The 112,888-nt window shown below is 70.9% G+C and carries 108 protein-coding genes, 4 tRNA genes and 1 riboswitch (1 of these 113 only partly in view); of the genes, 73 read left to right on the top strand and 39 right to left on the bottom strand.

Going from position 1 to position 112,888, the window contains the following annotated elements:
• A protein-coding gene (locus tag ABZ937_RS01835) for an ATP-binding protein (protein WP_361684558.1) crosses the window boundary here: on the bottom strand, window positions 1-245 show its 5' portion. It extends 223 nt beyond the left edge of the window; 245 of the gene's 468 nt are visible here — the first part of the coding sequence; its start codon is at window positions 243-245; its stop codon lies beyond the left edge, outside the window.
• Window positions 246-352: 107 nt separating this feature from the next.
• On the opposite strand from ABZ937_RS01835, the gene ABZ937_RS01830 reads away from it, so the two are divergent.
• The 3 genes from ABZ937_RS01830 to ABZ937_RS01820 are packed head-to-tail and all read left to right on the top strand — an operon-like array spanning window position 353 to window position 3,066.
• Entirely contained in the window at window positions 353-1,171 is an 819-nt protein-coding gene (locus ABZ937_RS01830) for a helix-turn-helix transcriptional regulator (protein ID WP_361684556.1), read from the top strand.
• On the top strand, window positions 1,168-1,404 hold the full coding sequence (locus tag ABZ937_RS01825; protein WP_361684554.1) for a DUF397 domain-containing protein: 237 nt from the start codon (window positions 1,168-1,170) through the stop codon (window positions 1,402-1,404). The genes ABZ937_RS01830 and ABZ937_RS01825 overlap by 4 nt, the downstream gene beginning before the upstream one ends.
• 45 nt (window positions 1,405-1,449) lie before the next feature.
• A complete protein-coding gene (locus ABZ937_RS01820; protein WP_361684552.1) occupies window positions 1,450-3,066 on the top strand; it encodes a serine/threonine-protein kinase in 1,617 nt (538 codons plus the stop codon).
• Here the strand turns inward: ABZ937_RS01820 and ABZ937_RS01815 are convergent.
• Entirely contained in the window at window positions 3,063-3,377 is a 315-nt protein-coding gene (locus ABZ937_RS01815; RefSeq protein ID WP_361684550.1) for an AzlD domain-containing protein, read from the bottom strand. The two genes, ABZ937_RS01820 and ABZ937_RS01815, sit on opposite strands and share 4 nt — an antisense overlap.
• Entirely contained in the window at window positions 3,374-4,075 is a 702-nt protein-coding gene (locus ABZ937_RS01810) for an AzlC family ABC transporter permease (protein ID WP_361684548.1), read from the bottom strand. Before ABZ937_RS01810 ends, ABZ937_RS01815 begins: the two co-directional genes overlap by 4 nt.
• Before the next feature lie 68 nt (window positions 4,076-4,143).
• On the opposite strand from ABZ937_RS01810, the gene ABZ937_RS01805 reads away from it, so the two are divergent.
• Complete coding sequence (locus tag ABZ937_RS01805; RefSeq protein ID WP_361684546.1) at window positions 4,144-4,710, top strand: XRE family transcriptional regulator; 567 nt, start codon at window positions 4,144-4,146, stop codon at window positions 4,708-4,710.
• A gap of 102 nt (window positions 4,711-4,812) precedes the next feature.
• Here ABZ937_RS01805 and ABZ937_RS01800 read toward each other — a convergent pair whose 3' ends face one another.
• Window positions 4,813-5,016, bottom strand: a complete 204-nt coding sequence (locus tag ABZ937_RS01800) for a cold-shock protein (protein ID WP_030813734.1) — start codon at window positions 5,014-5,016, stop codon at window positions 4,813-4,815.
• 286 nt (window positions 5,017-5,302) lie between these two features.
• Between ABZ937_RS01800 and ABZ937_RS01795 the strand changes: the two genes are divergently transcribed.
• The 5 genes from ABZ937_RS01795 (at window position 5,303) to ABZ937_RS01775 (ending at window position 9,527) form a co-directional block, all read left to right on the top strand.
• Window positions 5,303-6,148 (top strand): menaquinone biosynthesis protein, encoded by an 846-nt coding sequence (locus ABZ937_RS01795; protein WP_361684544.1) that lies wholly within the window; start codon window positions 5,303-5,305, stop codon window positions 6,146-6,148.
• Window positions 6,149-6,251: 103 nt separating this feature from the next.
• Window positions 6,252-6,677: a hypothetical protein gene (locus tag ABZ937_RS01790; RefSeq protein ID WP_361684542.1), complete on the top strand. Its 426-nt coding sequence runs from the start codon at window positions 6,252-6,254 to the stop codon at window positions 6,675-6,677.
• Between the two features lie 55 nt (window positions 6,678-6,732).
• The gene (locus ABZ937_RS01785) at window positions 6,733-7,638 is read left to right on the top strand and encodes an A24 family peptidase (protein WP_361684727.1); all 906 of its coding nucleotides are present in this window, start codon (window positions 6,733-6,735) and stop codon (window positions 7,636-7,638) included.
• A 72-nt stretch (window positions 7,639-7,710) separates the two neighbouring features.
• Entirely contained in the window at window positions 7,711-8,910 is a 1,200-nt protein-coding gene (mqnC, locus tag ABZ937_RS01780) for a cyclic dehypoxanthinyl futalosine synthase (protein WP_361684540.1), read from the top strand.
• 17 nt (window positions 8,911-8,927) lie between these two features.
• A complete protein-coding gene (locus ABZ937_RS01775) occupies window positions 8,928-9,527 on the top strand; it encodes a hypothetical protein (RefSeq protein WP_361684538.1) in 600 nt (199 codons plus the stop codon).
• A 10-nt stretch (window positions 9,528-9,537) separates the two neighbouring features.
• Here the strand turns inward: ABZ937_RS01775 and ABZ937_RS01770 are convergent, their stop codons facing one another.
• The gene (locus tag ABZ937_RS01770) at window positions 9,538-10,518 is read right to left on the bottom strand and encodes a chitinase (RefSeq protein ID WP_361684536.1); all 981 of its coding nucleotides are present in this window, start codon (window positions 10,516-10,518) and stop codon (window positions 9,538-9,540) included.
• Between the two features lie 97 nt (window positions 10,519-10,615).
• Between ABZ937_RS01770 and ABZ937_RS01765 the strand changes: the two genes are divergently transcribed.
• Entirely contained in the window at window positions 10,616-11,311 is a 696-nt protein-coding gene (locus ABZ937_RS01765) for a demethylmenaquinone methyltransferase (protein WP_361684534.1), read from the top strand.
• Here the strand turns inward: ABZ937_RS01765 and ABZ937_RS01760 are convergent.
• On the bottom strand, window positions 11,298-11,615 hold the full coding sequence (locus ABZ937_RS01760) for a PASTA domain-containing protein (RefSeq protein ID WP_361684532.1): 318 nt from the start codon (window positions 11,613-11,615) through the stop codon (window positions 11,298-11,300). The two genes, ABZ937_RS01765 and ABZ937_RS01760, sit on opposite strands and share 14 nt — an antisense overlap.
• A 109-nt stretch (window positions 11,616-11,724) precedes the next feature.
• Window positions 11,725-12,243, bottom strand: a complete 519-nt coding sequence (locus ABZ937_RS01755; protein ID WP_361684530.1) for a GNAT family N-acetyltransferase — start codon at window positions 12,241-12,243, stop codon at window positions 11,725-11,727.
• Between the two features lie 97 nt (window positions 12,244-12,340).
• On the opposite strand from ABZ937_RS01755, the gene ABZ937_RS01750 reads away from it, so the two are divergent.
• Entirely contained in the window at window positions 12,341-13,633 is a 1,293-nt protein-coding gene (locus tag ABZ937_RS01750) for a geranylgeranyl reductase family protein (RefSeq protein WP_361684528.1), read from the top strand.
• 99 nt (window positions 13,634-13,732) lie between these two features.
• Here ABZ937_RS01750 and def read toward each other — a convergent pair whose 3' ends face one another.
• Both def and ABZ937_RS01740 read right to left on the bottom strand, forming a co-directional pair.
• On the bottom strand, window positions 13,733-14,365 hold the full coding sequence (def, locus tag ABZ937_RS01745) for a peptide deformylase (protein WP_361684526.1): 633 nt from the start codon (window positions 14,363-14,365) through the stop codon (window positions 13,733-13,735).
• 232 nt (window positions 14,366-14,597) lie between these two features.
• Window positions 14,598-15,434 carry a C40 family peptidase gene (locus ABZ937_RS01740; protein WP_361684524.1) on the bottom strand — a complete coding sequence of 279 codons (837 nt, stop codon included), beginning with the start codon at window positions 15,432-15,434 and terminating at the stop codon, window positions 14,598-14,600.
• Window positions 15,435-16,178: 744 nt separating this feature from the next.
• On the opposite strand from ABZ937_RS01740, the gene ABZ937_RS01735 reads away from it, so the two are divergent.
• Genes ABZ937_RS01735 through nuoN form a run of 14 tightly spaced genes read left to right on the top strand, consistent with a single transcriptional unit; the run spans window position 16,179 to window position 32,270 of the window.
• A complete protein-coding gene (locus ABZ937_RS01735) occupies window positions 16,179-16,538 on the top strand; it encodes an NADH-quinone oxidoreductase subunit A (RefSeq protein WP_003992243.1) in 360 nt (119 codons plus the stop codon).
• 15 nt (window positions 16,539-16,553) lie between these two features.
• Window positions 16,554-17,108 carry an NADH-quinone oxidoreductase subunit B gene (locus ABZ937_RS01730; protein WP_055635348.1) on the top strand — a complete coding sequence of 185 codons (555 nt, stop codon included), beginning with the start codon at window positions 16,554-16,556 and terminating at the stop codon, window positions 17,106-17,108.
• On the top strand, window positions 17,105-17,869 hold the full coding sequence (locus tag ABZ937_RS01725; protein WP_361684522.1) for an NADH-quinone oxidoreductase subunit C: 765 nt from the start codon (window positions 17,105-17,107) through the stop codon (window positions 17,867-17,869). Before ABZ937_RS01730 ends, ABZ937_RS01725 begins: the two co-directional genes overlap by 4 nt.
• Complete coding sequence (locus ABZ937_RS01720; protein WP_361684521.1) at window positions 17,866-19,197, top strand: NADH-quinone oxidoreductase subunit D; 1,332 nt, start codon at window positions 17,866-17,868, stop codon at window positions 19,195-19,197. The genes ABZ937_RS01725 and ABZ937_RS01720 overlap by 4 nt, the downstream gene beginning before the upstream one ends.
• On the top strand, window positions 19,194-20,111 hold the full coding sequence (gene nuoE / locus ABZ937_RS01715) for an NADH-quinone oxidoreductase subunit NuoE (RefSeq protein ID WP_361684520.1): 918 nt from the start codon (window positions 19,194-19,196) through the stop codon (window positions 20,109-20,111). Before ABZ937_RS01720 ends, nuoE begins: the two co-directional genes overlap by 4 nt.
• Window positions 20,108-21,457 carry an NADH-quinone oxidoreductase subunit NuoF gene (gene nuoF, locus ABZ937_RS01710; protein ID WP_361684518.1) on the top strand — a complete coding sequence of 450 codons (1,350 nt, stop codon included), beginning with the start codon at window positions 20,108-20,110 and terminating at the stop codon, window positions 21,455-21,457. The genes nuoE and nuoF overlap by 4 nt, the downstream gene beginning before the upstream one ends.
• Window positions 21,454-23,958 carry an NADH-quinone oxidoreductase subunit G gene (locus tag ABZ937_RS01705; RefSeq protein WP_361684516.1) on the top strand — a complete coding sequence of 835 codons (2,505 nt, stop codon included), beginning with the start codon at window positions 21,454-21,456 and terminating at the stop codon, window positions 23,956-23,958. Before nuoF ends, ABZ937_RS01705 begins: the two co-directional genes overlap by 4 nt.
• On the top strand, window positions 23,955-25,319 hold the full coding sequence (gene nuoH, locus ABZ937_RS01700; RefSeq protein WP_361684514.1) for an NADH-quinone oxidoreductase subunit NuoH: 1,365 nt from the start codon (window positions 23,955-23,957) through the stop codon (window positions 25,317-25,319). Before ABZ937_RS01705 ends, nuoH begins: the two co-directional genes overlap by 4 nt.
• Window positions 25,312-25,953 (top strand): NADH-quinone oxidoreductase subunit NuoI, encoded by a 642-nt coding sequence (nuoI, locus tag ABZ937_RS01695; RefSeq protein WP_361684512.1) that lies wholly within the window; start codon window positions 25,312-25,314, stop codon window positions 25,951-25,953. Before nuoH ends, nuoI begins: the two co-directional genes overlap by 8 nt.
• A complete protein-coding gene (locus tag ABZ937_RS01690) occupies window positions 25,950-26,795 on the top strand; it encodes an NADH-quinone oxidoreductase subunit J (RefSeq protein ID WP_361684510.1) in 846 nt (281 codons plus the stop codon). The genes nuoI and ABZ937_RS01690 overlap by 4 nt, the downstream gene beginning before the upstream one ends.
• Window positions 26,792-27,091, top strand: a complete 300-nt coding sequence (gene nuoK, locus ABZ937_RS01685; protein ID WP_361684508.1) for an NADH-quinone oxidoreductase subunit NuoK — start codon at window positions 26,792-26,794, stop codon at window positions 27,089-27,091. Before ABZ937_RS01690 ends, nuoK (ABZ937_RS01685) begins: the two co-directional genes overlap by 4 nt.
• Window positions 27,092-27,106: 15 nt before the next feature.
• A complete protein-coding gene (gene nuoL / locus ABZ937_RS01680; RefSeq protein ID WP_361684506.1) occupies window positions 27,107-29,047 on the top strand; it encodes an NADH-quinone oxidoreductase subunit L in 1,941 nt (646 codons plus the stop codon).
• Window positions 29,048-29,052: 5 nt separating this feature from the next.
• Window positions 29,053-30,624, top strand: a complete 1,572-nt coding sequence (locus ABZ937_RS01675; protein ID WP_361684504.1) for an NADH-quinone oxidoreductase subunit M — start codon at window positions 29,053-29,055, stop codon at window positions 30,622-30,624.
• Window positions 30,621-32,270 (top strand): NADH-quinone oxidoreductase subunit NuoN, encoded by a 1,650-nt coding sequence (gene nuoN, locus ABZ937_RS01670; RefSeq protein WP_361684502.1) that lies wholly within the window; start codon window positions 30,621-30,623, stop codon window positions 32,268-32,270. The genes ABZ937_RS01675 and nuoN overlap by 4 nt, the downstream gene beginning before the upstream one ends.
• A gap of 69 nt (window positions 32,271-32,339) precedes the next feature.
• Here nuoN and ABZ937_RS01665 read toward each other — a convergent pair whose 3' ends face one another.
• Complete coding sequence (locus ABZ937_RS01665; RefSeq protein ID WP_361684500.1) at window positions 32,340-32,942, bottom strand: Uma2 family endonuclease; 603 nt, start codon at window positions 32,940-32,942, stop codon at window positions 32,340-32,342.
• Between the two features lie 211 nt (window positions 32,943-33,153).
• On the opposite strand from ABZ937_RS01665, the gene recQ reads away from it, so the two are divergent.
• On the top strand, window positions 33,154-35,145 hold the full coding sequence (recQ, locus tag ABZ937_RS01660; RefSeq protein ID WP_361684498.1) for a DNA helicase RecQ: 1,992 nt from the start codon (window positions 33,154-33,156) through the stop codon (window positions 35,143-35,145).
• A gap of 28 nt (window positions 35,146-35,173) precedes the next feature.
• On the opposite strand, the gene ABZ937_RS01655 is transcribed toward recQ, so the two are convergent.
• The 8 genes from ABZ937_RS01655 to fahA all read right to left on the bottom strand — a co-directional run bounded on the left by ABZ937_RS01655 (window position 35,174) and on the right by fahA (window position 44,574).
• Window positions 35,174-37,939 carry a fumarate reductase/succinate dehydrogenase flavoprotein subunit gene (locus tag ABZ937_RS01655; protein ID WP_361684496.1) on the bottom strand — a complete coding sequence of 922 codons (2,766 nt, stop codon included), beginning with the start codon at window positions 37,937-37,939 and terminating at the stop codon, window positions 35,174-35,176.
• 11 nt (window positions 37,940-37,950) lie between these two features.
• Complete coding sequence (locus ABZ937_RS01650; protein WP_361684494.1) at window positions 37,951-38,739, bottom strand: ABC transporter ATP-binding protein; 789 nt, start codon at window positions 38,737-38,739, stop codon at window positions 37,951-37,953.
• Complete coding sequence (locus ABZ937_RS01645; RefSeq protein ID WP_361684492.1) at window positions 38,723-39,637, bottom strand: ABC transporter permease; 915 nt, start codon at window positions 39,635-39,637, stop codon at window positions 38,723-38,725. Before ABZ937_RS01645 ends, ABZ937_RS01650 begins: the two co-directional genes overlap by 17 nt.
• Window positions 39,634-40,980 (bottom strand): ABC transporter substrate-binding protein, encoded by a 1,347-nt coding sequence (locus tag ABZ937_RS01640; RefSeq protein WP_361684490.1) that lies wholly within the window; start codon window positions 40,978-40,980, stop codon window positions 39,634-39,636. The genes ABZ937_RS01645 and ABZ937_RS01640 overlap by 4 nt, the downstream gene beginning before the upstream one ends.
• Window positions 40,981-40,994: 14 nt before the next feature.
• Window positions 40,995-41,222 (bottom strand): ferredoxin family protein, encoded by a 228-nt coding sequence (locus tag ABZ937_RS01635; protein WP_030347217.1) that lies wholly within the window; start codon window positions 41,220-41,222, stop codon window positions 40,995-40,997.
• Between the two features lie 33 nt (window positions 41,223-41,255).
• A complete protein-coding gene (locus ABZ937_RS01630; RefSeq protein ID WP_361684488.1) occupies window positions 41,256-42,044 on the bottom strand; it encodes a GntR family transcriptional regulator in 789 nt (262 codons plus the stop codon).
• A gap of 132 nt (window positions 42,045-42,176) precedes the next feature.
• On the bottom strand, window positions 42,177-43,115 hold the full coding sequence (locus tag ABZ937_RS01625) for a M56 family metallopeptidase (protein WP_361684486.1): 939 nt from the start codon (window positions 43,113-43,115) through the stop codon (window positions 42,177-42,179).
• A 241-nt stretch (window positions 43,116-43,356) separates the two neighbouring features.
• Complete coding sequence (fahA, locus tag ABZ937_RS01620; RefSeq protein WP_361684485.1) at window positions 43,357-44,574, bottom strand: fumarylacetoacetase; 1,218 nt, start codon at window positions 44,572-44,574, stop codon at window positions 43,357-43,359.
• A 247-nt stretch (window positions 44,575-44,821) separates the two neighbouring features.
• Here fahA and ABZ937_RS01615 point away from each other — a divergent pair, with 247 nt between their 5' ends.
• The 3 genes from ABZ937_RS01615 (at window position 44,822) to ABZ937_RS01605 (ending at window position 48,272) form a co-directional block, all read left to right on the top strand.
• Window positions 44,822-46,087: an ATP-grasp domain-containing protein gene (locus ABZ937_RS01615; protein ID WP_361684483.1), complete on the top strand. Its 1,266-nt coding sequence runs from the start codon at window positions 44,822-44,824 to the stop codon at window positions 46,085-46,087.
• 46 nt (window positions 46,088-46,133) lie between these two features.
• Entirely contained in the window at window positions 46,134-47,336 is a 1,203-nt protein-coding gene (locus ABZ937_RS01610; protein ID WP_361684481.1) for an FAD-dependent oxidoreductase, read from the top strand.
• Between the two features lie 123 nt (window positions 47,337-47,459).
• Complete coding sequence (locus ABZ937_RS01605; protein ID WP_361684479.1) at window positions 47,460-48,272, top strand: HAD family hydrolase; 813 nt, start codon at window positions 47,460-47,462, stop codon at window positions 48,270-48,272.
• 64 nt (window positions 48,273-48,336) lie between these two features.
• Here the strand turns inward: ABZ937_RS01605 and ABZ937_RS01600 are convergent, their stop codons facing one another.
• Window positions 48,337-48,819 carry a transglycosylase SLT domain-containing protein gene (locus ABZ937_RS01600; protein WP_361684477.1) on the bottom strand — a complete coding sequence of 161 codons (483 nt, stop codon included), beginning with the start codon at window positions 48,817-48,819 and terminating at the stop codon, window positions 48,337-48,339.
• Window positions 48,820-48,822: 3 nt separating this feature from the next.
• A riboswitch (cyclic di-AMP (ydaO/yuaA leader) is annotated at window positions 48,823-49,003 on the bottom strand.
• Between the two features lie 587 nt (window positions 49,004-49,590).
• Between ABZ937_RS01600 and ABZ937_RS01595 the strand changes: the two genes are divergently transcribed.
• From ABZ937_RS01595 to ABZ937_RS01580, 4 genes are all read left to right on the top strand, one after another.
• On the top strand, window positions 49,591-50,601 hold the full coding sequence (locus tag ABZ937_RS01595) for a polyprenyl synthetase family protein (RefSeq protein ID WP_361684475.1): 1,011 nt from the start codon (window positions 49,591-49,593) through the stop codon (window positions 50,599-50,601).
• 432 nt (window positions 50,602-51,033) lie between these two features.
• A complete protein-coding gene (locus ABZ937_RS01590; protein ID WP_361684473.1) occupies window positions 51,034-52,242 on the top strand; it encodes a sigma-E factor regulatory protein RseB domain-containing protein in 1,209 nt (402 codons plus the stop codon).
• A 71-nt stretch (window positions 52,243-52,313) separates the two neighbouring features.
• The gene (locus tag ABZ937_RS01585; RefSeq protein WP_361684470.1) at window positions 52,314-53,306 is read left to right on the top strand and encodes an ABC transporter ATP-binding protein; all 993 of its coding nucleotides are present in this window, start codon (window positions 52,314-52,316) and stop codon (window positions 53,304-53,306) included.
• Window positions 53,293-54,177 (top strand): ABC transporter permease, encoded by an 885-nt coding sequence (locus ABZ937_RS01580; RefSeq protein WP_361684468.1) that lies wholly within the window; start codon window positions 53,293-53,295, stop codon window positions 54,175-54,177. Before ABZ937_RS01585 ends, ABZ937_RS01580 begins: the two co-directional genes overlap by 14 nt.
• Here the strand turns inward: ABZ937_RS01580 and ABZ937_RS01575 are convergent.
• A complete protein-coding gene (locus ABZ937_RS01575) occupies window positions 54,174-54,785 on the bottom strand; it encodes an NAD(P)H-dependent oxidoreductase (RefSeq protein ID WP_361684466.1) in 612 nt (203 codons plus the stop codon). The two genes, ABZ937_RS01580 and ABZ937_RS01575, sit on opposite strands and share 4 nt — an antisense overlap.
• 196 nt (window positions 54,786-54,981) lie before the next feature.
• Here ABZ937_RS01575 and ABZ937_RS01570 point away from each other — a divergent pair, with 196 nt between their 5' ends.
• On the top strand, window positions 54,982-56,091 hold the full coding sequence (locus ABZ937_RS01570; protein ID WP_361684464.1) for a hypothetical protein: 1,110 nt from the start codon (window positions 54,982-54,984) through the stop codon (window positions 56,089-56,091).
• 59 nt (window positions 56,092-56,150) lie between these two features.
• Here ABZ937_RS01570 and ABZ937_RS01565 read toward each other — a convergent pair whose 3' ends face one another.
• The 3 genes from ABZ937_RS01565 to ABZ937_RS01555 form a co-directional block, all read right to left on the bottom strand.
• Window positions 56,151-56,618: a VOC family protein gene (locus tag ABZ937_RS01565; RefSeq protein ID WP_361684462.1), complete on the bottom strand. Its 468-nt coding sequence runs from the start codon at window positions 56,616-56,618 to the stop codon at window positions 56,151-56,153.
• A gap of 50 nt (window positions 56,619-56,668) precedes the next feature.
• Window positions 56,669-57,625, bottom strand: coding sequence for an EamA family transporter RarD (gene rarD / locus ABZ937_RS01560; protein WP_361684460.1), 957 nt, complete (start codon window positions 57,623-57,625; stop codon window positions 56,669-56,671).
• A 138-nt stretch (window positions 57,626-57,763) separates the two neighbouring features.
• On the bottom strand, window positions 57,764-58,618 hold the full coding sequence (locus ABZ937_RS01555; protein WP_361684458.1) for an SDR family oxidoreductase: 855 nt from the start codon (window positions 58,616-58,618) through the stop codon (window positions 57,764-57,766).
• Between the two features lie 93 nt (window positions 58,619-58,711).
• Here ABZ937_RS01555 and ABZ937_RS01550 point away from each other — a divergent pair, with 93 nt between their 5' ends.
• A complete protein-coding gene (locus ABZ937_RS01550) occupies window positions 58,712-59,143 on the top strand; it encodes a helix-turn-helix domain-containing protein (protein ID WP_361684456.1) in 432 nt (143 codons plus the stop codon).
• Between the two features lie 13 nt (window positions 59,144-59,156).
• Here ABZ937_RS01550 and ABZ937_RS01545 read toward each other — a convergent pair whose 3' ends face one another.
• The 5 genes from ABZ937_RS01545 to ABZ937_RS01525 all read right to left on the bottom strand — a co-directional run bounded on the left by ABZ937_RS01545 (window position 59,157) and on the right by ABZ937_RS01525 (window position 66,222).
• A complete protein-coding gene (locus ABZ937_RS01545) occupies window positions 59,157-60,218 on the bottom strand; it encodes a 2-oxoacid:ferredoxin oxidoreductase subunit beta (protein WP_361684454.1) in 1,062 nt (353 codons plus the stop codon).
• Complete coding sequence (locus ABZ937_RS01540; protein WP_361684452.1) at window positions 60,211-62,139, bottom strand: 2-oxoacid:acceptor oxidoreductase subunit alpha; 1,929 nt, start codon at window positions 62,137-62,139, stop codon at window positions 60,211-60,213. The genes ABZ937_RS01545 and ABZ937_RS01540 overlap by 8 nt, the downstream gene beginning before the upstream one ends.
• 418 nt (window positions 62,140-62,557) lie before the next feature.
• A complete protein-coding gene (locus ABZ937_RS01535) occupies window positions 62,558-63,229 on the bottom strand; it encodes a response regulator transcription factor (RefSeq protein ID WP_361684450.1) in 672 nt (223 codons plus the stop codon).
• A 222-nt stretch (window positions 63,230-63,451) separates the two neighbouring features.
• Window positions 63,452-64,771, bottom strand: coding sequence for a sensor domain-containing protein (locus tag ABZ937_RS01530; RefSeq protein WP_361684448.1), 1,320 nt, complete (start codon window positions 64,769-64,771; stop codon window positions 63,452-63,454).
• Window positions 64,772-65,013: 242 nt separating this feature from the next.
• Window positions 65,014-66,222 (bottom strand): sensor domain-containing protein, encoded by a 1,209-nt coding sequence (locus ABZ937_RS01525; protein WP_361684446.1) that lies wholly within the window; start codon window positions 66,220-66,222, stop codon window positions 65,014-65,016.
• Between the two features lie 228 nt (window positions 66,223-66,450).
• On the opposite strand from ABZ937_RS01525, the gene ABZ937_RS01520 reads away from it, so the two are divergent.
• The 12 genes from ABZ937_RS01520 (at window position 66,451) to ABZ937_RS01465 (ending at window position 77,814) form a co-directional block, all read left to right on the top strand.
• A complete protein-coding gene (locus ABZ937_RS01520; protein ID WP_361684444.1) occupies window positions 66,451-66,870 on the top strand; it encodes an NADH-quinone oxidoreductase subunit A in 420 nt (139 codons plus the stop codon).
• Window positions 66,861-67,478: an NADH-quinone oxidoreductase subunit B family protein gene (locus tag ABZ937_RS01515; protein ID WP_361684442.1), complete on the top strand. Its 618-nt coding sequence runs from the start codon at window positions 66,861-66,863 to the stop codon at window positions 67,476-67,478. Before ABZ937_RS01520 ends, ABZ937_RS01515 begins: the two co-directional genes overlap by 10 nt.
• Window positions 67,475-68,755 (top strand): NADH-quinone oxidoreductase subunit C, encoded by a 1,281-nt coding sequence (locus ABZ937_RS01510; protein WP_361684440.1) that lies wholly within the window; start codon window positions 67,475-67,477, stop codon window positions 68,753-68,755. Before ABZ937_RS01515 ends, ABZ937_RS01510 begins: the two co-directional genes overlap by 4 nt.
• Window positions 68,752-69,720, top strand: coding sequence for a complex I subunit 1 family protein (locus ABZ937_RS01505; RefSeq protein WP_361684438.1), 969 nt, complete (start codon window positions 68,752-68,754; stop codon window positions 69,718-69,720). Before ABZ937_RS01510 ends, ABZ937_RS01505 begins: the two co-directional genes overlap by 4 nt.
• Before the next feature lie 2 nt (window positions 69,721-69,722).
• Window positions 69,723-70,283 carry an NADH-quinone oxidoreductase subunit I gene (locus ABZ937_RS01500; protein WP_361684436.1) on the top strand — a complete coding sequence of 187 codons (561 nt, stop codon included), beginning with the start codon at window positions 69,723-69,725 and terminating at the stop codon, window positions 70,281-70,283.
• Window positions 70,280-70,915, top strand: coding sequence for an NADH-quinone oxidoreductase subunit J (locus tag ABZ937_RS01495; protein WP_361684434.1), 636 nt, complete (start codon window positions 70,280-70,282; stop codon window positions 70,913-70,915). Before ABZ937_RS01500 ends, ABZ937_RS01495 begins: the two co-directional genes overlap by 4 nt.
• Window positions 70,915-71,289 (top strand): NADH-quinone oxidoreductase subunit NuoK, encoded by a 375-nt coding sequence (gene nuoK / locus ABZ937_RS01490; RefSeq protein ID WP_361684432.1) that lies wholly within the window; start codon window positions 70,915-70,917, stop codon window positions 71,287-71,289. The genes ABZ937_RS01495 and nuoK (ABZ937_RS01490) overlap by 1 nt, the downstream gene beginning before the upstream one ends.
• The gene (locus ABZ937_RS01485) at window positions 71,286-73,280 is read left to right on the top strand and encodes an NADH-quinone oxidoreductase subunit L (RefSeq protein WP_361684430.1); all 1,995 of its coding nucleotides are present in this window, start codon (window positions 71,286-71,288) and stop codon (window positions 73,278-73,280) included. Before nuoK (ABZ937_RS01490) ends, ABZ937_RS01485 begins: the two co-directional genes overlap by 4 nt.
• Window positions 73,281-73,286: 6 nt before the next feature.
• A complete protein-coding gene (locus ABZ937_RS01480; RefSeq protein WP_361684428.1) occupies window positions 73,287-74,861 on the top strand; it encodes an NADH-quinone oxidoreductase subunit M in 1,575 nt (524 codons plus the stop codon).
• Entirely contained in the window at window positions 74,858-76,375 is a 1,518-nt protein-coding gene (locus tag ABZ937_RS01475) for an NADH-quinone oxidoreductase subunit N (RefSeq protein ID WP_361684426.1), read from the top strand. Before ABZ937_RS01480 ends, ABZ937_RS01475 begins: the two co-directional genes overlap by 4 nt.
• Window positions 76,376-76,564: 189 nt before the next feature.
• Window positions 76,565-77,425, top strand: a complete 861-nt coding sequence (htpX, locus tag ABZ937_RS01470) for a zinc metalloprotease HtpX (protein WP_361684424.1) — start codon at window positions 76,565-76,567, stop codon at window positions 77,423-77,425.
• A complete protein-coding gene (locus ABZ937_RS01465) occupies window positions 77,422-77,814 on the top strand; it encodes a YccF domain-containing protein (RefSeq protein WP_361684422.1) in 393 nt (130 codons plus the stop codon). Before htpX ends, ABZ937_RS01465 begins: the two co-directional genes overlap by 4 nt.
• Before the next feature lie 42 nt (window positions 77,815-77,856).
• Here ABZ937_RS01465 and ABZ937_RS01460 read toward each other — a convergent pair whose 3' ends face one another.
• Window positions 77,857-79,110 (bottom strand): APC family permease, encoded by a 1,254-nt coding sequence (locus ABZ937_RS01460; RefSeq protein ID WP_361684420.1) that lies wholly within the window; start codon window positions 79,108-79,110, stop codon window positions 77,857-77,859.
• Between the two features lie 155 nt (window positions 79,111-79,265).
• On the opposite strand from ABZ937_RS01460, the gene ABZ937_RS01455 reads away from it, so the two are divergent.
• Window positions 79,266-79,532: a GlsB/YeaQ/YmgE family stress response membrane protein gene (locus ABZ937_RS01455; protein ID WP_361684418.1), complete on the top strand. Its 267-nt coding sequence runs from the start codon at window positions 79,266-79,268 to the stop codon at window positions 79,530-79,532.
• A gap of 106 nt (window positions 79,533-79,638) precedes the next feature.
• Here ABZ937_RS01455 and ABZ937_RS01450 read toward each other — a convergent pair whose 3' ends face one another.
• Window positions 79,639-80,127 (bottom strand): YajQ family cyclic di-GMP-binding protein, encoded by a 489-nt coding sequence (locus tag ABZ937_RS01450; protein ID WP_361684416.1) that lies wholly within the window; start codon window positions 80,125-80,127, stop codon window positions 79,639-79,641.
• Between the two features lie 226 nt (window positions 80,128-80,353).
• On the opposite strand from ABZ937_RS01450, the gene ABZ937_RS01445 reads away from it, so the two are divergent.
• The 4 genes from ABZ937_RS01445 (at window position 80,354) to ABZ937_RS01430 (ending at window position 81,459) form a co-directional block, all read left to right on the top strand.
• A tRNA-Tyr gene (locus ABZ937_RS01445) sits at window positions 80,354-80,435 on the top strand.
• 116 nt (window positions 80,436-80,551) lie between these two features.
• Window positions 80,552-80,905, top strand: coding sequence for a DUF6233 domain-containing protein (locus tag ABZ937_RS01440; protein WP_361684414.1), 354 nt, complete (start codon window positions 80,552-80,554; stop codon window positions 80,903-80,905).
• 44 nt (window positions 80,906-80,949) lie between these two features.
• Entirely contained in the window at window positions 80,950-81,174 is a 225-nt protein-coding gene (locus tag ABZ937_RS01435) for a hypothetical protein (RefSeq protein ID WP_361684412.1), read from the top strand.
• Window positions 81,175-81,246: 72 nt separating this feature from the next.
• A complete protein-coding gene (locus ABZ937_RS01430) occupies window positions 81,247-81,459 on the top strand; it encodes a hypothetical protein (protein ID WP_361684410.1) in 213 nt (70 codons plus the stop codon).
• Window positions 81,460-81,544: 85 nt separating this feature from the next.
• Here ABZ937_RS01430 and ABZ937_RS01425 read toward each other — a convergent pair whose 3' ends face one another.
• Together ABZ937_RS01425 and ABZ937_RS01420 are read right to left on the bottom strand one after the other, a co-directional pair.
• A complete protein-coding gene (locus ABZ937_RS01425; protein ID WP_361684408.1) occupies window positions 81,545-82,201 on the bottom strand; it encodes an NAD(P)H-binding protein in 657 nt (218 codons plus the stop codon).
• Window positions 82,202-82,341: 140 nt separating this feature from the next.
• On the bottom strand, window positions 82,342-83,607 hold the full coding sequence (locus ABZ937_RS01420) for an amidohydrolase family protein (RefSeq protein WP_361684406.1): 1,266 nt from the start codon (window positions 83,605-83,607) through the stop codon (window positions 82,342-82,344).
• Window positions 83,608-83,953: 346 nt separating this feature from the next.
• On the opposite strand from ABZ937_RS01420, the gene ABZ937_RS01415 reads away from it, so the two are divergent.
• The 8 genes from ABZ937_RS01415 to ABZ937_RS01380 all read left to right on the top strand — a co-directional run bounded on the left by ABZ937_RS01415 (window position 83,954) and on the right by ABZ937_RS01380 (window position 88,915).
• Window positions 83,954-84,026, top strand: a tRNA-Thr gene (locus ABZ937_RS01415).
• A gap of 46 nt (window positions 84,027-84,072) precedes the next feature.
• Window positions 84,073-84,145: transfer RNA gene (locus ABZ937_RS01410), tRNA-Met, on the top strand.
• Window positions 84,146-84,235: 90 nt separating this feature from the next.
• Complete coding sequence (gene rpmG, locus ABZ937_RS01405) at window positions 84,236-84,400, top strand: 50S ribosomal protein L33 (protein ID WP_003948671.1); 165 nt, start codon at window positions 84,236-84,238, stop codon at window positions 84,398-84,400.
• Window positions 84,401-84,556: 156 nt separating this feature from the next.
• Window positions 84,557-85,009, top strand: coding sequence for a MaoC family dehydratase N-terminal domain-containing protein (locus ABZ937_RS01400; protein WP_361684404.1), 453 nt, complete (start codon window positions 84,557-84,559; stop codon window positions 85,007-85,009).
• 7 nt (window positions 85,010-85,016) lie between these two features.
• Window positions 85,017-85,445 carry a MaoC family dehydratase gene (locus ABZ937_RS01395; RefSeq protein WP_361684402.1) on the top strand — a complete coding sequence of 143 codons (429 nt, stop codon included), beginning with the start codon at window positions 85,017-85,019 and terminating at the stop codon, window positions 85,443-85,445.
• 119 nt (window positions 85,446-85,564) lie between these two features.
• The gene (locus ABZ937_RS01390; RefSeq protein WP_361684400.1) at window positions 85,565-86,134 is read left to right on the top strand and encodes a helix-turn-helix domain-containing protein; all 570 of its coding nucleotides are present in this window, start codon (window positions 85,565-85,567) and stop codon (window positions 86,132-86,134) included.
• Window positions 86,135-86,221: 87 nt separating this feature from the next.
• A complete protein-coding gene (locus tag ABZ937_RS01385) occupies window positions 86,222-87,679 on the top strand; it encodes a DHA2 family efflux MFS transporter permease subunit (RefSeq protein WP_361684398.1) in 1,458 nt (485 codons plus the stop codon).
• Window positions 87,680-87,859: 180 nt separating this feature from the next.
• A complete protein-coding gene (locus ABZ937_RS01380; protein ID WP_361684396.1) occupies window positions 87,860-88,915 on the top strand; it encodes a UDP-N-acetylmuramate dehydrogenase in 1,056 nt (351 codons plus the stop codon).
• 10 nt (window positions 88,916-88,925) lie between these two features.
• Here the strand turns inward: ABZ937_RS01380 and ABZ937_RS01375 are convergent, their stop codons facing one another.
• The gene (locus ABZ937_RS01375) at window positions 88,926-89,558 is read right to left on the bottom strand and encodes an NAD(P)H-binding protein (RefSeq protein WP_361684394.1); all 633 of its coding nucleotides are present in this window, start codon (window positions 89,556-89,558) and stop codon (window positions 88,926-88,928) included.
• Between the two features lie 104 nt (window positions 89,559-89,662).
• Here ABZ937_RS01375 and ABZ937_RS01370 point away from each other — a divergent pair, with 104 nt between their 5' ends.
• Together ABZ937_RS01370 and ABZ937_RS01365 are read left to right on the top strand one after the other, a co-directional pair.
• On the top strand, window positions 89,663-90,271 hold the full coding sequence (locus ABZ937_RS01370) for a helix-turn-helix domain-containing protein (protein WP_361684392.1): 609 nt from the start codon (window positions 89,663-89,665) through the stop codon (window positions 90,269-90,271).
• 33 nt (window positions 90,272-90,304) lie between these two features.
• Complete coding sequence (locus ABZ937_RS01365; protein ID WP_361684390.1) at window positions 90,305-91,012, top strand: hypothetical protein; 708 nt, start codon at window positions 90,305-90,307, stop codon at window positions 91,010-91,012.
• Here ABZ937_RS01365 and ABZ937_RS01360 read toward each other — a convergent pair.
• Both ABZ937_RS01360 and ABZ937_RS01355 read right to left on the bottom strand, forming a co-directional pair.
• The gene (locus ABZ937_RS01360; RefSeq protein ID WP_361684388.1) at window positions 90,957-91,997 is read right to left on the bottom strand and encodes an adenosine deaminase; all 1,041 of its coding nucleotides are present in this window, start codon (window positions 91,995-91,997) and stop codon (window positions 90,957-90,959) included. The two genes, ABZ937_RS01365 and ABZ937_RS01360, sit on opposite strands and share 56 nt — an antisense overlap.
• A 127-nt stretch (window positions 91,998-92,124) precedes the next feature.
• A complete protein-coding gene (locus ABZ937_RS01355; protein ID WP_361684386.1) occupies window positions 92,125-93,351 on the bottom strand; it encodes a pyridoxal phosphate-dependent aminotransferase in 1,227 nt (408 codons plus the stop codon).
• Window positions 93,352-93,612: 261 nt separating this feature from the next.
• Here ABZ937_RS01355 and ABZ937_RS01350 point away from each other — a divergent pair.
• The 11 genes from ABZ937_RS01350 (at window position 93,613) to ABZ937_RS01300 (ending at window position 107,483) form a co-directional block, all read left to right on the top strand.
• A tRNA-Trp gene (locus ABZ937_RS01350) sits at window positions 93,613-93,685 on the top strand.
• A 106-nt stretch (window positions 93,686-93,791) separates the two neighbouring features.
• The gene (secE, locus tag ABZ937_RS01345; RefSeq protein ID WP_361684384.1) at window positions 93,792-94,076 is read left to right on the top strand and encodes a preprotein translocase subunit SecE; all 285 of its coding nucleotides are present in this window, start codon (window positions 93,792-93,794) and stop codon (window positions 94,074-94,076) included.
• A gap of 80 nt (window positions 94,077-94,156) precedes the next feature.
• A complete protein-coding gene (nusG, locus tag ABZ937_RS01340; RefSeq protein WP_361684382.1) occupies window positions 94,157-95,014 on the top strand; it encodes a transcription termination/antitermination protein NusG in 858 nt (285 codons plus the stop codon).
• Between the two features lie 56 nt (window positions 95,015-95,070).
• Window positions 95,071-95,493, top strand: coding sequence for a hypothetical protein (locus tag ABZ937_RS01335; protein WP_361684380.1), 423 nt, complete (start codon window positions 95,071-95,073; stop codon window positions 95,491-95,493).
• Window positions 95,494-95,638: 145 nt separating this feature from the next.
• Window positions 95,639-96,073, top strand: coding sequence for a 50S ribosomal protein L11 (gene rplK, locus ABZ937_RS01330; RefSeq protein WP_031167035.1), 435 nt, complete (start codon window positions 95,639-95,641; stop codon window positions 96,071-96,073).
• Window positions 96,074-96,173: 100 nt separating this feature from the next.
• Complete coding sequence (gene rplA, locus ABZ937_RS01325) at window positions 96,174-96,899, top strand: 50S ribosomal protein L1 (RefSeq protein WP_361684378.1); 726 nt, start codon at window positions 96,174-96,176, stop codon at window positions 96,897-96,899.
• Between the two features lie 164 nt (window positions 96,900-97,063).
• Window positions 97,064-97,981 carry a hypothetical protein gene (locus ABZ937_RS01320; protein ID WP_361684376.1) on the top strand — a complete coding sequence of 306 codons (918 nt, stop codon included), beginning with the start codon at window positions 97,064-97,066 and terminating at the stop codon, window positions 97,979-97,981.
• A 440-nt stretch (window positions 97,982-98,421) separates the two neighbouring features.
• Window positions 98,422-98,952 (top strand): 50S ribosomal protein L10, encoded by a 531-nt coding sequence (gene rplJ / locus ABZ937_RS01315; protein ID WP_361684374.1) that lies wholly within the window; start codon window positions 98,422-98,424, stop codon window positions 98,950-98,952.
• 111 nt (window positions 98,953-99,063) lie between these two features.
• The gene (rplL, locus tag ABZ937_RS01310; RefSeq protein ID WP_361684372.1) at window positions 99,064-99,450 is read left to right on the top strand and encodes a 50S ribosomal protein L7/L12; all 387 of its coding nucleotides are present in this window, start codon (window positions 99,064-99,066) and stop codon (window positions 99,448-99,450) included.
• Between the two features lie 549 nt (window positions 99,451-99,999).
• Complete coding sequence (gene rpoB, locus ABZ937_RS01305; protein ID WP_361684370.1) at window positions 100,000-103,485, top strand: DNA-directed RNA polymerase subunit beta; 3,486 nt, start codon at window positions 100,000-100,002, stop codon at window positions 103,483-103,485.
• A gap of 98 nt (window positions 103,486-103,583) precedes the next feature.
• Entirely contained in the window at window positions 103,584-107,483 is a 3,900-nt protein-coding gene (locus ABZ937_RS01300) for a DNA-directed RNA polymerase subunit beta' (protein WP_361684368.1), read from the top strand.
• A 63-nt stretch (window positions 107,484-107,546) separates the two neighbouring features.
• Here the strand turns inward: ABZ937_RS01300 and ABZ937_RS01295 are convergent, their stop codons facing one another.
• The 4 genes from ABZ937_RS01295 to ABZ937_RS01280 form a co-directional block, all read right to left on the bottom strand.
• Window positions 107,547-108,722 carry a M48 family metalloprotease gene (locus tag ABZ937_RS01295; RefSeq protein ID WP_361684366.1) on the bottom strand — a complete coding sequence of 392 codons (1,176 nt, stop codon included), beginning with the start codon at window positions 108,720-108,722 and terminating at the stop codon, window positions 107,547-107,549.
• Between the two features lie 61 nt (window positions 108,723-108,783).
• On the bottom strand, window positions 108,784-109,245 hold the full coding sequence (locus ABZ937_RS01290; protein ID WP_361684725.1) for a Pycsar system effector family protein: 462 nt from the start codon (window positions 109,243-109,245) through the stop codon (window positions 108,784-108,786).
• Window positions 109,246-109,331: 86 nt separating this feature from the next.
• On the bottom strand, window positions 109,332-110,828 hold the full coding sequence (locus tag ABZ937_RS01285; RefSeq protein ID WP_361684364.1) for a hypothetical protein: 1,497 nt from the start codon (window positions 110,826-110,828) through the stop codon (window positions 109,332-109,334).
• A gap of 43 nt (window positions 110,829-110,871) precedes the next feature.
• Window positions 110,872-112,888, bottom strand: a 2,017-nt coding sequence (locus ABZ937_RS01280) for a hypothetical protein (RefSeq protein WP_361684362.1), incomplete at its 5' end; no start/stop codon positions are given.

Here is a 112,888-nt window from a genome sequence, read left to right as displayed (position 1 = left end):
TCCTTCTCCCGCAGCAGACTGAGCCGCAGCTCGAAGTCCCGCCCGGGGACGCGACCATGGGTGACGGCGTTGGCCGCGAGTTCGGCCACGATCAGCTGAGCGGTGTGGTTCAGGTCGCTGTCGTGCGGATAGCCGCAGGTGGCCAGGTGGGTGGCCGTCAGCCGGCGGGCCAGGCGGGCTCCGCGGGGCGTGGGACTCAACCGTTCGGCGAGTTCGGTTGTGGGGGTGGAGATTTCTACATTCACGTGACAGAGCGTGGTGAGTTCTCCCTACGCTGACCAGGGGAGACCTGGCGACAGTGAGTAGTTGTACGGGTGCGGTTCGTTTGGTGTACGGGTCGTCGGAGGGTGGCGTGGCGGAAGAGACGGTGTTCGTTCTGATCGGCAAGCAGTTGAAGTTGCTGCGGGAGCGGGCGGGGCTGAGCCAGCGGGAGTTCGCCGACCTGATGGGGTACGGCCCGGACTTGATCTCGGCCATTGAGCGAGGGGTACGGACGCCGAGGCCGGAGTTCTTGCAGAGGGCGGACGAGATCCTCAAGGCGGAGGGGCTGCTCATCGCGATCATTCCGCAGGTCGAGGAGGCGATGAGCAGGGCTCGGACGCGGCATCCGGAGTGGTATCGGAACTACGCCGAGATGGAAGCGGAGGCACTGGAGCTGCACCACTACTCCAACCACGCCGTGCAGGGCTTGTTGCAGACCGAGGCACACGCGCGGGTGGTGTTCGCCAAACGGCGGCCGTTCCTCAGCGAGGAGACCATCGAGAAGCGGGTGACTGACCGACTCTCGCGCCAGCAGGTCTTCGAGAGGTGGCCGCCGCCCATCGTGAGCTACATCCTCGAAGAGGTCGTGCTCGACCGGCCGATCGGCGGACCGCGTGTCCACGCCGACCAGCTGCGTCATCTGCTGGAGGTCAGCAGCATGAAGAACGTGGAGATCCAGGTGATGCCGACGCGCTTGCAGGAACACCCCAACCTGGACAGTGCGTTCAACCTGTTGGTACCCAAGGGGCAGACGCAGGTGGCGTACACGGAGGCCCAAAGCTTCCCCCGGCTCATCACGGACCGGGAGGACGTCCGGAAGATCGCCGACCGCTATGGGATCATGCGCGCAATGGCACTCAGTCCCATGGAGTCCCGCTCTCTGATCGCGAAGAAGCTGGAGGAGCTATGAGCAACGAGAACCTGGCCTGGTTCAAGTCCAGCTACAGCAGCGGTGAAGGCGGCGATTGCGTCGAAGCCGCCTACAACTGGCGCAAGTCCAGCCACAGCGACGGCGAGGGCGGCGATTGCGTAGAGATCGCCCCCCACCCCACCGCCATCCACATCCGTGACTCAAAGCGACCGGTCGCCCACTTCACCGTGACCCCCGAAGCCTGGTCCGCCTTCCTTTCCGGCGCCGTCTAGGCTGCTGCCCTTGGCCAAGGCATCACAACGGGGGGCACGGGGCCGATGGAGCACGCGACGGAAGTCTTCCAGCCACTGCAGGCGGACGACCCACCCGTGGTGGCGGGATACCGGCTCGCGGCCCGGCTGGGCGCCGGCGGCATGGGCCGGGTCTACCTGTCGCACACGCAGGGCGGACGCCCCGTCGCGATCAAGGTCGTACGGCCGGAGCTGGCGGACGACCCGGACTTCCGGCGGCGGTTCGGTAGGGAGATCCAGGCGGCCCGGCGGGTGCGCGGCGCGTACACCGCCGAGCTGATCGACGCGGACGCGGACGCCGTGCCGCCCTGGCTGGCCACGCTGTACGTACCCGGCCCGTCCCTGGCGGAAGCCGTCGCGCGGCGGGGGCCGCTGCCGGTGCCGGCGGTGCTGTGGCTGATGGCGGGGGTGGCGGAGGCGCTCCAGGCGATCCATGCCGAAGGGATCGTGCACCGGGACCTGAAGCCGTCGAACGTGCTGCTGGCCGCCGACGGGCCGAGGGTGATCGACTTCGGTATCGCGCTGGCCGCCGACGGCACCGCGTACACGGCGACCGGGGGCACGATCGGCACGCCTTCCTTCATGGCGCCGGAGCAGGCGTCCGGCGGTGAGGTCACGGCGGCGACCGATGTGTTCGCGCTCGGCCAGACCGCGGCGTTCGCGGCGCTGGGCAGGTCGCTCTACGGGGACGGCCCGGCGCTCAACGTGCTGTACCGGATCGTGCACTCGGAACCCGAGCTGTCCCTGCTCCCCGAGCCGTTGCGCCCGCTGCTGGCCCGGTGCCTGGCCGCCGATCCGGCCGAGCGGGCCACTCCGGCGGAGATCGTGGAGTGGTGCAGGCAGCGGCTGGGGGAGGACGCGGACGCGGGCGGCGGTCCGGCCGTGTGGCGGGAGATCACCGGCCCGGAGGTCGTAGTACCGGCGCCGGTGCCCGAGCCGACCCCGGCGTATCCGCAGCCGCTGTACGGGTGGCCGCAGCCGACAGTGGAGCAGCGGAAGACCCGCAGGCGGCGCACGGCGCTGATCACGGCCGCCGGTGTGGCGGGCGGCGCGCTGCTGGTGGCGGCCCTGGCGTGGACCGTGATGGACGCGAAGGGCAGGCTCGGCAGCCGGGACAAGGCCGACTCCCACACGTCCGCCACGGGCCCGTCCGCACGGTCGTCGGCTTCCGCGCCGGGGTCTTCCTCGTCGGACTCGTCGGCCCTGGGCGCCGGTGACCGCACGTCCGGGACGTCACCGTCCGCGTCCGCCTCGCCCAGGGACCCGCAGCCGGAGGACTTCGCTCCGGTGATGCTGGACGCGAAAACCTCGCTGAGCCTCAAGGCCAAGGAGCCCTGGCGGCAGGACCGCAAGGGTGACATCCGCTTCGACTGTCAGGAGCCCAGCTGCGAACTGAAGAGCGACAGCACCGTGTTCGTCCAGATGATGGGCGCCCACGGCACCACCCTCGACGAGTGCCGTCTCATCCTCAGGAGTGCTGACAAGCGCAGCTGGACGCTGGCCGCGTCGGCGGCCGGCACCGAGTTCTGCATGAAGGACAGTGCGGGAAACATCGGGCTGTTCGTGATCCAGGTCAAATCCACCGCGATGCCGGACATCGCCTTCCTTCAGGGCGATCTCACGGTCTGGCGCAACGCCGTCTAGCCCACCCCCGCCAGCCGCAGCAGCGCCGTCACCGTCGCCGCAGCCAGGACCACCACAGGGAACGGCACCCGGCGCCAGGCGAGGACGGCGCCGGTCAGGACCCCGGCGGGACGGGCCCAACCCGCGAAGCCGCCGGACTCGGTCAGCGCGCCCGTGGCCAGCAGTGCGGCCAGCAGCACCACCGCTCCGGCGGACGCCAGCTCCTGGACCCGGGGCGGGACGGTGACCCGGCCGTGCAGGACCGGGCCGACCAGCCGGAAGGCGTACGTGCCGACGGCCAGGGCGAGGATCACGACGACCGTGGTGTTCACGCGGCGGCTCCCTCGGCGGCCGGGCGGCGGTGGAGGAGCAGGCCGGCGAGGGCGAGCAGCACCGGCACCCCGGCCGGGACCGCGGGCGTGACCGCCAGGGCGAGGGCGGCGCCGAGCAGGGCACACCGCCGTACCGTCGCGTCCGCGCGGAGGGCGGGCAGGACCAGCGCGACCAGGACCGCCGGGAACGCGGCGTCCAGGCCGTAGCGGGCGGTGTCGCCGAGCGCGCTGCCCGCGAGGGCGCCGGCCAGGACGCCGACGTTCCACACGGCGAACAGGCCGAGCCCCGATATCCAGAAGGCGCGGCGCTGCCGTACCGGGTCGGACTGGGCGAGGGCGAAGGCCACCGTCTCGTCGGTGACCAGGTGCGCGCCGAGGAAGCGGGCCGCGCGGCCGGTGCCGAGGATCTCGGCCACGGCCAGACTGAAGGCCGCCGTCCGGGTGTTGAGCAGCAGCCCGGTGGCCACGGCGGCGACCGGGCCGCCCCCGGCGAGCAGCACGCCCACCGCGCTGAACTGGGCCGATCCCGCGTACACCACCAGGGACATCAGGACCGGCACCCACACCGGGAGCCCGCCGGCCACGGACACGGCGCCGAAGGAGACGCCGACGACACCGCTGGCCAGCCAGACGAGAGAGCTGTCGCGGACCAGGGAACGATCCTCTGCCGGACTGGTTGTTCGCTGTACCGAACGCATGTTTCCTACAATGGACAGCAAGCGTCCTGTTCGTCAAGGCGAACGATCGTACCGATGGAGCGAACGACATGACCGACGCCGTCCCCGCCCGGCTCCCCATGGAGTGGATCGCCGCGTCCCTGAAGCGGGAGCGCACCCGCGTCGGCCTCTCCCTGTCCGAGCTGGCCAAACGCGCCGGCATCGCTAAGTCCACGCTGTCCCAACTGGAGGCGGCGGGCGGGAATCCGAGCATGGAGACGATCTGGGCGCTCGCGGTGGCGCTGGGTGTGCCGTTCAGCGCGCTGGTCGAGCCGCCCGCGCCGGTGGTCCAGGTGATCCGGGCGGGGGAGGGGCCCACGGTCCACTCCGAGCAGTCCAGCTATCTGGCCTCACTGCTCTCCGCCTGCCCGCCCGGCGCACGCCGGGATCTCTATTTCGTATGGCTGGAGCCCGGGACCGTACGGGATTCAGAACCCCATATTCCGGGGACCGTGGAACACATCGTGGTGAGCGAGGGCACGGTGAAAGCCGGGCCGCGCGGAGAGACCGTCGAACTGGGGCCCGGGGACTACATGTCGTACCGGGGTGACGTAGCTCACTCGTATGAGGCGCTCGCGGCCGGGACCAAGTTCGTGCTGGTCATGCAGCACATCTGACGGCCCGTGAACGGAAAATGAACGGGAAAAGGCAGGAGCCCCGTCGCCGGATGGCGTGGGGCTCCTTGGGTACTGCACTCAGGTTCTGCGATCAGGCAGTGATCAGACGGGGGTGACGTTCTCCGCCTGCGGACCCTTCGGGCCCTGGGTCACGTCGAAGTTCACCTGCTGGTTCTCCTCAAGGGAGCGGAAGCCGGTGGCGTTGATCGCGGAGTAGTGAACGAAGACGTCGGGGCCGCCGCCCTCCTGGGCGATGAAGCCAAAGCCCTTTTCGGCGTTGAACCACTTAACGGTTCCGGTAGCCATAAGCCCTCCTTGGGCTCAAAAGGGTTGCCCTGCTCCAGAACCTGCACGTGCGAAACGGTGCTGCACAACTGCATTCGTCTGAAAACGACGAGAGCCCGCGGTCACATGCTCCGCAGGCTCTGTACTGCAAGGGAAACCAAACTGCAACTTGCGGCGAGCCTAGCACGCGGGCAGCCGAAAGCAATAGGGATCAAGATCACGTCACTCGGATGTTTGAACCCTCGCTAGCCCGTTTGGGGGCGGGGTCGGTCCGAGCACGGTACCGCACGGGGTCTAGTCTCGCGATGTGGACAATTCTCGCACCCGGCCGCGCGTCGGCCACATCCAGTTCCTGAACTGCCTGCCCCTCTACTGGGGGCTCGCGAGAACCGGCACGCTCCTCGACTTCGAGCTGACCAAGGACACCCCGGAGAAGCTCAGCGAGCAGCTCGTGCGCGGCGACCTCGACATCGGGCCCATCACCCTCGTCGAGTTCCTCCGCAACGCCGACGACCTGGTCGCCTTCCCGGACATCGCCGTCGGCTGCGACGGCCCCGTGATGTCCTGCGTGATCGTCTCCCAGGTCCCCCTCGACCGGCTCGACGGCGCCCGCGTCGCCCTCGGCTCGACCTCCCGCACCTCGGTCCGCCTCGCCCAGCTCCTGCTCGCCGAGCGGTACGGCGTCCAGCCCGAGTACTACACCTGCCCGCCCGACCTCGGCCTGATGATGCAGGAGGCGGACGCCGCCGTCCTCATCGGCGACGCGGCCCTGCGCGCCAACCTGCACTACGGGCCCAGGCTCGGCCTGGACGTGCACGACCTCGGCGCCCTGTGGAAGGAGTGGACCGGCCTGCCGTTCGTCTTCGCGGTGTGGGCGGCCCGCCGGGACTACCTGGAGCGCGAGCCGGCCATCACCCGCCAGGTCCACGAGGCCTTCCTCGACTCCCGCAACGTCTCCCTGGAAGAGGTCGGCAAGGTCGCCGAACAGGCCGCCCGCTGGGAGGCGTTCGACGAGGCCACCCTGGAGCAGTACTTCACCACCCTCGACTTCAGCTTCGGCGCCCCGCAGCTGGCGGCCGTCGCCGAGTTCGCCCGCCGCGTCGGCCCGACGACCGGCTTCCCGGCCGACGTGAAGGTGGACCTGCTCGCCTGACCTCCCCGCCGCCCTAAATCCCTTGATCCGACGTTCTGTTCGGATACGGTCGGGGAGCCGTCGGCCGGACAGGCCGAGCAGAACGAGCAGAGGGAGGGCTGCGATGCGCCGATACACAGGGGTGCTCGTGGGGGCCGCCGTCACCGCCGCGCTGACCCTGGCGGGCGCGCCGTCCGCAACGGCCGCCAGCCAGGTCAAGAGCTGCACCACCTCCGACGGCGGCGCCGTCGGCGGAATGACCTGGAACTGGAAGAGCAAGAAGCGCATCGACGTCGTCCTCGGCGTCACCGACAAGGCGTCGGACAGCGCCTACGTGCGCATCCGGCTCGACGTCACCACCGGCAAGGGCAAGCGCTACTCCTTCCCCTGGCACAACAACAAGGAAGGCAAGGGCAAGAGCAAGTCCTTCCCGGGCAGCGGCACCCACGACGACGGCATCGTCAGCGCCCGCGTCCAGGTGGAGGACGTACGCGGCTCCAGCCCGCTGGCCACCTGCTACAGCGGAAAGACGTACAACCCCTTCTACTAGCCCGGAACAGGGTAGGGATGCGGGGGCGCTGATGGGGGTGGGAAGCGTGGGCCAGGTGACCACGGGGGTGCTGGCGTTCGTCGCCGCGGTGTGGGGCGCGCTGGCGGGAACGCTGCTGCCCCGCGCCGCCTACCGCTTCGCCGTACCGACCGGCGAGCCCTGGCGCGACCGCTGCCCCCGCGGCCACCACCCGGTCCGGGGCTGGCTGGGCGGGACGGCGTGCCGGGAGTGCGCGGGCACGGACCCTCTGGACCGGGCGCCCACGACCGACGTTCAGGACCAGGCCGCTGCGTCCGACCGTCAGGACCGGGCGCCCGCGTCCGACCTTCAGGACCAGGCGGCTGTGTCCGAGCGCCAGGACCGGGCCCCTGCGTCCGACCGTCAGGACCGGGCGCCCGCGCCGTCGTACGCCTCCTCCCGCGCGCCCTCCGCGCCCCTCCTCGCCACCGCCACCGCCCTCGTCTGTGCCGCCCTCGCCGCCGCCACCGGCACCCGGCCCGAGCTGGCGGTCTGGCTGCTGCTCGCGCCCGTCGGCGTCCTGCTCGCCGCCGTGGACTTCCGGGTGCAGCGGCTGCCCGACCCGCTCACCCTCCCGCTCGCCGCCGCCGCCCTCGCCCTGCTCGGCGTCGCCGCCCTGCTCCCCGAACACGCCGGCCACTGGCGCACCGCCCTCTACGGCGCCCTCGCCCTCGGCGCCGGCTACTACCTGCTCTACCGCGTCAACCCGGGCGGCATGGGCTTCGGCGACGTGAAACTGGCCGTGGGGACGGGCGCCGTACTCGGCTGGTACGGCTGGCCCACCGTGCTGCTCGGCACCTTCGCCGGCTTCCTGCTCGGCGCGCTCTACGGCGGCGCCCTCGTCCTGGCCCGGCGGGCGGACCGCAGAACTGCCGTCCCCTTCGGCCCGTTCCTCCTGGCCGGCGCCCTCACCGGACTGCTCATCGGCGCGTACGCGGCCTGAGGTCTTTGGCCCGAAACGGCTGGCGTAGGCTGGTTCGGTCCGTCCACACCCCTTGACGAAAGGGACGCCCCGGTGACCGAGAAGGCCGACCTTCAGTCCGTCCTCGACCGTGCCGCTGCCGGTGGGCGGATCACCCCGGACGAGGCGCTCGCCCTGTACCGCGACGCGCCCCTGCACGCCCTGGGCGCCGCCGCCGACGCCGTACGCCGCCGCAAGTACGCGGGCACCGAGCACATCGCCACGTACATCATCGAGCGCAATATCAACTACACGAACGTATGTGTCACGGCGTGCAAGTTCTGCGCCTTCTACGCGGCCCCCAAGGACACGGAGAAGGGCTGGACCCGCGACCTCGACGACATCCTGCGCCGCTGCGCGGAGACCGTCGAGCTGGGCGGCACCCAGATCATGTTCCAGGGCGGCCACCACCCGGACTACGGCGTCGAGTACTACGAGAAGCACTTCAAGGCCATCAAGGACGCCTTCCCGCAGCTGGTGATCCACTCGCTGGGCGCTTCCGAGGTCGAGCACATGGCCCGCATCTCCGGTGTGTCGGTGGAAGAGGCCATCACCCGGATCCACGAGGCCGGCCTCGACTCCTTCGCGGGCGCCGGCGCGGAACTGCTCCCCGAGCGGCCCCGCAAGGCCATCGCCCCCCTCAAGGAGAGCGGCGAGCGCTGGCTGGAGATCATGGAGACGGCGCACAACCTGGGCGTGGAGTCCACCTCCACCATGCTGATGGGCACGGGCGAGACGAACGCCGAGCGCATCGAGCACCTCCGCATGATCCGGGACGTGCAGGACCGTACGGGCGGCTTCCGTGCCTTCATCCCGTACACCTACCAGCCCGAGAACAACCACCTGAAGGGCCGCACCCAGGCCACGATCTTCGAGTACCTCCGCATGATCGCCATCGGCCGCCTCTTCCTGGACAACGTCCGGCACATCCAGGGCTCCTGGCTGACCACGGGCAAGGAGATCGGCCAGCTCACCCTGCACTACGGCGCCGACGACCTCGGCTCGATCATGCTGGAGGAGAACGTCGTCTCCTCCGCGGGCGCCAAGCACCGCTCCAACCTGCGCGAGATGATCGACATGATCCGCACGGCGGGCCGCGTCCCGGCGCAGCGCTCGACCACGTACGAGCACCTCGTCGTCCACGACGACCCGGCGAACGACCCCGTCGACGACCGCGTGGCCTCCCACATCTCCTCCACCGCCATCGCGGGCGGCACGGCCCACCCCGAACTGAAGCTGCTCGCGTCCAACTAGAGCCGACCAGGACTTCCGTGCTGACCCTTCATGTCGCCGAGCAGTCGCCCGAGGCGGCGGTTCTGGTCGACGGGGCGTCCGTCGCCGCCGTCGGCCCCTACCAGGAACTGGCCGCCGCCCACCCGCGGGCGAGGGTGCGGCGCTGGCCCGGCATCCTGACACCGGGACTGCTGAACCCGTACGGCCCGGAGCTGCTGGAGGCCACCTACCATCCCGACCCGCGGGAGGCCGACGCCCTCGGTACCGAGCCCATCCACGGGGAGCGGGCGCGGCAGATCTTCCGCACCGACCCCGCCCGCCTCGGCGCGAGCGCCCGGCGCGGGGTGCAGCGGATGCTGGCGCACGGCACGGTGGCGGTGGCCGGGGAGCTGCGGTCGCGGGCCGTGGTCGACGCGGTGCGCAGGGCCGGGCTCGCGCTGGGCCAGCGGCCGGACCGCCTCCCGGGCCCGGCGGCACTGTCCCCGACCCCGCTCATCCTGCTGCCGAGGCTGGTGCCGGGCGGTCCCGCCCGGTTCGCCGTGTTCGACGTCGCGGACCGCGCCGAACTGGTCCGGCGCGGCGCCGGGACCTGCGTGGCGACCGTGATCGGCGGGCGGCTGGTGTACCGCGGTCGCTGAGGCCCTGGGCTCAGCCGGTGAACTTCCTCGCGAAGGCGCCCGAACTCTGGGGCACTCCGCTGCAGTCGGTCGCCGCTCCGCTTCGCGAGGACCGCCCGCCCGCGCACTGCCGGTCGCGGAACGCCGACCACATCGACACCCAGGCGATCCGCTTCTCCTCGGCGAACGTCCGCACCTGGGCAGCGTCGGAGAGGGTGAACGTCTCGTTGTCGACGTCGTTGACGCCGATCATCGAGGTGAGCGCCATGCCCTGCCAGGCCTCCGCGTCGGACAGCGCGAAGACCTTCTTCAGCTGGGTGTGGGCGGACTTCGCCGAGGCGAGGGCGTAGTCGCCCATGTCGCCGTCGTACGACTCGCCGTAGTTCATGGTCATGAGATTGACCGTGGCGACCCGCACGTCATACGTGTTGGCGGACTCCAGCAGCGCGATCCCGTCCGCGTCCAGCCCCGACGGCATCACCGGCAACGTGAACGACACCTCCAGATCCGGGCGTTCCTTCTGCAACCGGGCAAGGGCCCGCGAGCGCAGGGCGACGGACGCGGAGTCGCTCAACTCGTCGCCCTCGATGTCGAAATCGGCCTGAGCGGAGCCAGCCGCGTCCAGCGCCTGCGCATACGCGGCGGCGAGTTCCGGGACACTGTCGCAGGTGGCCCCGAGTTCCTTGCCGGAGGCCCCGCCGAAGGACACGCGAACGGTCGCGCCGTCCTTCTTCAAAGCGGATATCCGGGACTTCACGGCGGAGTCGGCGATCCCCTCGGTCCCGTCCCACTTCGGAACGCACCCACCGCCACCGGAGATCACGAAGGCGAGGTTGTACGTCTCCGGCGCCCCCGCGGCGTCCGTTCCGGCGGCCTCGGTGGCGCTGACGTACGGGGCGTAGCCGAGCGAGCGGGCGGCGGGGGCCGTGCTCTCGGCTGCCGCGGAGCAACCGCTCACGGCGAGCGCGCCCGCGCAGACGAACCCGGCAACGGGTCTCAGTGGACTCCTCATGCGGGGAAATCTCTCACGCGCCGCCGGGCGGGGTCGCCGTCGCGGCACGCGAGAAGCCCGGGCTCCTGCCGTGAGAGGGGGCTGCAAGAATGGTCGGGTGACCCGCGCTTCCCTGAACAAGCAGCCGCACGAAGTCGCCTCGATGTTCGACGACGTGGCGGAACGGTACGACCTGACGAACGACGTGCTGTCGCTCGGCCAGGACCGGCGCTGGCGCAGAGAGGTGGCGAAGGCGGTCGACGCGCGCCCCGCGCAGAAGGTCCTGGACCTCGCCGCCGGCACGGCCACCTCCTCGCTGCCCTTCGCGCAGACCGGCGCGTACGTCGTCCCCTGCGACTTCTCCCTCGGAATGCTCCAGGTCGGCAAGCGCAAGCACACCTGGCTGCCGTTCACCGCGGGCGACGCGACGAAGCTGCCCTTCAAGGACGACACCTTCGACGCGGTGACGATCTCCTTCGGGCTGCGCAACGTCCAGGACTTCGACGCGGCCCTGCGCGAGATGCACCGGGTCACCCGGCCCGGCGGACGCGTGGTGATCTGCGAGTTCTCCCACCCGACCTGGGCGCCGTTCCGCACCGTCTACACCGAGTACCTGATGCGGGCCCTGCCGCCGGTCGCGCGCGCGGTGTCCTCGAACCCGGACGCGTACGTCTACCTCGCCGAGTCCATCCGGGCCTGGCCCGACCAGCCCGCCCTCGCCGAACGGCTGCGCAAGGCGGGCTGGTCGAAGGTGGCGTGGCGCAACCTCACCGGCGGTGTGGTCGCCCTGCACCGGGGCTTCAAGGAGAGCTGAAGCCGGCCACCGCGTACGGGTCGCCGGGTTGGTCCAGCTCCCGCTGCAGTCCGCCGCGGGGCGGCCCCGGAATGCGTGGTTCACGCACGCCCCCGCCGCCCTCGCCCTCCCCGAAGTCGAACCACACGTACACCATCGACTCCCGCGGCACCTCGGCACCGGGCTGCGGGTACTGGCGCACGACGTAGTCGACGACGGCGAGGTGGAAGTCCGGGCGGTCCGGCGCGTTGAGGAACAGGCCCCGCGCCCGGGCCGTTTCGCGCGCGTCCATGGCCATCAGACCGACCAGATGCGGGACGCGCACTTCGGGTGTTTTGGGTGTTATACGCACAGATGTCACCCCCAGCGGTACTGGAAGGGTAACTCCCGCCCGGCCCACCCGGAAGGCGCCGGTGTCTTTCTGTAACAGACGACTACTGTACGTCACCGAGGTTGAGTCGGAAGCAGAGCGCCTGCTCGTCCAGCGTGGGGTGCGTATAGGTCTCCGCCTGCTCCATGCCGAGCCGGCGGGCCACCGCGATCGACCGCGCGTTGCCCGGCCGGACCATCGCCACCACATCCGGCACCCCGGCCGCCCGCAGCCGCCGCAGGGTCTCCCGCGCCGCCGCGGTGGCGTACCCCCGGCCCCAGTACGCCCGCCCGAGCCGCCAGCCGATCTCCGTCTCGCCGACCGGCCCCCAGTCGGGCGGCCACGGCTGCGCGCCGGTGAAACCGATGACCTCGCCGGCCTCGTCCAGCATCGTCCACAGGCAGAAGCCGTGCTCCGCGTCGTGCCGCCGCTGCCGCGCGGTGAGCTCCTCGTAGAACGACAACTCCGCCGGGCTGCCGCCGTGGAACTCCATGACCTCCGGGTCGGCGAAGACCCGGTGCCAGGCGACTGCGTCCTCGTGGGTGGGAACGCGCAGCCGTACCGCGGGGAGAGGTCGGTTCACTTGGCAGCCCTTCAGCCGGGTGATCAATTCTGCTGAATAGACTGCCCATGTCCAGTGCCGGTCGGCACGCAGATTTCGAACTTGGGGAGATCCCGCCGTGACCGTCGTGACCGAGCCCCTCTCCGAGAACACCGCCGATGTGATCGTCGTGGGCGCGGGGCCGGCCGGCTCCACGACCGCGTACCACCTCGCCAAGGCCGGTCTCGACGTCCTGCTCCTGGAGAAGACCGAGTTCCCGCGCGAGAAGGTCTGCGGCGACGGTCTCACCCCGCGCGCGGTCAAGCAGCTCGTCGCCATGGGGATCGACATCTCCGAGGAGGCCGGCTGGCTGCGCAACAAGGGGCTGCGCATCATCGGCGGCGGTGTCCGCCTCCAGCTGGACTGGCCGGATCTCGCCTCCTTCCCGAACTACGGACTCGTCCGCAAACGCGACGACTTCGACGAGCAGCTCGCCCGCAACGCCCAGAAGGCGGGGGCGCGGCTGTTCGAGCGCTGCAACGTCTCCGGCCCGGTCATCGACGACCGCACCGGCCGCATCACCGGCGTCACCGCCAAGCTCGGCGAGGAGAAGCGCGAGGTCACCTTCCACGCGCCGCTCGTCGTCGCCGCCGACGGCAACTCCACCCGCCTGTCCCTCGCCATGGGCCTGCACCGCCGCGAGGACCGCCCCATGGGCGTCGCGGTCCGGACGTACTTCGAGAGCCCCCGCCACGAGGACGACTACCTGGAGTCCTGGCTGGAACTGTGGGACCGCCGCGGCGCCCAGGACCGCCTGCTGCCCGGCTACGGCTGGATCTTCGGTATGGGCGACGGCACGTCGAACGTGGGCCTCGGCGTGCTGAACACCTCCGCCTCCTTCAAGGAGCTGGACTGGCGCGAGATCCTCAAGGCCTGGTGCGCCTCCATGCCGGAGGACTGGGGCTACACCCCCGAGAACATGACGGGCCCCATCCGCGGCGCCGCCCTCCCCATGGCCTTCAACCGCCAGCCCCACTACACGCGCGGGCTGCTGCTCGTCGGCGACGCCGGCGGCCTGGTGAACCCCTTCAACGGCGAGGGCATCGCCTACGCCATGGAGTCCGGCCAGATCGCCGCCGACGTCATCGTGCAGGCCCACGCGCGGGCCACGCCCGCCCAGCGCGAGATCGCCCTGCAGCGCTATCCGCGTGTCCTCAAGGACACCTACGGCGGCTACTACACGCTCGGCCGCGCCTTCGTGAAGCTCATCGGCAACCCGAAGGTCATGCAGATCGCCGCCCAGCGCGGCCTGACCCACCCGATGCTGATGAAGTTCACCCTGAAGCTCCTCGCGAACCTCACCGACCCCACGGGCGGCGACGCGATGGACCGCATCATCAACGGCCTGAGCAAGGTGGCCCCGAAGGCGTGATCCCGAAGGCGTGATCCCGAGGGCGCGACCGAGCGCCGAGACCCTGGGCGCTCCGGGCCGGGCGCTCGGGGCCAGGCGCTAGGGGCTAGGTGCTAGGGGCTAGGTGCTCGGGGTGCCGAAAGCGGCTTCCTTGGCGGCCCGGCGGGCGAGGACCTCGTCCCGCCGGTCCGCCATCTGCCGCAGCGCGTCCTTCCTGTCCCGCTTCGAGAGCCGGTCCAGATAGACGTGTCCGTCGGTGTGGTCGGTCTCGTGGGCCAGGCACCGCGCGAAGTACCCGGTGCCCTCGATCACGACGGCGTTGCCGTCCCTGTCCTGCCCGCGCACGACGGCCCGGTCCGGCCGCGGTACGGCCATCACGGCACCCGGCACCGACAGGCAGCCCTCGCCCTCGTCCAGCAGCCGTCGCCCGATCGCGGGCGTTTCGAGCACCGGGTTGACGATGTGTCCGACATGCCGGACTCCGTCGTCATCAGGGCAGTCGTACACGAAAAGCCGCAGATCGACCCCGACCTGATTCGCCGCCAGTCCCGCCCCGTCGGCGACATACATGGTGCGGAACATGTCGTCGATGAGCGCGGCGAGGTCGGGCCCGAACTCCGTGACGTCCCGGCACGGCTTGTGCAGCACTTCCTCGCCGGCCTCGGTGATCCGGCGCACCGCACCGCGCCCGGCCTCGGGGGCGTACCGCGGGAACCGGCCGACGGGACTGCCCTGCACGAACACGCGTGGCATCGCGCTGTCTCCTTCGCTCGTGAGCGGACCACCGTCCGGCGGCCCGAGCCGAGCATGCCAGGGAGACGCCAGGCGCGCCGGGGAGGGCGCCGGGCGGGCGAAGGGCGGGGCGAAGGGGAGGCGCGCCGTGAGCGCGCGCCAGGGGCGCGCTCAGCGCCCTCTGGGTACGACGCAAGGGCCGCTGCCCCCGAGCGGCTGCGGCCCTACGCGCGTGGAGAGGTGCGGGACCCGCTCAGAGCACCCGCACGGCGCCGGTGGGCGGGTCGTACGACAGCGGGCGCTCCACGACGCCGCTGGAGGGGTTCTGCGCGCCGACGAACATGCCGTCGCCGACGTACACCGCCACGTGGTACGCGCTGCCGGCGCTGCCCCAGTACAGGATGTCGCCCGGCTGCAGGTTGCTCAGCGAGACCTGGGTGCCGGCCGTCGACTGGTCCTGGGAGACGCGCGGCAGGCTGATGCCGACCTGCTTGAAGGCCGTCTGCACCAGACCGGAGCAGTCGTAGGCGGACGGACCGGTGGCACCGGAGACGTACGCCTTGCCGACCTGCGACTTGACGAAGCTGATGACCGCGGCGGCCGAGCCGGTCGCCGTGGACGTGTCGGTGGACGTCGAAGTGGAGGTGGAGGTGGAGGTGGAGTCGGTGCCCGCCTTGGTGGAGAGCGTGGTCCGCTCCGCGTTGCGCGAGGCGCGGGCGGCGGCCGCCTTGCGGGCCTCCTCCTCGGCCTTCTTCTTGGCCTCCGCCGCCTTCTTCTTGGCCTCGGCGAGGTCCGCCTTGGCCTGCTTCGCGGCCTTTGCGGCAGCCGCGTCACGCTCGGCCTGCAGCTGGTAGTGCGCGGCCGCCTGCTCGGTGGCGTCCGCGGACTGGGCCGCCTGAGCGGCCAGGTCGGCCGTCAGGGTGGGCAGTTCGAGGGTCTGCGTCACCGGCTCGGCCGCGTTCGCCGAGCCGGACGCCCCGGCGACTGCCAGGGTGCTGAGGACGCCACCGGCAACTCCGGCCCGCACGGCGAGGGTCGACGCGCTGCGGCGGGGCTTCCGGTGGCTGCGTATGTGAGCGGTGTGGGACATGGGAACAACCGGTACCAGGGGCTCCTTCATATCTTCAAGAAACGTGTGCTGCGCCACAGTTGTTCAATCGAGACCTGGAATCCCGGGCGTGTCGCTCTTTATTGACGCCGTAACGGACATTGTGGACGCACGTGATCAAGCCCTTGATCACGGTCTTTGATCATTACGTCCGAATTGCCCCCCGCCTACCACCGCTTGGGGTCGTTGGCCAAGCCCGGTTCTCGTGGGCCTCTTATGGGTGTGACGGAGGTCACGGAACGCTTACCGGAACCGCAGCGTCCGGCATGCGCGGCGCTCGTGAACACGTGCACGCGCCCTGGCGCGCGTCCACACCCCGCCCGAGCCCCCCCTGATGTGTGAACGAAGCCCACTATCAGACCCCCACGTCCAAGACCAATTTGCATGCAGCGGAAGTCTCTTGATATTGAGACGCCCCCTCCGGCCTGGGGTGACAAGCAAGAATGTCACTTCTGGTGATCAACTGAACGCTTCTAGTACGAAGATCACCCATCATCCGACTTCATGATCCTTCGTCAGGTGGTGGAGATCACAAAGCTTGTGGAATACCCCGTGTCGCAGATCACAGAGTGGCGGGCATAAGATGCGAGGCAGTTGGGCTTGTGACCTGCTTCACATGTTCTCGATCTTCGCCCGGGACGAGCGGGACTCGTGGGACCGGTGAGGCGGCTGTGAGCCCAGTGCAAACCGCCACCAGTCAGTGCCGACTGAGAGGAGCGAGGAGCGGTGAACGCGTATGCGCCCATCCTCGTACTGGGAGCCCTCGGGGCAGGCTTTGCGATCTTCTCCGTGGTCATGGCCACGCTGATCGGTCCGAAGCGGTACAACCGCGCGAAGCTCGAAGCCTACGAGTGCGGCATCGAGCCGACCCCCACGCCGGCCGGCGGCGGGCGCTTCCCCATCAAGTACTACCTGACGGCGATGCTCTTCATCGTCTTCGACATCGAGATCGTCTTCCTCTACCCCTGGGCCGTCACCTTCGACGCCCTGGGGATTTTCGGGCTCGTGGAGATGCTGCTCTTCGTGCTCACCGTCTTCGTCGCGTACGCGTACGTATGGCGGCGCGGCGGCCTGGAATGGGACTGAGGGGCCTTTAACGACATGGGACTCGAAGAAAAGCTGCCGAGCGGCTTCCTGCTGACCACCGTCGAGCAGGCCGCGGGCTGGGTGCGCAAGGCGTCCGTCTTCCCGGCCACCTTCGGCCTGGCCTGCTGTGCCATCGAGATGATGACCACCGGCGCCGGCCGCTACGACCTCGCCCGCTTCGGCATGGAGGTCTTCCGCGGCTCGCCGCGCCAGGCGGACCTGATGATCGTCGCCGGCCGGGTCAGCCAGAAGATGGCGCCCGTCCTGAGGCAGGTCTACGACCAGATGCCCAACCCGAAATGGGTGATCTCCATGGGCGTCTGCGCCTCCTCCGGCGGCATGTTCAACAACTACGCGATCGTCCAGGGCGTCGACCACATCGTCCCGGTCGACATCTATCTCCCCGGCTGCCCGCCCCGGCCCGAGATGCTGATGGACGCCATCCTCAAGCTCCACCACAAGATCCAGAACTCCAAGCTCGGCGTGAACGCCGAGGAGGCGGCCCGGGAGGCGGAGGAAGCGGCGCTCAAGGCCCTGCCCACGATCGAGATGAAGGGGCTGCTGCGGTGAGCGACGCGAACGGCACCCACGGCGTGAACGGGTCCGCGAACGGGGTGAACCCCGAGAAGGACCTCTCCGCCTCCAACCTCCCCGGCCGGCGCGGCCAGGGCGGCGAGGAGATCCGCGTCCAGCGCGGCATGTTCGGCGCCGCGGGCGGCGGCGACACCTCCGGCTACGGCGGCCTCGTCCGCTCGGTCCGCCTTCCGGGACCGGCCACCCGCCCCTACGGCGGCTGGTTCGACGCGGTCGCCGACGAGCTGGAAGGCGCCCTGGAGGAACAGGGACTCATCCCCGAGAACGCCATCGAGAAGACGGTCGTCGACCGCGACGAGCTGACCTTCCACATCGAACGCGAGCACCTGGTCCGCGTCGCCCGCACCCTGCGCGACGACCCGGCCCTGCGCTTCGAGCTGTGCACCGGCGTCAGCGGCGTCCACTACCCGAACGACAAGGGCCGCGAGCTGCACGCCGTCTACCACCTGCGCTCGATCACCCACAACCGGCTGATCCGCCTCGAAGTCAGCGCCCCCGACAGCGACCCCCACGTCCCGTCGCTGGTCTCCGTCTACCCGACCAACGACTGGCACGAGCGCGAGACCTACGACTTCTTCGGGATCGTCTTCGACGGCCATCCGGCCCTGACGCGGATCATGATGCCGGACGACTGGCAGGGCCACCCGCAGCGCAAGGACTACCCCCTCGGCGGCATCCCCGTCGAGTACAAGGGCGCCCAGATCCCGGCTCCGGACCAGCGGAGGTCGTACTCGTGAGCACGCAGTCAGCATCCGCCGCGTCCGCGCGCGAGACCACCGAGGGCACCGTATATACGGTCACCGGTGGCGACTGGGACGAGGTCGTCCAGTCCGCGGCCCGCGCCGACGACGAACGCATCGTCGTCAACATGGGTCCGCAGCACCCGTCCACCCACGGAGTGCTCCGCCTGATCCTGGAGATCGAGGGCGAGACGGTCACCGAGGCCCGCTGCGGCATCGGCTACCTCCACACCGGCATCGAGAAGAACCTCGAATACCGCACGTGGACACAGGGCACCACCTTCGTCACGCGCATGGACTACCTGACGTCCTTCTTCAACGAGACCGCCTACTGTCTCGCCGTCGAGAAGCTCCTCGGCATCGAGGACCAGATCACCGAGCGCGCCAAGATCATCCGAGTGCTCCTGATGGAGCTGAACCGGATGTCCTCCCACCTGGTGGCCATCGCCACCGGCGGCATGGAACTGGGCGCCACCACGATCATGATCTACGGATTCCGTGATCGTGAAATGATTCTCGACCTCTACGAGCTCATCACGGGCCTGCGCATGAACCACGCGTACATCCGGCCCGGCGGACTCGCCCAGGACCTGCCGCCCGGCGCGGTGGACCAGATCCGCGAGTTCGTGAAGAAGATGAAGAAGAACCTCCCGGAGTACGACAAGCTCGCCACCGGGAACCCCATCTTCAAGGCCCGCATGCAGAACATCGGCTACCTCGACCTGGCCGGCTGCATGGCCCTCGGCGCGACCGGCCCGATCCTGCGCTCCACCGGCCTCCCGCACGACCTGCGCAAGACGCAGCCGTACTGCGACTACGAGACGTACGACTTCGACGTCCCGACCGCAGACACCTGCGACGCCTACGGCCGCTTCCTCGTCCGCCTGGAGGAGATGCGCCAGTCGCTCAGGATCGTCGAGCAGTGCCTGGACCGGCTCCAGCCCGGCCCGGTCATGGTCGCCGACAAGAAGATCGCCTGGCCCGCCCAGCTCGCCCTGGGACCGGACGGACTCGGCAACTCCCTCGACCACATCAAGAAGATCATGGGCACCTCCATGGAGGCCCTGATCCACCACTTCAAGCTGGTCACCGAGGGCTTCCGCGTCCCGCCGGGACAGGCGTACGCGGCCGTCGAATCGCCCAAGGGCGAACTCGGGGTGCACGCCGTCTCCGACGGCGGCACCCGCCCCTACCGGGTCCACTTCCGCGACCCGTCCTTCACCAACCTGCAGGCCATGGCGGCGATGTGCGAGGGCGGCCAGGTCGCCGACGTCATCGTCGCCGTCGCGTCCATCGATCCCGTGATGGGAGGCGTCGACCGGTGACCACCTCTTCTTCGGAGCGGGGCGTCAGCCTGGGCATGCCCGAACTGCCCGCGCCCGCCTACCCGGACGACGTCCGTGCCCGGCTGGAGGCGGACGCGCGCGAGGTGATCGCGCGCTACCCGGACTCCCGGTCCGCCCTGCTGCCGCTGCTCCACCTCGTGCAGTCGGAGGAGGGCCATGTCACGCGCACCGGGATGCGGTTCTGCGCGGACATGCTGGACCTGACCACGGCCGAGGTCACCGCGGTCGCCACCTTCTACACCATGTACCGGCGCCGGCCCTCCGGCGACTACCAGGTCGGCGTGTGCACCAACACGCTGTGCGCGGTCATGGGCGGCGACGCGATCTTCGAGACCCTCCAGGAGCACCTGGGCCTCGGCAACGGCGAGACCACCGACGACGGCAAGGTCACCCTGGAGCACATCGAGTGCAACGCGGCCTGCGACTACGCGCCGGTCGTGATGGTCAACTGGGAGTTCTTCGACAACCAGACCCCGGCGAGCGCCAAGCGCCTGGTCGACGACCTCCGCGCGGGACGGCCCGTCGAGCCCACGCGCGGGGCGCGGCTGTGCACGTTCAAGGAGACCGCGCGGATCCTGGCCGGCTTCCCCGACGAGCGGCCCGGGGCCGTCGAGGAGAGCGGCAGTGCGGGACCCGCGTCGCTGGTGGGCCTTCGCCTGGCAAGGGGAGAGGCCGCACCCGCGCGCGTGGTCCATCCGCGCGGAGGTCCGCATGGGGAACCGCAGGGCAAGGTGCACGAGCCCTCGCCGGCCGAGCACCTCAGTTCCCATGACGCGCCGCTGGAGACATCGGCCTCCGACCCGTCCCACCCGTCACCCACCACCGCCCGTGACGGAGGGGCTTCGCCCCGCGGCTTCGATGCGGCAGGGCCTACCGCCGAGGAGGGGGAGTGATGACCGTGGTACCCGAGGTCAAGGACACCAGCCCCGAGAAGCTGCTCGCACCCGTGCTGTCGGCCTTCTGGGACGAGGACCGGTCCTGGACTCTGGACGTCTACCGGAGGCACGAGGGGTACGAGGGGCTCCGCAAGGCGCTCGCCATGTCACCGGACGACCTGATCGCGTACGTCAAGGACTCCGGGCTGCGGGGCCGCGGCGGCGCGGGATTCCCGACCGGAATGAAGTGGCAGTTCATTCCTCAGGGTGATGGAAAACCGCACTATCTAGTTGTCAACGCCGACGAATCGGAGCCGGGCACCTGCAAGGACATCCCGCTCCTCTTCGCGAACCCGCATAGCCTCATCGAGGGCATGGTGATCGCGTGCTATGCCATCAGGTCGTCGCATGCCTTCATCTATCTGCGTGGTGAAGTCGTCCCCGTTCTGCGGCGGTTGCACGAGGCCGTGCGCGAGGCCTACGCGGCGGGCTACCTCGGCGAGAACATCCTGGGCAGCGGACTCGACCTCCAGCTCACCGTGCACGCGGGCGCGGGCGCGTACATCTGCGGTGAGGAGACCGCACTGCTCGACTCGCTCGAAGGCCGCCGTGGTCAACCGCGGCTCCGTCCCCCCTTCCCTGCGGTGGAAGGCCTCTACGCCTGTCCGACTGTGGTGAATAACGTCGAGTCGATCGCGTCAGTTCCCGCCATCCTGAAAAACGGCAAAGACTGGTTCAGGTCGATGGGCAGCGAGAAGTCCCCGGGCTTCACGCTCTACTCGCTCAGCGGCCACGTCGCGAGCCCCGGCCAGTACGAGGCCCCGCTCGGCATCACCCTGCGCCAGCTCCTCGACATGAGCGGCGGCATGCGGCCGGGCCACCGCCTGAAGTTCTGGACGCCGGGCGGCTCCTCCACGCCGATGTTCACCGACGAGCACCTCGACGTCCCCCTCGACTACGAGGGCGTCGGCGCCGCCGGCTCCATGCTCGGCACCAAGGCGCTCCAGTGCTTCGACGAGACGACCTGCGTGGTGCGGGCCGTGACCCGCTGGACCGAGTTCTACGCCCACGAGTCCTGCGGCAAGTGCACACCCTGCCGCGAAGGGACGTACTGGCTGGTGCAGTTGCTGCGGGACATCGAGGCCGGCAAGGGCGTCATGTCCGACCTCGACAAGCTGAACGACATCGCCGACAACATCAACGGCAAGTCGTTCTGCGCCCTCGGCGACGGCGCCGCATCCCCGATCTTCTCCTCGCTGAAGTACTTCCGCGAGGAGTACGAGCAGCACATCACGGGCCGGGGCTGCCCCTTCGACCCGGCCAAGTCGACGGCCTGGGCGGACCGCCCGGAGGTGAACGCATGACCGTGACCACCAGTGCTCCCTCCGGAGGGGGAGAGGCGGCGGTCCCGCCGGAAGACCTCGTCACGCTGACGATCGACGGCGCCGAACTCAGCGTGCCCAAGGGCACCCTGGTCATCCGGGCCGCCGAGCAGCTCGGCATCGAGATCCCGCGGTTCTGCGACCACCCCCTCCTGGACCCGGCCGGCGCCTGCCGCCAGTGCATCGTCGAGGTCGAGGGCCAGCGCAAGCCGATGGCGTCCTGCACGATCACGTGCACGGACGGCATGGTCGTGAAGACCCAGCTCACCTCGCCGGTCGCCGAGAAGGCCCAGCACGGCGTGATGGAGCTGCTGCTCATCAACCACCCGCTGGACTGCCCGGTCTGCGACAAGGGCGGCGAGTGCCCGCTGCAGAACCAGGCGATGTCGCACGGCAACGCCGAGTCCCGCTTCGACGGCAAGAAGCGGACCTACGAGAAGCCCGTACCGATCTCCACCCAGGTGCTGCTCGACCGCGAGCGGTGCGTGCTGTGCGCCCGCTGCACCCGCTTCTCCAACCAGATCGCGGGCGACCCCATGATCGAGCTGATCGAGCGGGGCGCGCTCCAGCAGGTCGGCACCGGCGAGGGCGACCCGTTCGAGTCGTACTTCTCCGGCAACACGATTCAGATCTGCCCGGTCGGCGCGCTCACCTCGGCCGCCTACCGGTTCCGCTCCCGCCCCTTCGACCTCGTCTCCTCGCCGTCGGTCTGCGAGCACTGCTCGGGCGGCTGCGCCACCCGCACCGACCACCGGCGCGGCAAGGTCATGCGGCGGCTCGCCGCGAACGACCCCGAGGTCAACGAGGAGTGGATCTGCGACAAGGGACGCTTCGCGTTCCGCTACGCGCAGCAGAAGGACCGCCTCGACACCCCCCTGGTGCGCAACGCCGAGGGCGTCCTGGAACCCGCCTCCTGGCCCGAGGCGCTCCAGGCAGCCGCGGAGGGCCTGACCGCCGCCCGCTCCCGGGCCGGCGTCCTCATCGGCGGCCGGCTGACCGTCGAGGACGCCTACGCGTACAGCAAGTTCGCGCGCGTGGCGCTCGACACCAACGACATCGACTTCCGCGCGCGCGTGCACAGCGGCGAGGAGGCCGACTTCCTGGCGGCCCGGGTGGCCGGCCGCGGCCGTGACCTGGACGGTACGGGCGTCACGTACACCTCCTTGGAGAAGGCGCCCGCCGTCCTGCTGGCCGGCTTCGAGTCCGAGGAGGAGGCGCCCGGCGTCTTCCTGCGGCTGCGCAAGGCCTGGCGCAAGCGCAAGCAGCAGGTGTTCGCGCTGGCCACGCACGCCACCCGGGGACTGGAGAAGGCGGGCGGCACACTGCTGCCGGCCGCACCGGGCACCGAGACGGAGTGGCTGGACGCCCTCGCGAGCGGCGTCGGCCTGGAGGAACCCGGCACACGCGCCGCCGAGGCCCTGCGCACCGAGGGCGCCGTCATCGTCGTGGGCGAGCGGCTGGCCGGCGTCGCGGGCGGCCTCACCGCCGCCCTGCGCGCCGCCACCGCGACCGGCGCCGAGCTGGTGTGGATCCCGCGCCGGGCCGGTGAACGCGGCGCCCTCGAGGCGGGCGCACTGCCGTCGCTGCTGCCGGGCGGCCGTCCGGCGACCGACCCGCGCGCGCGGGAGGAGGTCGCCGCCGCCTGGGGGCTCGCCGAACTCCCGCTGCGCTACGGCCGCGACACCCACCAGATCGTCGAGGCCGCCGCGGGCGGTGAACTCTCCGCGCTCCTGGTCGCCGGAGTGGAGGTCGCCGACCTGCCCGACCCGGCACGCGCGCGTGAGGCGCTGGAGAGCGTCGGCTTCCTGGTGTCGCTGGAGCTGCGGCCCAGCGAGGTCACCGAGCACGCCGACGTGGTCCTGCCGGTCGCCGCGGTCGCCGAGAAGGCGGGCACCTTCCTCAACTGGGAAGGCCGCGTGCGCTTCTTCGAGGCCGCGCTCAAACCCGACCAGATGACCCGCCGGCTCGCGCCGACCGACGCGCGCGTGCTGCAGATGCTCGCCGACGCCATGGACGTCCACCTGGGCCTGCCGGATCTGCGCACCACGCGCGCGGAGATCGACCGGCTCGGCCCCTGGGACGGCCCCCGCGCCTCCGCACCCACGGAGTCCGCGGGCGTGCTGCCCCGCCCGGCCGTCGGCGAGGCCGTACTCGCCGGACACCGGCTCCTGCTCGACCAGGGGCTCCTCCAGGAGGGCGACGAGGCACTCGCCGGAACCCGGCACGCCGCACGCGCGCGCGTGTCCGCCGCGACGGCCGCCGAGGCGGGCGTCAAGGACGGCGACACCCTGGCCGTCACCGGGCCGGCCGGATCCGTCGAACTGCCGCTCCAGATCACCGACATGCCCGACCGGGTGGTCTGGCTCCCGCTGAACTCCGCGGGCGCCGGTGTCACCTCCGACACCGGGGCACGGCCCGGCTCCCTCGTCCGCATCGGCCCGGCGGCAGTCGCCGGCGAGGCCCCCAAGGAGGTGGAGGCATGAACGCGTACCTCGCCGCTGAAGACCTCTCGATGTTCGGCCGCGACCCCTGGTGGCTGGTCGTCGTCAAGGCGGTGTTCTGCTTCGCCTTCCTGATGGTGACCGTGCTGTTCTCCATCGTCTGGGAGCGCAAGGTCGTCGCCTGGATGCAGCTGCGCATCGGCCCCAACCGGCACGGCCCCTGGGGCATGCTCCAGTCGCTCGCCGACGGCGTGAAACTGATGCTCAAGGAAGACGTCATCGTCAAGCGCGCGGACAAGGTGGTCTACGTCCTCGCGCCGATCGTCGCGGCCATCCCGGCCTTCATGGCGATCGCGGTGATCCCCTTCGGGCCGGCCGGCAACGAGATCTCGATCTTCGGCCACCGCACCACGATGCAGCTCACCGACCTGCCGATCGCGATGCTCTACATCCTCGCGGTCGCCTCGGTCGGCATCTACGGCATCGTCCTCGCGGGCTGGAGTTCAGGATCCACCTACCCGCTCCTGGGCGGCCTGCGTTCCTGCGCGCAGATGATCTCCTACGAGATCGCCATGGGCGCCGCGTTCGCCTCCGTGTTCCTGTACTCGGGGTCGATGTCGACGTCCACGATCGTGGAGCAGCAGCACGACCGCTGGTACATCCTGCTGCTGCCGGTCTCCTTCATCCTCTACATCGTCACGATGGTCGGCGAGACCAACCGCGCCCCCTTCGACATGCCGGAGTCCGAGGGCGACCTGGTCGGCGGCTTCAACACCGAGTACTCGTCGATCAAGTTCGCGATGTTCATGCTCGCCGAGTACGTCAACATGGTGACCGTCTCCGCCGTCTCGGCCACCCTGTTCCTCGGCGGCTGGCGCGCCCCCTGGCCGATCAGCAGCTTCTGGGAGGGCGCGAACCACGGCTGGTGGCCGCTGCTCTGGTTCGTCGTCAAGGTCCAGCTGCTGCTGTTCTTCTTCATCTGGCTGCGCGGCACGCTCCCGCGGGTCCGCTACGACCAGCTGATGAAGCTCGGCTGGAAGGTCCTCATCCCGGTCTCCGTGACCTGGCTGATGCTGGTCGCGACCGTCCGCGCGCTGCGCAACGAGAACTACGACTTCGCCGACATCGCCCTCTACGTCGGCGGCGGAGTCCTCGCCCTGCTGCTGGTCTCCTTCGTCGCCGACATGTTCCGCGAGAAGGCGAAGACGGCCGAGCGGCCCGCCGACCGGCAGCCGGGCTTCGACCCGATGGCGGGCGGATTCCCCGTACCGCCGCTGCCCGGACAGGAGCTTCCGCCGGTGCCGAGGCGCCGGTCGCGCCGCGAGCGGGAGCTGATTGTCAGTGGTGGGTCGGACACTGTCAGTGACGGATCTTCGGATGGAAAGGAGGCGTCCGATGGCTGAGGAGCCCAAGGAGACCAAGCCCGGTTTCCAGAACCCCGTGGCCGGCTTCGGCGTGACCTTCAAGGCCATGTTCAAGAAGCGGCTGACCGAGCAGTACCCGGAGCAGAAGAAGACCACGGCTCCGCGGTTCCACGGACGGCACCAGCTCAACCGCCATCCGGACGGCCTGGAGAAGTGCGTCGGCTGCGAGCTGTGCGCCTGGGCCTGCCCCGCCGACGCCATCTACGTGGAGGGCGCCGACAACACCGACGAGGAGCGCTACTCCCCGGGCGAGCGATACGGCCGCGTCTACCAGATCAACTACGCCCGCTGCATCCTGTGCGGGCTGTGCATCGAAGCGTGCCCCACGCGCGCGCTCACGATGACGAACGAGTTCGAACTGGCCGACTCCAGCCGCGCCAACCTCATCTACACCAAGGAGCAGCTGCTCGCCGGCCTCGAGGACGGCATGGTCGACACACCACACGCGATCTTCCCGGGGACGGACGAACAGGACTACTACCGCGGCCTGGTGACACACGCCGCGCCCGGCACCGTCCAGCAGGTCGCCGTCTCCAAGGGAGAGGTCCCGCAGGAGTCCGCGTCCACCTTCGGCGAGGACGAGCCGGCCTCGGAGAAGGTGATCGGCCGATGAACGCACAGCACCTCGCCGCGTACACCACCTCCACCGGTGAGGCCTTCCAGTTCTGGGTCCTCGGCACGATCGCGGTGATCGGCGCCCTGTGCACCGTCTTCATGAAGAAGTCCGTGCACAGCGCGCTCTGCCTCGCCGGCACCATGATCGTCCTGGCGGTGTTCTACCTCGCCAACGGCGCCTACTTCCTCGGAATCGTGCAGATCGTCGTCTACACCGGCGCGATCATGATGCTGTTCCTGTTCGTGGTGATGCTCGTCGGCGTCACGGCCGCGGACTCCCTGAAGGAGACCATCAAGGGCCAGCGCTGGCTGGCCCTTCTGTGTGGCATCGGCTTCGGTGTCCTGCTGTTCGCAGGCATCGGCAACGCCTCCCTGAAGGAGTTCAACGGCACCGGCCAGGCGAACGCGAACGGCAATGTGGAGGGCCTCGCGGACCTCATCTTCACCAAGTACGTCTTCGCCTTCGAAATCACCGGCGTGCTGCTGATCACCGCCGCCGTCGGCGCCATGGTGCTCACCCACCGCGAGCGCACCGAGCGCGCCAGGACCCAGCGCGAGCTGGCCGAGCAGCGCGTCCGCGAGGGCAAGCACGTACCGCCGCTGCCCGCCCCCGGTGTCTACGCCCGGCACAACGCCGTGGACATCGCGGGCCTGCTGCCCGACGGCACCCCGTCCGAGCTGACCGTCAACAAGACGCTGCGCGAACGCGGCCAGATCCGTGACGTGTCCGCGGAGGCGCTCAATGACCTGCGGGCGCTGGAGCAGCGCGCGGAGGAGCGCCTGGAGCGCCGGGCGATCGAGCCGGAGACGTTCAAGCGGCCCGAGGAGGCGTCGAAGTGAACCCGGTCAACTACCTCTACCTCGCCGCCCTGCTGTTCACGATCGGCGCGACCGGCGTCCTCATCCGGCGCAACGCCATCGTGGTCTTCATGTGCATCGAGCTGATGCTGAACGCCTGCAACCTCGCGCTCGTCACCTTCTCCCGGATGCACGGCAACCTCGACGGCCAGATCATCGCCTTCTTCACGATGGTCGTCGCCGCCGCGGAGGTCGTGGTGGGCCTCGCGATCATCGTGTCGCTGTTCCGTACCCGCCACTCGGCCTCGGTCGACGACGCCAGCCTGATGAAGCTGTAAGGGGTCGGAAGAATCGTGGAGAACCTGATCGCGCCGCTCATCGCGGCGCCCCTGCTCGGAGCGGCCGTCCTCCTGGTCGGCGGCCGGCGCCTCGACCGCGTCGGCCACTGGATCGGCACGCTGCTCTCGTTCGTCTCCTTCGCCCTCGGTATCGCGCTCTTCGCCGACCTGCTGGGCAAGGGAGCCGAAGACCGGACCCTGACGCAGCACCTGTTCAGCTGGGTCCCGGTGGCCGGCTTCCAGGCGGACGTCACCTTCCGCCTGGACCAGCTGTCGATGACCTTCGTCCTGCTCATCACGGGCGTCGGCTCGCTGATCCATCTGTACTCGGTCGGGTACATGGAGCACGACGAGCGGCGCCGCCGCTTCTTCGGCTACCTCAACCTGTTCCTCGCGGCGATGCTGCTGCTCGTCCTCGCCGACAACTACCTGCTGCTGTACGTCGGCTGGGAGGGCGTCGGTCTCGCCTCGTACCTGCTGATCGGCTTCTGGCAGCACAAGCCCAGCGCCGCCACGGCCGCGAAGAAGGCCTTCCTGGTCAACCGCGTCGGCGACATGGGCCTGTCGATCGCGATCATGCTGATGTTCGCCACCTTCGGCAGCTTCGCCTTCGGCCCGGTCCTCGGTCACACCGGTGACACATCCGAGGGCAAGCTCACCGCGATCGGCCTGATGCTGCTGCTCGCCGCCTGCGGCAAGTCCGCACAGGTGCCGCTGCAGTCCTGGCTCGGGGACGCCATGGAGGGCCCGACCCCGGTCTCGGCCCTGATCCACGCGGCGACGATGGTGACCGCGGGCGTGTATCTCATCGTCCGCTCCGGGGCCATCTTCAACGCGGCGCCCGACGCCCAGTTGGCCGTCACGGTGGTCGGCGCGGTCACACTCCTCTTCGGTGCGATCGTCGGTTGTGCGAAGGACGACATCAAGAAGGCGCTGGCCGGCTCGACCATGTCGCAGATCGGCTACATGGTCCTCGCGGCCGGTCTCGGCCCCATCGGCTACGTCTTCGCGATCATGCACCTGGTGACGCACGGCTTCTTCAAGGCCGGGCTGTTCCTCGGCGCGGGTTCGGTCATGCACGGCATGAACGACGAGGTCGACATGCGTCGCTACGGCGGCCTGCGGAAGTACATGCCGGTCACGTTCATCACGTTCGGCCTCGGCTACCTCGCCATCATCGGCTTCCCCGGCCTGTCCGGCTTCTTCTCCAAGGACAAGATCATCGAGGCGGCGTTCGCCAAGGGCGGCACCGAGGGCTGGATCCTCGGCGGCGCGGCCCTGCTGGGCGCGGCCATCACCGCCTTCTACATGACGCGCGTGATGCTGATGACGTTCTTCGGAGAGGAGCGGTGGCAGGCGGCACCCGACCCGGACAAGGCGCCGAGCGTCGAGCCCGGAATCGAGGTGCACCCCGGTGAGATGCCGCACCCGCACGAGTCCCCGAGGGTCATGACGATCCCGATGATCGTGCTGGCCGTCGGCTCCGTCTTCGGCGGTGGCTTCTTCAGCATCGGCGACCGCTTCCTGCACTGGCTGGAGCCGGTCACCGGCCACAGCGAGGGCGACTCCCCGCTCAGCGCGGCCGCGGTCACCGGCGCGACCATGGTCTGCCTGGTCATCGGCGTCGCCCTCGCCTGGGCCCAGTACGGACGCAAGCCCGTCCCGGCCGTCGCCCCGCGCGGTTCGCTGCTCACCCGCGCGGCCCGCCGCGACCTGCTCCAGGACGACTTCAACCACGTGGTCCTGGTGCGCGGCGGCGAGCACCTGACGCGCTCCCTGGTGTACGTCGACCACACCCTGGTCGACGGCGTCGTCAACGGCACGGCGGCCGGCTTCGGCGGCTTGTCCGGACGGCTGCGCCGGCTCCAGAACGGCTTCGCCCGCTCCTACGCGGTCTCGATGTTCGGCGGTGCGGCACTCCTGGTCGCCGCGACCCTGCTGATGAGGGCGGTCTGATACCGATGTCCTTTCCTCTGCTGACAGCGACGGCGGCGCTCCCGGCCCTCGGGGCCGTCGCCACGGCCGCCGTACCGGCCGCGCAGCGCACCGCCGCGAAGTGGCTGGCACTGCTCGTCTCGCTCGCCACGCTCGCCCTGGCGATCACCGTCCTGGTCCGCTTCGACCCGGACGGCGCCCGCTACCAGCTCACCGAGTCCCATGCCTGGATCAAGGACTTCGGAGTCAGGTACGAGCTGGGGGTCGACGGCATCGCGGTGGCACTGGTCGCCCTGACCGCCGTACTGATCCCGTTCATCATCCTCGCGGGCTGGCACGACGCCGACCCGCTGGAGACCGGCAGCCGCCGCTGGCGGCCCACCCAGGGCTTCTTCGCGCTGATCCTGGCGGTCGAGGCGATGGTGCTCATCTCCTTCGAGGCCACCGACGTCTTCGTCTTCTACATCTTCTTCGAAGCCATGCTCATCCCGATGTACTTCCTCATCGGCGGCTTCGGGGACCGTGCCCACGAGCACGGCGAGGAGACGGCTGCCACGCAGCGGACGTACGCCGCGGTGAAGTTCCTGCTCTACAACCTGGCCGGTGGACTGATCATGCTGGCCGCGGTGATCGGCCTCTACGTGGTCGCCGGGAACTTCAGCCTCCAGGAGATCGCCGAGGCCCGTGCGAACGGCTCGCTGCACATGGCGACCAGCACCGAACGCTGGCTGTTCCTCGGCTTCTTCTTCGCCTTCGCGGTGAAGGCGCCGCTGTGGCCGCTGCACACCTGGCTGCCCAACGCCATGCAGGAGTCCACCGCCCCGGTCGCCGTCCTCATCACCGCGGTCGTCGACAAGGTGGGCACGTTCGCGATGCTCCGCTTCTGCCTCCAGCTGTTCCCGGAGGCCAGCAAGTGGGCGACGCCCGTGATCCTCGTCCTGGCGCTCATCAGCATCGTCTACGGCGCACTGCTCGCCGTCGGCCAGCGGGACATCAAACGCCTGGTGGCGTACGCGTCGATCTCGCACTTCGGCTTCATCATCATGGGCATCTTCGCGATGACCAGCCAGGGCCAGTCCGGCGCCACGCTCTACATGGTCAACCACGGCATCTCCACGGCCGCGCTGATGCTGGTCGCCGGATTCCTCATCTCCCGGCGCGGCTCGCGGCTCATCGCCGACTACGGAGGCGTGCAGAAGGTCGCCCCGGTGCTCGCCGGCACCTTCCTGATCGGTGGCCTCGCCACCCTCTCGCTCCCCGGACTGGCGCCGTTCGTGAGCGAGTTCCTGGTCCTGGTCGGCACGTTCACGCGCTACCCGGCGATCGGCATCATCGCCACCTTCGGCATCGTCCTCGCCGCGCTGTACACGCTCGTCCTGTACCAGCGGACGATGACGGGCCCGGTCAAGGCCGAGGTCTCCGCGATGCCCGACCTCCGCGCGCGCGAGCTGGTCGTCGTCGCCCCGCTGATCGTGCTGCTGATCTTCCTGGGCGTCTACCCGAAGCCCGTCACGGACATCGTCAACCCGGCGGTCAAACAGACCATGTCCGACGTACACAAGAAGGACCCCAAGCCCGAGGTGGAGGCGGCCAAGTGAGCGCACCAGCTGTCCACAGCCTGTGGACAACCGCGGCCGAACCGATCTCGAAGATCGACGCGCCGAGGATCGAATACGGACAATTGTCGCCGACGCTGATCGTCGTCGGTGCGGCGCTGGTCGGGGTGCTCATCGAGGCGTTCCTGCCGCGCCGGTCCCGCTACTACGCACAGGTGTTCGTGTCCGCCGTGGCTCTGTGCGCCGCGTTCGCCGCGGTCGTCGCGCTCGCGGCCGACGGGTTCGGCACCACGAAGGCACACATCGCGGCCATGGGCGCGATCGCCGTCGACGGACCGTCCCTCTTCCTGCAGGGCACGATCCTGCTGGCCGGCCTGGTCGGCCTGTTCACGTTCGCCGAACGGCGCCTGGACCCGGAGGCGCACGGCAACCGGGTCGACTCCTTCGCCGCGCAGGCCGCCTCCGTACCCGGCAGCGACAGCGAAAAGGCAGCGGTCAAGGCCGGCTTCACCACCACCGAGGTCTTCCCGCTCCTCCTCTTCGCCATCGCCGGCATGCTGGTCTTCCCCTCGGCCAACGACCTGCTGACCCTGTTCGTGGCCCTGGAGGTCTTCTCCCTCCCGCTCTACCTGCTGTGCGCGCTGGCCCGCCGCAAACGGCTCATGTCGCAGGAGGCCGCGGTCAAGTACTTCCTGCTGGGCGCGTTCGCCTCCGCGTTCACGCTGTTCGGCATCGCGCTGCTGTACGGCTACGCGGGCTCGGTGTCGTACGCCCGCATCGCCCAGGTCGTCGACGGCACGGCAACCAATGTCGACCCGGCACTCGCCGGCACCATGGGCAACGACGCGTTGCTCCTGATCGGCGCCGCCATGCTCGTGATGGGCCTGCTGTTCAAGGTGGGCGCGGTGCCGTTCCACATGTGGACGCCCGACGTCTACCAGGGCGCGCCCACCCCGGTGACCGGCTTCATGGCGGCGGCGACGAAGGTGGCCGCGTTCGGCGCGCTGCTGCGCCTGCTCTACGTCGTCCTGCCCGGGCTGCGCTGGGACTGGCGGCCGGTCATGTGGGCCGTGGCGATCATCACCATGCTGGGCGGTGCGATCGTCGCCATCACACAGACCGACATCAAGCGGCTGCTGGCGTACTCGTCCATCGCGCACGCCGGATTCATCCTCGCGGGTGTCATCGCCACGTCGAAGGACGGCGTCTCGTCGGTCCTCTTCTACCTCGCCGGCTACTCCTTCGTGACGATCGGCGCCTTCGCGGTGGTCACGCTGGTGCGCGACGCGGGCGGCGAGGCGACCCACCTGTCCAAGTGGGCGGGCCTTGGCCGACGCTCGCCGCTGGTGGCGGCCGTCTTCGCGGTGTTCCTGCTGGCCTTCGCCGGCATCCCGCTGACCTCCGGGTTCGCCGGGAAGTTCGCCGTGTTCAAGGCGGCGGCGGACGGCGGCGCGGCCCCGCTGGTCGTGGTCGGTGTGATCTCCTCGGCCATCGCCGCGTTCTTCTACATCCGCGTGATCGTGCTGATGTTCTTCAGCGAGCCGCGGCCGGAAGGCCCGACCGTCGCGGTGCCGTCACCGCTGACCATGGTCGCGATCGGCCTGGGCGTGGCGGTGACGCTGGTCCTCGGCGTGGCACCGCAGTACTTCCTGGACCTGGCGAGCCAGGCGGGAGTCTTCGTGCGCTGACGCTCCGCTCGCACATGCCGCTGCCCGGCACCCGCGCTCAGGGTGCCGGGCAGCGGCATGGTTTCGTGGTCACTGATTCCTGTCGCGGCGCGTCTTGATCTGGGTGAGGTCGAGATCCACCGGGAACGGCACGTCCAGCTTCATGCGCTCGCGGAAGATGCCGGTGCTGGTGTAGGTGCCGGTCGTCGGCTCCAGCTCGAAGACGTGCACAGCGGCCCGGCCCTTCTCGTTCTCGACCCGCCAGTAGTGGGGGATCTTGGCGCGGGCGTACTTCAGGGGCTTGGTCTCGCGGTCACGGGAGACGGAGTCCTCGGAGACGACCTCGATGGCTAGGACCACGGATTCCACCGGGAAGCGGGTCTGGTACGGGTCCTCCACCACATCCCCTCGCACGACGACCACGTCCGGCTCCGGCCGGTTCTGCCGGTCGATGTCGATCGTGAACTCGCGGATGGCCTCGAATTCCTCCGGCGCCAGCGACTGAAGCTGCCATTCGAAGAAGCTCACAGCGCGGGTGTGAAACAGGGTCTGTGGACTCACGAAGACCAGACTCCCGTCGATCAATTCCGTGTGCGGAGGAAGATTCGGAAGCCGGTCCAGGTCATCGGCGGTCCAGCCGCCCTCCGGCGGCATCGGCCAGCTGGACGCGGACGCCTTCGGTGCGACGCTCATCAGTGCTCCCATGGGACGGAGTCTCGCCGGTGCATTCAGGCTATCGGCCGGAAACGGGCAGGTCTCCCGCGAACGTGTGAACGATGTTCGTGTCCTTGACGCGGAGTGATCCAGCGGACCTGTGGATAACTCCGAGGCTGTCGGTCCGGACCCCTATGGTGGATGCAGCGGTCGAGAGACGACACACGGGGGACCGACGGGGGACAGGACGATGGGCGTGACGGGCGGGATCAGCGAGATGGCACAAGTGACCGAGGGGCCGGGCGCGGCCGACAGCGAGGCGCTGGCCACGCTGCACCGGGTCTTCGGATACGACGCGTTCCGGGGCGAGCAGCAGGCGATCATCGAGCATGTGGTGGCGGGCGGCGACGCCCTCGTCCTCATGCCGACCGGTGGCGGCAAGTCGCTCTGCTACCAGATCCCGGCCCTGGTCAGGCCCGGCACCGGCGTGGTCATCTCGCCGCTGATCGCCCTCATGCAGGACCAGGTGGACGCCCTGCGGGCCCTCGGCGTCCGCGCCGGCTTCATCAACTCCACCCAGGACTTCGACGAGCGGCGCATGGTCGAGGCCGAGTTCCTGGCCGGCGAGCTGGACCTGCTCTACCTGGCCCCGGAGCGGCTCCGCCTGGACACCACACTGGACCTGCTCACCCGCGGCAAGATCTCCGTCTTCGCGATCGACGAGGCGCACTGCGTGTCCCAGTGGGGCCACGACTTCCGCCCGGACTACCTCGCCCTGTCCCTGCTCGGTGAGCGCTGGCCGGACGTCCCGCGGATCGCCCTCACCGCCACGGCCACCCGCGCCACCCACCAGGAGATCACCCAGCGGCTCGGCCTGCCGACGGCCCGCCACTTCGTCGCCAGCTTCGACCGGCCCAACATCCAGTACCGCATCGTCCCCAAGGCCGACCCCAAGAAGCAGCTGCTCGCCTTCCTCCGCGAGGAGCACGCGGGCGACGCCGGCATCGTGTACTGCCTCTCGCGCAACTCGGTCGAGCGTACGGCGGAGTTCCTCACCGCCAACGGCATCCAGGCGGTGCCGTACCACGCGGGCCTGGAGGCGGCCACGCGCGCGACGCACCAGTCCCGGTTCCTGCGCGAGGAAGGCCTGGTCGTGGTCGCGACCATCGCCTTCGGCATGGGCATCGACAAGCCGGACGTACGCTTCGTCGCCCACCTGGACCTGCCCAAGTCGATCGAGGGCTACTACCAGGAGACCGGCCGCGCGGGCCGCGACGGCCTGCCGTCCACGGCCTGGATGGCGTACGGCCTGAACGACGTCATACAGCAGCGCAAGCTGATCCAGTCCGGCGAGGGCGACGAGGCGTTCCGCCGCCGGGCCGCCGCCCACCTCGACGCCATGCTCGCGCTGTGCGAGACCGCCCAGTGCCGCCGCGGCCAGCTGCTCGCCTACTTCGGCCAGGAACCCGACGCCGCGGGCTGCGGCAACTGCGACACCTGCCTCACCCCGCCGGAGACCTGGGACGGCACGGTCGCCGCGCAGAAGGTGCTGTCCACGGTGGTGCGGCTGCAGCGGGAGCGCGGGCAGAAGTTCGGCGCGATGCAGATCGTCGACATCCTGCTCGGCAAGCGCACCGCCAAGGTCATCCAGTTCGACCACGACCAGCTGTCCGTCTTCGGCATCGGCCAGGACCTCACCGAGGGCGAGTGGCGGGGCGCGATCCGGCAGATGCTGGCCCAGGGTCTGCTCGCGGTCGAGGGCGAGTACGGCACGCTGGTGCTCACCGAGGCGAGCGGCGCCGTGCTGCGGAGCGAGCGCGAGGTGCCGCTGCGCAAGGAACCGAAGAAGCCGGCCGCCGCCCGCTCGGGCACCTCTTCCGGCAAGGGCGACCGCAAGGCCAAGGCCGCCGCGGCCGAGCTGCCCGACGCGCTGCTCCCCGCCTTCGAGGCCCTGCGCGCCTGGCGGGCCGAGCAGGCCCGGGAACAGGGCGTCCCGGCGTACGTCATCTTCCACGACGCCACCCTGCGGGAGATCGTGACCCGGTGGCCCGGTTCGGTGCGGGAACTGGGCACGGTGGGCGGCGTCGGCGAGAAGAAGCTGGCGACGTACGGGGAAGGCGTGCTCCAGGTGCTGGCCTCGCTCGACGGGGCGGCTCCGGCCACCGCCGGCGACGCACCGGACGCACCCGACGCCGACTGGCCCGAGCCGGCGGACGAACCGGAGCCCGACGACTGGATATAGCGCGGTACGGCCCGGAGCGGTGCGGGGCTCACCGCCCCCGCGCCGCGTAGGCCCGGACGTCCGCGTCCGAGTCGGCCGTGGCCGTGGCGAGGGCCGCGCGGGCCTGGGCCGAGGCCCGGTGCCGGCCCAGGGCCAGGACCGCCGCCTTACGTACGTCGGCGTTCGGGTCGGCGAGGGCCTTGGCCAGGGCGGGGACCGCTGTGTCGGCGGGCGCGGCCGACAGCGCGGTCGCGGCGCCGGACCGCACCTGCCAGGCCGGATCGGACAAGGCGGTCACGGCACGGGCGGTGAGCGGCGGCGGGCAGCCGGTGTCGGCCAGCGCACCGAGTGCGGCACCCCGCACCAGCGGGTCGCCGTCGACGGTGAGCCGGTCCAGAGCCTCGGTGAGCAGGTCCCGGTCGACAGCGGCGAGGGACGTCGAACCGACGGTGGCCAGGGCCTTGGCCACGGTGACCCGGACCTCCCGGGAGGGATCGTCCGCCGCGCCGGCCAGCGGCCGGACGGCGTCCACCGAGACGAGCGCCCGTACGGCCTCCGTCCGGACGGCGATGTCGGGGTCGTCGAGCGCCGCCGCGAACACCTCGGCCGCGCCGAGCCGCAGGGCTCGCAGCACATCGACGGCGGCGGCACGGACCACCGGATCGGTTTGGGCGAGCGCGTCGGTGAGGGCGGCACCGAGGGCGGGTTCGGGCCGCAGCGTCTCGACGAGTTCCCGCAGTGAGGCCGCGGCGGTCGCGCGGACCCCGGCGTCGGGGTCGGCGAGTGCACCGGCGAGGGCCTGCCCCGTGCCGGGCGGCACGGTCTCGGTGAGCACCGAGACGGCCGTACGGCGGACCGCGGGATCCGAGTCGGTCAAGTAGGGCTCGACCACAGTGAGTCCGGGTTCCGCCTCGGCCAGCTCCAGCAGCTCCAGCAGCCGGCGCGAGGCGGAGCCCGGGCCGCCGGCCCGGCCGGCGGGATCGGCGGCACGCGCGGACGTGGGCCCCGCGGCCACCGGCGCCACCTCGCGCGGCCCGGCCGTGGCCACCCGCTCGGGACGGACCTCGCCCAGATACCGGGAGGGACCGCCGACAGGCGTGAACTCCTCGACCGGAACCAGATAGGGAGCCACGGGACGCGCCGTGAACTCCATCGCACCAGAGGGGGACTTGTGCAGATCGAGATGGTGGAACCAGGAGACGTCGTCGCGCCCGGGATGGTCGAGACGGTCGTGATAGAGCCCCCAGCGGGACTCGGTACGGGCCAGAGAGGCACGGGCGGCCATCTCCGCGCAGTCGCGTATGAAGGTGACCTCGGCACAGCGCATCAGCTCGTGCGGGGTGCGGGCACCCATCGTGGCGATGTCGGCGCGCATCCGCTCGAACGCCTCCAGCGCGAGGGAGAGCCGCGCGCCGGACTTCGGCGGTGCCACGTAGTCGTTCACGAAGCGGCGCAGCTTGTACTCGACCTGGGTCTGCGGCGGGCCGTCCGGGTTGCGCAGCGGGCGGTAGACCAGCTCGTGCGCCTCACGCACCTGGTCCGCGGGAAGCTCACCGGCGTACGCCGTGTACCGGGCGGCGTCCGCGCCCGCGAGGTCGCCGAAGACGAAGGCGCCGATCATGTAGTTGTGCGGGACGCAGGCGAGGTCGCCGGCGGCGTACAGGCGGGGGACGGTCGTGCGCGCGTGGTCGTCGACACGGACGCCGGAGGCGGAGTGCCCGCCGCACAGGCCGATCTCGGAGATGTGCATCTCGACGTCATGGGTGCGGTAGTCGTGCCCGCGGCCGGCGTGGAAGGTGCCACGGGTGGGCCGCTCGGTGGAGTGCAGGATCGACTCCAGGGCGGAGACCGACTCCTCGGGGAGATGGCTGAGCTTGAGGTAGACCGGCCCGCGGTCGCTGGCGACCTCGGCGGCGAACTCGGCCATCATCTGCCCGGACCAGTAGTCGGAGTCGACGAAGCGCTCGCCGTGCCGGTTGACCTGGTAACCGCCGAAGGGGTTGGCGACGTAGGCGCAGGCCGGCCCGTTGTAGTCCTTGATCAACGGGTTGATCTGGAAGCACTCGATACCGGTCAGCTCGGCGCCCGCGTGGTAGGCCATGGCGTACCCGTCTCCGGCGTTGGTGGGGTTCTCGTAGGTGCCGTAGAGGTAGCCGGACGCGGGCAGCCCGAGCCGGCCGCAGGCACCGGTCGCGAGGATCACCGCGCCCGCGCGGACGGTGACGAAGGCGCCGGTACGGGTGTTGAACCCGGCGGCGCCCACGGCCCGCCCCTCGGCGGTGAGGACCCGCACCGGCATCACCCGGTTCTCGATCCGGATCCGCTCCCGCATCTCGCGCCGCCGCAACTGCCGGTACAGGACCTTTTTGACGTCCTTGCCCTCTGGCATCGGCAGTACGTACGAGCCGGAGCGATGGACCTGGCGGACCGCGTACTCACCGTGCTCGTCCTTCTCGAACTTGACCCCGTACGACTCCAGCCGCTGCACCATCGCGAAGCCGCGGGTGGCGGTCTGGCGGACGGTGGACTGGTCGACGATGCCGTCGTTGGCGCGGGTGATCTCGGCGACGTAGTCGTCGGGTTCGGCGCGGCCGGGGACGACGGCGTTGTTGACGCCGTCCATGCCCATGGCGAGCGCACCGGAGTGCCGGACATGGGCCTTCTCCAGCAGCAGGACGTTCGCACCGCGCTCGGCGGCGGTCAGCGCGGCCATGGTGCCGGCGGTGCCGCCGCCGATGACGAGGACGTCGCAGGTCAGCTCCTCGGCGTCGGCGACGGCGGGAATCTTCAGGGGAGTGGGCGCGGGGGTGGTCACCGGGGTGCCTTTCAGGAGCCGAGCGAAGTGAGGACGGCGCGGCGCAGCGCCACGCGGGCCGGATCGTCGAAGGCCGTACGGTCACGGGGACGCGGCACCTCGCGTACGGCGGACACGCGCCCGGAGCCGAGCAAAGCCACCCGGTCGCCGAGGAAGAGGGCCTCGTCCACGTCGTGCGTGACGAAGACGACGGTCGCGCCCGTGCCGCGCAGCACCTCCACCAACAGGTCCTGCATGCCGGACCGGGTCTGCGCGTCGAGGGCGCCGAAGGGCTCGTCCATGAGGACCGCGCGCGGACTGTCGGCCAGGGCGCGGGCCAACTGGGCACGCTGGCGTTGCCCGCCGGACACCCGGTGCGGCAACTGCCCGGCCTGCTCGCTGAGCCCGACCCGCGCGAGCCACGACCCGGCCCGGGAACGTCGCTCCGCGCGCGGTACGCCCCTGATGGCGAGGGGGAGTTCGACGTTTCCGCGCAAGGTCCGCCAGGGCAGCAGCGCATCCTCCTGGAAGACGAGTGCGCGGTCGGCCGAGGGCCCGTCCAGCGGGCTGCCGTCCGCCTCGGCCGTGCCGCCCAGCAGCGGCAGCAGCCCGGCGAGCGTGCGCAGCAGCGTGGACTTGCCGCAGCCGGAGGGGCCGACGACGGTGAGGATCTCGCCGGGGGAGACCTCCAGGTCGACGCCGTCGAGGACCGGGGCGTCCGGGCGGCCGAGGGCGGCGGAGCGGAAGGCGAGCCGGGTGCCGCGGACGGCCTCCGGTGCCGGCGCGGCGGGGGTGGTGACGGTCTCAGACGAGGTGCTCATCGCGGGCCTCCTCGGTGTCGTTCTGGCCCTGCTTCTCGGGCTGGGCCTGCTGCTCGGGATCGCCGTCGGGGCGAGCGGGGGCGGCGAGCGGCCGGGGCGCGCGGGTACGGCCTCCGGGGACGTACGAGGTGCGGGGCAGCCAGCGGGTCAGCCGGCGGCCGAGGAGTTCCACGGCCGTCGAGGTGATCCAGCCGAGCACCCCGATCGTGACCATGCCGACGAAGACGCCCGGGTAGTCGAGCACCGTGTAGTCCTGCCAGGTGCGGTAGCCGACCCCGTACTGGCCGGAGATCATCTCGGCGGAGATCACGCAGATCCACGACACGCCGATGCCCACGGACAGCCCGCCGAAGATGCCGGGCAGCGCGCCCGGCAGCACCACGGAACGGAGGATCCGGAACCGGCCGCCGCCCATGGTGCGCACCGCCTCCTCCCAGACCGGGGTCAGCGCACGCACCGCGTGCCGGGTGGAGACGAGCACGGGGAAGAAGGCGGCGGTGCAGGTGATGAAGACGATGCCCTGCTCGTTCGAGGGAAACAGGAGGATCGCGACCGGGACGAGGGCGATCGCCGGAATCGGCCGGACGACTTCCAGCACCGGACCGAGCAGGTCCTCGGCCAGGAGGGAGCGGGCCACGAGTACGCCCGCGGCCACGCCGAGGACGGCCGCCAGCACGAAGCCGGTCAGGATCCGGGTGAGGCTGTCGGTGAGGTCGGTCCAGTAGTCGCCGCCGGCGAGCCGGCCGGCGAAGGCGCGGGTCACGTCGGTGACCGTCGGGAACTGCGAGAAACGCAGCCAGAGGTCGACGTCCAGGCTGGTCAGCAGCTGCCACAGACCGAGTGCGGCGGTCAGCGACGCCGTCCGCAATGCATACCGGGACAGGGGCCGCCGGATCATGAGGCCCGCTCCAGAGCCTCGCGGTACGACACCGTACGGGCGCCGCCGTGGGCGGAGGCATAGTCCCGCGCGGTGGCCGGGGCGACGAAGGGCAGCAGCTGCTCGCCGTCGGCCACCCAGACCGCCTTGTCGGCGAACCAGAGCGTGCCGGTGGTGGCGTCGGGTACGTAGGCGGCGCGGATGCGGTCCTGGTGCACGGCGAGATAGGCCAGCAGTCGCTTCGGGGACTTGAAGGAGAGGGCCTTCTCGCTGCCCTTGGGCCACACCTCGCTCGCGGCCGGCGGGGGCGATGCGGCGAGCCGTTTGGCGTACGACGACGCGCCGAGGGCCTTCTTCACGTACCGGTCGTCGACGAACGCGTCCACGTCGACGTCACCGGTCAGCTTGGCGGACTTCAGCACGGACACGTCCTGCTTCAGTGCGGAGACGAGCTGCGGCCGGAGCGCCGGGTCGAACGTGGCGATGCCGTGGGCGCCGTTGTACAGGTAGACGACCTCGGCGGGCAGTCCCGTGGCCTTGGCGACCTTCTCGGCGGCGGTGACGGGATGGCTGTTGAGGTAGTCCGTCGCCTGGTCCTGGGCCTTGAGGAATGCCTCCAGGACGGCCGGGTGCTGCCGGCTGAAGTCCTCGCGGGCGGTGACGCCGTGAAAGGTGGGCAGGTTCAGCTGGGCGCCGTCGTAAAGGACCTTCGCCTTGCCCTGGTAGGCGAGCAGGCCCGGCCAGGCGACGAACTGGGACAGCGCGTCCACGCTGCCGGCGGACAGCGCCGAAGCGCCCACCGCAGGCTGCTGGTTGAGCTTGGAGATCCCCTTGTCCGGATCGATGCCGGCGCGCTGCAGGGCGCGTACGAGCGTGCCGTCCGCGGCGGATCCCACACTCGTCGAGACCTTCCTGCCCTTCAGGTCGTGCAGGGAGGTGAGCTCGGAGCCCGGTGCGGTGACGACAGTGTTGAGGCCGCCGCGCAGGTTGTAGCCGGTGACCGAGACGAGGTGCGTCGGCCGGCCGAGCTGCTTGCCGCGGGCCGCGTTGAGCAGCAGAGGGAAGTCCCCCATCGAACCGATGTCGATCTTCCCGGCGGTCATCTGGGCGGTGATCGGGGCGCCGGTGGCGTAGTCCTGCCAGTCGACCTTGTAGGTGTGGCCGTCGTGCAGGGAGTTGAGCTGCTTCTCGAAGTACCCCAGAGAGCGCAGCAGCGTTCCCGCGGTGACGGTGTTGATGGTCTTGGACTGGTAGCCGACGGTCACGGTGACCGTGGAGCCGCTGCCCGCCTCGGCGCTGCCGCCGCAGGCGGACAGGGGCAGCAGGAGCGTGGCGGCGGACAGGGCGACTGTCGTGCGTTTCATGGTGGTGGTACCTCTCACCGCAGCAGGTAGGGCATGTTGACCGTGACGGCCCCGGTGGGGCAGCGGGCCGCGCACGGGCCGCAGTACCAGCACTCGTCGACGTGCATGTACGCCTTGCCGCTGCTCTCGTCGATGGCGAGGGAGTCCAGCGGGCACATGTCCACGCAGAGGGTGCAGCCGTCGATGCACTTCGACTCGTCGATGGTCACGGGCACGTCGGCCCGCTGGGGCGCCAAGGGCATGGCAGTCTCCAGGAAACGCGCAGGCGAGGGTGGTTACGACCGGTGCAGCAGGCCGCTCATGGTGATGCGGTCGCCGCGGAAGCGGATGAACTCCAGGTCGACGGGGCGGCCGTCGGCGAGGTGTGTGAGGCGCTCCAGCATGAGTACGGCGGCGCCGCGCGGGGCCTGGAGCACGGCCGCGGAGTGGGCGTCCGCGTTCACCGCCTCCAGGGTGATCTCGGCGTGGCCGAGACGCCGGCCGGTGATGGCTTCCAGCAGCCGGAAGACATCGGTGTTCTCCAGGTCGGCGCCGAGCAGGGCGGTGCCGAGGTCGAGCGGGATGTAGGTGAGGTCGAGGGAGAGCGGGAGCCCGTTCAGCCGGCGCAGGCGCTCGATGTACAGGACGTCGGCGCCGGCCGGGACGCGGAGGCGTTCGGCCACGGGGGCGGGTGCGGGGGCGGGGCCCATGGTGCGGACCTCGTTGGTGACGCGGCCGTGTTCGCGGAGGGTTTCCGCGAGGCCCATCAGACGGTCGAGCCCGTGCGGGTACTTCCGTGCGACGACGACGGTCCCGACTCCGGGCAGCCGGTCCACCAGGCCCTCGGCCCGGAGCAGGTCCAGGGCCTGGCGGACGGTGTTGCGGGAAGCGCGGTAGTCGGTGGCGAGGGTGGATTCGTGGGGGAGGGTGCCGTCCTGGAAGGCGCCGGTGAGAATCTGGCGGCGCAGCAGGTCGGCGAGCTGCCGGGCCCGGTCCGCACGCAGCCGACGCCGGGCGCGGTGGGCGGCGACGGTGGTCGCGGCGCCCTGCCCGGCATGGTCGCGGGGGCGGTCGGTGGCTGGCATGGCTGGAACCATACTCATGCGGTAGGGAATGGCGTGTTGCTGGAGTGTTGCGCCAGGTGAGGACGTCCAGCGTGGGGCGCTGAGCTGGGATTCTTCGTACCGCCGGGCAAGATCTGCCACCCGGCACAACCGTCAGGACAGTGCCGTCAGGCCCGGCGCGAAGGTGATCAGCAGGGGCAGCAACGGCACCAGCGCGGCCACCGTCGTGGTCAGCGCCCGGTGTCGGCGCAGCAGCCGTGGCGGCGGCTCCAGCAGCCGGTCCACGCGCTCGCCGAGCAGGCGGCGGCTGGAGTCGCAGGAGAGGACGCCACGATGCTGGTTCAGTTCGATCAGGGCGAGGGCCGTGGTGAGGTGCCCACAGCGCCGGGATGCCGTGTCGTCGGCGGCCAGCTCGACCAGGCGATGCGTCTGGTCGCAGAAGTGGGCGAAGAGCGGCACGCGCGGGAAGCCCGTGGCCAGTGCGGTGGACAGGTGCAGCAGCCAGTCGTGGTGGGCGCGGGCGTGCCCGCGCTCGTGGGTGAGGACGGCGTCCAGCTGCAGGTCGGTGAGGCGGTGCAGCGCCCCCGTGGTGACGACCAGTTGCGGCGGGTGCCCCGGCATCCACCAGGCGTCCGGGTACTCGTCCTCCAGCACCAGCATCGGCCCGCGCGCCGCCGGCAGCCCGGCCGGCAGTTCGGGGGCGCGCTCGCGCAGGTGCGCCCGGGCCAGGCCGCGGCTGCGGCGGGCCTCGACGAGTTCCCGGCCCAGCATCGCCGTCGTCCAGGCGGCCCCGCAGGCCAGCAGCATGGTGAGCGCGGCGGCCCACACCGGCGCGGTGGACAGGTCGTACGCGGCGGTGACGGCGGGCGGCGCGGGGGCGAACACGCGGTCGCGGACGGTGTGGAAGACGGCCGCCGCGCCCAGGACCAGCGCGGTCAGGCAGCACAGCAGGACGGTGGCGACCAGGCACTGCCACACCCACAGCGCGACCACGGGGTCCCGCTCGGGCCAGGCGGCCCGGGTCAGCGCGCGCGGCGCCGGCACGGCGGCCGTCAGGGCGACGACGCTCAGCAGGAGCAGGCAGACGGTCATGCCGGGGCTCCGGTTCCTGGTCGGAGAGGTGTGCGGGTGCGGGTGGTGCCGGGCACACGGCGCACGGACGCGCGTCGCGCGCGTGCGTCGTACGTGTCCCTTCAGTATGACGAAGACGGCGGTGTGCGTCAGGTGTCGGCGACGAACCGGCCGCAGACCGCGGCACGCGCGCGTGGCGCTGCGGAAGCCGCCCGCGCGCGCGTGCCGGTGCCCCGGCCGGCCCGGTCGCCACGGCCGCGGCTCAGCCCGCCACGATCCGCCCGCTGACCTCGCCCAGCCCCACCCGGCGTCCGTCCGCGCCGGGGGCCCATGCCGACAGGGTCACCACGTCCCCGTCCTCCAGGAACGTCCGCTTGCCGTCGGGGAGTTCGAGGGCGTCACGGCCGTTCCAGGTCAGCTCCAGCAGCGAGCCGCGCTGGTTCTCGGCCGGGCCGCTCACCGTGCCCGAGCCGTACAGGTCGCCCGTGCGCAGCGAGGCGCCGTTCACCGTCATGTGGGCGAGCTGCTGGGCGGCCGTCCAGTACATGGTGGAGAAGGGCGGCTCGGCGACCACATGGCCGTTGATCGCGACGGAGATGCGGAGGTCGTAGCCGCCGGGCTCCACACCGGGCGCGGCGTCGTCCAGGTAGGGCAGCAGCGGGTGCGTGCGCTCCGGGGGTGTCACGCGCGCGTGCTCCAGCGCCTCCAGCGGGGTGATCCACGCCGACACGGAGGTCGCGAAGGACTTGCCGAGGAACGGGCCGAGGGGGACGTACTCCCAGGCCTGGATGTCCCGCGCGGACCAGTCGTTCAGCAGGCACAGCCCGAAGACGTGCTCCCGGAAGCCGTCGAGCGGGACCGGGCTGCCCAGCGCCGACGGCACGCCGACGACGAAGCCGACCTCGGCCTCGATGTCCAGCCGGATCGACGGGCCGAAGACGGGCGTCGGGTCGGCCGGGCCCTTGCGCTGCCCGGACGGCCGTACGACGTCCGTGCCCGAGACGACGACCGTGCCGGAGCGGCCGTGGTATCCGATCGGTAGGTGCTTCCAGTTGGGGGTGAGGGAGTCCTCGGCGTCCGGCCGGAAGATCTGGCCGACGTTGCGGGCGTGGTTCTCCGAGGCGTAGAAGTCGACGTAGTCCGCGACCTCGAAGGGCAGGTGCAGGGTCACCTCGGACAGCGGGTGGAACAGGGGCTCGACGGTCTCGCGGTGCGCCGGGTCCGTGATCCAGGAGGTGACGGCGCGCCGTACGTCCGACCAGGTGGTGCGGCCGGCGGCCAGCAGCGCGTTGAGGGTGGGCCGGGCGAGCAGCGCGTGGTGGGGCGAGCCGAGCGCGGCGGCGGTGGCGCCCGCGTCGAGGACGTGGTTCCCGAGCCGGACTCCGATCCTCCGCTCCGTGCTGCCGGAGGGCGAGAACACGCCATAGGGGAGGTTGTGCGGACCGAAGGGGTCGCCCTCGGGGACGTCGAAGGGGGGCATGGGGTACTGCCTCACTCTCATCCGCGCCATGCATGGCGATGCGTTCCATGTGGTCGGGCCACACGTTACGGCCGACCTGCGTGTCTTGGGCAGTGCCTCACCACATGCTCGAAAGGTTGCTCGCACAATGCCTAAAGAGTTCTCAATGTCCGAATAAGTCTTGTCGGAGGTGGCAATTCCGGCTTAGCGTCCTTTGGGACACGGACGGGGTGGGTCCGTTCCATTGGGGGGACACGTGGGGGGACCCGTGGCCGGAAACACCGTCAGCGTGCCCGTGCGGGCCGACCGTGACGTGCCAGGACTGATCGTCAAGTTCGGCGACTACCCGCTGCACCACGGCGGTGTCGGCGCGATCCGCAGCCTGGGCCGCCTGGGCGTGCCCATGTACGCCATCACCGAGGACGCGTACACGCCGGCGGCCTCCTCGCGCTACCTGAAGAAGGCGTTCGTGTGGCCGACGACCGGCGCGGAGGACCCGGACCGCCTGGTCGAGGGCCTGCTGCGCATCGGCCGCCGGATCGGCCGCCCGGCCGTGCTCATCCCGACGGACGAGGAAGCCGCCGTCCTGATCGCCGAGCATCAGGGCGCCCTGACCGGGTCCTTTCTCTTCCCGCGCGTGGATCCCGCGCTGCCCCGCCGGCTCGCCAGCAAGCAGAGGCTGCACGAACTGTGCGTGGAGCACGGCATCGCGAGCCCCACGGCCGCGTTCCCGCAGTCGTACGACGACATCGTCGCCTTCGCCGACACGGCCCGTTTCCCGGTGGTCGCCAAGAACCGCGAGGCGTTCGTCCGGCGCCGGCAGCCCGCCGTGAACGGCACCACGAAGATCGGCACGCGCGCGGGGCTGCTCGCCCTGGCCCGCGGCTGGGGCGAGGAACCGGGCGTGATCCTCCAGGAGTACCTGCCGCGCGAGGAGGCCGAGGACTGGATCGTGCACGCCTGCTTCGACCAGGACTCCAGCCCGCTCGCGCTCTTCACCGGCGTCAAGGTCCGCTCCTGGCCTCCGCACGCCGGCATGACGGCGAACGCGTACGTCGTCGACAACCCGGAACTCGCCGACCTCGCCGCACGTTTCGTCAAGCAGATCGGCTTTTGCGGCATCATCGACCTCGACCTGCGCTTCGACCGGCGCGACGGACAGTACAAGCTCCTCGACTTCAACCCGCGCGTGGGCGCCCAGTTCCGGCTCTTCGAGAACGAGTCGGGCGTGGACGTCGTCCGTGCGATGCACCTGCACCTGACCGGCCGCCCTGTACCGGAGGGGGAACAGCGCGCCGGCCACCGCTACATCGTGGAGAACATCGACCTCGCAGCCCTCCTCGCCTACCGCCGCAGCGGCTACACGACACCGCACGCGCCGGCCAGGGCGAGCGGGACGGAGCTGGCCTGGCTCGCGGGCGACGACCCGCTGCCGTTCCTCACGATGCTCGCCCGCTTCGTGCGCCCGGGCGCGAAGCACCTCTATCAGCTGTGGCGGACCAGCCGCCGCGGCGGCAGCACATCCACGAAGTAGGCAAGGCCACGACAGCGTGGCGTAACGCGTCCTGGGGAGGGACTTCGTGATCCGACCGGTAGCAGTCATCGGGGCCGGGCCGTTCGGCCTGTCCACCGCCGCCCATCTGCGGGCGCGCGGCATCCCCGTGCGCGTCTTCGGCGATCCCATGGTGAGCTGGCGTGATCACATGCCCCAGGGCATGCTCCTCAAGTCGACACCCGCCGCCTCGAACCTCGACTGCCCCCAGCCCGGCCACACCCTCGCCGACTACTGCGACGCGGCAGGGATCCGCCGCCTGGTGACCGACGAGGACATCATCCCGGTGGAGACCTTCATCTCCTACGGGGAGTGGTTCCAGCAGAGGCTGGTCCCCGGCCTGGAGCGGGTGCGGGTCGTCTCCGTCGACCGCGACCCGAACGGCGGTTTCGAACTCAAGCTGGACTCCGGGGAGTTGTTCACCGCGCGCGCGGTCGTCGTCGCCACCGGTCTGTCCGGGCTCGCCCACCTGCCGGCCGAGCTGGCGCCGGCGGCGGCCGACGGTCCCGCCCCGACCGGCCCGGTCTCGCACAGCTCCCAGCACCACGACCTCGGCCGGTTCACCCGCAAGGAGCTGATCGTCATCGGCGCCGGCCAGTCCGCGCTGGAGACGGCGGCGCTCGCGGCGGAGGCGGGGGCACGCGTGCGCGTGGTCGCGCGCGGGCACGGCAGGGTCGCCTTCGGCGCCCCGCCCTGGAAGCAGCCGAGGCTTCGCCCCGAGTCCCCGTTCGGCCGAGCCTGGTCGCTGTGGGCGCTCACCTACTACCCGCACCCGTACCGCTTCCTGCCCGAGGCCGCCCGCCACTACCTGGTCCGCCGGGTCCTCGGCCCGCTCGGCGCCTGGTGGCTGCGCGAGCGCTTCGAGAGCGGTGTGGAGGTGCGGGACGTCGCGCGGGTGGTGGGCGCCGAGATCCAGGACGGCAGCCCCGTGCTCACCGTCCGCGCCCATGCCGGCCACACCGAGCGGCTCGTCGCCGACCACGTCATCGCCGCCACCGGCTACCGCGTCGACCTGGCGGCGATGGACTTCCTCGGCCATGAGCTGCGCACCCGGCTCGCGGTGAGCCGCGGCGCGCCCAGGCTCGGCCCCGGCTACGTCTCCTCCGTGCCCGGCCTGTACTTCACCGGCCTGCCGGCCGCGTCGTCGTACGGCCCGGTGATGCGGTTCGTCTGCGGTACGGAGTTCGCCTCCCCGCGCCTGGCGAACCACCTGGCCGCGGCGCACGGTTGAGCCCCAGGGGTCGCAGCGGTGACCCCATCAAGGCGTCCAGGGGCCCCACTTGGGGTCAATCAGCACGTAAGTGCGTGGAATGACAGGTGAGTCGGCGGGGCGCGGTGTCCGTATTCTCTGATCATGGCACCCACCCCCGCACACGCACTGATCGCCACCGACCTGGACGGGACGCTGCTGCGCGGCGACGACACCGTCTCCGACCGGTCGCTCGCCGCGCTCGCGCGGGTGGCGCGGGCCGGTGCCCGGCACCTGGTGGTCACGGGCCGCCCGGCCCCGCGGGTACGGCCCCTGCTGGCGCAGCTCGGCTGCACCGGGCTCGCGGTGTGCGGGCAGGGAGCGCAGGTCTACGACGCCGGGGCCGACCGCCTGCTGTGGTCGGTCCGGCTGGACCGGGAGCTGGCCGAGACCGCGCTCGGCAAGATCGAGGCGGAGGCGGGCCAGGTCTACGCGGCGGTCGACCAGGACGGCGTGGACGGCCTCACGCTCATCGAGCCCGGCTACCGGATGCCCCATCCGACGCTGCCCGCGGTGCGGGTCGGTCGGCGGGACGACCTGTGGTCCGAGCCCATCAGCAAGGTGCTGCTGCGGCATGCCGACCTGTCCGACGACGAGTTGGCGACCGTGGCGCGCGCCGCGGTGGGCTCGCTGGCGACGGTCACCATGTCGGGGCCCGGCACCGTGGAGCTGCAGCCGAGCGGGGTGACGAAGGCGACCGGCCTGGCGCTGGCCGCCGAGCGGCTGGGGATCGGCGCCGAACAGGCACTGGCCTTCGGAGACATGCCCAACGACATCCCGATGTTCGACTGGGCCGGACGCGGCGTCGCCATGGCCAACGCGCATCCCGAACTGAAGGCGGTCGCGGATGAGGTCACCTTGTCGAACGAGGACGACGGCATCGCCGTCGTCCTCGAAAGACTGTTCCCGGCCGGCTGACCGGGCCGACCGTGACGTCGACCGGCTGACCGGGACATCAGCAGCGCGTGCCCCGACCGGCCGATCAGTAGGCGCCGAACACGTTGTCGATGGACCCGTACCGCGCGGCCGCGTAGTTGCAGGCGGCGGTGATGTTCGCGACCGGGTCGTAGATGTCGAACGACGTGCCGGCCACGTGGTAGGCGTTGAACGTCGGGTCGATGACCTGGAGCAGGCCCTTGGACGGGATGCCCTTGGCGGCGTTGGAGTCCCAGAGGTTGATGGCGGCCGGGTTGCCCGAGGACTCGCGCATGACGTTGCGGTAGATGCCGTTGTAGGTGCCCGGGATGTGCTTCTCGGCCATGATCGCGAGCGACTCGCGGATCCAGCCGTCGAGGTTGTTCGGGTACCCGGCGAGGGTGGTGCCCGTGGTGGTGCCGGTGGCCGCGGAGGCACCGGTAGCGCCGATGAGCGGAAGGGTGAGGACGGCGGCGCCGGTGGCGGCGGCGACGAGGGTACGGACGAGGCGGCTGTTCCGGGTACGGCGGTGCTGAGCGGCAGCAGGCATGGGGAAGTTCCTCTCCGGCGCCTGCGAGGTGAGCTGTCGGGTTCGGGCGGGGAGGTGCCCGGCCGTGCCTGGGGGAGGCACGACTTCACCCCGAGCCGTTCCGGTGCGGCGTATGCCGTCCGACTCAGCGACTTACCTGGGTCCCCCGCTCCTGCCGTACGAATGAGTTCGTCGATGGGTATGCGGGCGGCGGCAGGATTCGGCGTCCGCCCGACGGCACGGAACGTATGCGGGAGCACATGTCGGGAACAAGTACCGGATTCATACAACATGCGGTTTGACCTTGATCGATGCCGTATGAGGTGCTTGATCCTTTGCGGTTGCCAATCTTCAACTCGCCGACGGGGCAAGGGGTCGTGGGGGGTCCGGCGGGTGGGGCGGGCCAGTAGGCCGCGTGACCCAACTCACGAAATGGCAAAACACTTTAAATCAGACATGGGGGATTAGGGGGATTCGGGCCTGAAGTCGGGGTCGTGGTGGAACCGGGGGTGTGGTGCGTGTCGTTGTCGTAGTGGCCGACGGGGGAGGGGTGATGGAGGAGGGGGTGTGGAGAGGTCGCGACACGGCATCCGGATTACCGTTAAGTCGACAAATGTCCGTTATTACCATGTGATCAAAACTATGCCGGTCATGATCCGATACCGCCCAGGCTGGACCGGTGGGCGCTATCGGTGATCGAAAGAGGACCGGATACGCTGACTTGAGTGATGGCAGCGACCTATCGACAAACCGTGTAAGCGCCAGCAGACACCAGCAGACAGGAGACCCCTCGTGACCGTCGTCGGGCCGTTCGGGCTGAGCGTGCGGGACCAGGCTCTGGAAGCCGATGTCCAGGCCGGATTGGCGGCTGTCGAGGAAGGCTTGCTCGATGCCACCAAGAGCGAGGTCCCGTTCATCACGGAGGCCGCGCAGCACCTCGTACGGGCCGGAGGGAAGCGTTTCCGGCCACTGCTCGTGATGCTCGCGGCCCAGTTCGGCGACCCCTACGCGCCGGGCGTCGTGCCGTCGGCCGTGGTCGTGGAGCTGACCCATCTGGCCACGCTGTACCACGACGACGTCATGGACGAGGCGGCCGTGCGGCGCGGCGTGGACAGCGCCAACACCCGCTGGGGCAACTCCGTCGCGGTTCTCACCGGCGACTTCCTCTTCGCCCGCGCCTCCCAGATCCTCGCCGACCTCGGCCCCGAGGCGGTCCGGGTGCAGGCCCTGGCGTTCGAGCGGCTCGTCACCGGTCAGATCCTGGAGACCGCGGGTCCCTCGGACGGGCGCGACCCGGTCGAGCACTACCTGGACGTGCTCGGCGGCAAGACGGGCTCCCTGGTGGCGGTCTCCTGCCGGTTCGGCGCGATGATGTCCGGCGCCGACGAGACGGTCGTCGACGTCCTCACCCAGTACGGCGAACGGCTCGGCGTCGCCTTCCAGCTCGCGGACGACGTCCTGGACATCGCCTCCGACTCCCACGAGTCCGGCAAGACCCCCGGCACCGACCTGCGCGAGGGCATCCCGACCCTGCCGGTGCTCCGGCTGCGCGAGCGGGCCGCCCGGCTGGGCCTGGCCGAGGACATCGCGCTGTGCGAGCTGCTGGACTCCGACCTCAGCGACGATGCCCGGCACGCCGAGGCGCTGGCCGGCCTGCGGGCCCACCCCGCGCTGGAGCAGGCCCGCCGGGACACCGTCCGGTACGCGGAGGAGGCCCGGTCCGCGCTGGCCCCGCTGCCCGAGTGCGATGCCAAGGCGGCGCTGCTGGAGCTGTGCGACGCCGTGGTGCACCGGGCGGGCTGACCCGGCCGGGAAACAGACCGGCCGACCCGCACGGAACCTGCTGGCGAGCCGTACGGAACCGGCTGGCAGACCCGTACGGAACCGGCTGGCCGACCCGTACGGAACCGGGCGGTCGACCCGTACGGAACCGGCCGGCCGATTCCGCCGGAGCCCGGCGGCCGACTGTCCCGGAGCCTGGCCGACCGCCGCGGACGGACACCCGTACGGGCGGTGTTCCCCCACACGACCCCTACGGGTAGGGGGAGATACGGCCGTCGGGTGTCATACCGCAGGCGTACACGCAGTTGCCTCCGAGGGCTGACGCTTCTTCACCGCCGATTTGGTGAGATGGAAACCACGGAAATCACCACTCCTCACCGATTCGGGTGAGAATGGCGGCTCAGGTGGACCAGCGTGACGACAGCCGCCGCCGACGACGGAGGTAAGGCACACATGGCACCGTACGAATCCGACGACACAGTGGGCGCCGCGCGGGACGAGAACCCGCGCTCCGGCCGGCGCAAGGCCGCCCGGTACGCCGTCCCGGTCGCGGTGGTGGGGGTGGCGGCGGCCACGATCGGGCTGGTCCCGGCGCTCGCCGACTCCGGTGACCCCGACCTGCCGAAGATCAGCGCACAGCAGCTCATCGAGAAGATAGCCAAGTCGGACGTGCAGCAGCTGTCCGGCACCGTGAAGATCAGCACCGACCTCGGCCTGCCGAACCTCGGCGGCCTGGAGAGCAGCCTGGTCTCCGGGGCCGGCCAGGGCTCCGGCGACGGCTCCTCCGCCGACCCGCAGGCCAAGCTCACCGAGCTGGTCTCCGGCACGCACACCCTGCGTGTCGCGGCCGACGGCCCGGACCGGCAGAAACTGTCGCTGCTGGAGAGCGGCGCCGAGTACAGCCTCATCCACGACGGCAAGGACGTCTGGGGCTACGACAGCAAGAGCAACGAGGTCTACCACTCCACCGCGGCCGACTCCGGCAAGGAGCACAGGGCGGAGCCGCCGGCCACCCCCAAGGACTTCGCCGACGAGATCCTGAAGTCGGTGGACGACACCACGTCCGTCACCGTCGACGGCACCGCACAGGTCGCCGGACGGGACGCCTACAAGCTGCTCATCCAGCCCAAGCAGGGCGACAGCACGGTCGGCGCGATCAGCATCGCCGTGGACGCGAAGACGGGCCTGCCGCTGAAGTTCACGCTGACCCCGAAGAGCGGCGGTGCCGCCGTGGTCGACGCGGGCTTCACCCGGGTCTCCTTCGCCCGTCCGGCCGCCTCCACCTTCGACTTCACCCCGCCCAAGGGCGCGAAGGTCACCGAGGAGAAGGACGCGGCCAAGGCGCCGGAGCACACCCCGAAGCACGGCGAGGACTTCACCGAGGGCCTGAAGGGCGCGGACGGGCTGAACGTCCTCGGCGAGGGCTGGACGTCCGTCGCCACCTTCGACACCGGCACCGAGGGCGGCCTGCCGACCGGCTCCCAGGGCGGTGACCTCGGCGGCTTCCTCGGCTCGCTCGGCGACCAGGTCTCCGGGAAGTTCGGCAAGGGCACGGTCTTCTCCACCCGCCTGGTCAACGCCCTGATCACCGACGACGGCAAGGTCTACGCCGGCGCGGTCACCAAGGACGCCCTGGTGAAGGCGGCCGACGCGGGGAAGTGATCCGATCCGGGAACTACGGGCCGTGACCGGCCGTTGACCCTTCGGGAGCACGACGAATCGAGGGGGAGCCGATGGACGAACCGTCCGCCACGCAGCGGGACCCCGTCACGGACCGGGATCCGGCAGACGCGAAGGCGAGCGTGATCGCCACGCGCGGTCTCACCAAGCGTTACCGCGGCGGACAGCTCGCCGTGGACGGTCTCGACCTGACCGTCCCGGCGGGCAGTGTCTTCGGCTTCCTCGGCCCCAACGGCTCCGGCAAGACCACCACCATCCGCATGCTGATGGGCCTGATCGAGCCGACCGCGGGCACGGCCCGGGTGCTCGGCCGGCCCATGCCGCGATCGGCCCGTACGGTCCTTCCGCAGGTCGGCGCGCTCATCGAGGGCCCCGCCCTGTACGGCTTCCTCTCCGGCCGCGACAACCTGCTGCGCTACGACGCCGCCGACCCGACCGCCGACCCGCGCACCCGGCACGCCCGCGTCGCCGCGGCACTGGAGCGGGTCGGCCTCGCGGCTGCCGCGGGCAAGAAGGCGAAGGCGTACTCCCTCGGTATGAAACAGCGCCTGGGGCTGGCCGCCGCGCTGCTCCAGCCGCGCAGACTGCTCGTCCTGGACGAGCCCACCAACGGCCTCGATCCGCAGGGCATGCGGGAGATCCGCACCCTGATCAGAGAGCTGGCCGCCGACGGTACGACCGTCTTCCTCTCCTCCCACCTCCTCGACGAGATCGAGCAGGTGTGCACCCATGCGGCGGTCATGGCGCAGGGCCGGCTCGTCACCCAGGGCGCGGTCGCCGAGCTGGCGGCGGGGGCGCGCGGCCGGCTGGTGGTGACCACGCCGGACGCGGCCGAGGCGGCCCGCGTGCTGAAGGAACTGGGCGTGGGGGACGTGGCCGCCGACGGCGACCGGGTCACCGGCGAACCGCCCGAGCGGGACCTCGCCGAGGTGACCGCGGCCCTGGTCACCGCGGGTGTCCGCGTCCGGGGCCTCACTCTCGAACGGGCCTCCCTGGAGGACGCGTTCGTGGCGCTGACCGGGGAGGGCTTCGATGTCGCGGGCTGATGTGCTCCAGGCGGACGCCGTGCGCCGGCCGAGCCCCCTGTGGTCGTTCGGTCTGCTGCGCAGCGAGCTCGCCACCACCGTCCGCCGCTGGCGCACCCTCGCCCTGCTCGGGGTGCTGGCCGCGGTGCCGGTGCTGGTCGGGACAGCGGTGAAGATCGAGACACGGGGCGGCGGGTCGGTGGGCGGAGGGAACGGCGAGGGCCCGGCGTTCATCACGCAGATCACCAACAACGGCCTGTTCCTGGTGTTCACCGCGCTGGCCGCGACACTGCCGTTCTTCCTGCCGATGGCGGTCGGCGTCGTCGCGGGCGACGCCATAGCGGGGGAGGCGGGTGCGGGCACCCTGCGCTATCTGCTGGTCGCCCCGGCCGGCCGCACCCGCCTGCTGCTCACCAAGTACGCGACGGTGATGGCGTTCTGCCTGCTGGCCACCCTGGTCGTCGCCGTCTCGGCGCTGCTCGTCGGCGCGCTGCTCTTCCCGCTCGGCGAGCTGACGACGATCTCCGGTACCCGGATCGGTTTCACCGACGGACTCGGCCGCGCCCTGCTGATCGCCCTGGTCGTCGCAGCCTCACTGGTCGGTGTGGCGGCCCTCGGCCTGTTCGTGTCGACGCTCACCAACAGCGGCATCGCGGCGATGGCGACCACCGTCGGCCTGCTCATCACCGTGCAGATCGTCGACCAGATACCCCAGCTGCACGCGGTGCAGCCCTACTTGTTCTCGCACTACTGGCTGTCCTTCGCCGACCTGATGCGCGACCCCGTCTACTGGGACGACCTGGTGAAGAACCTCGGCCTCCAGGGGCTGTACGCGGCCGTGTTCGGCTCGGCGGCCTGGGCGCGGTTCACGGCGAAGGACATCAGCGCCTAGCCCCGGGCGCCGGCCTGGGCGTCTGCGGTCTCGTACGGGAAGCGGGCGAGGGGCGCGTCCTGCGCGAAGAACGTCTTGGCGCGTGCCAGCGCGTCGGTGTCCTTCCGTACGTCACCGGGCGCGCTGCCGTTGCCCAGCAGAACGCCTCCGAAGCGCATGCCCAGGTAGGCGGCCGAGTTGTTGAGGGTGCCCACATAGGGATCGGCGACGGACGGCTCGTGGTCCGCCAGTGCGGCGATGCCCCAGAGGGTGCGGCCGGCCATCGTGGCCTTGAAGTCGACGCCCGGGGTGCGCAGCCAGGCGGACCAGTGGTCCAGGTAGGTCTTGGTGAGGCTGGACACCGAGTACCAGTAGAGCGGCGAGGCGATCACGATGTCCGTCGCCGCGAGCGTGGCATCCAGCAGCAGGCCGGTGTCGGTGTTCGACGGCGGCCGGACGTGGTCGCTGTCGTGCCGCAGGTCCACGAAGCCGGGCAGCGGGTGCTCGGCGAGGCGGATCCAGCGTTGTTCGATGTCACCGGGCAGTTGTGCGGCGGCCTCGTGAGCCAGCAGCTCGGTGTTGCCGTCGGCGCGGGCGCTGCCCAGGACGAAGAGGAAGCGGCGGCTCATGGGTCCCCCAGGTGGGTCGGGTCGTACCCCGGATAAAGGCGTGTGCATTTTATGCACACGCATTCAATCTGCGCCAGGGGGTTTGGCTGGTGCGAGGCTGTGACGTCGCGGTGACGTGGAAGCCGGGGGGAACCGACACACTGGTGGGCAGGATGCGTACGACCGGATCGCGACGCCGGGGGAGTGAGGGGCACCGATGGCCGGACTGAGCTTCGAGAAGAAGCGGCCGCAGCAGCCTGTGGGGCACCCGGCGGCGGTGCCCGTCCGGGTGTTCGGCACGGGCGGCGCGTCGGTGGGCGGGGCGGCGGTCGTGGCGGCGCCGGGCGAGGACATCCAGCAGGCCGTCCTCAACCACCTCCAGCGCCTGGCCATCAGCCTCGGCGCCCCCGTACGCGCCACGATCCACGACGAACTCACGGGCTGTGTGCTCCCCCTGGAGGTCTCGGCGGACGGCTCCAGCCGGATGACGGGGGAGGCGGTCCGGTCGACCGCCCCCGCGTCGCGTCCGGAACCTGTGACACCGGGGACGGTGCAGGCCCCGACGGGCCAGTTCGGACCGCCGCCGGTGATGGCCACGCCCGTGACGGCCACCTCTTCGACGGACGTGCCCGTGACGGCCACGCCCAAGACGGCCACGCCCGTGGCTCCCGAGCCCCTGCCGGCCACGCCCGTGGCGGACGCGCAGGCCACGGAGACGCGCGCCCCCGCCGCCCAGGCAGCCCCCTTCGCCGCCGTATCGGCGGAGCCGCCCACCACCTCCACCCCCACCCCGGCCCGCGGTTTCGACGCCGTCGCCGAGGAGGTGCTCGGGGACGGGCCGCTGACCGAGACCGCCGAGGGGGCGGAGCTGCTCACCGAGCCGATGAGCCGTATCAACGAGGCTGTGCGGGCGGGCCGGATCGACACCGCGACGGAACTGGCCGACCGGACGCTCGCCGAGGCGTCCACCGTGCTCGGCCCGCGCCACGCCGAGGTGCTGCACCTGCGCGAACTGTGCGCCTACATCGCCTACTTGGCGGGCGACCCGGTCCGCGCCTTCGACCTGTCCCTGGACCTCGCCCGGCAGCGCCGCCAGGCACAGGACGGGGAGGCCGCCTACGGCAATGTGCAGAGCGCGGCCACCGCCTGGCGCGCCGTACGCGACCCCGAGGAGGGCCTGCGGCTGGGCCGCGACCTGATCGACCTGTGGACGGACCTCACCGCCGAGCCGGGCCCGGCCGCGGACGACCTGCGCCCGCTGGAGTCGGCCCGCGCCCGCATGGTCCGGCTGACCGACCGCGCGGCCAAGGCGGCGGCGCGGGCCTGACGGTCCTGGCGGCCGTGACGGCGGCTGCCGCCGTCACGGCCCCGCGGAGCCCCGGCGGCCTACTGCACGCAGAACTCGTTGCCCTCCGGATCCGCCATCAGCACCCACTGACCCGCGGGCTCCTTCACCTCCCGCAGGACGCGCGCGCCCAGCGCCTGAAGGCGTGTCACCTCGTCCGCGCGCCGCTCCGGGCCGGCGTGGACATCGAGGTGGAGCCGGTTCTTGCCGGTCTTCGGCTCCGGTACCCGCTGGAACAGCAGGCGCCGGCCGAGCCCGGTGCCGGTCTCCGGGTCGTACGGGTCGTCAGGGTGCCGTACGGCGATCAGGTCACGGAAGGCGGCCCGCCCGTGGTACTCGACGGCGGCCTCCCCGGGCAGCGCGCCGGCGGACAGCAGCCGTTCGACGAGGGCGCTGTTGTCCTCGGCCGTGTAGTGCAGCGCGGCGGCCCAGAAGTCGGCCTGCGCGTGCGGGTCGGCCGCGTCGATGACGAGCTTCCAGTGCAGCGGAGCGGGCGCCTGTGTGGTCATGGCCCCCACTTATAACCGGACCTGTCGGCGGACGGGCCCCTTCCGTGTGGTCAGGCGTCCGCCGGAGCCGACACGGCGGTATCGGTGACGCGGGCCGCCGGCACGGCGAGCCGCTCGGGACGCCTCGCGGAGCGCAGCGCGTCGCCCGTGAGCAGGATCAGTGCCAGCCAGACCAGCGCGAACCCGGCCCACCGCTCGGGCGGCATGGACTCGTGGAAGTAGAGGATGCCGAGCAGGAACTGGAAGAGCGGGGCCAGGTACTGGAGCAGGCCCAGCGTGGACAGCGGCACGCGGATCGCCGCCGCGCCGAAGCAGACCAGGGGGAGGGCGGTGACGATGCCGGTGGAGGCGAGCAGGGCGGCGTGTCCGGTGCCTTCGCTCACGAAGGTGGCGTCGCCGTGCGCGGTCAGCCACAGCAGATAGCCGAGCGCCGGCAGGAACTGGATCGCGGTCTCGGCGGCCAGCGACTCGACACCGCCGAGGGCGACCTTCTTCTTCACCAGCCCGTAGGTGGCGAAGGAGAAGGCGAGACAGAGCGAGATCCACGGCGGGCGGCCGTAGCCGACGGTCAGCACGACGACGGCGGCGAAGCCGATCGCGACCGCCGCCCACTGCACGGGCCGCAGCCGCTCCTTCAGGATCAGCACGCCCATCGCGATGGTGACCAGCGGGTTGATGAAGTAGCCGAGCGAGGCCTCGACGACATGGCCGGCGTTCACCGCCCAGATGTAGACGCCCCAGTTCACGGTGATGACGCCGGCGGCCAGGGCGACGAGACCGAGCCGCCGGGGCTGGCGCAGCAGCTCCCCGGCCCAGGCCCAGCGGCGTACGAAGAGCAGCGCGACGGCGACGAACACCAGCGACCACACCATGCGGTGGGCCAGGATCTCCGCGGCGCCGGCGGGCTTGAGCAGCGGCCAGAACAGGGGGACCAGCCCCCACATCCCGTAGGCGGCGAAGCCGTTCAGCAGGCCTATTCGGTGCTCACCCTCGGACTTCCCGGCCACGGCCCCTCCTTCTCGCCCGCGCGTCCGGCGTGGACGTGCGAGGACGAAGGTAGCGCCGGGCAGCCTCGGCTGTCATGTTCGTTCCGTCATACGGTCATGACAGGCGGGGTGCCCGGCTCCCGGGGGCGTGATGCGACGTCAGCCCTTGAGCGCGGCGGCGACCGCCTCCGCCAGCGGCGTGGCCGGGCGGCCGGTCAGCCGGGACAGGTCGCCGGAGGAGACGACCAGCTCGCCCTTCTCGATCGACGCGTCCACGCCGGCGAAGATCTCCACCAGGTGCGCGGGCAGCCCGGCGCCGGCCAGGATCTCGGCGTACGCCTCCGCCGACACCGGGTTGTAGACGATCTCCTTGCCGGTCTGCCGGCTCAGCTCGGCCGCGTACTCGGCGAAGCCCCACGCCTCGTCGCCGCCCAGCTCGTACGTCGTGTTCTCGTGGCCCTCGCCGGTGAGCACCGCGACCGCGGCGGCGGCGTAGTCGGCGCGGGAGGCCGAGGAGATCCGGCCGTCACCGGCGGACTGGACGACCGCGCCGTGCTCCAGCACCGGCGCCAGGTTCTCCGTGTAGTTCTCGTGGTACCAGCCGTTGCGCAGCAGGCTGTACGGCAGGCCGGAGGCGAGCAGCACCTTCTCGGTGGCCCGGTGGTCGTCCGCCAGCGCGGCCGTCAGGGTGCCCGGGGCGCTGGTGTAGGCGAGCAGCGCCACACCGGCCGCCTTCGCCGCGTCGATGACGACCGTGTGCTGCCGCACCCGGCCCTTGTCGAACTCGTTCCCGGAGATCAGCAGGACCTTGTCACCGGCGGCGAACAGGCCGTCGAAGGTCTCGGGCGCGTTGTAGTCGGCGACGGCCGTCCTCACCCCGCGGGCGGCGAGGTCGGCGGCCTTCGCCTCGTCGCGCACGACGGCGGTGATCTGCTCCGCCGGGACCTTCTCCAGCAGCTGCTCCACCACGTGACGGCCGAGGTGTCCGGTGGCTCCGGTGACGACGATGCTCATGGTTCAGAACTCCTTGTGGGATGCCTTGATGACACTCACCGTAGGAGCTGCACTATCGATCCGAAAGTACCCACTTTGAAGTAAGGTACGGGTATGGCGGTAAGTAACACGCGTGCGCGCGGCGGAGCCGATGCCGAGGCCCTGTGCCCCTACCGGCTCGTCCTGGAGCACGTCACCAGTCGCTGGGGCGTGCTCGTCCTGATCGAGCTGATGGACGGCTCCCTGCGCTTCAGCGAGCTGCGGAGGGCGATCGGCAAGGTGGGCCGCATCAGCGAGAAGATGCTCACCCAGACCCTCCAGACCCTGGAGCGCGACGGTCTGGTCCACCGGGACGCCAAGCCGGTCATCCCGCCGCGCGTCGACTACTCGCTCACCGGCCTCGGCCGCGAGGCGGCGGAGCAGGTGCGGGCCCTGGCCCAGTGGACGCACGACCGCATGGGCCAGGTCGAGCAGGCCCGCCGGGCCTACGACGAGAGCCGCCGCGCCCACGACGAGGCCCGGGAAATCCAGTCCCGGGCCTCGTGATCAGCGGACGTCGTCAGCCGACGACCGTCCAGGTGTCCCCGCCCGCCAGCAGCGCGGACAGGTCGCCCTTGCCGTGCTGTTCGATCGCCGTGTCGAGCTGCTCGGCCATCTGGGTGTCGTAGACCGGCCGTTCGACGGAGCGGAACACCCCGATCGGGGTCTGGTGCAGGGTGTCCGGGTCGGCCAGCCGGGACAGCGCGAAGGCCGTCGTGGCGGACGCGGCGTGGGCGTCGTGCACCAGGATGTCCGCCTCGTTCTCCGGGGTCACCGTCACCACCTTCAGGTCACCGGTCTGCCGGTCCCGTACGACCCCTCTCGCGCGGTCGGCGCCGAAGCGGATCGGCTGCCCGTGCTCCAGCCGGATCAGCGCCTCCTCGGACTCCTGCTTGTCCTTCAGGGCGTCGAACGCGCCGTCGTTGAAGATGTTGCAGTTCTGGTAGATCTCGATCAGCGCCGTGCCCGGGTGGTCGGCGGCGGCGCGCAGCACCTCGGTCAGGTGCTTGCGGTCGGAGTCGATCGTGCGCGCCACGAAGGACGCCTCCGCGCCGATCGCCAGGGACACCGGGTTGAACGGCGCGTCCAGCGAGCCCATCGGCGTCGACTTGGTGATCTTGCCGACCTCGGAGGTCGGCGAGTACTGCCCCTTGGTCAGGCCATAGATCCGGTTGTTGAACAGCAGGATCTTCAGGTTGACGTTGCGGCGCAGGGCGTGGATCAGGTGGTTGCCGCCGATGGACAGGGCGTCGCCGTCACCGGTGACGACCCACACGCTCAGGTCGCGGCGGGAGGAGGCCAGTCCGGTCGCGATCGCCGGGGCGCGGCCGTGGATGGAGTGCATCCCGTAGGTGTTCATGTAGTACGGGAAGCGGGAGGAGCAGCCGATGCCGGAGACGAAGACGATGTTCTCGCGCGCGAGGCCCAGCTCCGGCATGAAGCCCTGGACGGCCGCGAGGATCGCGTAGTCACCGCAGCCCGGGCACCAGCGCACCTCCTGGTCCGACTTGAAGTCCTTCATCGACTGCTTGGCCTCGGCCTTGGGGACCAGTTGCAGCAGCCCGTTGGTGGCGTCAGTCATCGATGGCCTCCTTCAGCGCCGCGGCGAGCTGTTCCGCCTTGAACGGCATGCCGTTGACCTGGTTGTAGGAGTGGGCGTCGACCAGGTACTTCGCCCGGATGAGGGTGGCGAGCTGCCCGAGGTTCATCTCGGGGATGACCACCTTGTCGTAGCTCTTCAGGACCGTGCCGAGGTTGCGCGGGAAGGGGTTGAGGTGGCGCAGATGGGCCTGGGCGATGGACTCGCCGGCCGTGCGCAGCCGCCGTACCGCCGCCGTGATCGGACCGTAGGTGGAACCCCAGCCGAGGACCAGGGTCCTCGCGCCGTGCGGGTCGTCGACCTCCACGTCCGGTACGGCGATGCCGTCCACCTTGGCCTGCCGGGTGCGCACCATGAAGTCGTGGTTGGCCGGGTCGTACGAGATGTTGCCCGTGCCGTCCTGCTTCTCGATGCCGCCGATGCGGTGCTCCAGACCCGGGGTGCCCGGGAGGGCCCACGGCCGGGCCAGGGTCTGCGGGTCCCGCTTGTACGGCCAGAAGACCTCGGTGCCGTCGGCGAGCGTGTGGTTGGGGCCGGAGGCGAACTGCACCCGCAGGTCGGGCAGCTCGTCCAGGTCGGGGATGCGCCACGGCTCGGATCCGTTGGCCAGATAGCCGTCCGACAGCAGCATCACCGGCGTGCGGTACGTCAGCGCGATCCGGGCGGCCTCCAGCGCCGCTTCGAAGCAGTCGGCCGGGGTCTTCGGGGCGACGATCGGCACCGGCGCCTCGCCGTTGCGGCCGTACATCGCCTGCAGCAGGTCGGCCTGCTCGGTCTTGGTCGGCAGACCCGTCGACGGGCCGCCGCGCTGGATGTCCACCACCAGCAGCGGCAGCTCCAGCGACACCGCGAGGCCGATCGTCTCGCTCTTCAGGGCGACGCCGGGGCCGCTCGTCGTGGTCACCGCCAGCGAGCCGCCGAACGCCGCGCCCAGCGCCGCGCCGATGCCCGCGATCTCGTCCTCGGCCTGGAAGGTGCGGACGCCGAAGTTCTTGTGCCGGCTCAGCTCGTGCAGGATGTCCGAGGCCGGCGTGATCGGGTACGACCCCAGGAACAGCGGCAGATCCGCCTGCCGGGACGCGGTGATCAGGCCGTAGGCCAGGGCGAGGTTGCCGGAGATGTTCCGGTAGGTGCCGACGGGGAAGGCCTTGGCGGCCGGGGCGACCTCGTAGGAGACCGCGAAGTCCTCCGTCGTCTCGCCGAAGTTCCAGCCCGCCCGGAACGCGGCGATGTTGGCCGCCATGATCTCCGGCTTCTTCGCGAACTTCGACTTCAGGAACTTCTCGGTGCCCTCGGTCGGCCGGTGGTACATCCAGCTCAGCAGCCCCAGCGCGAACATGTTCTTGCTGCGCTCGGCCTCCTTGCGGGAGAGGTCGAACTCCTTCAGCGCCTCCACGGTGAGCGTGGTCAGCGGCACCGGGTGGAGGTTGTAGCCGTCGAGCGAGCCGTCCTCCAGCGGGGAGCCGTCGTACCCGACCTTCTGCAGGGCGCGCTTGGTGAACTCGTCGGTGTTGACGATGATCTCGGCTCCGCGCGGGAGGTCGCCGATGTTGGCCTTCAGGGCGGCCGGGTTCATCGCCACCAGGACGTTCGGCGCGTCTCCGGGGGTGAGGATGTCGTGGTCGGCGAAGTGGAGCTGGAAGGACGAGACACCCGGCAGGGTGCCTGCGGGGGCGCGGATCTCGGCGGGGAAGTTCGGGAGGGTGGAGAGGTCGTTGCCGAAGGAAGCGGTCTCCGAGGTGAACCGGTCACCGGTGAGCTGCATGCCGTCACCCGAGTCCCCCGCGAACCGGATGATCACCCGGTCCAGGCGCCGCACGTCCTTCGCGCCGCCCGGTTTGCGCTGCTCTCCCACGACGGTACCGTCGGTCTGCTCCGCTGGGCTGCTGACCTGGCTGGTCACTGAACTGGACCTCCTTCGAGGCGGCTGTCCGGGGCCTGGTCGTCCCACGGACCATCCCAGGATCAACCCTACGTCGGTTAGGGTCGCCTTCCCGAGGTCATCCAGGTATTGGACGACATTTCGAGACGGCCTGTCGCGCTGACTTCACATGATGTCCCGCATCGCCGGAGCGCCGGTCAAGGCGCTCCCCGCGCGTTTCCAGGTTCTCTCCTCCGGCTCCCATCGGGATCTCCACTCGCCCCCTACGGGTCTGTGCGGCTTCCCGGCCGGGTCTTCGCTCTCTCCCGTCCGGGTCTTTCCGGCCCAGGCCCGGATCTCTGTCGACTTACGCGGAACGTCGTGCACGCACCACGGAAGCGGGACGGGCTGACGCCGCGCTGACACGATGCTGAAACGGTGCTGACACCGGACCGCCCCGTCAGGAGTTGAGGTAGGTGAGAACGGCCAGAACCCGCCGGTGGTCGCCCTCGCTCGGAGCCAGCCCGAGCTTCAGGAAGATGTTGCTCACGTGCTTCTCCACCGCGCCGTCGCTGACCACCAGCTGCCGGGCGATCGCCGAGTTCGTCCGGCCCTCCGCCATCAGCCCGAGCACCTCGCGCTCCCGGGGCGTCAGCCCCGCCAGCACGTCCTGCTTGCGGCTGCGGCCGAGCAGCTGCGCGACCACCTCCGGGTCCAGCGCCGTACCGCCCTCGGCGACCCGCACCACCGCGTCGACGAACTCCCTTACGTCCGCGACCCGGTCCTTGAGCAGGTAGCCCACGCCCCGGCTGGATCCGGCCAGCAGTTCGGTGGCGTAGCGCTCCTCCACGTACTGCGACAGCACCAGCACCCCGAGCCCGGGGTGCAGCCGGCGCAGCAGTACGGCCGCCCGGACGCCCTCGTCGGTGTGCGTCGGCGGCATCCGTACGTCCGCCACGACCACGTCGGGCAGCTCGCCCCGGTCGTCCAGGTCGGCGATGGTCTTCACCAGCGCGTCCGCGTCGCCGACGCCGGCCACGACGTCGTGCCCGCGGTCGGTCAGCAGCCGGGTCAGGCCCTCCCTGAGCAGCACTGAATCCTCGGCGATGACCACCCGCACCCTGTCCTCCACGATCCTCCGGCCCCCCACAGCCCGATCCCCTGCGACCCGTCCGCGCCGTACGCCCGTCCGTGTCGTACGCCTGTCCGTGTCGTACGTCCGAGACGTCCTACGGTGGTCCAGCATTCCAGGAATCGGGCGGGACCGCCGCCGTACCGGGGGGAATACCGGGGAACACCAGGGGGATGCCGGAGGGGACCGGCGGGAGCCGGATGCGCTCTCAAGCGCGCCGGCTCAAGCGCGCCAGGGCAGTTCCGCGATCACCCGGGTGGGGCCGCCGGCCGGGGAGTCCACCACCAGGACGCCGTCCACCGCGTCCAGGCGCGCGGCGAGACCGGCCAGCCCCGAGCCCCGCGCGACGTCCGCGCCGCCCACGCCGTCGTCGACCACTTGCAGCATCAGCCGGTCCTCCGCGCGCCACACGTCGACCGACGCGGTCCGGGAGCGGCTGTGCTTGCTGATGTTCTGCAGCAGCTCGGAGACGGTGAAGTAGGCGATGCCCTCGATGGCCGCCGCCGGGCGGGCCGGCAGGTCGACCTCCACCGTCACCGGCACGGTGCAGCGGGAGGCGACGGACGACAGGGCCGCGTCCAGGCCGCGGTCGGTGAGCACGGCCGGGTGGATGCCCCGGGCGAGGTCGCGCAGCTCCTGGAGGGCCGTCTTCACCTCGCCGTGCGCCTCCTCCACCATCCGCGCCGCCGTCTGCGGGTCCTCCCGCAGCTTCTCCTTCGCCAGCCCCAGGTCCATCGCCAGGTTGACCAGCCGGGCCTGCGCCCCGTCGTGCAGGTCCCGCTCGATGCGCCGCAGGTCGGCGGCGGCCGTGTCGACCACGGCCCCCCGGTCCGACTCCAGCTCCACCACCCGCGCCGACAGCGGCGACGGCCCGAGCAGCCCGCGCACCAGCAGCCCGTCCACGGTGGTCAGGGCCCGGACGAGCCACGGCGTGGCCAGCGTGAACACCAGCCCGACCAGCGCGGTCACGGTGATCTCGAACGGGTTGTCGAGGTAGACGCTGTGGTGGGCGTCGCCGTACAGCTGAAGCCCGCCCTGGCCGGCGTAGGCCGGGAACGCCCAGAACCACAGCGGGTAGGTCAGCAGCGCCCAGCCGCAGGTCCAGAAGCTCACCGCCACCGAGAACGCGAACACCGCCCACGGGAACTGCACCAGCGCGTACAGCACGTGCCGCCAGGAGGCGCCGCTCTTGAGCAGCGCGCCCATCCAGGCCGCCGCGCCCGGCTTGCGCATCCGCAGCGGCTCCGGCTCGGCCACGTCGACGCGGAGCAGCCCGCGCGCCCGCGCCCGCTCCAGCATGCCGAAGCCCCGGCAGCCGGCGAGCGCCGCCGCCAGCACCGGGATGCCGAGGAAGGTCACCAGCAGGCCCGCCCCGAGGGCGACCATCGTCACCGTCCAGCTGAACAGCACCACGGAGACCGGCAGGCTCAGCAGCACATAGGCGAACTCGCGCCAGCTGCGCGCCTCGAACGGCGCCCGCAGGGCGGCGGGCATCCGGTGACCGGTGCCGGCCGCGTACCCGTGTCCGTACTCCATGGCCATCGACTGTCGTCCTGTTCTCCTCGTCCGAGCGGCGTTTCAGCCGTGACTCCAGAGTCGCCCGCGCGCCGTCCGCGGGCCATGGAGTCCGTCGGCGTCTTGAGCGGGGGGTTTTCCCCACCCCTGCGCCCCGCTCGTTTTCCGCGGTCCACGCGCGCGTGGCAGGTTTCCGCGTCCCACGCGCGTAGTCGATTTCTGCGCTCCACGCGCGCGTGTGCCGCCCGCGCGGTGGTCACTCCTGCCGATCACTCCTGCCGGTCCCGCCACGGCAGCTCCGCGGTGACCACCGTCGGGCCGCCGGCCGGGGAGTCGACCACGAACAGGCCGTCCACCGCGCCCAGCCGGTCGGCCAGGCCCCGTATGCCGCTGCCGCCGTCCAGCCGGGCGCCGCCCTGTCCGTCGTCCCGGACCTGGATGAGCAGCCGGTCCTCCGTGCGCCACACGTCGACCGACGCGGTCCGGGCGCGGCTGTGCTTGCTGATGTTCTGCAGCAGCTCGGAGACGGTGAAGTAGGCGATGCCCTCGATGGCCGCCGCCGGCCGGTACGGCAGGTCCACCGTCACTGTCACCGGCACCGTGCAGCGCGAGGCGACGGACGACAGGGCCGCGTCCAGGCCGCGGTCGGTGAGCACGGCCGGGTGGATGCCCCGGGCCAGGTCGCGCAGCTCCTGGAGGGCCAGCTTCACCTCGCCGTGCGCCTCCGCCACCATCGCCGCCGCCGAGTCGGGGTCCTCCAGCAGCTTCTCCTTGGCCAGGCCGAGGCCCATGGCCAGGTTCACCAGCCGGGCCTGCGCCCCGTCGTGCAGGTCCCGCTCGATGCGGCGAAGATCGGCCGCCGCCGTGTCGACCACGATCCCGCGATCGGACTCGAGTTCGGCGATACGGCGTTCCAGCTCGTCCGAGGGCGACAGCAGCCCCCGCACCATCGCCCGATCCAGGTTCGCCATGCCCCGAGCGAGGTACGGCAGCACCGGCCACAGCACGAACAGCGAGGTCAGCACGGTGCAGAAGGTGAGGATGCCCCAGGGAAGCCGGATCACGTCGTACAGCAGCGTCCGCCAGCCCACCGGGTCCTTCAGCGCCATCCACAGCCGCTGCATCGGGCCTCCGCTCTTCGCGAGCGGCAGCGGCGTCGGCTCCTCCACCCGCACCCCGAGCAGTTTCCGGGCCCGGGCCCGCTCCAGCTTCCCCAGCTGCCGCGCGCCCAGCAGGCAGAGCGCGAGCAGCGGGAGACCGATCGCGGTGAGGGTGAGGGTGCCGCCCGCCACCAGCACGGTGAACGCGTACGTGAACCCGAACACCGCCACCGGCAGATTCAGCAGGAGATACAGGATCTCCTTCCAGGTGTGCGCGTCATAGGCGGGCCGGGGCGGAGGCAGACGGTGCGGGCCGTCGTGTCCGTCACGTGCGTGGGTGCCGTCGGTCCGGTCGGCGGCGGGGCTGGGAGCGGTCATGCTGATCAGCCTGCCGTGCCCGGCACCCTTCACGCCATGCGGTACGCCGCCCTCCGCCGCCGGGGGAAAACCCCACCCCACAGGCTCCAGCTGTCTCACGGCGTGACGGGCTGCTTACGGCGTCTTTATCAGGGCCTAGACTCCCGTGCGTACAGATCCTCGAATCAGAGGCAGCACAGAGGTCACTGGTTCACTAAGGTCACGAGGTCAGGGAGCGAGGGACGGACGGTGCGGGAGACGTTGGGGGACTCGTCGGTCACCGCGGCGAACGCTGTCGCGGCCGGATACTTCGGGTCCTACTCGGTGGTCGGACTGCTCGCCCTCATCGGCGTGCTCTTCGTCGCGGTCGCCTTCGGCGCGGGCCGCCTGCTGCGCCCGGTCGTGCCGACGCCGGAGAAACTCCTGACCTACGAGTGCGGTGTCGACCCCGTCGGCGAGGGCTGGGCCCACACCCAGGTCCGCTACTACGTCTACGCCTTCCTGTACGTGATCTTCGCGGTCGACTCGATCTTCCTGTTCCCCTGGGCGACGGTCTTCGCCGCCCCCGGCTACGGCGCGACGACCCTCGTGGAGATGTTCATCTTCCTCGGCTTCCTCGCCGTGGGCCTGCTGTACGCATACAAGAAGGGCGTCCTGGCATGGACGTGAACCCCTCAGTGCCCGAGCCCGTCCTCCTGCCGGAGCCGAAGCGGCTCGGTGCCCTGGCCCGCCTGGCGCCCGAGCCGATGAAGGTGGTCCTGAACTGGGGCCGCCGCTACTCGCTCTGGGTGTTCAACTTCGGCCTCGCCTGCTGCGCGATCGAGTTCATCGCCGCGTCGATGGCCCGCCACGACTTCATCCGGCTCGGCGTCATCCCCTTCGCGCCGGGCCCCCGCCAGGCCGACCTGATGGTCGTCTCCGGCACGGTCACCGACAAGATGGCCCCGGCCGTCAAGCGCCTGTACGAGCAGATGCCCGAGCCGAAGTACGTCATCTCCTTCGGCGCCTGCTCCAACTGCGGCGGCCCGTACTGGGACTCCTACTCCGTCACCAAGGGCGTCGACCAGATCATCCCGGTGGACGTCTACGTCCCCGGCTGCCCGCCGCGCCCCGAAGCGCTGCTGCAGGGCATCCTCAAGCTCCAGGAGAAGATCGCCCGCGAGTCGCTGGGCGAGCGGTACGGCACCGGCACCGCCCGCCCGTCGACCGCCGCCCTGCAGAGCGGCCTGGTCAAGCCGCCGGCGCCGGCCCCCGCGCCCGAGGGGGACGCACGATGAGCACGGCCGGCTGGCTCCCCGCCCCCGCCGAGGAACTCTTCGGCGCGGACGCCACGGCCGAGGAGTCGTACGACCTCCTGACCGTGGACGTACCGCCGTCCGCCTGGCTCACCGCCCTGGAGACGGCCCGTACGACCCTGGCCTGCACCTACTTCGACTGGCTGAGCGCGGTCGACGAACCGGGCACGGGCTTCCGTGTGTCGGCGCACGTCGTCGCCCTGAACCCGGTCCGCCGCCTCCTCGTCCGTACGACGGTCCCGCACGACGCCCCGGCCCTGCCCTCGGCCGTCGGCGTCTACGCGGGCGCCGCCTGGCACGAGCGTGAGACCCACGAGATGTTCGGCGTCGCCTTCGAGGGCCATCCCGGGCTGGACCACCTGCTGCTCCCCGAGAACTTCGAGGGGCACCCGCTGCGCAAGGACTTCGTGCTCGCCGCCCGTGTCGCCAAGGCGTGGCCGGGCGCCAAGGAACCCGGCGAATCCGAGCACGGCGGCCCCAAGCGCCGCCAGATGCTGCCCCCGGGTGTGCCGGATCCCAACGAGTGGGGCCCGCTCAAGGGCCAGCTGCCCCCGGCTCCGGCCCGTCCGGCCAGGGCGGCGGGCCGCGCGGCGGGAGACCGCCCGGCGCGCGCCGCCGGGGACCGCCCGGTACGGCGCACCCGCTCGGCCGCGGAGGGCTCGGCCAGCCAGGCGGCACCGGCGGCACCGGGCGGCGAGGCTGCTGCCACGGGTGCGGCGGGCGCGCCGACCGCGCCGACAGGTGCCGGTGCGGGTGCCCCCGCCCGGCCGCGCCGGATGCGCAGCGCGAGCGAGGGCTCGGTGAGCCAGGCGGCGGCGCGGCCCGAGGACGCGGCGGCGCGCGAGCAGACCGGGGCCGAGGGCGACACCGGCCGGCAGGCCGCGGCGAAGCCGCCGGCGGAGGGGACGGCACCCCCGCCCGCCCGGCCGCGCCGCGCGCGCAGCGCCTCGGAAGGCTCGGCCACACAGCGCGCCCAGGCACCGGAGCCGGCCCCGTCCGAGCCGACGGAACCGCAGGAGCCGGCCGGCTCCGCCCGCAAGACCACGGCTCCGCGCAGCTCGGACGCCCCGTGGCACCACGCCCGCCCGGCCTTCGACGAGTCACAGCGGACCCCGGAACCGGAACGTGCCCCCGAACGGGAGCAGGCCCCCGCACCGGAGCAGGCCCCCGCGCCCGAGTCACGCCCCAAGGCCCCCGAAGCCCCGAGCACCCCCGACGACCCCGACGCCGACTCTGACCCCACAGGAGGCCCGCAGTGAACGACGCGCTGGACGTCGCTCTGCGACTCCTGGTCGTCTTCGTCGTCTTCCTCACCTTCCCGCTGATCGTGGGCCAGACCGAGCACAAGGTGATGGCCCACATGCAGGGCCGCCTCGGCCCGATGTACGCGGGCGGCTTCCACGGCTGGGCCCAGCTCATCGCCGACGGCGTGAAGTTCGCGCAGAAGGAGGACGTGGTCCCGGCGGGCGCCGACCGCCGCGTCTTCCAGCTCGCCCCCGCCGTGGCCCTGCTGCCGTATCTCCTCGTCCTGCTGGCCATCCCGATCGGCCCGAGCGAGGGCGCCGTCGGCCAGGTCCTGGACGCCGGCGTGTTCTTCGTGCTCGCGGTGATGGGCGTCGGCGTGCTCGGCTCGCTGATGGCCGGCTGGGCCAGCGCCAACAAGTTCTCCCTGCTGGGCGGCCTGCGCACGGCGGCCCAGCTGCTCGCCTACGAACTCCCGATGCTGCTGGCGGCGGCCTCGGTCGCGATGGCGGCGGGCACGGTCTCCCTGCCCGGCATCCTGCACTCCTTCCACTGGTGGTGGGTGCCCTGGCAGATCGTCGGCGCGGTCGTCTTCTTCGTGGCCGGACTCGCCGAGCTGCAGCGCCCGCCGTTCGACATGCCGGTCGCCGACTCGGAGATCATCTTCGGCGCGTACACCGAGTACACCGGCCTGCGCTTCGCCCTGTTCCTGCTCGCCGAGTACGCCGGCATCGTCGTCCTGTGCGGCCTGACCACCGTCCTCTTCCTGGGCGGCTGGCACGGCCCGTGGGGCGCCGACGGCCTCGGCTGGGTCTGGACCCTGCTGAAGACCGCGATCCTCGCCTTCCTGGTCATCTGGCTCCGCGTGACCTACCCGCGGCTGCGCGAGGACCAGCTCCAGAAGCTCTCCTGGACCCTCCTCGTCCCCCTCTCCCTCGCCCAGATCGCCCTCACCGGCATCGTCAAGGTGGTGATCCAGTAACCATGGCCCCCATTCCTGGTAGCGGCCTGGCCAAGGGCCTGGCCGTCACCCTGCGCACGATGACGAGGAAGTCCGTCACCGAGCAGTACCCGGACGCCCTGCCCGAGCTGCCGCCCCGCACCCGCGGCGTGATCGGCCTGTTCGAGGAGAACTGCACGGTCTGCATGCTCTGCGCCCGCGAGTGCCCGGACTGGTGCATCTACATCGACTCCCACAAGGAGACGGTCCCGCCCGCCGCCCCCGGCGGACGCGAGCGCAGCCGCAACGTCCTCGACCGGTTCGCGATCGACTTCTCCCTGTGCATGTACTGCGGTATCTGCATCGAGGTCTGCCCTTTCGACGCGCTGTTCTGGTCCCCGGAGTTCGAGTACGCCGAGACCGACATCCGCGACCTCACCCACGAGCGGGACAAGCTCCGCGAGTGGATGTGGACCGTGCCGGCCCCGCCCGCCCTGGACCCCGGCGCGGAGGAACCCAAGGAGATCGCCGCCGCCCGCAAGACCGCCGAGAAGCTGGCCGCCGCCCAGGCCGAGCCGCAGGAGCCGCAGGAGGGCGAGTCGTGACCCTCGCCGCACCCGTGAACCTCGCCGCGACGGGGAACCTCGTCGCGGCCGGGAACGGCTTCCTGTCCCCGACCGGCGTGGAGATCGCCTTCCTGCTCGTCGGCCTGGTCACCCTCGGCGCCGCGCTGGTCACCGTCACCACCCGCCAGCTGGTGCACGCCGCCCTCTGGCTGGTGGTCACCCTCGGCGGCCTCGCCGTCGAGTACCTGCTGCTCACGGCCGAGTTCATCGCCTGGGTGCAGGTCCTGATCTACGTCGGTTCCGTCGTCGTCCTCCTGCTGTTCGGTCTGATGCTCACCAAGGCCCCCATCGGCCGCTCCCCGGACGCCGACTCCGGCAACCGCTGGGCCGCTCTGGCCGTCGCGGTCGCCTCCGCCGTCGCCCTGGTGTGGGTGGTCGTGGACGCCTTCCGCACCACCTGGATCGACCTGGACGGCCCGGCCGCCGGCAGTACCCGGGTCACGGGTGCGAGCCTGTTCCGGCACTGGGTACTGCCGTTCGAGGCCTTGTCCGTGCTGCTCCTCGCGGCGCTGGTCGGCGCGATCGTGCTGTCCCGCAAGGCCGAGGCGGACGCGGCCTTCGGCGCCCCCGCCGGCGTCGACGTCCCCGGCGACAAGGAAGGCGCCCGCTGATGCACCTCGCCTACCCCGCCGTACTCTCCGCTCTCCTCTTCTGCACCGGCCTGTACGGCGTCCTCGCCCGCCGCAACGCGATCCTGGTCCTGATGTCGGTCGAGCTGATGCTCAACGCCGTCAACCTCAACCTGGTCGCCTTCGACGTCTGGCTCAGCCGGACTGCGAAGGACACCCTGCACTCCGGCCAGGCGCTGACCCTGTTCACCATCGCCATCGCCGCCGCCGAGATCGGCATCGGCCTGGCGATCGTGCTCGCCGTCTACCGCAACCGCGGCACCTCCGACATCGACAAGCTCCGCGACACCGCCGAGGGCGCCGAGCCCGAGGGCCCCGGCACCTCCGCGGCCGAGAAGGCTGAGGCCTCCGCGTGACCACGACCACCCTCGCCGTCCTCGTCCCCCTCCTGCCGTTCCTGGGCGCCGCGGCCGGTCTGCTGCTCGGCCGTACCGCCCCCGGATTCGTCCGCCCGCTCGCCGTGCTGCCGCCGCTGGCCTCGCTGGTGCTGGCCGCGCTGGTCGCCGTACGGCAGGGCGGCGACCAGGCCGTCGACGCCCACACCGAGCTGACGCCCACCGGATCCGTGCCGATCGAGCTGGCCCTGCACATCGACGGCTTCGCCGCGCTCGTCGCCGTCCTGGTCGCGTTCGTCGCGAGCTGCGTGCAGATCTACTCCACGGGCTACCTGCGGGACGACCCGCGCTACCCCTCGTACGCCGCTCTCGTCTCCCTGTTCACCTCCGCGATGCTCCTGGTCGTCTACTCCGGCGACCTGATCGTTCTGCTGGTCGGCTGGGAAGTCATGGGCATCTGCTCCTACTTCCTGGTCGGCCACTACTGGGAGACCCCCGAGGCCCGCGCCGCCTCCCTGAAGGCGTTCCTGGTCACCAAGCTCGGCGACGTGCCGTTCCTCATCGGCCTGTTCGCCCTCGCCACCGACGCCGGGTCGTTCCGCATCACCCGCGTCCTCGGCACCGTCGCGAGCGGCGGCCTCGACCACCCGACACTGATCGCGCTGCTGCTGCTCGCGGGCGTCGCGGGCAAGTCGGCGCAGTTCCCGCTGCACACCTGGCTCCCGGACGCGATGGCGGGCCCGACGCCCGTCTCGGCGCTGATCCACGCCGCGACGATGGTCGCCGCCGGTGTCTACTTCATCGCCCGTCTCCTTCCCGTCTTCGAGGCGTCCCAGGCCGCGATGGTGGTCCTCGCCGTCATGGCCGCCGTCACGATGGCCGGCTCCGGTCTCGCCGCGCTCGCCCAGGACGACATCAAACGCGTCCTCGCCTACTCGACGATCGGCCAGCTCGGCTACATGACCGGCGCCCTCGCCGTCGGCGACCGCGGTGCCGCCGTCTTCCACCTCCTGTCCCACGGCGCCTTCAAGGCGCTGCTGTTCCTCGCCGCCGGCGTGATCATCCACGCCGCCGGCACCAACTCACTCGCCGCCATGTCCCGCATGCACGGGCTGCGCGACCGCGTCCCGGACGCCTACTGGACGATGACCGTGGCGCTGCTCGCGCTCGCCGCGATCCCTCCCTTCAGCGGCTTCTTCTCCAAGGAGTCCGTCCTCGGCGCCGCCGAGCACGTGACCGCCGGCCACACCGAGCACGCCCCCGGCGCCGCCGGCTGGATCGTCCTCGTCGCCGGCCTGCTCACCGCCCTGCTCACCGCCGCGTACGCCACCCGGCTGTGGCTGCTGGCCTTCCGCGGCCGAGGTGCCGAGGCCCCCGACCACGGCCGGCAGCCGCTCACCATGACCGTGGTGCTCTGGGTCCTGGCGCTTCCCTCCCTCGCCTTCGGCGGGCTCGCCTACCGCTCGCTGCCCGGCTGGTTCGACGGCCGCGACCTGACCCCGACCCTCCTCACCTCGATCCTCGGCACGGGCCTCGCCGTGGTCGGCGGGCTGCTCACCCACGGCGCCTGGCAGCGCACCTCCGCACTTGCCGCCCGCATCCCGCTGGGCGCCGTCGCCGCCCACCCCGAGGGCGACGCCGGCCTGGTCGAGGCCGAGGCCATCGCCACCCACGAGCCTGCCTACGGCGACATCGCCTACGCCCCCGACCCGGCGGACCCCGGGCGGCTGCTGCTCGGCCCGCTGCACCGGCACGCGGCCGCCGGCTTCCACCTGGACGCCGTGTACTCGGCCCTGTTCGTCCGCCCGGTCCAGGCCGGAGCGAGCCTCGTCCGGTTCCTCGACCGCGAGGTCGTCGACACCTACGTACACGGCGCCGCCGCCCTGCCCCGGCTGCTCGGGGCCGCCGTACGGCGCGCCCAGACCGGCAATGTGCAGACCTATGTGAGCGCGCTGCTCGCCGGCACCGTCGTCTTGGCGGTCGCCGTCCTCCTCGTCGCCACGGGAGCGTGAGCAGGCGTGATCGATATCAACGAGTCCGTGATGCAGTTCCTTCTGGCATTCGTCGTCGTCGGCCCGCTCCTCGGTGCCGCCGCCGCTCTCCTCCCGGCCCCGCCCGGACTGAAGGGGAAGTCGCCCGAGCAAGCCGTGCTGCGGCACGGCGTGACCGTCACCGGCGCGATCCTCGTCGCCGCGATCGTCCTCGCGCTCGGCTTCGACCACGACCATCCGTCGAAGATGCAGGCCACCACCGACATCAGCTGGATCCCCGCACTCGACGTGCGGATCCACCTCGGCACCGACGGCATCTCCCTCCCCCTTCTGGTCCTGACCGCGCTGCTGACCTTCCTCTGCGCGCTCTACTCCTACTTCAAGCCGCCGTCGGGCCCGTCCCCGAAGGCGTTCGTCGCCCTGCTGCTCCTGCTGGAGTCCGGCACCCTCGCCACCTTCGCCGTCCTCGACCTGCTGCTGTTCTTCCTCGCGTTCGAGATGGTGCTCATCCCGATGTACTTCCTCATCGCCCGCTGGGGCGGCGAGGGCCGGACCCGGGCCGCGTGGAAGTTCATCCTGTTCACGCTGCTCGGCTCCGTGGTCATGCTGCTCGGCCTGCTCCTGATCGGAATCAAGGCGGGCACGTTCGACATGGTGGCACTCGCCACTGACAACGGCCGGTCGCTGACCACGTCCGTGCAGGTCATCGCCGTTCTCGCGATCGCGATCGGGCTCGCGGTGAAGACGCCGATGTGGCCGCTGCACAGCTGGCTGCCCGACGCCCACACCGCCGCGCCGACCGTCGGCTCGGTGCTGCTGGCCGGCGTCTTGCTGAAGATGGGCACGTACGGTTTCGTCCGGATCCTTCTGCCGATCGCGCCGGACGGCTTCCACACCTTCGCGCCGTACCTCGCCGCGTTCGCCGTCGTCGGGATCATCTACGGGTCCCTCGCCTGCCTGGCCCTCGCCAAGCGGGGCGCGAAGGGCGACCTCAAGCGGCTGATCGCCTACTCCTCCGTGGGCCACATGGGCTTCGTCCTGCTGGGCATCGCCACCATGACCCCGACCGGCGTGAACGGCGCCCTGTTCGCCAACATCGCCCACGGCCTCATCACCGGCCTGCTGTTCTTCCTGGTCGGCGCGCTCAAGGACCGCACGGGCACCACCGACCTGGACACCCTCGCCGAGGAGACCGGCGCCGCCCTCTACGGCAAGGCACCGCGCCTCGGCGGCCTGCTCGCGTTCGGTGCCGTCGCCTCGCTCGGGCTGCCCGGACTCGCCGGGTTCTGGGGCGAGATGCTGGCGCTGTTCGGTGCGTTCCGGCCCGCCGCCGACCTCAGCCGGCCGGCCTTCCTCACCTTCATGGCGATCGGCGCCTTCGGCACCCTGCTGACGGCCGCGTACATGCTGATCGTGGTCCGCCGCGTCTGCATGGGCGGCGCGGAGCGGGAGGTCCCGAAGCTCGCCGACGTCCACGGGTACGAGTTCGCCGCCTGGACCCCGCTCGTGGCCCTCACCGTCCTCGCCGGACTGTGGCCGAAGGCCCTGCTCGGCCTGACCGACCCGGCCGTGCAGCAGCTCCTCGCAGGAGGCACCCGATGAGCGCCCAGCCGCTTGCCGAGTCGCTGGTCCAGTCCGTCGACTGGCTCGCGATCGCCCCGCCCACCATCGCGGCCGTCGTGGCGCTCGCCGTCCTCGTCGCCGACCTGTTCGTGCCCGAGCCCCGCAAGGCCGTGCTCGGCCGGGTCTCGGTCGCCGCACTCGCCGCGGCGGCGCTGATGCTGCTGCCCCTCCTGGACGGCGACCGCAGCACCTTCTGCCTGACCGGCGGTACGCGCGCGTGCAGCTACACCGCCGACCACTTCACCCTCGTCATCCAGTTCCTGGTCCTCGGCGGCGCCCTCCTCGCGGCCCTCCTGTCCGTCACCCACCTGGACGACGAACGGCGCCGCGTCCCGCCGGGCGAGTTCTGGTTCCTGCTGCTGTCCTCCGCGGCCGGCGCCGCCCTGCTGCCCGCCTCCCGCGACCTGGCCACCCTGATCGTCGCCCTGGAGGTCGCCTCCCTGCCCGCCTTCGCCCTCGTCGGCATCCGGCACGGCGACAAGCGGTCCTCCGAGGCGGCCCTGAAGTTCTTCCTGTCCTCGGTCACCGCCACCGCGGTCAGCCTGATGGGCATCAGCTTCGTCTACGCCTCCACCGGCACCCTCCACCTCACCCAGGTCGCCCAGCGCCTGCCGCACGTCGACGGGCAGCTGCACACCCTCGCCCAGACCGGCGTCGTCCTCACCCTCGTCGGCTTCGCCTTCAAGACGGCCGCCGTCCCCTTCCACTTCTGGGTGCCCGACACCTACATCGGCGCGCCGCTGCCCGTCGCCGCCTACCTGTCCGTCGTCGGCAAGGCGGTCGGCTTCTCCGGCCTGATCCTCGTCACCGTCGTCGCGTTCCCGTCGTACGCCGACGTCTGGGGGCCCGCGCTCGCCGCCCTGGCCGCCCTCACCATGACCGTCGGCAACGTCGCCGCCCTGCGCCAGCAGGCCACGCGCGCGTACAGCGCCGTACGACTGCTCGCCTGGTCCTCCGTCGGCCAGGCCGGCTACCTGCTGGTGCCGATCGCCGCCGCCGGATACACCAAGGACGCCGAGAAGGCGATCGGCTCCACCGTCGCGTACGCCCTGATGTACGCCGCCGTGAACCTCGGCGCGTTCGCGGTGGCCGCCCTGGTGGGCCGCGGCCGGGCACTGAACCGGATCAGCGACTACCGGGGCCTGTACGCCGCCAACCCGGTCACCGCGCTCCTGATGGCCTTCTTCCTGCTCTGCCTGGCCGGGCTGCCGCCGGGTGTCATCGGCCTGTTCGCCAAGGTCACCGTGTTCTCGGCGGCCGTCGACGCGGGCCTCGGCTGGCTCGCCGTGGTGATGGCCGTCAACGTCGTCATCGCCCTCTTCTACTACCTGCAGTGGACGGCCCTGCTGTTCCGCGCCCCCGAGGGCGAGCCCGCCCGGCACCGCGTCCCGGCCCCCCTCACGGCAGCCATCGCCCTCACCGGAGTCCTCGGTGTCGCCCTCTCCGGAGCACCCCAGCTGGTCCTCCGCTTCGCGGACACCGGACTGTTCTAGGAGTCGGCACGCGCGCGTGGGGCACCCGAGCCGCCACGCGCGCGTGAGGCGAATGCGCACGTCACCCGTACGGCCGATCCGTCACCCCGGGCGCACCGGGGAACTCGGGACCTTTGCCTGGCGTTGTCACATACGGGAGGGTCCACTGGACCAAAGTGTTCCCCAGCTGCACGACTTGGAGGGCGCACCGTGCACCGCCGGCACAACGGGCTCAGGACCGCCGTACTCCTCGGGGGGCTGTCCGCACTCATCATCGTCATCGGCAGCTTCTTCGGCCGCACGGGACTGATCGTCGCGGTCCTGGTCGCCCTGGGGACGAACGCGTACGCGTACTGGAACAGCGACAAGCTGGCGCTCCGCGCGATGCGCGCCCGCCCGGTCAGCGAGTTCGAGGCCCCGGCGCTGTACCGGATGGTGCGCGAGCTGTCCACGCAGGCCCGCCAGCCCATGCCCCGGCTGTACATCTCGCCGACGGAGGCCCCCAACGCCTTCGCCACGGGCCGCAACCCCCGCAACGCGGCCGTGTGCTGCACCGAGGGCATCCTGCGTCTCCTGGACGAGCGCGAGCTGCGCGGCGTCATCGGCCACGAGCTGAGCCACGTCTACAACCGGGACATCCTCATCTCCTCGGTCGCGGGCGCACTGGCCTCGGTGATCATGTTCCTGGTGAACTTCGCCTGGCTGATTCCCCTCGGCCGCTCGGACGACGATGAAGGCCCCGGCCTGTTCGGCATGCTGCTGATCATGATCCTGGGCCCGCTCGCCGCCAGCCTGATCCAGCTGGCCATCAGCCGTTCCCGGGAGTACGAGGCGGACGCCTCCGGGGCCCAGCTCACCGGCGACCCGCTCGCCCTCGCCAGTGCCCTGCGCAAGCTGGAGACGGGCACGAAGCAGCTTCCGCTGCCCCCGGAGCCACGGATCGAGACGGCGAGCCACATGATGATCGCCAACCCCTTCCGTCCGGGTCAGGGACTCTCCAAGATGTTCTCCACGCACCCGCCGATGGCGGAGCGCATCGCCCGGCTCGAGAAGATGGCAGGTCGCCCGTGAAGACCATCCTGAACGTCATATGGCTCGTGCTGAGCGGTTTCTGGCTCTTCCTCGCCTACCTCGCCGCCGGCGTCCTGCTCTGCGTCACGATCATCGGCATCCCGTTCGGGATTGCCGCGTTCCGTATCGGCCTCTACGCCCTCTGGCCGTTCGGGTACACCACCGTCGAGCGGCGCGACGCGGGCGCTCCTTCCTGCGTCGGCAACGTCCTGTGGCTGGTCCTGGCCGGCTGGTGGCTGGCGCTCGCCCACATCGCCACCGGCATCGCCCTGTGCATCACGGTCATCGGCATCCCGTTCGGCATCGCCAACTTCAAGCTGATCCCGGTCTCCCTGCTGCCGCTGGGCCGCGAGATCGTCCCCACCGACCAGCCGTTCGCGTCCCGCTGAGCGAGCCGGCAGCGCACGCCCGTCAGGCCTGCTGACGGCACCTCACGCCCCGCGCCGCTCCGCCCACCACCGCCGTACGCCGTAGGCCGCCACGCCCACCGCGAGCACGCCCGCGCCCACGGCCACCGAGGCCGCGGGCAGCGCGAACGCCAGCGTGGCGCAGCCCAGCAGGCCCACCGCGGGCACCACGCGCGACAGCGGGGCCGCGCTCAGCGTCCAGGCCGAGGCGTTGGCGACGGCGTAGTAGGCCAGCACACCGAAGGACGAGAAGCCGATCGCGCCGCGCACGTCCACCGTCGCGGCCAGGACGGCCACCACGGCGCCCACGGCCAGCTCCGCCCGGTGCGGCACCTGGAACCGCGGATGCACGGCCGCCAGCGCGCCCGGCAGATGCCCGTCGCGGGCCATGGCGAGCGTCGTACGGGACACCCCGAGGACCAGCGCGAGCAGGGAGCCCAGCGCGGCCACCGCCGCCCCGGCCCGCACCACGGGCACGAGCCCCGGCACCCCGGCCGCCCGCACCGCGTCGGCCAGCGGTGCCGCCGCGTGCCCGAGCCCGCCCGGGCCGAGGACCGCGAGCACCGCGACGGCCACGCACGCGTACACCACCAGAGCGATCCCCAGGGCCAGCGGGATCGCCCGCGGAATCGTGCGCGCCGGATCGCGCACCTCCTCCCCGAGGGTGGCGATCCGCGCGTACCCGGCGAACGCGAAGAACAGCAGTCCCGCTGCCTGGAGCACCCCGCCCGCACCCGACGACAGCCCGACGTCCAGCCGTCCCGTGTCGGCGCGCCCCGAGGTGAGGCAGACGACGACCACGGCCGCGAGAACGGCCAGGACGACGGCCACGATCACGCGCGTCAGCCATGCGGACTTCTGGATCCCGCCGTAGTTCACGGCGGTCAGGGCCACCACGGCCGCGACCGCCACCGCGTGCGCCTGCCCCGGCCACACGTAGGCGCCCACAGTGAGCGCCATGGCCGCGCAGGAGGCCGTCTTGCCGACCACGAAGGCCCAGCCGGCGAGATAGCCCCAGAAGGCGCCCAGCCGCTCCCTGCCGTACACGTAGGTGCCGCCGGAGGCCGGGTAGCGGGCGGCGAGCCGGGCCGAGGACATGGCGTTGCAGTAGGCCACCACGGCCGCGACGCCCAGACCGGGCAGCAGCCCGGACCCGGCGGCGCGCGCGGCCGGCCCCAGAGCCGAGAAGACGCCGGCGCCGACCATCGAGCCGAGGCCGACGACCACGGCGTCCCGTACACCCAGGGTGCGGCGCAGACCGGCATCGGTACGTGTCATGCGCCGCACCCTACTGAGCGCGGCAACCGGCGGGTGGACCCGTGACGTCCTCTTCGTCGACAGGGCACGAACACGCGCGCGACGTACAGCGGATCCTCACCGGAAAATCAGGGGCCGGACAGTGCGGACACAGCGCGGAAGGGCAGGTTCACGGCATGAGCATCATCGGTTGGATCATCCTGGGACTGCTGGCCGGAGCCATCGCCAAGGTCCTGCTGCCGGGCCGCGACCCCGGCGGCTTCATCGGTACGACCCTCATCGGCGTCGCGGGCGCGTTCATAGGCGGCTGGATCTCGGCCCGCTGGCTGGACCACCCGATCACCAAGGACTTCTACGACGGCGCCACCTGGGCCGCGGCCATCGGCGGCTCCCTGGTGCTGCTGATCGTGTACCGCATCCTGTTCGGCAACTCACGCGACTGAGCGCGGCACGGCAGCACGGAAGGGCGGGCACCGCGGGGTGCCCGCCCTTCCTATGCCCACCGTCCGCTTACCGGTGGTGCCTACCGGTGGTGCGTACCGGTGGTTCTTACCGGTAGTTCACGAACTGCAGGGCGAAGTCGAAGTCCTTGCCCTTCAGGAGCGCGATGACGGCCTGCAGGTCGTCACGGCTCTTGGAGGTGACGCGCAGCTCGTCACCCTGGACCTGGGCCTTCACGCCCTTCGGACCCTCGTCACGGATGATCTTCGCCACCTTCTTCGCGTTCTCCTGGGAGATGCCCTCCTCGATCGAGGCGAAGATCTTGTACTCCTTGCCCGAGAGCTGCGGCTCTCCGGCGTCGAGCGCCTTCAGCGAGATGCCGCGCTTGACGAGCTTCGACTCGAAGACGTCGAGGACAGCCTTCACCCGGTCCTCGGAGTTCGCCTCCATGAGGATCTTCTCACCGGACCACGAGATCGAGGCCCCCACGCCCTTGAAGTCGTAGCGCTGCGAGATCTCCTTGGCGGCCTGGTTGAGGGCGTTGTCGACCTCCTGCCGCTCGACCTTCGAGACGATGTCGAAACTGGAGTCGGCCATGTCCTGTGGCTCCTTGTATCGGGTGCGTGATCGGGTGCGTGCCGGCGTGCGCGGCGGCGACCGCCGGACCCGGTGGAGCACCGGGCCGCATCCGCACCAGCCTAGCCACCCCGGGAGCCGAGGGGTGGAGATCAATCGGGTGGCGAAGCACCCCTCTCCATCGGGTATTGTTTACGTCGTTGCCGGAGAGCACCGCCGAAAGCGGGTTCGAAGGCGGCATCACCCCGGCGGTGTGCCCGAGCGGCCAAAGGGAGCAGACTGTAAATCTGCCGGCTCAGCCTTCCCAGGTTCGAATCCTGGCGCCGCCACACGGGAGCGAGGCCCCGTGACCTGCTTTGACAGCAGGTCACGGGGCTTTCGTCGTTGTGGTCCGGACGCGGGCCCGATGGTCGTGGATCCCGATGGCTTCACTAGAATCGAACGTGTGAACGAGGACCGTCCGCTGACGCGTCTCGACATGCTGCGCTTCGCCCGCCGCGTCGTCGAACACCAGGCTGCCCGGCAGCTTGCGCTGATCGACCGGTGGATCGCCGACGAGGAACGCCGGGAGGCCGAACGGCAGCGCCGCCTCACCGCCCGGCAGGCCGCCCCGGAGTGGGCCATCGAGCGGGGCCTGAACGGCCGGAGCGCGGTGTACGTCCACGCCGGCGGCTGCACGGGCGCCGGCGGGCGGGCGAGGGGCGTGGGCCGGGATCAGGCGGTACGGGCCCTCACCGAGGGAGGCGTCCCCGCGTGCCCGCTGTGCCGGCCGGACACCACGCTGGGGATTCTCGAATGACCGGCCCGGGTGCGGGCCCGGCCGGTCCGGATGATGCTGGAGCCATGGCCGGGAAACGTCCGATCATCGTGCACGTGCCGTCCCCGACCGGCGGCCGCCGGGTGCGGGTCGACGGCGAGATTCTCGGCCTCGCGCACAACGTGCGGGACCTGGTGGAGTTCCTCCGCCGGGCGGGGCTGGAGATCGAACCGGAAGACGTGGCCGACTCGCCGCTGATCGACTGGCGCGGAGTGGGCCCCGACCGGTGGGAGGCGGAGACCCGGGCCTGACCGCGGCGCCGTCGTGCCGCCCTGCCCGTCCGGGCGCAGGCGCGGGGCGCCTGTTCCGGGCACACTGGCGGCATGTCCTCCCGACGCAGAACCTGCCCCGTGTGCCGCCGCGAAATCGCCGTCGTCGCGGGCCGCTTCGCGCGCCACGACCCGCCCGGGGCGCGGGAGCACGGGGAACTCGTCTCCTGCGCCGGGTCCCGGCGGCAGGCACAACTCGGAGCCGCCCAGCCGTCCTTGGACGGCTACGTCGTGCCGGACTTTCCCGGTCAGCTGCCGTTGTTCTGAATGCTCACGTGTTCTGGCGGGTCGTCAGCAGCCCGTCCGAGCCGGTGTGCAGCGGGTCCGACCGGTCAACGGCCGAGGGGCGGTCTCAGTTCCCGGCAACCGACTTGACCGCGACCGACACCGGCGTCGAACCGCTGATCAGCTCCAGCGTCAGACCGGCCGTCGCCGGCGTGTCCACCAGCTCCGCCAGCACGGCCGCCACGTCGTCCCGTGGGATCGCTCCGCGTCCCGTGTGCGCCTCCATACGGACCAGGCCGGTGCCCGCGTCGTCCGTCAGCGAGCCCGGGCGCAGGATCGTCCAGTCCAGCGCCTCCTGCCGGGTGACGTACGCGTCGGCCTCGCCCTTGGCGCGCAGGTACACGTCGAAGACCTCGTCACCCCGGTGCGCGGGATCCGCGCCCATCGAGGACACCACCACGAAGCGCCGTACGCGCGCGCGTACGGCCGCGTCCGCGAACAGCACCGCCGCGCCCCTGTCCACCGTGTCCTTGCGGGCGGTGCCGCTGCCCGGGCCCGCGCCGGCCGCGAAGACCGCCGCGTCCGCGCCCTGGAGGTGCGCCGCGACCTCCTCCACCGAGGCGGACTCCAGGTCGAGCAGGACCGGTTCGGCTCCGGCCGCCCGCAGATCGTCGCCCTGTTCGGCCTTGCGGATGATGCCCGCCACCTCGTCTCCGCGCGCGGAGAGCAGACGCTCCAGCCGCAGCGCGATCTGACCATGACCACCAGCGATGACAATGCGCATGAATCCGACCGTACGCCCGAAGGGGCGCATCCGCCGCACGAGTTAACCGGCGCGGCCGGAGTGCGCCGGGCTCGCCCACGCCGGCGCGCGCCCAGCGTGCACCACCCGAATGCGCGCCCGGCGTGCACCTCCGACCACGCTCACGACAGCTCCCCGCGCCCCTGCCGCGGCAGCCCCAGCTCCGCTGCCGCCGCCGAATTGCAGTACTCGCGGACGGCGCTCGTGCGGGCCACCACCCGGCCCCGGTGCACCACGATCCGGCTGTAGGCCAGGGAGAGCGCGCCGGCGAGATGGTCGCCGCGTACGGCCAGCAGCTCCGCGGGGAAGCCCGCCTCCACCCGGACCTCCGGCAGCCCCAGCGCCGCGCGGGCCGAGGCGCACACGGCGTCGTACGCGTCCTCCGGGCGCAGGCCGTGGAGGGAGGCGAGGAGGTAGGCGGCCTCCAGGGGGTCGCCGCGGCCGACCGGGTTCGAGACATCGCGCAGGGCGCCGCTGCCGGCCGCCACCCGTACCCCGGCCGCGCGCAGCAGCCGCACCGGCGCCGCGCCCCGGCGGTCGGCGCCGCCGCAGCAGCCCTGGGGCAGGCACACCACCGTCACGCCGGCCGCGGCGAGCTGGTCGGCGATGCGGGAGGCGGCCTCGGTGGGCAGGCGCGCGAGACCGGCGCACGGTCCGATCGTCACGCCGGGGCGCAAGCCCCCCGCCATGGCCGCGAGCCGGGACAGCCGGGCCGGGTCGGCCGCGTCCGTGTGCAGGTCCACCGGGCAGCCCTGTTCGGAGGCCACCTCCAGGACCGTTTCCACGTAGCCGGTGGGATCCGGGTCCAGGTCCGGGCAGCCGCCCACCACGGAGGCGCCCATCTTCACCGCGTCCCGCAGCATCGCGAGCCCGTCGGCCCCGGCCGCCCCGGTCAGCAGCCGGGGCATCGCCACCGTCGTCAGCTCCGCCAGCCCCCGCAGCGACCGCCGGGCCTGCAGGACCGCGCCGAGCGCGCCGAGCCCCTGGACGTCGCCCACGCGCACGTGCGCGCGTACCGCCGTCGCCCCGTGCCCGAGCTGCAGCAGGGCCGCCTCCGTGGCCCGGCGCTGGACGTCCTCGGGGGCGTACGACACCGGGCCGGGGCGCTCGGCGGACAGGGCGGTGTCACCGTGGGCGTGCGGTTCGGCCGGGGCCGGCAGGAGCAGGTAGCCGCTCAGGTCCACGCGGGTGGCGCCGGTCCGGGCCGGGCCCGGCGCGAGACTGCCTGCCGTGCCCACCGCCTCGATGCGACCCCCGCCCAGCCGTACGTCCACGGTCCTGCCGTCGGTGAGCCGCGCCCCGCAGAGCAGGAGGGCGGCAGGGTCGGACGGTCCCGAGGACCCCGACGAGTTCGACGGCGGTTGCGGCTGCGGCTGGCTGTCGGGCATCGCGCTCCAGGGTCGGGGCCGGCGGCTCGGGCGGGCCGGCCTGAGGGATTCGAGGCCGTGCATCGCCCCAAGATCACGCAGAGTGAGTCGAGCCTAGGGTGGCGAGCCGCGCAGGGCGCGCAGGAGCGCAATAGTCGTACCGGCGTGGTCCGCCTCAGGCGGTACACGTGTCGCCCGCGCGCGTGGCCGACGTCCGGCCTGTCCACGCCCCACGCGCGCGTCGGGCCCCTTACGCACCCCCGAGGGGCTCAGGGGGTTGCCGAGAGGGCTGGGAAGAGGGTCGCGGTGGGCGGCCGGATACGGATTTGGGTGAACGGCGGCGGACCGTGTAATGTCTTCATCGCTCGCCCCAATAGCTCAGTCGGCAGAGCGTCTCCATGGTAAGGAGAAGGTCAACGGTTCGATTCCGTTTTGGGGCTCTGGTGTGAGAGGTTCCCGTCGCAAGGCGGGGGCTGATCTCATCAAAGCGGTGTAGCTCAGTCGGTAGAGCAAGCGGCTCATAATCGCTGTGTCACCGGTTCAAGTCCGGTCACCGCTACTGACAGTAGCCGATTGTGGGGTCGGTCCTTCGATCGGCTACTCTTTCTTGCGTTGAATTAGACCATCCGTTCGTCTTAGGAGCACTCACGTGGCTGCCACCGACGTCCGCCCGAAGATCACGCTGGCCTGCGTGGAGTGCAAGGAGCGGAACTACATCACCAAGAAGAACCGGCGTAACAACCCGGATCGTCTTGAGATGAAGAAGCACTGCCCGCGTTGCAACGCGCACACCGCGCACCGCGAAACGCGATAATCAGGCTCGTCCGCGAGGCCGTCCCCTTCCGAGGGGGCGGCCTCACGGCGTTTCACCGGCTCGGCGCTCACTTCGCCCCACCGGCCCCGCGCACATTCCACGGCGGGTTCCGGCTAATTTGGGGGCATCACAGCAGAGATCAGGAGGTGCCGGGCCATGGCGCTCGACCAGTCCTTCGTGGGGCGGACCTACCCGCCCACCGCCCCCTATGAGGTGGGCCGGGAGAAGATCCGCGAGTTCGCCGAGGCGGTGGGCGAGACCAACCCGGTGTACGTGGACCCCGAGGCCGCCAAGGCGTTCGGCCACCCCGATGTGATCGCTCCGCCGACCTTCGTGTTCTCCATCACGTTCCGTGCCGCCGGACAGGTCGTCGAGGACCCCCAGCTGGGGCTGGACTACAGCCGCGTCGTGCACGGCGACCAGAAGTTCGCCTACGCCCGCCCGGTGCGCGCCGGCGACCGGCTCACGGTCACCTCCACGATCGAGGCGATCAAGTCCCTCGCGGGCAACGACATCCTGGACATCCGCGGTGAGGTGCACGACGAGGCCGGCGAGCACGTCGTGACCGCCTGGACCAAGCTCGTGGCCCGCGCGGCCGAGGAGGCGTGAGCACGAGATGACGGCGAAGATCGCGTACGACGACGTCGAGGTCGGCACCGAGCTGCCGGCCCAGAGCTTCCCCGTGACCCGAGACACACTCGTGCGGTACGCGGGTGCCTCCGGGGACTTCAATCCGATCCACTGGAACGAGAAGTTCGCCAAGGAGGTGGGCCTGCCGGACGTCATCGCGCACGGCATGTTCACCATGGCCGAGGCGATCCGCGTGGTCACCGACTGGACCGGGGACCCGGGCGCGGTCGTGGAGTACGGAGTCCGCTTCACCAAGCCCGTCGTCGTCCCGAACGACGGCCAGGGCGCCCTGATCGAGGTCAGCGGCAAGGTCGCGGCCAAGCTGGACGACAACACCGTGCGGGTCGACCTCACGGCGATGAGCGCCGGCCAGAAGGTGCTGGGCATGTCCCGGGCGGTCGTACGACTGGCCTGACGGCCGGGCCGGCAGGCTCACGAACGTAAGGGGCGCCCTCCATGGAGCGGCGCCCCTTACGCGTATCCCCGCGCGGAGGCGCTGTTGCCAAGTTAGTGATTGAGTACTAACTTAGTCGCATGGTCAGGATGAGCGCAGAGGAGCGGCGCGAGAGTGTCATCCGCGCGGCGATGTCCGAGTTCGCGCGCGGCGGATACCACGGCACCTCCACCGAGGCGATCGCCAAGCGGGTCGGGGTGTCGCAGCCGTATCTCTTCCGGCTCTTCCCGGGCAAGAAGGCGATCTTCCTGGCGGCGGCGGAACGCTGCGTGGAGGAAACCATCCGGACCTTCGAGGAAGCCTCCGAAGGGCTGCGGGGCGAAGAGGCCCTGCACGCCATGGCGAACGCGTACACCAAGGTCATCGCGGAGCGGCCCGAGCGGCTGATGATGCAGATGCAGATGTACGTCGCGGTGGCGGCCGCCGAGGAGGAGGGCGACCGCGAGTTCGGCGAGACCGTCCGGGCCGGGTGGATGCGGCTGTGGGACACGGTGCATCTGCCGCTCGGTGCGGACGTCGACGAGACGACCACGTTCCTGGCGTACGGAATGCTGATCAACTGCCTGGTGGCCATGGGTTTCCCGCCTCGGCATCGGGTGTGGGAGGGGCTCTATCCGTCGGCTCGGGTGACGGGGCGCCTGGAAAAGTAGGGCGGGCGGGGAGGGCCGGCGACGCCTTTCCCTGCCCACGAAAGTTAGTCAGCAATAACTAACCAGAGATCATTCTCCGGGGGAGCGATGGCACAGCAGTCAGCAATACCCAGCACCACCTCGCGCGCGGGGGCCGTGTGGGCCCTCGTCATCACCAGCGTCGCCGGCTTCATGGCGGCCCTGGACAACCTCGTCGTCACGACCGCCCTGCCCTCCATCCGCGAGGACCTCGGCGGCGCGCTGGACGACCTGGAGTGGACCGTGAGCGCCTACACGCTCACCTTCGCCGTCCTGCTGATGACCGGCGCCGCGCTCGGCGACCGCTTCGGGCGCCGTCGGCTCTTCATCGCCGGACTCGCCGTGTTCACCGGCGCCTCCGCCGCCGCGGCCATGGCACCCGGCATCGGCTCCCTGATCGCCGCCCGCGCGGTCCAGGGTGTCGGCGCGGCCGTGATGATGCCGCTCACACTGACCCTCCTGACCGCGGCCGTGCCCGCGGCCAGGCGAGGGACGGTGTACGGCATCTGGGGCGCCGTCAACGGGCTCGCCGTCGCCTCCGGGCCGCTGATCGGCGGCAGCCTCACCGAACACGTCTCCTGGCACTGGATCTTCTGGCTGAACGTCCCGCTCGGCCTGGTCGCGCTGCCGCTCGCCCGGCTGCGCCTGGCCGAGTCCTACGGCGCCGGCGCCCGGCTCGACGTCCCCGGCACGCTGCTCGCCAGCGGCGGGCTCTTCGGAATCGTGTACGGCCTGGTCCGCGGGCCCGCCGACGGCTGGACCGACCCCGTGGTGCTGACCGCGCTGAGCGCGGGCGGCGCGCTGCTGGCGGGCTTCGTGCTCTACAGCTCCCGCGCAGCCGGCCCCATGCTGCCGATGCGGCTGTTCCGCTCCCGCGCCTTCGCCGGGATCAACGCGGCCAGCCTGCTGATGTTCGTCGGGATGTTCGGCTCGATCTTCCTGCTCAGCCAGTACATGCAGGGCGTCCTCGGCTATTCGCCCACCGAGGCGGGGCTCAGGATGCTGCCCTGGACCGGCATGCCGATGCTCGTCGCGCCCGTCGCCGGGATCCTCTCCGACCGGGTCGGCGGCCGGCCGGTCGTCGCCGCGGGACTGTTCCTGCAGGCCGCCGGGCTCGGCTACATGGCCTGGGTGGCCACCACGGACGCCTCCTACGCCGTCCAGCTGCCCGCCCTGATCATCAGCGGCGTCGGCATGGCCCTGTTCTTCGCACCGGCCGCCGCCCTGGTCATGTCCAGCGTCAGCCCGCAGGAACAGGGCATCGCCTCCGGTGCGAACAACGCGCTGCGCGAGGTGGGCGGTGCACTCGGCATCGCGGTCATGTCGTCGATCTTCTCCGCGCGGGGCGGCTACGAGTCCGCGCAGAACTTCGTGGACGGTCTGCGGCCGGCCCTCGTCACCGGCTCGGCGGTGGTCGCCCTCGCCGCGGTCGCCGCCCTGGTGATCCCGGCCCGCCGGAGCGCCGGCACGACCGCCACGGCGGCGGGACAGGCGCCCGCACCGGTCCTCGAAGCCACGTCCCGCTGACCGGCGCCACCGCGGGCGTGGACCGTGGCTCACAACGGTCCACGCGCGCGTGCGTGTGTTCTGCGGGTGCACGCGCGTGCGCGGCGACCTGCCACGGCCCCGGAGGCGAGCGACGGAAGCGGGAGGGGGCCCGCACGCGCGCGTACGGCGCTGTCGGACCCGTCTCGTAGTCTTGGGCCCGTGCAGGTACTCCACGACGCCCCCCTTGCCCCGCTGACCACCTTCCGGCTGGGCGGTCCCGCGACGCGGCTGGTGACCGCCGCGACCGACGCCGAGGTGATCGCCGCTGTCCGTGAGGCCGACGACAGCGGTACCCCGCTGCTGATCATCGGCGGCGGGTCGAACCTCGTCATCGGCGACAAGGGCTTCGACGGCACCGCCCTGCGCATCGCCACGCGCGGTGTCGAACTGCGCGGCACGACCCTGGAGCTGGCGGCCGGCGAGGTGTGGACCGACGCCGTCGCGCGCACCGTGGAGGCCGGGCTCGCCGGGATCGAGTGCCTGGCCGGCATCCCCGGCTCCGCGGGCGCCACGCCGATCCAGAACGTGGGCGCCTACGGCCAGGAGGTCTCCTCGACGATCACGGAGGTGATCGCGTACGACCGGCGGGCCGGCGAGACCGTCACGCTGACCAACGAGGAGTGCGCCTTCTCGTACCGCCACAGCCGCTTCAAGGCCGATCCCGAGCGCTATGTCGTGCTCCGGGTCCGCTTCGAGCTGGAGGACGCGGGCGGGCTGTCCGCGCCGGTCAAGTACGCCGAGGCGGCCCGCGCGCTCGGCGTGGAGCCCGGCGACCGGGTGCCGCTCGCCGACGCCCGCGAGACCGTGCTGAAGCTGCGCGCCGGGAAGGGCATGGTGCTGGACGCCGAGGACCACGACACCTGGTCGGCCGGTTCCTTCTTCACCAACCCGATCCTCACCGACGAGCAGTTCGCCGCGTTCCACGCGCGCGTGCGCGAGCGGCTGGGCGACGGCGTCGAGCCGCCCGCCTACCCGGCGGGGGAGGGCCGTACGAAGACCTCCGCGGCCTGGCTGATCGACAAGGCGGGCTTCACCAAGGGCTACGGCACCGGCCCCGCCCGCATCTCCACCAAGCACACCCTCGCCCTCACCAACCGGGGCCGTGCCACCACGGAGGACCTGCTGGCCCTGGCCCGCGAGGTGGTCGCCGGCGTCCGCGAGGCCTTCGGCGTCACGCTGGTCAACGAGCCGGTGACCGTGGGCGTGAGCCTGTAGCCGGGCCGGCTCAGTAGGCCACCCCCACCCCCTGCTTCACCGTCTCCCCGGCGTCGACCATCGACAGCATCGCGTGCGCGACGTCCGCGCGCGCGATGAAGCGGCCCTTGGGCGGGAAGCCGCCGATCACCGTGCGGTAGCGCCCGGTGAGCGGCTTGTTCTGCAGACGCGGCGGCCGTACGGACGTCCAGTCGGTGCCGCTGCGGGCCAGCTCGGCCTCCATCTCGCGCAGATCGGCGTAGACGTCCTTCAGGATCGCCGACACGAGGCCCCGCATCCCGCGGTCCAGGGCGCCGTCGTCCGCCGGAGCCGGGCCGACCGGGGCGGCGCTGACCACCAGCAGCCGGCGTACGCCCTCCGCCTCCATGGCGCCGAGGACCGTACGCGTCAGCCGGGTCGCCACCCCGGCGTCCTTGCGGCTGCGGGCGCCCAGGCCGGACAGGACCGCGTCGCGGCCCCGGACGGCGGCGCGCAGCTCCTCCGGGTCGGTCAGACCGCTGCGGGCGACCTCCAGACGGTCCCCGGTGACGCCGAGCCGGGCGGGGTCCCGTACGACCGCCGTGACCTCGTGACCGGCGTCCAGGGCCTGACGGACCAGCTCCCGGCCGATCCCTCCCGTGGCGCCGAAAACCGTCAGCTTCATGGTGACTCCTCTGTTCTCCCGAGAGGTGGGTGAATACTTACTCACCCTGCTGCACCCTAGAGTGGGTAAGCACTCACCCACCCGTCAAGCAGCAAGGGAGCCCCATGGAGACGAAGCCGGCGCGTGTCCGCATCCTCGACGCCGCCCACGAGCTGATGCTCACCGTCGGACTCGCCCGCGCCACCACCAAGGAGATCGCCCGCGCGGCCGGCTGCTCCGAAGCGGCCCTCTACAAGTACTTCGACAGCAAGGAAGAGCTGTTCGTACGGGTTCTCGCCGAGCGCCTGCCCCGGCTCGCCCCGCTGCTCGACAGCCTCGCCGCCGAACCCGGACGGGGCACCCTGGAGGAGAACCTCACCGAGATCGCCCGCCAGGCCGCTCTGTTCTACGAGCAGAGCTTCCCGATCGCCGCCTCCCTGTACGCCGAGACCCAGCTCAAGCGGCGCCACTACGACGCCCTGCGCACCATCGGCTCCGGCCCGCACGTGCCCCTCCAGGGCCTGGACGCCTATCTCCGCGCCGAACAGGCCGCCGGCCGGGTCCGCGGCGGCGCCGACACCTACGCCGCGGCCTCGCTCCTCCTGGGTGCCTGCGCCCAGCGCGCCTTCGCCTACGACGCCACCGAGAGCGGCGAACGGCCGCCCGTCGACGACTTCGCCGCCCGGCTGGCGCGGACCCTGCTGGGCGGAATCTCCGTTGCGGACAGCCCATGAGCCCCGCCAGCCTGCTGCCATGAGGCACCACCCGTGCGGCTGAGACTGCGGGAGTTCCGGCCGCGCACCGGGCCGTACACCCACCGGATCGTCCAGCCCCGGCACCCCCTGCGCCACACCTCGCTGCGCGCCCCCGACCCCATCGGCCTGCTGCTCGGCGACCACGACGGGCTCAGCCGGCTCGCCGGCCTGTTCTCCTTCGCGGCCTGCTCCCGGCACACGATCGTCCACGTGCCGCTGCGCGACAGCGTCCCGCCCGACGAGGGCGTCGGCGAGCCGGTCGACCTCGTCCTCGCCCATGACAGCCTCGGCCTGCGCCCCAGCCGGTGGCCCGAGCTGCGCCGCGGGCTACGGCAGGGCACCCCGCTGACCGTCCGCACCGACGAGGCGCGCACCGCGCGGGACGCCGCCGCCTGGCGCGCACGCCAGGAGCGCATCGGCTTCCGGGAAGAGCTGAGGCACGCCACGCACGCGCGTGCCCTCTTCCTCTTCGGCAACCGGGACATGTTCGCCGACACGGCGATCCGGCTCGCTCGCGCGGCGGGCCACGGACCGCACCAGGAGGGGGTCGGCGAGGGACACATGGCGTACCTGGGATCGGTGTTCCACCTGGCCGATCCGCCCGGCGGCGGACACCCGGTCGAGCTGATGATCCGCTTCAAGCCCTGTCCGCCCTACGCCCACTTCAGGCCGCCGGGCGCGCCAGCCAGTCGTCCACGCCGGCCAGCAGCCGCGCCCTGACCTCCTCCGGGGCCGCCGAACCCCGGACCGACTGCCGGGCCAGCTCCGCGAGTTCGGCGTCCGTGAAGCCGTGGGCGTGGCGGGCGATCTCGTACTGGGCGGCCAGCCGGGAGCCGAACAGCAGCGGGTCGTCGGCGCCCAGGGCCATCGGGACGCCCGCCTCGAAGAGCGTGCGCAGGGGCACGTCCTCGGGCTTCTCGTAGACGCCGAGCGCCACGTTCGAGGCCGGGCAGACCTCGCAGGTCACGCCCCGGTCGGCCAGCCGCTTCAGCAGCCGCGGGTCCTCGGCCGCCCGCACCCCGTGCCCCACCCGTGTGGCGTGCAGGTCGTCCAGGCAGTCCCGGACCGACGCCGGGCCGGTCAGCTCGCCGCCGTGCGGGGCCGACAGCAGGCCGCCCTCACGCGCGATGTGGAAGGCCCGGTCGAAGTCCCGCGCCATGCCGCGCCGCTCGTCGTTCGAGAGCCCGAAGCCGACCACGCCCCGGTCCGCGTAGCGCACCGCCAGCCGGGCCAGGGTGCGCGCGTCCAGCGGGTGCTTCATCCGGTTCGCGGCGACCAGGACGCGCATACCGAGCCCGGTCTCCCGGGACGCCGTGTCCACCGCGTCCAGGATGATCTCCAGGGCCGGGATCAGCCCGCCCAGCCGGGGCGCGTACGACGTGGGGTCCACCTGGATCTCCAGCCAGCCCGAGCCGTCCTTCAGGTCCTCCTCCGCGGCCTCCCGGACCAGCCGCTGGATGTCCTCCGGCTCGCGCAGGCAGGAGCGCGCCGCGTCGTACAGCCGCTGGAAGCGGAACCAGCCCCGCTCGTCCGTGGCGCGCAGCCTGGGCGGTTCGCCGCTGGTCAGCGCGTCGGTCAGTGCCTCGGGCAGACGTACGCCGTACTTGTCGGCCAGTTCCAGGACGGTCCCCGGCCGCATCGAGCCGGTGAAGTGCAGGTGCAGGTGGGCCTTCGGCAGCTCAGAGAGATCACGTACACGCTCCATTCCCAGATCCTGCCGTACGCCACCGCCGTCCCGGTAGCCGTTTCCCCGTACGTGGGCTTGCTCGCACACAGAAGCGGGCCGTTCCCCCGGAGGGAAACGGCCCGCACGCGCGCGTGGCGGCCGGGAACTAGGCCCGCGCCTCCGCCAGCAGCTTCTGGATCCGGCTCACGCCCTCGACGAGGTCCTCGTCACCGAGCGCGTACGACAGCCGCAGGTAGCCGGGGGTGCCGAAGGCCTCGCCCGGGACGACCGCGACCTCGGCCTCCTCCAGGATCAGCGCGGCCAGCTCGACCGTGTCCTGCGGGCGCTTGCCGCGGATCTCCCTGCCGAGCAGCGCCTTCACCGAGGGGTAGGCGTAGAACGCGCCCTCGGGCTCCGGGCAGACCACGCCGTCGATCTCGTTGAGCATCGACACGATCTTCTTGCGGCGCCGGTCGAAGGCCTCGCGCATCTTCGCGACGGCCTCAAGGTCACCGGAGACGGCGGCCAGGGCGGCCACCTGGGCGACGTTCGAGACGTTCGAGGTGGCGTGCGACTGCAGGTTCGTCGCGGCCTTGACGACGTCCTTCGGGCCGATGACCCAGCCCACACGCCAGCCGGTCATGGCGTACGTCTTCGCCACACCGTTGACCACGACGCACTTGTCGCGCAGCTCGGGCAGGAGCGCGGGCAGGGACACGGCGGCGGCGTCGCCGTAGACCAGGTGCTCGTAGATCTCGTCGGTGAGCACCCACAGGCCGTGCTCGACGGCCCAGCGGCCGATCGCCTCGGTCTCGGCCTCGGAGTACACCGCGCCGGTCGGGTTGGACGGCGAGACGAAGAGCACGACCTTCGTCTTCTCCGTGCGCGCCGCCTCCAGCTGCTCCACGGAGACGCGGTAGCCGGTCGTCTCGTCGGCGACGACCTCCACCGGGACACCGCCCGCGAGGCGGATCGACTCCGGGTACGTCGTCCAGTACGGCGCCGGGACGATGACCTCGTCGCCCGGGTCGAGGATCGCGGCGAACGCCTCGTAGATGGCCTGCTTGCCGCCGTTGGTGACGAGGATCTGCGAGACGTCGGGCTCCCAGCCGGAGTCGCGCAGCGTCTTCGCGGCGATCGCGGCCTTCAGCTCGGGCAGGCCGCCGGCCGGCGTGTAGCGGTGGTACTTCGGGTTCTTGCAGGCCTCGACGGCCGCCTCGACGATGTAGTCCGGGGTCGGGAAGTCGGGCTCACCTGCGCCGAAGCCGATCACCGGACGCCCGGCGGCCTTCAGGGCCTTGGCCTTGGCGTCCACGGCGAGGGTGGCGGACTCGGAGATCGCGCCGACTCGGGCGGAGACCCGGCGCTCGGTGGGTGGGATTGCAGCGCTCATGCGGCCCATCGTTCCAGACCGGAAATCCCCCCGGCACGCGGGTTTCACAGACTGAACAGCAAGGGGTCGAGGCGTGAACACGGGTCCGAATCCGGTCTCCGGCCAGGACGATCTTTGGTCGCGCGCCTCTGGACGGGCAGTTTCTGTTCGACGCCGGGCCGCGGACCACGTACACTCTCACCTCGTTGGCCTTCAGCAGCCGCGGCCGAGCCGGTGCACACCGCGCACCCGGTCGGATGCGGTACGTTGGGGGACACACAAAGGGTCGTAGCTCAATTGGTAGAGCACCGGTCTCCAAAACCGGCGGTTGGGGGTTCAAGTCCCTCCGGCCCTGCTACACACACCGCCAGGATGTGTGCGCATGTACGTACAGCAATGCACCGCCGTGCGGCTCAGAAACCGGGCGCGGCACGGCCACGACCCGGGATCAGGTGAGGACTATGACGGACGCCGTGGGCTCCATCGACACGCCTGATGCCGACGAGGTGCCCGAGTCCAAGAAGAAGGCTCGCAAGGGCGGCAAGCGCGCCAAGAAGGGCCCGCTCAAGCGCCTCGCCACCTTCTACCGCCAGGTCATCGCGGAACTCCGCAAGGTCGTCTGGCCGTCGCGTAACCAGCTGACTTCGTACACCACCGTGGTGATCTTCTTCGTCGCCATCATGATCGCCCTGGTGACCGTGATTGACTATGGGCTCAACCACGCGGCCAAGTACGTCTTCGGCTGAGCCAAGAGCGAAGGGCGCCGTGGCACCGGCGCCCGTTTTCGCATGTTCCACCCCTATGTATCCAGGAAGAAGCAGCCATCGTGTCTGACCCGAACCTGAACGACGCCATCGAGCCGGACGAGACGGTGGATGACGAGCTGGACATCGTCGAGGGCGCGGACGAGCAGGACGAGTTCGAGGCTGCCGAGGCCGAGGCGGGTGAGCCGGCCGAGGAGGCCGCCCTGCACACCGAGGACGAGGGCGAAGAGGCCGACGAGGCCGACGAGGCCGACGAGGAAGCCGCTGTCGCGGAAGCCGTCGAGGAGGAGCCGGCCGCCCCGGTCGACCCGATCGCCGCCCTGCGCGAGGAACTGCGCACCCTGCCCGGCGAGTGGTACGTCATCCACACGTACGCCGGCTACGAGAACCGCGTGAAGACCAACCTGGAGCAGCGCGCCGTCTCGCTGAACGTCGAGGACTACATCTTCCAGGCCGAGGTGCCGCAGGAAGAGGTCGTCCAGATCAAGAACGGCGACCGCAAGACGATCAAGCAGAACAAGCTGCCGGGTTACGTTCTGGTCCGCATGGACCTGACCAACGAGTCCTGGGGCGTCGTCCGCAACACGCCGGGCGTCACCGGCTTCGTCGGCAACGCCTACGACCCGTACCCGCTGACCCTGGACGAGATCGTCAAGATGCTCGCCCCGGAGGCCGAGGAGAAGGCCGCCCGCGAGGCCGCCGAGGCCGAGGGCAAGCCCGCCCCGCAGCGCAAGGTCGAGGTCCAGGTCCTGGACTTCGAGGTCGGCGACTCGGTCACCGTCACCGACGGCCCGTTCGCCACGCTCCAGGCCACCATCAACGAGATCAACCCCGACTCGAAGAAGGTCAAGGGCCTGGTCGAGATCTTCGGCCGCGAGACCCCGGTCGAGCTGTCCTTCGACCAGATCCAGAAGAACTGAACACACGTCCCGAGGGCGCCCCGCCGGTGAGCACCGGGCCGGGGCGCCCTCGTCGTGTGCGGCCCGCCGTCCTCGGCGCGGTGGCCGCCCTGGTGCTGCTGGTGGCGACGTACGTCCTCGTCCTCCCGGCCGCCTGGCTGCGCACCGAGGTCCGGGGCGCGGAGCCGGCCACGGCCACGTTCCACGACGGGGCGTGCTTCCTCGGCGGCTGCGCCGTCACCTTCTCGCTGGAGGGCGAGGACGTGACGACCGGCCTCCCGCTCGGCACGCGCGCGCGTGGCCACGCCGAAGGCGACACCGTGGACGTGCGGTACGCGCCCGGCGAGCCGGAGCGGATCGCGCTCGCCGACGACACCGGGCGCGGGAGCGTGGCCGTACTGCTCGCGGTGCCGGGCGGTGCGACGCTGCTCGCGCTGCTCGCCGGGGCCGCGCACGTGCTGCGCGGTCGACGGACCGAGAACCCCGCGCACCCCGCCTGACCTGGGCGATTTCTTGTCCCGAGGGGACAGCGGCTATCGTGGTGCGGTATGCCATCTGCGGGATCATGCGACGCATGGATCCGGATCACATGGATCCGGATGGCGCGGATGGCAATCAACCTCTCAGTAAGGACCCGGAGAGAGCATGCCTCCCAAGAAGAAGAAGGTCACGGGGCTCATCAAGCTCCAGATCAACGCCGGTGCGGCGAACCCCGCTCCGCCGGTCGGCCCCGCGCTCGGTCAGCACGGCGTCAACATCATGGAGTTCTGCAAGGCCTACAACGCCGCGACCGAGTCGCAGCGTGGCTGGGTCATCCCGGTGGAGATCACGGTCTACGAGGACCGCTCCTTCACCTTCGTCACCAAGACGCCGCCGGCCGCGAAGATGATCCTCAAGGCCGCGGGTGTCGAGAAGGGCTCCGGCGAGCCGCACAAGACCAAGGTCGCCAAGATCACCGAGGCGCAGGTCCGCGAGATCGCCCAGACCAAGATGCCCGACCTCAACGCGAACGACCTGGACGCCGCGTCGAAGATCATCGCCGGCACCGCCCGCTCCATGGGCATCACGGTCGAGGGCTGAACCCACCCCCAGCAGTCCATGCGGCCGTAGCCGGTCGCACGTGGCAGGGCCTGCTCGGCCCGGATACCACGACTCCTTTCAGAACACACAGGAGCAAGTTGTGAGCAAGCGCAGCAAGGCTCTCCGCGCTGCGGACGCCAAGGTCGACCGGGAGAAGCTGTACGCCCCGCTCGAGGCCGTCCGTCTCGCCAAGGAGACCTCCACGACCAAGTTCGACTCCACCGTCGAGGTCGCCTTCCGTCTGGGTGTCGACCCGCGCAAGGCCGACCAGATGGTCCGTGGCACCGTGAACCTTCCGCACGGCACCGGTAAGACCGCCCGGGTCCTGGTCTTCGCGACCGGCGACCGTGCCGAGGCCGCGCGTGCCGCGGGCGCCGACATCGTCGGCGCCGACGAGCTGATCGACGAGGTGGCGAAGGGCCGTCTGGACTTCGACGCCGTCGTCGCCACCCCGGACCTCATGGGCAAGGTCGGCCGCCTCGGCCGCGTCCTCGGCCCGCGTGGTCTGATGCCGAACCCGAAGACCGGCACCGTCACCCCCGACGTCGCCAAGGCCGTCACCGACATCAAGGGCGGCAAGATCGAGTTCCGCGTCGACAAGCACTCGAACCTGCACTTCATCATCGGCAAGGCGTCCTTCGACGACGCCAAGCTGGTGGAGAACTACGGCGCCGCGCTGGAGGAGATCCTCCGTCTGAAGCCGTCCGCCGCCAAGGGTCGCTACATCAAGAAGGCCGCCATCACCACCACGATGGGCCCCGGCATCCCGGTCGACCCGAACCGCACCCGTAACCTCCTCGTCGAGGAGGACCCGGCCGCCGTCTGAGCCCTCCGCTCAGCCCGGTAGCCGCGTCAGGTACGCGTAAAGAAAAGGGCGGGCCCGGAACCCAGGAGGTTCCGGGCCCGTCCTTTCGTTGTACGACCTTTCGCACGACTGTTAGGGGCCTGGGATACGGTGCAGGCACAGGACACGCATAGGGGTGGGAGCAGATGAAGAGCACGACCGCGCGCCGGGCGACCCTTTCCATAGCGGTGGTGGCCGCGCTGACCGGAGTGGCCGCCTGCGGTTCCTCCGACTCCGACAAGGGCGGTGACAAGGCGGCCGGCAAGAGCGAGATCCACGTCAGCCCCATAGCCGCCCTGCGTTCCGCCGAGAAGTCCACCGCCAACGCCGACTCGGCCAAGGTGCGTTCCACCACGTCCGTCGGCGACACCATGTCGATGACCGCGAACGGCGCCCTCACCTGGGGCAACGGCCTCAAGGGCAACCTCACCATCACCTACACCGGCGGCCAGCTGGCCGAGATGATGAAGAAGGCCGGCACCTCCTCCATGGAGGCCCGCTACCTGCCGGACGCCTACTACGCCCACATGAGCGACGCCTACGCCCAGCAGGCGGGCGGCGGCAAGCACTGGATCAAGTACTCGTACGACGACCTCGCCAAGCTCGGCGGCGCCTCCGGTTCGTACATGAAGGACCAGATCCAGAACGCCACGCCGAACCAGTCCGTGAAGATGCTGCTGGCCTCCGGCGACGTCAAGAAGGTCGGCGAGGAGAAGGTCTCCGGCGTCGCGACCACCCACTACTCGGGCACGGTGAACGTCGCGGAGCTGGCCGACAAGACCAGCAACCTCAGCGCAGAGCAGATGTCGGCCCTGAAGAAGCAGCTCAGCCAGGCCGGCGTCACCACCGACACCGTCGACATCTGGATCAACGACCAGAACCTGCTGGTCAAGAAGTCCGAGAAGGCCGCCATGGCCAACGGCACCATGACCAACACGACCTTCTACACCGACTACGGCGTGAAGGTCACCGCCGAGGCGCCCCCGGCCGGCGACACCAAGGACTTCGCGGACCTGCTGAAGTCCGCCGGTACCGCCACGGGCGGCACCGGCACCGTCTCCTGACCCGGAGGCACCCCGCGAACCCCTGAGGCGCGCCCCCGGGCGTGCTGTGCGCCGGCCTGAGCGCCCTCGGGGGAGTTCCGGGTGAAGTTTCTGCGCGTACGTCGGCCGCCGGCCGCGAGAGGCCCCAGGGCCCCGCGGCGGCGGCCGTCGCCCGTGAACGGCCCGATTTGCTCGGCGGCGCCCCGGTCCCGTACTCTCTTGCCGAAGCCAAAGACCGCTGGTCGTTGCCGTGCACTCGAACGAGGGCGCGGTGGCCGAAGGATCCGCTGAAAAGTGGACGACCCGCGCAGGTGACTGTGGAAGAACTCCCGGAGTGCGCGCGCCGAGCGCGTGTACGGCCGGTCGAGTCCGCCCCGTGCGCCTGCGCCGGGGCGTTTCGTTTCCCCAGTCCTCCTTCGGGTCCGCGCGGTCCGAATCACCCGGAAGGAGGCCGAGGCTCTATGGCGAGGCCCGACAAGGCTGCCGCGGTTGCCGAGCTGACGGACAAGTTCCGCAGCTCCAACGCCGCCGTGCTGACCGAGTACCGCGGTCTCACCGTGGCGCAGCTCAAGACGCTGCGCCGGTCGCTCGGTGAGAACGCCCAGTACGCCGTGGTGAAGAACACGCTGACCAAGATTGCGGCCAAGGAGGCCGGGATCACGCTGGAGGACCAGCTCTTCGCTGGCCCGACGGCCGTCGCCTTCGTCACCGGTGACCCGGTGGAGTCGGCGAAGGGTCTGCGCGACTTCGCCAAGGACAACCCCAATCTCGTCATCAAGGGCGGTGTCCTGGAGGGCAAGGCCCTCTCCGCCGACGAGATCAAGAAGCTTGCGGACCTCGAGTCCCGCGAGGTTCTGCTCGCCAAGCTGGCGGGCGCCATGAAGGGCAAGCAGTCCCAGGCTGCCTCGCTCTTCCAGGCGCTCCCGTCGAAGCTCGTCCGCACCGTGGACGCGCTGCGCGCCAAGCAGGCCGAGCAGGGCGGTGCCGAGTAATTCGGCTCGCATCATGACCGCCGCCTCCAGGCAGCGGTCGTAGCGGGCCGAACGTACGCCCGCCAGTCATGTACATCCGGCACCAGCCGAATTAGTGGAAGGAAAGCCAACATGGCTCTCACCCAGGACGAACTGCTCGCCGAGTTCGAGGGCATGACCCTGATCCAGCTCGCCGAGTTCGTGAAGGCGTTCGAGGAGAAGTTCGACGTCACCGCCGCCGCTGCCGCGCCGGTCGTCGTCGCCGGTGGTGCCGCTGGTGGCGCCGCCGCCGAGGCCGTCGAGGAGAAGGACGAGTTCGACGTCATCCTCACCGGCGCCGGCGACAAGAAGATCCAGGTCATCAAGGTCGTGCGTGAGCTGACCTCCCTGGGTCTGAAGGAGGCCAAGGACCTCGTCGACGGCACCCCGAAGCCGGTCCTCGAGAAGGTCAACAAGGAGGCCGCTGACAAGGCCGCCGAGGCCCTCAAGGGCGCCGGTGCCTCCGTCGAGGTCAAGTAAGACCTTCGCGACCGCAGAAGCGGCCCTCTAGGGCTGTAACGCGAACGCACCGAAGGGCGATCATCCATCCGGGTGGTCGCCCTTCGGCGTTCCCCGGGGTGCGGCCCGGGCTGCCTTGCACCTGTGTTCGTGAGGGGTAAGGTGATCTTCGTCGTGTCTCCGGTCGGTCCATGCCGGGCTGGGGGGCCTTGACGAACCGCACGCAGCGCGCAATTCTCAGGACGCGTCGTCACAAGGATCCGAATCCGAGGCATGGATCGACGGCGAAGAGGGCAGTATGAACGTGCGTTGAGGGCAGACATGCCGAGGGCGTTGACAAGGGCGTTGAGCACAACGAGGGTCTTCGAAAACCCGCACTGGACATCAGTGTGCCAAGTGGCTACACTGACCCTTTGCGCTGCCTGTTAGCTGTCCCCTGCCCGTCACCAGGGGTCTGCCCTCACCTGAGCACAGTTGACCGAACCCCCCTGACCTGGGGTTTCCGTCGCTGTGTACGGGAGAGGGACCGGTACGCGCGTAGTGAGTCCGAGCCCTCGGAAGGACCCCCTCTTGGCCGCCTCGCGCAACGCCTCGACCGCGAATACGAACAACGGCGCCAGCACCGCCCCGCTGCGCATCTCCTTTGCAAAGATCAAGGAGCCTCTCGAGGTTCCGAACCTGCTCGCGCTGCAGACCGAGAGCTTCGACTGGCTGCTCGGAAACACCGCTTGGCAGAGTCGGGTCGAGGAGGCTCTTGAGAACGGTCAGGACGTCCCCACCAAGTCCGGTCTGGAGGAGATCTTCGAGGAGATCTCCCCGATCGAGGACTTCTCCGGGTCGATGTCGCTGACGTTCCGGGACCACCGCTTCGAGCCGCCGAAGAACTCCATCGACGAGTGCAAGGAGCGCGACTTCACGTACGCGGCTCCGCTCTTCGTCACCGCCGAGTTCACCAACAACGAGACCGGTGAGATCAAGTCCCAGACCGTCTTCATGGGCGACTTCCCGCTCATGACGAACAAGGGCACTTTCGTCATCAACGGCACCGAGCGTGTCGTGGTGTCGCAGCTGGTCCGTTCCCCCGGTGTCTACTTCGACTCCAGCATCGACAAGACGTCCGACAAGGACATCTTCTCCGCCAAGATCATCCCGTCCCGGGGTGCCTGGCTGGAGATGGAGATCGACAAGCGCGACATGGTCGGTGTCCGTATCGACCGCAAGCGCAAGCAGTCGGTCACCGTGCTGCTGAAGGCGCTCGGCTGGACGACCGAGCAGATCCTTGAGGAGTTCGGCGACTACGAGTCGATGCGCGCCACCCTGGAGAAGGACCACACCCAGGGCCAGGACGACGCGCTGCTCGACATCTACCGCAAGCTGCGTCCGGGCGAGCCCCCCACGCGTGAGGCCGCGCAGACGCTCCTTGAGAACCTCTACTTCAACCCGAAGCGCTACGACCTCGCCAAGGTCGGCCGCTACAAGGTCAACAAGAAGCTGGGTGCGGACGCCCCGCTCGACGCGGGCATCCTGACCGTCGAGGACATCATCTCGACGATCAAGTACCTGGTGCAGCTGCACGCCGGCGAGACCGAGACCACCGGTGACAACGGCGACACGATCGTTGTCGAGACGGACGACATCGACCACTTCGGCAACCGTCGTCTGCGCAGCGTCGGCGAGCTGATCCAGAACCAGGTCCGTACGGGTCTCGCCCGTATGGAGCGGGTCGTGCGCGAGCGCATGACCACTCAGGACGTCGAGGCGATCACGCCGCAGACCCTGATCAACATCCGGCCGGTCGTCGCCTCCATCAAGGAGTTCTTCGGCACCAGCCAGCTGTCCCAGTTCATGGACCAGAACAACCCGCTGTCCGGTCTCACGCACAAGCGTCGTCTCTCGGCGCTCGGCCCCGGTGGTCTGTCCCGTGAGCGGGCCGGCTTCGAGGTCCGAGACGTGCACCCCTCGCACTACGGCCGCATGTGCCCGATCGAGACCCCTGAAGGCCCGAACATCGGTCTGATCGGCTCGCTCGCCTCCTACGGCCGGGTCAACGCGTTCGGTTTCGTCGAGACCCCGTACCGCAAGGTCATCGACGGCCAGGTCACCGACGAGGTCGACTACCTGACCGCCGACGAGGAGGACCGCTTCGTCATCGCGCAGGCCAACGCGCCGCTGACCAGCGACCTCCGCTTCGAGGAGAACCGCGTGCTCGTCCGCCGTCGTGGCGGCGAGGTCGACTACGTCGGCCCCGAGGACGTGGACTACATGGACGTCTCGCCGCGCCAGATGGTGTCGGTCGCGACCGCCATGATCCCCTTCCTCGAGCACGACGACGCCAACCGTGCCCTCATGGGCGCGAACATGATGCGCCAGGCCGTTCCGCTGATTAAGTCGGAGGCCCCGCTCGTCGGTACGGGCATGGAGTACCGCTCCGCCGTCGACGCCGGCGACGTCGTCAAGGCCGAGAAGGCCGGTGTGGTCCAGGAGGTCTCCGCGGACTACATCACCACCGCCAACGACGACGGCACGTACATCACGTACCGCCTGGCCAAGTTCGCCCGCTCCAACCAGGGCACCTCGGTCAACCAGAAGGTCATCGTCAACGAGGGCGACCGCGTCATCGAGGGCCAGGTCCTCGCCGACGGCCCGGCCACCCAGAACGGCGAGATGGCCCTCGGCAAGAACCTGCTCGTGGCGTTCATGCCGTGGGAGGGTCACAACTACGAGGACGCGATCATCCTGTCGCAGCGCCTCGTGCAGGACGACGTCCTCTCCTCGATCCACATCGAGGAGCACGAGGTCGACGCCCGTGACACCAAGCTCGGCCCCGAGGAGATCACCCGGGACATCCCGAACGTCTCCGAGGAGGTCCTCGCCGACCTCGACGAGCGCGGCATCATCCGCATCGGCGCCGAGGTCATCGCCGGCGACATCCTCGTCGGCAAGGTCACCCCGAAGGGCGAGACCGAGCTGACCCCCGAGGAGCGCCTGCTGCGCGCGATCTTCGGTGAGAAGGCCCGTGAGGTCCGTGACACCTCGCTGAAGGTGCCGCACGGCGAGACCGGCAAGGTCATCGGCGTGCGCGTCTTCGACCGCGAGGAGGGCGACGAGCTGCCGCCGGGCGTGAACCAGCTGGTCCGCGTCTACGTCGCGCAGAAGCGCAAGATCACCGACGGTGACAAGCTCGCCGGCCGCCACGGCAACAAGGGTGTCATCTCCAAGATCCTGCCGATCGAGGACATGCCGTTCCTGGAGGACGGCACCCCGGTCGACATCATCCTCAACCCGCTGGGTGTGCCGTCCCGAATGAACCCGGGACAGGTTCTGGAGATCCACCTCGGCTGGCTCGCCAGCCGCGGCTGGGACGTCTCCGGTCTCGCCGACGAGTGGGCCCAGCGCCTGCAGGTCATCGGCGCCGACCAGGTCGCCCCGCGCACCAACGTCGCGACCCCGGTCTTCGACGGTGCCCGCGAGGACGAGCTGGCGGGTCTGCTGCAGCACACCATCCCGAACCGCGACGGTGACCGTCTGGTCCTCCCGTCCGGCAAGGCGCGGCTGTTCGACGGCCGTAGCGGTGAGCCGTTCCCGGACCCGATCTCGGTCGGCTACATGTACATCCTGAAGCTGCACCACCTGGTCGACGACAAGCTGCACGCCCGCTCGACCGGTCCGTACTCGATGATCACCCAGCAGCCGCTGGGTGGTAAGGCCCAGTTCGGTGGCCAGCGGTTCGGTGAGATGGAGGTGTGGGCCCTTGAGGCCTACGGCGCCGCGTACGCCCTCCAGGAGCTGCTGACCATCAAGTCCGACGACGTCACCGGCCGCGTGAAGGTCTACGAGGCCATCGTCAAGGGCGAGAACATCCCCGAGCCCGGCATCCCCGAGTCCTTCAAGGTGCTCATCAAGGAGATGCAGTCGCTCTGTCTGAACGTGGAGGTGCTGTCCAGCGACGGTATGTCCATCGAGATGCGCGACACCGACGAGGACGTCTTCCGCGCTGCGGAGGAGCTCGGCATCGACCTGTCCCGGCGCGAGCCGAGCAGCGTCGAAGAGGTCTGACGGGAGTCCGGCGGGGCCCTGACCCACAAGGGCCCCGCCGACCCCCAGGCCCCCGTTTCAGACCACAGACTTACAACCCTGAGAGGGATTGACGCATAGTGCTCGACGTCAACTTCTTCGACGAGCTCCGGATCGGTCTGGCCACCGCTGACGACATCCGCCAGTGGAGCCACGGCGAGGTCAAGAAGCCGGAGACCATCAACTACCGCACGCTCAAGCCCGAAAAGGACGGACTCTTCTGCGAGAAGATCTTCGGTCCTACCCGGGACTGGGAGTGCTACTGCGGCAAGTACAAGCGCGTCCGCTTCAAGGGCATCATCTGCGAGCGCTGCGGCGTCGAGGTCACGCGCGCCAAGGTGCGCCGTGAGCGGATGGGCCACATCGAGCTGGCCGCGCCCGTCACGCACATCTGGTACTTCAAGGGCGTCCCGTCGCGCCTGGGCTACCTGCTCGACCTGGCCCCGAAGGACCTGGAGAAGGTCATCTACTTCGCGGCGTACATGATCACGTACGTCGACGAGGAGCGCCGCACCCGCGACCTGCCCTCCCTGGAGGCGCACGTCTCGGTCGAGCGCCAGCAGATCGAGAACCGCCGCGACGCCGACCTGGAGGCCCGCGCCAAGAAGCTCGAGGCCGACCTGGCCGAGCTGGAGGCCGAGGGTGCCAAGGCCGACGTGCGCCGCAAGGTGCGCGAGGGTGCCGAGCGCGAGATGAAGCAGCTGCGCGACCGTGCGCAGCGCGAGATCGACCGTCTCGACGAGGTGTGGAACCGGTTCAAGAACCTCAAGGTCCAGGACCTGGAGGGCGACGAGCTGCTCTACCGCGAGCTGCGTGACCGCTTCGGCACGTACTTCGACGGCTCGATGGGTGCCGCGGCGCTGCAGAAGCGCCTGGAGTCCTTCGACCTCGAGGAGGAGGCCGAGAAGCTCCGCGAGATCATCCGCACCGGCAAGGGCCAGAAGAAGACCCGTGCCCTCAAGCGGCTGAAGGTCGTCTCCGCGTTCCTGCAGACGTCCAACAGCCCCAAGGGCATGGTCCTGGACTGCGTCCCGGTCATCCCGCCGGACCTGCGTCCGATGGTGCAGCTGGACGGTGGCCGCTTCGCGACCTCCGACCTGAACGACCTGTACCGCCGTGTGATCAACCGCAACAACCGCCTGAAGCGCCTTCTCGACCTCGGTGCGCCCGAGATCATCGTGAACAACGAGAAGCGCATGCTCCAGGAGGCCGTCGACGCGCTCTTCGACAACGGCCGTCGTGGTCGCCCGGTCACGGGCCCCGGCAACCGTCCGCTGAAGTCCCTCAGCGACATGCTGAAGGGCAAGCAGGGTCGATTCCGTCAGAACCTGCTCGGCAAGCGAGTCGACTACTCGGCGCGTTCCGTCATCGTCGTCGGCCCGCAGCTCAAGCTGCACCAGTGCGGTCTGCCCAAGGCCATGGCGCTGGAGCTCTTCAAGCCGTTCGTGATGAAGCGCCTGGTCGACCTGAACCACGCGCAGAACATCAAGAGCGCCAAGCGCATGGTGGAGCGCGGCCGTACGGTCGTGTACGACGTCCTCGAAGAGGTCATCGCCGAGCACCCGGTTCTGCTGAACCGTGCTCCCACCCTGCACCGCCTCGGCATCCAGGCCTTCGAGCCGCAGCTGGTCGAGGGCAAGGCCATCCAGATCCACCCGCTCGTCTGCACCGCGTTCAACGCGGACTTCGACGGTGACCAGATGGCCGTGCACCTGCCGCTGTCCGCGGAGGCGCAGGCCGAGGCCCGCATCCTGATGCTGTCCTCGAACAACATCCTCAAGCCGGCCGACGGCCGTCCGGTGACGATGCCGACCCAGGACATGGTCCTCGGTCTGTTCTTCCTCACCACCGACGGCGAGCTGCGTGACACCAAGGGCGAGGGCCGGTCCTTCGGCTCCACGGCCGAGGCGATCATGGCGTTCGACGCCGGCGAGCTGGCGCTCCAGTCGCCCGTGGACATCCGCTTCCCGGTGGGCACCATCCCGCCGCGCGGCTGGACCCCGCCGGCGCGCGAGGAGGGCGAGCCCGAGTGGCAGCAGGGTGACACCTTCCGCCTGCGGACGACCCTGGGCCGTGCGCTCTTCAACGAGCTGCTGCCCGAGGACTACCCGTTCGTCGACTACTCGGTGGGCAAGAAGCAGCTCTCCGAGATCGTCAACGACCTCGCCGAGCGCTACCCCAAGGTCATCGTGGCGGCGACGCTCGACAACCTGAAGGCGGCCGGCTTCTACTGGGCGACCCGTTCCGGTGTCACCGTGGCCATCTCCGACGTCGTCGTTCCCGAGGCGAAGAAGGAGATCGTCCGCGGCTACGAGGCGCAGGACGAGAAGGTCCAGAAGCAGTACGAGCGCGGTCTGATCACCAAGGAAGAGCGCACTCAGGAGCTCATCGCGATCTGGACCAAGGCGACCAACGAGGTCGCCGAGGCGATGAACGAGAACTTCCCCAAGACGAACCCCATCTTCATGATGGTTGACTCGGGTGCCCGAGGAAACATGATGCAGATGCGGCAGATCGCCGGTATGCGTGGTCTGGTGTCGAACGCGAAGAACGAGACCATCCCGCGTCCGATCAAGGCGTCCTTCCGTGAGGGCCTGTCCGTGCTGGAGTACTTCATCTCCACGCACGGTGCCCGTAAGGGTCTGGCGGACACCGCCCTGCGTACCGCCGACTCGGGTTACCTGACCCGTCGTCTGGTGGACGTCTCGCAGGACGTCATCATCCGCGAGGAGGACTGCGGCACCGAGCGCGGCCTCAAGCTCCACATCGCGGAGGTCGGCGCGGACGGCGTGCTGCGCAAGGCGGACAACGTCGAGACGTCCGTGTACGCGCGCTGCCTCGCCGAGGACATCGTGGTCGACGGACGCGTGCTGGCCCCGGCCGGCACCGACCTCGGCGACGTGCTCATCGACGAGCTGGTCAAGCACGGCGTCGCGGAGGTCAAGACCCGCTCGGTCCTGACCTGTGAGTCCGCCGTCGGCACCTGCGCGATGTGCTACGGCCGCTCGCTGGCCACCGGCAAGCTGGTCGACATCGGTGAGGCGGTCGGCATCATCGCCGCCCAGTCCATCGGTGAGCCCGGTACCCAGCTGACGATGCGTACCTTCCACACCGGTGGTGTGGCCGGTGACGACATCACCCAGGGTCTGCCCCGTGTCGTCGAGCTCTTCGAGGCTCGTACGCCCAAGGGTGTCGCCCCGATTTCGGAGGCCTCCGGCCGCGTCCGTATCGAGGAGACCGAGAAGACCAAGAAGATCGTCGTCACCCCGGACGACGGCAGCGACGAGACGGCGTACCCGATCTCGAAGCGCGCCAAGGTCCTGGTCCGCGAGGGCGACCACGTCGAGGTGGGCCAGCAGCTCACCGTGGGTGCCACCAACCCGCACGACGTGCTGCGCATCCTGGGTCAGCGTGCCGTCCAGGTCCACCTGGTCGGCGAGGTCCAGAAGGTGTACAACTCGCAGGGTGTGTCGATCCACGACAAGCACATCGAGATCATCATCCGGCAGATGCTCCGCCGCGTGACGATCATCGAGTCCGGCGACGCCGAGCTGCTGCCCGGTGAGCTGGTCGAGCGCTCGAAGTTCGAGACCGAGAACCGTCGTGTGGTCCAGGAGGGCGGTCACCCGGCCTCCGGTCGTCCGCAGCTCATGGGTATCACCAAGGCCTCGCTGGCCACGGAGTCCTGGCTGTCGGCGGCGTCCTTCCAGGAGACGACGCGAGTCCTCACCGACGCGGCGATCAACGCCAAGTCGGACTCGCTCATCGGCCTCAAGGAGAACGTCATCATCGGTAAGCTCATCCCGGCCGGTACGGGTCTGTCCCGCTACCGCAACATCCGGGTCGAGCCGACCGAGGAGGCCAAGGCCGCGATGTACTCGGCCGTCGGCTACGACGACATCGACTACTCGCCGTTCGGCACGGGCTCCGGCCAGGCCGTTCCGCTGGAGGACTACGACTACGGTCCGTACAACCAGTAAGCGAGCAGCTTGAACTGAAGGGCGGTCACCCCCCGGGGTGACCGCCCTTCGGCGTGTCCGGGCTCAGTGGGGCGGCTGTGGAGGGAGATACGGCTGGAGGTACGGCTGGAGGTACGGCTGTAGGTGGTGCAGGCGGGTGTGGTGGTCCGGATGGGAGGAGAGCAGCTTGCTCAGGGCACTCTCCTGGACGGGCACACCGCCGTTGCGGGCGGCCAGTGCGGCCTGCTCGTACTGCTGCTGCTGGTGCAGCTTGCCGAGGACTGCGGCCAGCATGGGGGCGAAGCCCAGCGCCGCCGCGTGTTCGTCGGCGCGCAGCTCCGAACGGCGGCCGACCGCGGCGAGCGCGTACGGCACACCCAGGATGAGCAGGGGGAGGCCGTAGAGCGAGCTGATGGTCGCCAGCGCGATGCCGCCGATGAGGAGGACGACGAAGGCGATGCCCAGGCAGCCGAAGCCACGCGACACCTTGTACGCGATCCCGGAGACGGTCTTCAGGAGCCGCCAGGCGATCCGGCCGGGCAGTGCGTACCAGTAGCCGAGCAGCCCGGACCAGGCGTGACCGCCGACATGGTGGCCCAGCTCGTGGGCCAGGACGGCGGCCAGCTCGCCGTTGGGCAGCTGGTTCATGGCGAAGCGGGTGACGCCGACGATGTGGCCGGCCGCCGCGACCGCGTTCAGGCTGTCGCTGTCCTCGACCCAGAGTTCGTAGGTGCGGCCCTCGATGCCCGCGCGGGCCGCGACCTCACGCCAGACCGGTTCGAGTGTGGCTCGTTCCTGTGGTGTGGGGCGGCGCAGCCTGAGCATATGGCGCGCAAGGGCGCTTTCCGCGGGCCGGTAGAAGGCGAGTGCGCCGCTGGCGAGCCAGGCCAGGACCAGGAGAATGCCGAGGCCGCCGAAGAACAGGGAGACCAGGCCGACGACGAAGAGGCTGCACAGGAAGTTCGGCAGGTGCAGGAGCAGGCTGCCGACCGCGGTGGCGTCGGTACGGCGCTGGTCCTTGCGGATGTGCACCCGGCCGTGGTCGGTGCTGATGTGGTGCGGGTGCATCTCGGGCGGAACGGCCGCCGCCGCGTACGGGGGCTGCGGGTACGGCGCCGAATGGGCGGAAGGCGGCTGGGTCGGCTGCGGGTACTGCGGCGGCTGTGGGTGGTGGGGAGCCGGCGTCGCGTTCGGGTAGGAGGGGGCTTGCGGGTACTCGGGCGGCTGGGCCGGGTGCGGGTACCGCGGGGGCTGCGTCATCTCGGTTCCTGGTGGGTCGTTCGTCGGGGACGTCGGCGGTCGGGCCGGCCAGGTCGGCCGGTCAGCCGGTCAGCAGCGCGGCGGGCAGCAGGACCGTGCCGGTGCAGAAGGCGATCAGGCCGGTCCGGATCCAGGCGTGCTTGCGGGCGGCGATCCGGCTCGTCTCGGTGAGTGCCGCGGTCAGCCCCGCCAGGGGGTTGCGCTCGGTGTCCGCGAGCGCGGTCTCCAAGTGGCCGTGGCGGACGGCGTCGTGGATGTCGCCGAAGTACGAGAGCGGCTGTCCCGGCGTCCAGGTGCCGGAGCGGTAGCGGGGGAGGACCGCCAGGAGCAGCGCGAAGAGGGAGGTGGCCAGGGCTGCCGTCCCGGACCACCACAGGAGCGCGCCCGGCGCGGAGAGCGCGGCCGGGGTCCAGCCGCGTCCGGCCAGCAGCCCGCTGAACACGCCGGCCGTCATCCCGAGGGCGGCCACCAGAACGGACGCCTTGCTGTCCGCCCGCGCGATCTCCGTGCGCAGATCGGTCAGGAGCCGCTCGCAGAGCCGGGTGCGCTCCGCGGAACCGGTGCTCCGGGGCGGGTCGGCGGCCGGGCCGGGCGGGGGGCCGACGGTCGTCAAGCTTCGCTCCCCGTGACGGAGTCGTCCTGCCCGTCCGGCGAGGCGTCGGGGGGCGCGGGTGCCGGGGGCTGGGTGGGCATGGCCGGCGCGGTGCCGTAGCCGGGCGGCGGCTGCCAGGCCGGGGGCGCCGGCATGGGGGCGGGTGCGGCGGGCACACCGGGAGGCGCGCCGGTGTGCGGGACCGGCGGGGCGTAGGCCGTGGGCGGCTGCCAGGTGGGCGGGGCGGGGGCGGGGGCGCCCGGTGCGGGCTCTGCCGGCTGAGGGGCACGGAACTGATCCGGGAGCGGCACACGGTCCTGCCCGGCGGCCTGGGGCTGCTCCCCTTGCGTCCGAGGTCCGCCCGGCTCACCGTACGGGCTCTCGTGGCCCGCTCCGCGTACGTCCCCGTGCTGGGGCGGGAGCAGGGGCGGGGACTGGGGGATCCCCGGAAGGCGCTGGTTGAGGATGTCGCTGACCGTCTGCAGGGCGAGCTGCTTGGGGCCCTCCAGCTCGTAGCTCTCGGCCGTGTCGCTGCTCAGGAGCTGCTTCACCAGTTCCATCTGGGCCTGGATCATGCGCAGTTGGTCGTCCCGCATGCTGGTCATGACGAGGCGCGAGTCCTCCGGGTGCTGGGCGAGGTGCAGTGCCCATGCCTGTACGCCGCCCTGCTGCAGGTGCCACTGGTAGAACTCGATCTTCTGGGCCTCGATGCGCTGGAGTTCCAGCATCTGCTGCCCTTGCTGCAGGGCCAGTTCGTGCTGCCACCGTTGCTGCTGCAGCGCGAGTTCCTGCTGCTGGTGTCCGTACGCCAGGGCACGTTCGATCTGGAGCGCGTCCTGCTGCCGGTGGCGGCGCTCCACCTCGACGTCGATCGCCATGCCGCGCTCGGCCGCGCGGATCTGCTCGGCGGCGGAGTGGTCGATGGCCTGCAGGCGGCGCTGGTGGTCGATGTTCTCCTGGTCGCGGCGCAGCCGGAGGGTCCAGGTGACCTGCAGTCCCGCGGTCGCCCCGAGGGGGCCGAGGACGGTGACCGCCTGCAGCAGCTCCCGCTCCGCGGCGGCGCTGTCGGCGATGGCGAACCGCCGGGTCACCGGCCGGGCCGCCCGCTGCAGTTCGCCCAGCACGAGCTGCGGCACGTCCCGGTGCCCGCTCGCCACGAACCGGGCCGGGTCGAGGACCTGCCAGGAGAGGTCGACCGCGGCCGTGAACTCGAACGCGTCGTTGTCACTGGGCAGGGTCAGGTCGGCCGAGAAGGGGTGAACGCCCATGTCCACCTCGTACACGGCGGTGTACCGCCTGGCTGCGATCTCGCCGCGGGTGGGGCGCCGTGGCGGCAGATACGGGTCGTAGCCGCCCTTGGGGTTGGCGAAGACGAGAGCGTGGTCGATCCGGACGAGCGACTTGAGGCCCAGGTCGAAGCGGCCGAGCTGGCGCACGGTGAGTACCGGGTCGACCAGCTCGGTGTGCCGGTCCGCCTGCTGCTGCCACTCGGGCGGGCGGTGGAAAGCGGGCATGGTGCGTTTCTCCTCGGGTAATGCAGCTCGGGGATGCAGAAGGTCAGCGGGGCGCGAGGACCGCGTGCAGGCGGACGGCGACCGCGGGCGGGGGAGCGCCGTCCTCGCCGGGCATGGTCCGCAGCAGATGGCTCAGCCGCTCGTACTCGGCGGACGTGGTGACCAGCCGGGGCAGCAGGGCGGCCAGCGTCCACTCGGTGGCGGTGGCCCGGTCCGCGATCAGCACCCAGTCCTGCAGAACGGCGAGCGCGCGCGTGGTGGTACGCGGGTCGGCGAGCGCGGCCCGCCACAGGAGGGGGATGTCCTCCGCTCCGCTCGCGCCCTTCTCCGTCGCCCGGGAGTACCAGGCGAGGACCAGCGGACTGCCGTACCGCTCGTCCTCCTGGGTGTGCGTGCAGGCGCTCAGGAAGCCGTGCAGCGCCAGCTCGCGCACGGGCCGGCTGTCGTCGATGTGGGCGCGGAGCTCACTGAGGGCGGCGTTGCCGGTGGCGGAGAGCAGCAGCAGGTCCACGGCCTCGGCGAGTTCACGTCCCGTCTCCCCGTCGAAGCCGTCCGGATCCTCCGTGACCAGCCTGTGGGCGGCGCCCCGCAGTGCGGCGAGCGCCTGCTCCGGCCGTTCCGGTCCGATCAGCCCGTACGCCCGTACGGCCACCCAGCGCAGCCGCGGGTCGTCGCCCGCGCACCAGCCGTCGAGGATGCGGGGGACGTACGGTGTGCCGACGAGGTGGGCGAGGGTGAGCGCGTTGACGGCGGTCAGCCGGTGCCGGAACCGCTTCGAGGTGCCCCAGGGTTCGATGACCAGCGCCATCGCCGAGGGCAGGTCGGTGCGGGCGAGGACCGCGACGGTGGAAGCGGCGCGGGTGCGGACCAGGGGACGGCCGTCGTCGGCGAGGCGGCGCAGCCAGCCGATCAGCGCGGGCCGGGCCGACGGATGCCCGGTCCACACCTCGCGCAGAAGCACGTAGGAGACCCGCTCGTCGACGAACCTGGCCTTCTGCTGGGGCACGGGACCCCACTCGGTGTGCTCGTCCTCCTCGTACCTCTCCGCGCGGGCCAGCTGGAGACGTTTGCCGATGTGCGTGCCGAAGACGGGGACCTCGGGGACGAGGGACCGGTTCCAGGTCTCCTGGAGGAAGCGGTAGAGCAGGTCGCTGACCTCGGCGGTGAGGGCGTACGGTGCGCCGTCGAAGGCGGCGAGGGCCACCAGGAACGCCTTGTCCCGCAGATGGATCGAGGCCTCGTCCTCCTCGAACCACTCCTGGACCTGGCTCTCGAGCGAGACGAGCGAGAACTGTGCGACGGCGTCCGCGCCCTCCTCGCCGGCCGCGTACCGGGACAGGATCCGGGCGAAGGCGGCGACCTCGCGCAACTGGTGACTGCGGCCGAGGAACGCGGTGACGTCGGGGAGTTCGAGCAGCTTGGCGGTGGTCTCGGCGTCGGTACGGGTGTGCAGCTGGGCGGCCAGGACGTCGGCTGCGGCGGGCGGCTGCCAGGCCGCGACGAACGGCACGTCCTCCAGCACGGCGGTGGGGTCGACGGTGACGATCAGATAGCCGTGCTCGCCCAGCCGGTCGCGGGCGGCGAGCAGGTGGGTTTCGCGCAGCGGGCGGTCGCGGCGGGTGGCCAGGTCGCACAGGACGTAGCCGCGGGACCGGTCCTCGTCGACGGTGACCTGCTCGGCGAGGGCGTTCGGGCCGGTGTCGCGGTCCAGGGTGCGCACCGAGGACAGGCCGAGGCGGTGCAGCAGCATCAGCGCGGCCGTGCGCCGGCCGGTGAAGCGGGCGCCGGACAGGACCAGCACGTGGTCGCGGCGCAGTCGGTCGAGGAGGCCGACGACGACGTCCTCATCGGCGACGAAGTCCTCGGCCAGCCGCTCCAGGGTGGCCGTGGGGACCTCGCCGGACACGGACGCCGATGTCGCGAGGCCCGGTATCGAGAAGTGGTACACCGTCTTGGTGCCCATGATCACGTCGCCGTCGACCTGGTTGCCCGTGACGTTGTTCTGGTCGCCGCCGACCGTGCCGCCGCCGAAGCGTGCCCGGGCGCCGATGCTCATGCTC

Source organism: Streptomyces sp. NPDC046727 (assembly GCF_040645635.1).
In the GTDB taxonomy this organism is placed as follows: domain Bacteria; phylum Actinomycetota; class Actinomycetes; order Streptomycetales; family Streptomycetaceae; genus Streptomyces.
Note: the sequence above shows the minus strand (reverse complement) of the source record. Positions and strands in the feature narration are given on the sequence as shown.

Excerpts from the sequence above, each read along its gene's own strand:
- ABZ937_RS01430 (WP_361684410.1), top strand. The coding sequence starts at position 81,247 with ATGTCCTCCCGACGCAGAACCTGCCCCGTGTGCCGCCGCGAAATCGCC.
- ABZ937_RS01435 (WP_361684412.1), top strand. The coding sequence starts at position 80,950 with ATGGCCGGGAAACGTCCGATCATCGTGCACGTGCCGTCCCCGACCGGC.
- ABZ937_RS01400 (WP_361684404.1), top strand. The coding sequence starts at position 84,557 with ATGGCGCTCGACCAGTCCTTCGTGGGGCGGACCTACCCGCCCACCGCC.
- ABZ937_RS01515 (WP_361684442.1), top strand. The coding sequence starts at position 66,861 with ATGGACGTGAACCCCTCAGTGCCCGAGCCCGTCCTCCTGCCGGAGCCG.
- ABZ937_RS01570 (WP_361684464.1), top strand. The coding sequence starts at position 54,982 with ATGGCCGGACTGAGCTTCGAGAAGAAGCGGCCGCAGCAGCCTGTGGGG.
- ABZ937_RS01790 (WP_361684542.1), top strand. The coding sequence starts at position 6,252 with ATGCGCCGATACACAGGGGTGCTCGTGGGGGCCGCCGTCACCGCCGCG.
- ABZ937_RS01450 (WP_361684416.1), bottom strand. The coding sequence starts at position 80,127 with ATGGCCGACTCCAGTTTCGACATCGTCTCGAAGGTCGAGCGGCAGGAG.
- ABZ937_RS01455 (WP_361684418.1), top strand. The coding sequence starts at position 79,266 with ATGAGCATCATCGGTTGGATCATCCTGGGACTGCTGGCCGGAGCCATC.
- ABZ937_RS01825 (WP_361684554.1), top strand. The coding sequence starts at position 1,168 with ATGAGCAACGAGAACCTGGCCTGGTTCAAGTCCAGCTACAGCAGCGGT.
- ABZ937_RS01580 (WP_361684468.1), top strand. The coding sequence starts at position 53,293 with ATGTCGCGGGCTGATGTGCTCCAGGCGGACGCCGTGCGCCGGCCGAGC.
- nuoI (WP_361684512.1), top strand. The coding sequence starts at position 25,312 with ATGGCTGAGGAGCCCAAGGAGACCAAGCCCGGTTTCCAGAACCCCGTG.
- ABZ937_RS01385 (WP_361684398.1), top strand. The coding sequence starts at position 86,222 with ATGGCACAGCAGTCAGCAATACCCAGCACCACCTCGCGCGCGGGGGCC.
- ABZ937_RS01665 (WP_361684500.1), bottom strand. The coding sequence starts at position 32,942 with ATGAGCGTCGCACCGAAGGCGTCCGCGTCCAGCTGGCCGATGCCGCCG.
- ABZ937_RS01705 (WP_361684516.1), top strand. The coding sequence starts at position 21,454 with ATGACCGTGACCACCAGTGCTCCCTCCGGAGGGGGAGAGGCGGCGGTC.
- ABZ937_RS01600 (WP_361684477.1), bottom strand. The coding sequence starts at position 48,819 with ATGCCTGCTGCCGCTCAGCACCGCCGTACCCGGAACAGCCGCCTCGTC.
- ABZ937_RS01555 (WP_361684458.1), bottom strand. The coding sequence starts at position 58,618 with ATGAGCATCGTCGTCACCGGAGCCACCGGACACCTCGGCCGTCACGTG.
- ABZ937_RS01605 (WP_361684479.1), top strand. The coding sequence starts at position 47,460 with ATGGCACCCACCCCCGCACACGCACTGATCGCCACCGACCTGGACGGG.
- ABZ937_RS01425 (WP_361684408.1), bottom strand. The coding sequence starts at position 82,201 with ATGCGCATTGTCATCGCTGGTGGTCATGGTCAGATCGCGCTGCGGCTG.
- ABZ937_RS01285 (WP_361684364.1), bottom strand. The coding sequence starts at position 110,828 with ATGCCCGCTTTCCACCGCCCGCCCGAGTGGCAGCAGCAGGCGGACCGG.
- recQ (WP_361684498.1), top strand. The coding sequence starts at position 33,154 with ATGGGCGTGACGGGCGGGATCAGCGAGATGGCACAAGTGACCGAGGGG.
- ABZ937_RS01395 (WP_361684402.1), top strand. The coding sequence starts at position 85,017 with ATGACGGCGAAGATCGCGTACGACGACGTCGAGGTCGGCACCGAGCTG.
- ABZ937_RS01805 (WP_361684546.1), top strand. The coding sequence starts at position 4,144 with ATGACCGACGCCGTCCCCGCCCGGCTCCCCATGGAGTGGATCGCCGCG.
- ABZ937_RS01635 (WP_030347217.1), bottom strand. The coding sequence starts at position 41,222 with ATGCCCTTGGCGCCCCAGCGGGCCGACGTGCCCGTGACCATCGACGAG.
- ABZ937_RS01360 (WP_361684388.1), bottom strand. The coding sequence starts at position 91,997 with ATGGAGCGTGTACGTGATCTCTCTGAGCTGCCGAAGGCCCACCTGCAC.
- rplJ (WP_361684374.1), top strand. The coding sequence starts at position 98,422 with ATGGCGAGGCCCGACAAGGCTGCCGCGGTTGCCGAGCTGACGGACAAG.
- ABZ937_RS01730 (WP_055635348.1), top strand. The coding sequence starts at position 16,554 with ATGGGACTCGAAGAAAAGCTGCCGAGCGGCTTCCTGCTGACCACCGTC.
- rplL (WP_361684372.1), top strand. The coding sequence starts at position 99,064 with ATGGCTCTCACCCAGGACGAACTGCTCGCCGAGTTCGAGGGCATGACC.
- nuoH (WP_361684514.1), top strand. The coding sequence starts at position 23,955 with ATGAACGCGTACCTCGCCGCTGAAGACCTCTCGATGTTCGGCCGCGAC.
- ABZ937_RS01475 (WP_361684426.1), top strand. The coding sequence starts at position 74,858 with ATGAGCGCCCAGCCGCTTGCCGAGTCGCTGGTCCAGTCCGTCGACTGG.
- ABZ937_RS01510 (WP_361684440.1), top strand. The coding sequence starts at position 67,475 with ATGAGCACGGCCGGCTGGCTCCCCGCCCCCGCCGAGGAACTCTTCGGC.
- nuoK (WP_361684432.1), top strand. The coding sequence starts at position 70,915 with ATGCACCTCGCCTACCCCGCCGTACTCTCCGCTCTCCTCTTCTGCACC.
- ABZ937_RS01320 (WP_361684376.1), top strand. The coding sequence starts at position 97,064 with ATGAAGAGCACGACCGCGCGCCGGGCGACCCTTTCCATAGCGGTGGTG.
- ABZ937_RS01565 (WP_361684462.1), bottom strand. The coding sequence starts at position 56,618 with ATGACCACACAGGCGCCCGCTCCGCTGCACTGGAAGCTCGTCATCGAC.
- ABZ937_RS01375 (WP_361684394.1), bottom strand. The coding sequence starts at position 89,558 with ATGAAGCTGACGGTTTTCGGCGCCACGGGAGGGATCGGCCGGGAGCTG.
- def (WP_361684526.1), bottom strand. The coding sequence starts at position 14,365 with ATGCCACGCGTGTTCGTGCAGGGCAGTCCCGTCGGCCGGTTCCCGCGG.
- ABZ937_RS01500 (WP_361684436.1), top strand. The coding sequence starts at position 69,723 with ATGGCCCCCATTCCTGGTAGCGGCCTGGCCAAGGGCCTGGCCGTCACC.
- ABZ937_RS01810 (WP_361684548.1), bottom strand. The coding sequence starts at position 4,075 with ATGCGTTCGGTACAGCGAACAACCAGTCCGGCAGAGGATCGTTCCCTG.
- ABZ937_RS01740 (WP_361684524.1), bottom strand. The coding sequence starts at position 15,434 with ATGTCCCACACCGCTCACATACGCAGCCACCGGAAGCCCCGCCGCAGC.
- ABZ937_RS01645 (WP_361684492.1), bottom strand. The coding sequence starts at position 39,637 with ATGATCCGGCGGCCCCTGTCCCGGTATGCATTGCGGACGGCGTCGCTG.
- ABZ937_RS01625 (WP_361684486.1), bottom strand. The coding sequence starts at position 43,115 with ATGACCGTCTGCCTGCTCCTGCTGAGCGTCGTCGCCCTGACGGCCGCC.
- secE (WP_361684384.1), top strand. The coding sequence starts at position 93,792 with ATGACGGACGCCGTGGGCTCCATCGACACGCCTGATGCCGACGAGGTG.
- fahA (WP_361684485.1), bottom strand. The coding sequence starts at position 44,574 with ATGCCCCCCTTCGACGTCCCCGAGGGCGACCCCTTCGGTCCGCACAAC.
- ABZ937_RS01800 (WP_030813734.1), bottom strand. The coding sequence starts at position 5,016 with ATGGCTACCGGAACCGTTAAGTGGTTCAACGCCGAAAAGGGCTTTGGC.
- ABZ937_RS01585 (WP_361684470.1), top strand. The coding sequence starts at position 52,314 with ATGGACGAACCGTCCGCCACGCAGCGGGACCCCGTCACGGACCGGGAT.
- ABZ937_RS01295 (WP_361684366.1), bottom strand. The coding sequence starts at position 108,722 with ATGACGCAGCCCCCGCGGTACCCGCACCCGGCCCAGCCGCCCGAGTAC.
- ABZ937_RS01530 (WP_361684448.1), bottom strand. The coding sequence starts at position 64,771 with ATGGCCATGGAGTACGGACACGGGTACGCGGCCGGCACCGGTCACCGG.
- rplK (WP_031167035.1), top strand. The coding sequence starts at position 95,639 with ATGCCTCCCAAGAAGAAGAAGGTCACGGGGCTCATCAAGCTCCAGATC.
- ABZ937_RS01390 (WP_361684400.1), top strand. The coding sequence starts at position 85,565 with ATGGTCAGGATGAGCGCAGAGGAGCGGCGCGAGAGTGTCATCCGCGCG.
- ABZ937_RS01355 (WP_361684386.1), bottom strand. The coding sequence starts at position 93,351 with ATGAGCGCTGCAATCCCACCCACCGAGCGCCGGGTCTCCGCCCGAGTC.
- ABZ937_RS01650 (WP_361684494.1), bottom strand. The coding sequence starts at position 38,739 with ATGAGCACCTCGTCTGAGACCGTCACCACCCCCGCCGCGCCGGCACCG.
- ABZ937_RS01460 (WP_361684420.1), bottom strand. The coding sequence starts at position 79,110 with ATGACACGTACCGATGCCGGTCTGCGCCGCACCCTGGGTGTACGGGAC.
- ABZ937_RS01550 (WP_361684456.1), top strand. The coding sequence starts at position 58,712 with ATGGCGGTAAGTAACACGCGTGCGCGCGGCGGAGCCGATGCCGAGGCC.
- ABZ937_RS01820 (WP_361684552.1), top strand. The coding sequence starts at position 1,450 with ATGGAGCACGCGACGGAAGTCTTCCAGCCACTGCAGGCGGACGACCCA.
- ABZ937_RS01675 (WP_361684504.1), top strand. The coding sequence starts at position 29,053 with ATGTCCTTTCCTCTGCTGACAGCGACGGCGGCGCTCCCGGCCCTCGGG.
- ABZ937_RS01640 (WP_361684490.1), bottom strand. The coding sequence starts at position 40,980 with ATGAAACGCACGACAGTCGCCCTGTCCGCCGCCACGCTCCTGCTGCCC.
- ABZ937_RS01575 (WP_361684466.1), bottom strand. The coding sequence starts at position 54,785 with ATGAGCCGCCGCTTCCTCTTCGTCCTGGGCAGCGCCCGCGCCGACGGC.
- ABZ937_RS01420 (WP_361684406.1), bottom strand. The coding sequence starts at position 83,607 with ATGCCCGACAGCCAGCCGCAGCCGCAACCGCCGTCGAACTCGTCGGGG.
- ABZ937_RS01370 (WP_361684392.1), top strand. The coding sequence starts at position 89,663 with ATGGAGACGAAGCCGGCGCGTGTCCGCATCCTCGACGCCGCCCACGAG.
- ABZ937_RS01630 (WP_361684488.1), bottom strand. The coding sequence starts at position 42,044 with ATGCCAGCCACCGACCGCCCCCGCGACCATGCCGGGCAGGGCGCCGCG.
- ABZ937_RS01590 (WP_361684473.1), top strand. The coding sequence starts at position 51,034 with ATGGCACCGTACGAATCCGACGACACAGTGGGCGCCGCGCGGGACGAG.
- ABZ937_RS01525 (WP_361684446.1), bottom strand. The coding sequence starts at position 66,222 with ATGACCGCTCCCAGCCCCGCCGCCGACCGGACCGACGGCACCCACGCA.
- ABZ937_RS01545 (WP_361684454.1), bottom strand. The coding sequence starts at position 60,218 with ATGACTGACGCCACCAACGGGCTGCTGCAACTGGTCCCCAAGGCCGAG.
- ABZ937_RS01690 (WP_361684510.1), top strand. The coding sequence starts at position 25,950 with ATGAACGCACAGCACCTCGCCGCGTACACCACCTCCACCGGTGAGGCC.
- ABZ937_RS01770 (WP_361684536.1), bottom strand. The coding sequence starts at position 10,518 with ATGAGGAGTCCACTGAGACCCGTTGCCGGGTTCGTCTGCGCGGGCGCG.